Source organism: Kocuria rosea subsp. polaris, from assembly GCF_001483755.1.
In the GTDB taxonomy this organism is placed as follows: domain Bacteria; phylum Actinomycetota; class Actinomycetes; order Actinomycetales; family Micrococcaceae; genus Kocuria; species Kocuria cellulosilytica.
In genome coordinates this window covers 57,360-167,929 of record NZ_LQBK01000009.1, presented here as the reverse complement: position 1 = coordinate 167,929, position 110,570 = coordinate 57,360, and the positions used below count along the sequence as shown (strand labels likewise).

Annotated in this window: 92 protein-coding genes and 1 tRNA gene (1 of these 93 only partly in view); 67 read left to right on the top strand and 26 right to left on the bottom strand. The window is 74.2% G+C overall.

Annotated features, from left to right (window positions below; all coding sequences use genetic code 11):
• Positions 1-210 precede the first annotated feature (210 nt).
• From AVL61_RS07590 to AVL61_RS07555, 8 genes are all read left to right on the top strand, one after another.
• Positions 211-1,104, top strand: a complete 894-nt coding sequence (locus AVL61_RS07590) for a ParA family protein (protein WP_058873745.1) — start codon at positions 211-213, stop codon at positions 1,102-1,104.
• Positions 1,104-2,006: a segregation and condensation protein A gene (locus tag AVL61_RS07585; RefSeq protein ID WP_058873744.1), complete on the top strand. Its 903-nt coding sequence runs from the start codon at positions 1,104-1,106 to the stop codon at positions 2,004-2,006. Before AVL61_RS07590 ends, AVL61_RS07585 begins: the two co-directional genes overlap by 1 nt.
• On the top strand, positions 2,003-2,617 hold the full coding sequence (gene scpB, locus AVL61_RS07580; RefSeq protein WP_058873743.1) for an SMC-Scp complex subunit ScpB: 615 nt from the start codon (positions 2,003-2,005) through the stop codon (positions 2,615-2,617). The genes AVL61_RS07585 and scpB overlap by 4 nt, the downstream gene beginning before the upstream one ends.
• A gap of 9 nt (positions 2,618-2,626) precedes the next feature.
• Entirely contained in the window at positions 2,627-3,757 is a 1,131-nt protein-coding gene (locus AVL61_RS07575; protein WP_058873742.1) for a pseudouridine synthase, read from the top strand.
• Positions 3,758-3,766: 9 nt separating this feature from the next.
• Positions 3,767-4,891 (top strand): prephenate dehydrogenase, encoded by a 1,125-nt coding sequence (locus AVL61_RS07570; RefSeq protein ID WP_058873741.1) that lies wholly within the window; start codon positions 3,767-3,769, stop codon positions 4,889-4,891.
• Positions 4,888-5,625: a (d)CMP kinase gene (gene cmk / locus AVL61_RS07565; RefSeq protein ID WP_408669414.1), complete on the top strand. Its 738-nt coding sequence runs from the start codon at positions 4,888-4,890 to the stop codon at positions 5,623-5,625. The genes AVL61_RS07570 and cmk overlap by 4 nt, the downstream gene beginning before the upstream one ends.
• 72 nt (positions 5,626-5,697) lie before the next feature.
• The gene (gene der, locus AVL61_RS07560) at positions 5,698-7,257 is read left to right on the top strand and encodes a ribosome biogenesis GTPase Der (protein WP_058873740.1); all 1,560 of its coding nucleotides are present in this window, start codon (positions 5,698-5,700) and stop codon (positions 7,255-7,257) included.
• Between the two features lie 79 nt (positions 7,258-7,336).
• A tRNA-Pro gene (locus AVL61_RS07555) sits at positions 7,337-7,410 on the top strand.
• Between the two features lie 86 nt (positions 7,411-7,496).
• Here AVL61_RS07555 and AVL61_RS18145 read toward each other — a convergent pair.
• Positions 7,497-8,417 carry a PfkB family carbohydrate kinase gene (locus AVL61_RS18145; RefSeq protein WP_058873739.1) on the bottom strand — a complete coding sequence of 307 codons (921 nt, stop codon included), beginning with the start codon at positions 8,415-8,417 and terminating at the stop codon, positions 7,497-7,499.
• A 210-nt stretch (positions 8,418-8,627) separates the two neighbouring features.
• Between AVL61_RS18145 and AVL61_RS18140 the strand changes: the two genes are divergently transcribed.
• The 6 genes from AVL61_RS18140 (at position 8,628) to AVL61_RS07520 (ending at position 12,809) form a co-directional block, all read left to right on the top strand.
• Positions 8,628-9,626, top strand: coding sequence for an adenosine deaminase (locus AVL61_RS18140; protein WP_197412663.1), 999 nt, complete (start codon positions 8,628-8,630; stop codon positions 9,624-9,626).
• A 94-nt stretch (positions 9,627-9,720) separates the two neighbouring features.
• Positions 9,721-10,107, top strand: a complete 387-nt coding sequence (gene gcvH, locus AVL61_RS07540) for a glycine cleavage system protein GcvH (protein WP_058873738.1) — start codon at positions 9,721-9,723, stop codon at positions 10,105-10,107.
• Between the two features lie 180 nt (positions 10,108-10,287).
• Positions 10,288-10,743, top strand: a complete 456-nt coding sequence (locus AVL61_RS07535; protein ID WP_058873737.1) for an FHA domain-containing protein — start codon at positions 10,288-10,290, stop codon at positions 10,741-10,743.
• A 9-nt stretch (positions 10,744-10,752) separates the two neighbouring features.
• Entirely contained in the window at positions 10,753-11,499 is a 747-nt protein-coding gene (gene ftsR / locus AVL61_RS07530; RefSeq protein WP_058873736.1) for a transcriptional regulator FtsR, read from the top strand.
• Between the two features lies 1 nt (position 11,500).
• Positions 11,501-12,025: a bifunctional nuclease family protein gene (locus AVL61_RS07525; protein ID WP_058873735.1), complete on the top strand. Its 525-nt coding sequence runs from the start codon at positions 11,501-11,503 to the stop codon at positions 12,023-12,025.
• Positions 12,026-12,206: 181 nt separating this feature from the next.
• Positions 12,207-12,809: a MerR family transcriptional regulator gene (locus AVL61_RS07520; protein ID WP_058873734.1), complete on the top strand. Its 603-nt coding sequence runs from the start codon at positions 12,207-12,209 to the stop codon at positions 12,807-12,809.
• 10 nt (positions 12,810-12,819) lie between these two features.
• Here AVL61_RS07520 and AVL61_RS07515 read toward each other — a convergent pair whose 3' ends face one another.
• A complete protein-coding gene (locus tag AVL61_RS07515) occupies positions 12,820-13,608 on the bottom strand; it encodes a ParA family protein (RefSeq protein WP_058873757.1) in 789 nt (262 codons plus the stop codon).
• A 348-nt stretch (positions 13,609-13,956) separates the two neighbouring features.
• Here AVL61_RS07515 and AVL61_RS07510 point away from each other — a divergent pair, with 348 nt between their 5' ends.
• Both AVL61_RS07510 and AVL61_RS07505 read left to right on the top strand, forming a co-directional pair.
• Positions 13,957-17,409, top strand: coding sequence for a pyruvate carboxylase (locus tag AVL61_RS07510; RefSeq protein ID WP_058873733.1), 3,453 nt, complete (start codon positions 13,957-13,959; stop codon positions 17,407-17,409).
• 86 nt (positions 17,410-17,495) lie between these two features.
• Positions 17,496-18,953, top strand: coding sequence for a mycothione reductase (locus tag AVL61_RS07505; RefSeq protein WP_058873732.1), 1,458 nt, complete (start codon positions 17,496-17,498; stop codon positions 18,951-18,953).
• Positions 18,954-18,975: 22 nt separating this feature from the next.
• Here the strand turns inward: AVL61_RS07505 and AVL61_RS07500 are convergent, their stop codons facing one another.
• From AVL61_RS07500 to AVL61_RS07490, 3 genes are all read right to left on the bottom strand, one after another.
• Positions 18,976-20,874, bottom strand: coding sequence for an AMP-dependent synthetase/ligase (locus tag AVL61_RS07500; RefSeq protein WP_058873731.1), 1,899 nt, complete (start codon positions 20,872-20,874; stop codon positions 18,976-18,978).
• Positions 20,875-20,944: 70 nt separating this feature from the next.
• The gene (locus tag AVL61_RS07495) at positions 20,945-21,391 is read right to left on the bottom strand and encodes a hypothetical protein (protein WP_058873730.1); all 447 of its coding nucleotides are present in this window, start codon (positions 21,389-21,391) and stop codon (positions 20,945-20,947) included.
• Complete coding sequence (locus AVL61_RS07490; RefSeq protein ID WP_058873729.1) at positions 21,388-22,242, bottom strand: alpha/beta hydrolase; 855 nt, start codon at positions 22,240-22,242, stop codon at positions 21,388-21,390. Before AVL61_RS07490 ends, AVL61_RS07495 begins: the two co-directional genes overlap by 4 nt.
• A 149-nt stretch (positions 22,243-22,391) precedes the next feature.
• Between AVL61_RS07490 and AVL61_RS07485 the strand changes: the two genes are divergently transcribed.
• Entirely contained in the window at positions 22,392-23,243 is an 852-nt protein-coding gene (locus AVL61_RS07485; RefSeq protein WP_058873728.1) for a lysophospholipid acyltransferase family protein, read from the top strand.
• 40 nt (positions 23,244-23,283) lie between these two features.
• On the top strand, positions 23,284-24,678 hold the full coding sequence (locus AVL61_RS07480) for a class II 3-deoxy-7-phosphoheptulonate synthase (RefSeq protein WP_157571331.1): 1,395 nt from the start codon (positions 23,284-23,286) through the stop codon (positions 24,676-24,678).
• Positions 24,679-24,722: 44 nt separating this feature from the next.
• On the opposite strand, the gene AVL61_RS07475 is transcribed toward AVL61_RS07480, so the two are convergent.
• Positions 24,723-26,591: a protein kinase domain-containing protein gene (locus AVL61_RS07475; protein WP_058873727.1), complete on the bottom strand. Its 1,869-nt coding sequence runs from the start codon at positions 26,589-26,591 to the stop codon at positions 24,723-24,725.
• 45 nt (positions 26,592-26,636) lie between these two features.
• Positions 26,637-27,815, bottom strand: coding sequence for a lytic transglycosylase domain-containing protein (locus tag AVL61_RS07470; protein ID WP_082697019.1), 1,179 nt, complete (start codon positions 27,813-27,815; stop codon positions 26,637-26,639).
• Positions 27,816-27,934: 119 nt separating this feature from the next.
• Between AVL61_RS07470 and AVL61_RS07465 the strand changes: the two genes are divergently transcribed.
• Positions 27,935-28,321: an Rv2175c family DNA-binding protein gene (locus tag AVL61_RS07465; protein ID WP_082697018.1), complete on the top strand. Its 387-nt coding sequence runs from the start codon at positions 27,935-27,937 to the stop codon at positions 28,319-28,321.
• Positions 28,322-28,371: 50 nt separating this feature from the next.
• Here AVL61_RS07465 and AVL61_RS07460 read toward each other — a convergent pair whose 3' ends face one another.
• Entirely contained in the window at positions 28,372-29,523 is a 1,152-nt protein-coding gene (locus AVL61_RS07460) for a polyprenyl synthetase family protein (RefSeq protein ID WP_157571330.1), read from the bottom strand.
• 185 nt (positions 29,524-29,708) lie between these two features.
• Here AVL61_RS07460 and dinB point away from each other — a divergent pair, with 185 nt between their 5' ends.
• From dinB to nrdR, 25 genes are all read left to right on the top strand, one after another.
• On the top strand, positions 29,709-30,989 hold the full coding sequence (gene dinB / locus AVL61_RS07455) for a DNA polymerase IV (protein WP_197412662.1): 1,281 nt from the start codon (positions 29,709-29,711) through the stop codon (positions 30,987-30,989).
• A 55-nt stretch (positions 30,990-31,044) separates the two neighbouring features.
• Complete coding sequence (locus AVL61_RS07450; protein WP_058873725.1) at positions 31,045-31,422, top strand: DUF3040 domain-containing protein; 378 nt, start codon at positions 31,045-31,047, stop codon at positions 31,420-31,422.
• Between the two features lie 491 nt (positions 31,423-31,913).
• Positions 31,914-32,345, top strand: coding sequence for a division/cell wall cluster transcriptional repressor MraZ (gene mraZ, locus AVL61_RS07445; protein WP_058873724.1), 432 nt, complete (start codon positions 31,914-31,916; stop codon positions 32,343-32,345).
• Positions 32,346-32,575: 230 nt separating this feature from the next.
• Positions 32,576-33,577, top strand: a complete 1,002-nt coding sequence (gene rsmH / locus AVL61_RS07440; protein WP_058873723.1) for a 16S rRNA (cytosine(1402)-N(4))-methyltransferase RsmH — start codon at positions 32,576-32,578, stop codon at positions 33,575-33,577.
• On the top strand, positions 33,574-34,290 hold the full coding sequence (ftsL, locus tag AVL61_RS07435) for a cell division protein FtsL (RefSeq protein WP_231738315.1): 717 nt from the start codon (positions 33,574-33,576) through the stop codon (positions 34,288-34,290). The genes rsmH and ftsL overlap by 4 nt, the downstream gene beginning before the upstream one ends.
• Before the next feature lie 78 nt (positions 34,291-34,368).
• Positions 34,369-36,375 carry a peptidoglycan D,D-transpeptidase FtsI family protein gene (locus AVL61_RS07430; protein WP_058873722.1) on the top strand — a complete coding sequence of 669 codons (2,007 nt, stop codon included), beginning with the start codon at positions 34,369-34,371 and terminating at the stop codon, positions 36,373-36,375.
• 93 nt (positions 36,376-36,468) lie between these two features.
• A complete protein-coding gene (locus AVL61_RS07425) occupies positions 36,469-38,118 on the top strand; it encodes a UDP-N-acetylmuramoyl-L-alanyl-D-glutamate--2,6-diaminopimelate ligase (RefSeq protein WP_058873721.1) in 1,650 nt (549 codons plus the stop codon).
• The gene (locus AVL61_RS07420) at positions 38,115-39,716 is read left to right on the top strand and encodes a UDP-N-acetylmuramoyl-tripeptide--D-alanyl-D-alanine ligase (protein ID WP_058873720.1); all 1,602 of its coding nucleotides are present in this window, start codon (positions 38,115-38,117) and stop codon (positions 39,714-39,716) included. The genes AVL61_RS07425 and AVL61_RS07420 overlap by 4 nt, the downstream gene beginning before the upstream one ends.
• Positions 39,713-40,828, top strand: coding sequence for a phospho-N-acetylmuramoyl-pentapeptide-transferase (mraY, locus tag AVL61_RS07415; RefSeq protein WP_058873719.1), 1,116 nt, complete (start codon positions 39,713-39,715; stop codon positions 40,826-40,828). The genes AVL61_RS07420 and mraY overlap by 4 nt, the downstream gene beginning before the upstream one ends.
• The gene (murD, locus tag AVL61_RS07410) at positions 40,825-42,351 is read left to right on the top strand and encodes a UDP-N-acetylmuramoyl-L-alanine--D-glutamate ligase (RefSeq protein ID WP_058873718.1); all 1,527 of its coding nucleotides are present in this window, start codon (positions 40,825-40,827) and stop codon (positions 42,349-42,351) included. The genes mraY and murD overlap by 4 nt, the downstream gene beginning before the upstream one ends.
• Positions 42,348-43,583, top strand: coding sequence for a putative lipid II flippase FtsW (gene ftsW / locus AVL61_RS07405; protein WP_058873717.1), 1,236 nt, complete (start codon positions 42,348-42,350; stop codon positions 43,581-43,583). The genes murD and ftsW overlap by 4 nt, the downstream gene beginning before the upstream one ends.
• Entirely contained in the window at positions 43,580-44,713 is a 1,134-nt protein-coding gene (murG, locus tag AVL61_RS07400; RefSeq protein WP_058873716.1) for an undecaprenyldiphospho-muramoylpentapeptide beta-N-acetylglucosaminyltransferase, read from the top strand. Before ftsW ends, murG begins: the two co-directional genes overlap by 4 nt.
• Positions 44,703-46,106 carry a UDP-N-acetylmuramate--L-alanine ligase gene (gene murC, locus AVL61_RS07395; protein ID WP_058873715.1) on the top strand — a complete coding sequence of 468 codons (1,404 nt, stop codon included), beginning with the start codon at positions 44,703-44,705 and terminating at the stop codon, positions 46,104-46,106. The genes murG and murC overlap by 11 nt, the downstream gene beginning before the upstream one ends.
• On the top strand, positions 46,106-47,356 hold the full coding sequence (locus tag AVL61_RS07390) for a cell division protein FtsQ/DivIB (RefSeq protein WP_058873714.1): 1,251 nt from the start codon (positions 46,106-46,108) through the stop codon (positions 47,354-47,356). Before murC ends, AVL61_RS07390 begins: the two co-directional genes overlap by 1 nt.
• Before the next feature lie 261 nt (positions 47,357-47,617).
• A complete protein-coding gene (ftsZ, locus tag AVL61_RS07385; RefSeq protein WP_058873713.1) occupies positions 47,618-48,865 on the top strand; it encodes a cell division protein FtsZ in 1,248 nt (415 codons plus the stop codon).
• 108 nt (positions 48,866-48,973) lie between these two features.
• A complete protein-coding gene (locus AVL61_RS07380; protein WP_058873712.1) occupies positions 48,974-49,708 on the top strand; it encodes a purine nucleoside phosphorylase YfiH/LACC1 family protein in 735 nt (244 codons plus the stop codon).
• Positions 49,705-50,484 carry a YggS family pyridoxal phosphate-dependent enzyme gene (locus tag AVL61_RS07375; RefSeq protein WP_058873711.1) on the top strand — a complete coding sequence of 260 codons (780 nt, stop codon included), beginning with the start codon at positions 49,705-49,707 and terminating at the stop codon, positions 50,482-50,484. The genes AVL61_RS07380 and AVL61_RS07375 overlap by 4 nt, the downstream gene beginning before the upstream one ends.
• Before the next feature lie 127 nt (positions 50,485-50,611).
• Positions 50,612-51,133, top strand: a complete 522-nt coding sequence (locus tag AVL61_RS07370) for a cell division protein SepF (protein WP_058873710.1) — start codon at positions 50,612-50,614, stop codon at positions 51,131-51,133.
• A 9-nt stretch (positions 51,134-51,142) separates the two neighbouring features.
• The gene (locus AVL61_RS07365) at positions 51,143-51,433 is read left to right on the top strand and encodes a YggT family protein (protein ID WP_058873709.1); all 291 of its coding nucleotides are present in this window, start codon (positions 51,143-51,145) and stop codon (positions 51,431-51,433) included.
• 161 nt (positions 51,434-51,594) lie between these two features.
• Complete coding sequence (locus tag AVL61_RS07360; RefSeq protein ID WP_058873708.1) at positions 51,595-52,323, top strand: DivIVA domain-containing protein; 729 nt, start codon at positions 51,595-51,597, stop codon at positions 52,321-52,323.
• 173 nt (positions 52,324-52,496) lie between these two features.
• Positions 52,497-53,084 (top strand): signal peptidase II, encoded by a 588-nt coding sequence (gene lspA / locus AVL61_RS07355; protein ID WP_058873707.1) that lies wholly within the window; start codon positions 52,497-52,499, stop codon positions 53,082-53,084.
• A 13-nt stretch (positions 53,085-53,097) separates the two neighbouring features.
• A complete protein-coding gene (locus AVL61_RS07350) occupies positions 53,098-54,027 on the top strand; it encodes an RluA family pseudouridine synthase (RefSeq protein WP_058873752.1) in 930 nt (309 codons plus the stop codon).
• 179 nt (positions 54,028-54,206) lie between these two features.
• Entirely contained in the window at positions 54,207-57,755 is a 3,549-nt protein-coding gene (gene dnaE, locus AVL61_RS07345) for a DNA polymerase III subunit alpha (protein WP_058873706.1), read from the top strand.
• Between the two features lie 60 nt (positions 57,756-57,815).
• Complete coding sequence (hisD, locus tag AVL61_RS07340; protein ID WP_058873705.1) at positions 57,816-59,171, top strand: histidinol dehydrogenase; 1,356 nt, start codon at positions 57,816-57,818, stop codon at positions 59,169-59,171.
• A gap of 7 nt (positions 59,172-59,178) precedes the next feature.
• Positions 59,179-59,748: a transcriptional regulator NrdR gene (nrdR, locus tag AVL61_RS07335; RefSeq protein WP_082697017.1), complete on the top strand. Its 570-nt coding sequence runs from the start codon at positions 59,179-59,181 to the stop codon at positions 59,746-59,748.
• 225 nt (positions 59,749-59,973) lie between these two features.
• Here the strand turns inward: nrdR and ppgK are convergent, their stop codons facing one another.
• Together ppgK and map are read right to left on the bottom strand one after the other, a co-directional pair.
• The gene (ppgK, locus tag AVL61_RS07330; protein ID WP_058873704.1) at positions 59,974-60,786 is read right to left on the bottom strand and encodes a polyphosphate--glucose phosphotransferase; all 813 of its coding nucleotides are present in this window, start codon (positions 60,784-60,786) and stop codon (positions 59,974-59,976) included.
• A gap of 58 nt (positions 60,787-60,844) precedes the next feature.
• Entirely contained in the window at positions 60,845-61,744 is a 900-nt protein-coding gene (gene map, locus AVL61_RS07325; protein ID WP_058873703.1) for a type I methionyl aminopeptidase, read from the bottom strand.
• Between the two features lie 130 nt (positions 61,745-61,874).
• On the opposite strand from map, the gene AVL61_RS17820 reads away from it, so the two are divergent.
• Complete coding sequence (locus AVL61_RS17820) at positions 61,875-62,051, top strand: SPOR domain-containing protein (protein ID WP_157571329.1); 177 nt, start codon at positions 61,875-61,877, stop codon at positions 62,049-62,051.
• A 40-nt stretch (positions 62,052-62,091) separates the two neighbouring features.
• Here AVL61_RS17820 and panB read toward each other — a convergent pair whose 3' ends face one another.
• Positions 62,092-62,928, bottom strand: coding sequence for a 3-methyl-2-oxobutanoate hydroxymethyltransferase (panB, locus tag AVL61_RS07320; RefSeq protein WP_058873702.1), 837 nt, complete (start codon positions 62,926-62,928; stop codon positions 62,092-62,094).
• Positions 62,929-63,082: 154 nt separating this feature from the next.
• Here panB and glnA (AVL61_RS07315) point away from each other — a divergent pair, with 154 nt between their 5' ends.
• Together glnA (AVL61_RS07315) and AVL61_RS07310 are read left to right on the top strand one after the other, a co-directional pair.
• A complete protein-coding gene (glnA, locus tag AVL61_RS07315) occupies positions 63,083-64,423 on the top strand; it encodes a type I glutamate--ammonia ligase (protein WP_058873701.1) in 1,341 nt (446 codons plus the stop codon).
• A 17-nt stretch (positions 64,424-64,440) separates the two neighbouring features.
• Complete coding sequence (locus AVL61_RS07310; RefSeq protein ID WP_058873700.1) at positions 64,441-67,506, top strand: bifunctional [glutamine synthetase] adenylyltransferase/[glutamine synthetase]-adenylyl-L-tyrosine phosphorylase; 3,066 nt, start codon at positions 64,441-64,443, stop codon at positions 67,504-67,506.
• Positions 67,507-67,603: 97 nt separating this feature from the next.
• Here AVL61_RS07310 and glnA (AVL61_RS07305) read toward each other — a convergent pair whose 3' ends face one another.
• Positions 67,604-69,028 (bottom strand): type I glutamate--ammonia ligase, encoded by a 1,425-nt coding sequence (gene glnA / locus AVL61_RS07305; RefSeq protein WP_058873699.1) that lies wholly within the window; start codon positions 69,026-69,028, stop codon positions 67,604-67,606.
• Between the two features lie 196 nt (positions 69,029-69,224).
• On the opposite strand from glnA (AVL61_RS07305), the gene AVL61_RS07300 reads away from it, so the two are divergent.
• A complete protein-coding gene (locus AVL61_RS07300) occupies positions 69,225-69,671 on the top strand; it encodes an RDD family protein (protein WP_058873698.1) in 447 nt (148 codons plus the stop codon).
• 87 nt (positions 69,672-69,758) lie between these two features.
• Here the strand turns inward: AVL61_RS07300 and AVL61_RS07295 are convergent, their stop codons facing one another.
• The 3 genes from AVL61_RS07295 to lipB all read right to left on the bottom strand — a co-directional run bounded on the left by AVL61_RS07295 (position 69,759) and on the right by lipB (position 72,460).
• A complete protein-coding gene (locus AVL61_RS07295; RefSeq protein ID WP_058873697.1) occupies positions 69,759-70,556 on the bottom strand; it encodes a DUF4191 domain-containing protein in 798 nt (265 codons plus the stop codon).
• 125 nt (positions 70,557-70,681) lie between these two features.
• Positions 70,682-71,689 carry a lipoyl synthase gene (lipA, locus tag AVL61_RS07290; protein WP_058873696.1) on the bottom strand — a complete coding sequence of 336 codons (1,008 nt, stop codon included), beginning with the start codon at positions 71,687-71,689 and terminating at the stop codon, positions 70,682-70,684.
• Positions 71,690-71,758: 69 nt separating this feature from the next.
• Positions 71,759-72,460, bottom strand: a complete 702-nt coding sequence (gene lipB, locus AVL61_RS07285) for a lipoyl(octanoyl) transferase LipB (RefSeq protein WP_058873695.1) — start codon at positions 72,458-72,460, stop codon at positions 71,759-71,761.
• Between the two features lie 105 nt (positions 72,461-72,565).
• Between lipB and AVL61_RS07280 the strand changes: the two genes are divergently transcribed.
• A complete protein-coding gene (locus AVL61_RS07280; RefSeq protein ID WP_058873694.1) occupies positions 72,566-74,206 on the top strand; it encodes a protein kinase family protein in 1,641 nt (546 codons plus the stop codon).
• A 37-nt stretch (positions 74,207-74,243) separates the two neighbouring features.
• On the opposite strand, the gene AVL61_RS07275 is transcribed toward AVL61_RS07280, so the two are convergent.
• The 4 genes from AVL61_RS07275 to AVL61_RS07260 all read right to left on the bottom strand — a co-directional run bounded on the left by AVL61_RS07275 (position 74,244) and on the right by AVL61_RS07260 (position 79,805).
• A complete protein-coding gene (locus AVL61_RS07275) occupies positions 74,244-74,591 on the bottom strand; it encodes a hypothetical protein (protein ID WP_058873693.1) in 348 nt (115 codons plus the stop codon).
• 132 nt (positions 74,592-74,723) lie between these two features.
• Positions 74,724-76,622 carry a 2-oxoglutarate dehydrogenase, E2 component, dihydrolipoamide succinyltransferase gene (gene sucB, locus AVL61_RS07270; protein ID WP_058873692.1) on the bottom strand — a complete coding sequence of 633 codons (1,899 nt, stop codon included), beginning with the start codon at positions 76,620-76,622 and terminating at the stop codon, positions 74,724-74,726.
• Positions 76,623-76,740: 118 nt separating this feature from the next.
• Positions 76,741-78,108 carry a dihydrolipoyl dehydrogenase gene (gene lpdA / locus AVL61_RS07265; protein WP_058873691.1) on the bottom strand — a complete coding sequence of 456 codons (1,368 nt, stop codon included), beginning with the start codon at positions 78,106-78,108 and terminating at the stop codon, positions 76,741-76,743.
• Positions 78,109-78,251: 143 nt separating this feature from the next.
• On the bottom strand, positions 78,252-79,805 hold the full coding sequence (locus tag AVL61_RS07260) for a leucyl aminopeptidase (RefSeq protein WP_058873690.1): 1,554 nt from the start codon (positions 79,803-79,805) through the stop codon (positions 78,252-78,254).
• A 261-nt stretch (positions 79,806-80,066) separates the two neighbouring features.
• Here AVL61_RS07260 and AVL61_RS07255 point away from each other — a divergent pair, with 261 nt between their 5' ends.
• The 4 genes from AVL61_RS07255 to AVL61_RS07240 all read left to right on the top strand — a co-directional run bounded on the left by AVL61_RS07255 (position 80,067) and on the right by AVL61_RS07240 (position 85,563).
• A complete protein-coding gene (locus tag AVL61_RS07255) occupies positions 80,067-80,984 on the top strand; it encodes a proteasome assembly chaperone family protein (protein ID WP_058873689.1) in 918 nt (305 codons plus the stop codon).
• Between the two features lie 90 nt (positions 80,985-81,074).
• A complete protein-coding gene (locus AVL61_RS07250; RefSeq protein WP_058873688.1) occupies positions 81,075-82,370 on the top strand; it encodes an MFS transporter in 1,296 nt (431 codons plus the stop codon).
• Between the two features lie 120 nt (positions 82,371-82,490).
• Entirely contained in the window at positions 82,491-83,852 is a 1,362-nt protein-coding gene (locus AVL61_RS07245; protein ID WP_058873687.1) for a DUF4192 family protein, read from the top strand.
• A 187-nt stretch (positions 83,853-84,039) separates the two neighbouring features.
• Positions 84,040-85,563: an RNA polymerase sigma factor gene (locus tag AVL61_RS07240; RefSeq protein WP_058873686.1), complete on the top strand. Its 1,524-nt coding sequence runs from the start codon at positions 84,040-84,042 to the stop codon at positions 85,561-85,563.
• Between the two features lie 206 nt (positions 85,564-85,769).
• Here AVL61_RS07240 and AVL61_RS07235 read toward each other — a convergent pair whose 3' ends face one another.
• On the bottom strand, positions 85,770-85,970 hold the full coding sequence (locus tag AVL61_RS07235) for a DUF7455 domain-containing protein (protein WP_017834164.1): 201 nt from the start codon (positions 85,968-85,970) through the stop codon (positions 85,770-85,772).
• Positions 85,971-86,225: 255 nt separating this feature from the next.
• Here AVL61_RS07235 and AVL61_RS07230 point away from each other — a divergent pair, with 255 nt between their 5' ends.
• Positions 86,226-88,334 (top strand): DNA gyrase/topoisomerase IV subunit B, encoded by a 2,109-nt coding sequence (locus AVL61_RS07230; RefSeq protein ID WP_058873684.1) that lies wholly within the window; start codon positions 86,226-86,228, stop codon positions 88,332-88,334.
• Between the two features lie 99 nt (positions 88,335-88,433).
• Complete coding sequence (locus AVL61_RS07225; protein WP_058873683.1) at positions 88,434-89,486, top strand: malate dehydrogenase; 1,053 nt, start codon at positions 88,434-88,436, stop codon at positions 89,484-89,486.
• A 3-nt stretch (positions 89,487-89,489) separates the two neighbouring features.
• On the opposite strand, the gene AVL61_RS07220 is transcribed toward AVL61_RS07225, so the two are convergent.
• The gene (locus AVL61_RS07220; protein ID WP_058873682.1) at positions 89,490-91,991 is read right to left on the bottom strand and encodes a DNA gyrase/topoisomerase IV subunit A; all 2,502 of its coding nucleotides are present in this window, start codon (positions 91,989-91,991) and stop codon (positions 89,490-89,492) included.
• A 127-nt stretch (positions 91,992-92,118) separates the two neighbouring features.
• Here AVL61_RS07220 and AVL61_RS07215 point away from each other — a divergent pair, with 127 nt between their 5' ends.
• From AVL61_RS07215 to AVL61_RS07200, 4 genes are read left to right on the top strand one after another with little or no spacing between them, the layout of a single operon-like run.
• Entirely contained in the window at positions 92,119-94,815 is a 2,697-nt protein-coding gene (locus AVL61_RS07215) for a bifunctional acetate--CoA ligase family protein/GNAT family N-acetyltransferase (protein WP_058873681.1), read from the top strand.
• A 15-nt stretch (positions 94,816-94,830) separates the two neighbouring features.
• Complete coding sequence (locus AVL61_RS18600) at positions 94,831-96,477, top strand: serine/threonine-protein kinase (protein WP_058873680.1); 1,647 nt, start codon at positions 94,831-94,833, stop codon at positions 96,475-96,477.
• 46 nt (positions 96,478-96,523) lie between these two features.
• Positions 96,524-97,234 (top strand): DUF5998 family protein, encoded by a 711-nt coding sequence (locus tag AVL61_RS07205; RefSeq protein WP_058873751.1) that lies wholly within the window; start codon positions 96,524-96,526, stop codon positions 97,232-97,234.
• Complete coding sequence (locus AVL61_RS07200) at positions 97,231-98,406, top strand: alkaline phosphatase family protein (protein ID WP_058873679.1); 1,176 nt, start codon at positions 97,231-97,233, stop codon at positions 98,404-98,406. The genes AVL61_RS07205 and AVL61_RS07200 overlap by 4 nt, the downstream gene beginning before the upstream one ends.
• Positions 98,407-98,494: 88 nt before the next feature.
• On the opposite strand, the gene AVL61_RS07195 is transcribed toward AVL61_RS07200, so the two are convergent.
• Together AVL61_RS07195 and sepH are read right to left on the bottom strand one after the other, a co-directional pair.
• Positions 98,495-99,256, bottom strand: a complete 762-nt coding sequence (locus AVL61_RS07195; RefSeq protein ID WP_058873678.1) for a hypothetical protein — start codon at positions 99,254-99,256, stop codon at positions 98,495-98,497.
• A 150-nt stretch (positions 99,257-99,406) separates the two neighbouring features.
• Complete coding sequence (gene sepH / locus AVL61_RS18595) at positions 99,407-100,828, bottom strand: septation protein SepH (protein ID WP_058873677.1); 1,422 nt, start codon at positions 100,826-100,828, stop codon at positions 99,407-99,409.
• 298 nt (positions 100,829-101,126) lie between these two features.
• Between sepH and AVL61_RS07185 the strand changes: the two genes are divergently transcribed.
• A complete protein-coding gene (locus tag AVL61_RS07185) occupies positions 101,127-101,426 on the top strand; it encodes a DUF4193 domain-containing protein (RefSeq protein WP_058873676.1) in 300 nt (99 codons plus the stop codon).
• A gap of 88 nt (positions 101,427-101,514) precedes the next feature.
• Here the strand turns inward: AVL61_RS07185 and AVL61_RS07180 are convergent, their stop codons facing one another.
• Positions 101,515-102,027 (bottom strand): DUF3093 domain-containing protein, encoded by a 513-nt coding sequence (locus tag AVL61_RS07180; protein WP_058873675.1) that lies wholly within the window; start codon positions 102,025-102,027, stop codon positions 101,515-101,517.
• A 111-nt stretch (positions 102,028-102,138) separates the two neighbouring features.
• On the opposite strand from AVL61_RS07180, the gene dut reads away from it, so the two are divergent.
• The 4 genes from dut (at position 102,139) to AVL61_RS07160 (ending at position 104,524) form a co-directional block, all read left to right on the top strand.
• Positions 102,139-102,567 (top strand): dUTP diphosphatase, encoded by a 429-nt coding sequence (gene dut, locus AVL61_RS07175; protein ID WP_408669415.1) that lies wholly within the window; start codon positions 102,139-102,141, stop codon positions 102,565-102,567.
• A gap of 68 nt (positions 102,568-102,635) precedes the next feature.
• Complete coding sequence (locus AVL61_RS07170; protein WP_058873673.1) at positions 102,636-103,397, top strand: DUF3710 domain-containing protein; 762 nt, start codon at positions 102,636-102,638, stop codon at positions 103,395-103,397.
• A 3-nt stretch (positions 103,398-103,400) separates the two neighbouring features.
• Complete coding sequence (locus tag AVL61_RS07165; RefSeq protein WP_231738313.1) at positions 103,401-103,805, top strand: single stranded DNA-binding domain-containing protein; 405 nt, start codon at positions 103,401-103,403, stop codon at positions 103,803-103,805.
• Positions 103,802-104,524, top strand: coding sequence for a DUF3159 domain-containing protein (locus tag AVL61_RS07160; RefSeq protein ID WP_058873672.1), 723 nt, complete (start codon positions 103,802-103,804; stop codon positions 104,522-104,524). Before AVL61_RS07165 ends, AVL61_RS07160 begins: the two co-directional genes overlap by 4 nt.
• A gap of 15 nt (positions 104,525-104,539) precedes the next feature.
• Here AVL61_RS07160 and AVL61_RS07155 read toward each other — a convergent pair whose 3' ends face one another.
• Positions 104,540-105,223, bottom strand: a complete 684-nt coding sequence (locus AVL61_RS07155; protein ID WP_058873671.1) for a potassium channel family protein — start codon at positions 105,221-105,223, stop codon at positions 104,540-104,542.
• Complete coding sequence (locus tag AVL61_RS07150; protein WP_058873670.1) at positions 105,223-105,969, bottom strand: potassium channel family protein; 747 nt, start codon at positions 105,967-105,969, stop codon at positions 105,223-105,225. Before AVL61_RS07150 ends, AVL61_RS07155 begins: the two co-directional genes overlap by 1 nt.
• An 86-nt stretch (positions 105,970-106,055) precedes the next feature.
• Here AVL61_RS07150 and AVL61_RS07145 point away from each other — a divergent pair, with 86 nt between their 5' ends.
• The 3 genes from AVL61_RS07145 to AVL61_RS07135 all read left to right on the top strand — a co-directional run.
• A complete protein-coding gene (locus AVL61_RS07145) occupies positions 106,056-108,056 on the top strand; it encodes an APC family permease (protein ID WP_058873669.1) in 2,001 nt (666 codons plus the stop codon).
• The gene (locus AVL61_RS07140; protein ID WP_082697016.1) at positions 108,053-109,471 is read left to right on the top strand and encodes a class I SAM-dependent RNA methyltransferase; all 1,419 of its coding nucleotides are present in this window, start codon (positions 108,053-108,055) and stop codon (positions 109,469-109,471) included. Before AVL61_RS07145 ends, AVL61_RS07140 begins: the two co-directional genes overlap by 4 nt.
• A gap of 162 nt (positions 109,472-109,633) precedes the next feature.
• Positions 109,634-110,570, top strand: partial view of an aconitate hydratase gene (locus AVL61_RS07135; protein ID WP_058873668.1) — the start only. Its footprint extends 1,886 nt past the window's final position; the window shows 937 of its 2,823 coding nt (coding positions 1-937); it begins with the start codon at positions 109,634-109,636; its stop codon lies off the right edge, out of view.

The following is a 110,570-nucleotide window of genomic DNA, read 5'->3' as shown; positions in this document are numbered from 1 at the left end:
CCCGCGCCCGCCGTGCCCGTCCGGGCACGGCGGGCGCGGGGCGTTCCCGGCTCCGCCGGTCCCGGGAATTCGGGGCCGCCCGGCGGCGGCGGTACCCTGGTAGCTGATCGAGTCCAGGAAAGCCCCAGGTCGGCCCGTCCGGCCCGGGCCGCCCCGTGCCCGGGGCCGGTCCGCCCGGGGGCGACCACGAACGAAAGAGCGGTGCCACGAGTGAGCCAGCAGAGCGACGAGAGGATCCCCGGCACGGGCGAGGCCGGGACGGGAACCGTCGGCCTGACCGGCCGTCCCGTGCGCGACTTCCCCGAGCCGCCCGAGCTCTCCACCCACGGGCCCGCCCGGATCATCGCGATGGTCAACCAGAAGGGCGGGGTCGGCAAGACCACCTCGACCATCAACCTGGGCGCCGCGCTCGCCGAGCTGGGCCGCAAGGTCCTGCTGGTCGACTTCGACCCGCAGGGAGCTCTCTCCGCCGGTCTCGGCGCCAACCCCCACGAGCTGGAGCTGACGGTCTACAACGTCATGATGGACCGCTCCGTGGACGTCTGGGACGTGGTCCAGGAGACCGACGTCGAGGGCGTCGACCTGCTCCCCGCCAACATCGACCTCTCCGCGGCCGAGGTGCAGCTGGTCACCGAGGTGGCCCGCGAGCAGGTCCTGGCCAGTGCCCTGCGCAAGCTCGAGGAGCACTACGACGTCATCATCATCGACTGCCAGCCCTCGCTGGGGCTGCTGACGGTCAACGCGCTGACCGCGGCGCACGGGGTGGTCATCCCGCTCATCGCCGAGTTCTTCGCCCTGCGCGCCGTGGCGCTGCTCGTGGACTCCATCGAGAAGGTCCAGGACCGGCTCAACCCCCGGCTGCAGATCGACGGCGTGCTCGCCACCATGTTCGACTCCCGCACCCTGCACTCCCGCGAGGTCATGGCCCGGATCGTGGACGCGTTCGGGGACAAGGTCTTCGACACGGTCATCAAGCGCACCGTGAAGTTCCCGGACGCCACGGTGGCCGCCGAGCCCATCCTGTCCTTCGCCACGGCCCACCAGGGCGCCGAGTCCTACCGCCAGCTGGCGCGGGAGCTCATCTCGCGCGGCGGTGCGCCCTGATGCACCTCGAGGAGCTGCCGGACCCCACGGGGACCGGCGGCTTCGCGGTCCGGCTGGAGGACTTCGCGGGGCCCTTCGAGGTCCTGCTCTCCCTGATCGCCAAGCACGAGCTGGACATCACCCGGATCGCGCTGGCCACCGTCACCGACGAGTTCCTCCAGTACGTGCGCGCCCTGCACCGGAACGGCTCGGCGCGCGCCCTCGACGAGGCCAGCGAGTTCCTCGTGGTCGCCGCGACCCTCCTGGACCTCAAGGCCGCCCGGCTGCTGCCGCGCGGCGAGGTCGAGGACGAGGAGGACGTGGCACTGCTCGAGGCGCGGGACCTGCTCTTCGCGCGCCTGCTGCAGTACAAGGCGTTCAAGGAGGTGGCGGTCCTGCTCGACGAGCGGATGCGGGCCGAGTCCACCCGCCTGCCCCGGTCGGTGCCCCTGGACCCGGAGGTGGCGGCCGCGCTGCCCGAGCTCGACTGGCGGACCACGCCCGAGCAGTTCGCCGAGATCGCCCGCTCGGTCTTCACGTCCCGGCCCGGGGCGCCCGCAGAGGTCGGGGTGGACCACCTGCACGAGGCGGTCGTGACGGTCCGCGACCAGGCCGAGATCCTCGCGGGACTCCTCGAGGACGGCGCCCCGCGCTCCTTCCGGGTGCTCGTCGCGGACGCCGGGTCCACCCTCGCGGTGGTCGTGCGGTTCCTGGCCCTGCTCGAGATGTACCGGGACGCGGTGCTCGAGCTCGCCCAGGAGCAGCCGCTGGGCGAGCTGACGGTCCGCTGGACCGGGGCGGGCACCGGGTGGACCGCCGACCGGCTGTCCGAGGACGCCGCGGGAGCACCGGACGGCGGCGCGTCCCCGCACGGCCTCCCGACCCCGGACGCGGTCCCGGCCGTCTCGGGAGCCTCCGCGTGAGCGCCGCGGCCGAGGACGGACCGGACCTCGAGGCACTGCCCGGCGGCGTGCGGGCCGCCGTCGAGGCGATCCTGATGGTCACCGACGAGCCGGTGAGCGAGTACGCGATCGCCGCCGCCCTGGTGCTCCCGGTCGCGTCCGTGCAGCGGGTCCTCGACCGCCTCCGTGCGGAGTACGACGGCGTCGGCACGGATCCGGGGTATGATGGTACGTTGGCGCCGCGCGGGTTCGAGCTGCGCAGCACCGGTGCCGGCTGGCGGATCCACTCGCGCAGCGAGTTCGCCCCCGTCGTCTCCGCGTTCGTCGCGGAGGGACAGACCGCCCGGCTGTCGCAGGCGGCCCTCGAGACCCTGGCCGTCGTGGCCTACCGCCAGCCCGTGAGCCGGGGGCGCATCTCCGCGATCCGCGGGGTCAACGTCGACGGCGTCGTCCGCACGCTCGTGCAGCGGGGCCTGATCCGTGAGCTCGAGCGGGACGGCGAGTCCGGCGCCGTGCTCTACGGCACCACCACGTTCTTCCTGGAGAAGATGGGCATCGGCTCGCTCGACGAGCTCCCCGACATCGCCCCTCATCTGCCGGGCATCGACCAGATCGACCACTACGAGGACTGAGACACCACCATGGCCACTTCACGTTCATCATCCGGGCGACCCGGGCCCGGCGGGCGCCGCGCGCCCGGGTCCCAGGGCGGCCGGAAGCCCCGCACCGGCCAGGGCGGCGCATCCTACCAGGGCGGCAAGGGCGCCCCCGGCCGCAGCCCCGCGAAGGGCGGCACCGCCAAGGGCGCCGCGCCCCAGGGCGGAGCCCGGGGCCGCGGGTCCCTGGGCGGCCCGGCCAAGGGAGGCGCCGCCGGGGGCGGCGCCAAGGGCGCGTCCTCGACGGGCGCCGGCCAGGACCGCGGGCCCCGTCCCTTCGCGTCCTCAGAGAAGAGCGCCCGGCGGATGCCCGCCACCCCGTACCGCCCGCCGCACCGCAAGCGCCGGCCCAAGAACCCGCCCGTGGACCGGCTCGACCAGCACGACCCGAACGGGGTGCGGCTGCAGAAGCTCATGGCCCAGGCCGGCGTGGCCTCGCGGCGGGTGTGCGAGGAGATGATCGAGGCCGGCCGGGTGCAGGTCAACGGGGAGACCGTCACGGAGCTCGGCATCCGGGTGGACCCGGACAGCGTCGAGATCCACGTCGACGGCGTCCGCGTGCAGCTCGACGAGAACCTCGTCTACTACGCGTTCAACAAGCCCGAGGGCGTGCTCTCCACCATGGACGACCCCGAGGGGCGGCCGTGCGTGTCCGACTACCTCAACCAGCAGCGCAACGAGCGCGTCTTCCACGTCGGGCGCCTCGACGTCGAGACCGAGGGCCTGCTGCTGCTGACCAACGACGGCGAGCTGACCAACCGGCTCACCCACCCCTCCTACGAGGTCCCCAAGACCTACCTCGTGCAGGTGCGCGGTCCCATGGAGAAGGGCATCGGCGCGGCCATGAAGGCCGGCATCGAGCTCGAGGACGGCATCGCCTCCGTGGACTCCTTCCGCCTCGTGGACTCCACCCCCGGGCACCTGCTCGTGGAGGTGGTCCTGCACTCCGGGCGCAACCGCATCGTGCGGCGGCTCTTCGACGCCGTGGGCCACCCCGTCGAGAAGCTCGTGCGCACCGAGGTCGGCCCCATCCGGATCGGGGACCAGCGCCAGGGCACCATCCGCCGGCTCTCGAAGACCGAGGTCGGGCACCTCCTCGCCTCGGTCGGCATGTAAGGAGCACCCGTGACGCAGACCCCCTCCGCGCCCGCGGCCCCCGCGGCGACCTCCGGGCCCGTGCTCGTGGTCGGCGCCGGCCTGCTCGGCGCCAGCATCGGGCTGGGCCTGCGCCACCTCGGCGTGGACGTCTGGCTGCAGGACTCCTCGCCCACCGCCGAGGCCGTGGCCCAGGACATCGGCGCCGGCCGCTCCTGCCGCGCCGCCGGGGAGGCCGAGGTGCCGGAGCCGGCCCTCGTCGTCGTCGCCACCCCGCCCGACGTCACCGCGCAGACCGTGGTCGAGGCGCTGGGGCGCCACCCGGACGCCGTGGTCCTCGACATCGCCTCCGTCAAGGAGGCGGTGCTCGAGGACGTGCGCGCCCTGGGCGGGGACCTCACCCGGTACGTGGGCACCCACCCCATGGCAGGCCGGGAGAAGTCCGGGCCCGTGGCCGCCCGCGGCGAGCTGTTCACGTCCATGCCCTGGGTGGTGTGCGACTCGGGCCGCTCCGCGCCCGCGGCGCTCGCCGCGGCGAAGAACCTCGCCGTGGACCTCGGGGCGACCGTGACCTTCATGGACGCCCGGGAGCACGACGCGACCGTCGCGCTGATCTCCCACCTGCCGCAGGTGATGTCCTCCCTGCTGGCCTCCCGGCTGCAGGACACGCCGCTGCACCACCTCTCCCTCGCCGGGCAGGGCCTGCGGGACACCACGCGCATCGCCGCCTCCGACCCCGGCCTGTGGGTGCAGATCCTCTCCGCCAACGCCGGACCGGTCGTCGCGTCCCTGCACGGCGTGCGCGAGGACCTCGAGCGGCTCATCGCCACCCTCGAGGAGCCGCGGGCCCCCGGCGCCAGGCTGGACATCGCCCAGCTCGTGGCCGAGGGCAACGCCGGCCAGGCCCGCATCCCGGGCAAGCACGGCGGGGCCCCCCGGGCGTTCGCCACCCTGACCGTCCTCGTGGGCGACGTCCCCGGGCAGATCGCCCGCCTGCTCACGGAGATCGGGGAGATCGGGGTCAACCTCGAGGACCTGCGCCTCGAGCACTCCCCGGGCCAGCCCGTGGGCCTCGTCGAGGTCTCGGTGCTGCCCAACCGCCGCAAGGAACTCGTCGAGGCGCTCCAGGAGCGCGGATGGAAGGTCGTGCAGTGAACACCGGAACGAACACCGCCCGCAGCGCAGCCCCCGGGACCGGGGCACCGGACCCGGCCGGACGGCCGCTGGTCGTGGCCGTCGACGGCCCCTCCGGCTCCGGCAAGTCCAGCGTGTCCAAGGAGGTGGCCCGCCGCCTCGGCCTCGCCTACCTGGACACGGGCGCGATGTACCGCGCCCTGACGTGGTGGTGCCTCGACCGGGACGTGGACCTCGCCGACGGCGACGCCGTGGCCGAGGCCGCCCGCGACTTCCCGCTCGCCCAGGGCACCGACCCCGACCGGGAGCTGGTGTTCGTCGGCGGGACCGACGTGGGGGTCGAGATCCGGGGCGCCCGGGTGACCGAGGCCGTCAGCGCGGTGGCCACCAACCCGGCGGCACGGGCCGTGCTGGTGGCCCGCCAGCAGGAGATCATCGCGGACAGCGGCCGGCGGATCGTGGCCGAGGGCCGGGACATCACCACCGTGGTGGCCCCGGACGCCGACGCCCGGATCCTGCTCACCGCCGACGAGCGGGCCCGGATGGCCCGCCGCGGCCTGCAGATCGGCGGCGTCGAGGACGCCGACCGGCTGCGGGCCCAGGTCGTGGGCCGCGACGCGAAGGACTCCACGGTCGTGAACTTCACCGAGGCCGCCGACGGCGTCGTGACCATCGACTCCTCCGAGCTCACCGTGGAGCAGACGGTCCAGGCCGTCGTCGACGTGGTCGTCCGGGCCGCGGGCCGCTCCGCCTAGACCGGCCCGCCCGGGCCCCCGAGACATTTTCCGCACCCCGACCGGCCGCACCCGGCCCAGCGAAGGACAGCCATGACCGGCAACCCCGAGAACCCCGCGCACGACACCGCGCACGACCCCTACGAGGCCGAGCTCCTCGGCGGCAGCACGGACGACGTCGCCCAGCGGCTCGCGGCCATCGACGACGACGAGGCCGACCAGCGCGCGCAGGCGCTGCGGGCCGGGCTCGAGGACTACGAGCTCGACGAGGAGGACGCCGCGCTGCTCGCCGAGTGGGCGGAGGACGGCGACCGGGCCCCGGTGCGCCGGCCCGCCCCGGTCCTCGCCATCGTGGGGCGGCCCAACGTGGGCAAGTCCACCCTGGTCAACCGCATCCTCGGCCGGCGCGAGGCCGTCGTGGAGGACACCCCGGGCGTGACCCGGGACCGCGTCTCCTACCGGGCCACGTGGAACGGGCGCAACTTCACCCTCGTGGACACCGGCGGGTGGGAGTACGACGCCAAGGGCATCAACGCCCGGGTCGCCGAGCAGGCCGAGATGGCCGTGGAGTTCGCCGACGCCGTGCTGCTCGTGCTCGACGCCACCGTGGGCGTCACCGCCGCGGACGAGGCCATCGTGAAGATGCTGCGCAAGGTCCGGAAGCCGGTGATCCTGGTCGCCAACAAGGTGGACTCCCCGCAGCTCGAGGTCGAGGCCACCTACCTGTGGTCCCTCGGCATGGGGGAGCCGCACCCGGTGTCGGCCCTGCACGGGCGCGGCGCCGCCGACGTCCTCGACGCGGTCATGGAGGTGCTGCCCGAGTTCTCCGCCGTCGCCGAGACCGAACTGACGGGCGGCCCCCGCCGCGTGGCGCTCATCGGGCGCCCCAACGTGGGCAAGTCGTCGCTGCTGAACAAGCTGGCCGGGTCCGAGCGCGTCGTCGTGGACCCCCTGGCCGGGACCACCCGCGACCCCGTGGACGAGCTGATCGAGCTCGGCGGCAAGCCGTGGCGGTTCATCGACACCGCCGGCATCCGCCGCCGCGTGCACATGGCCCAGGGGGCGGACTTCTACGCGTCCCTGCGCACCCAGGCGGCGCTCGAGCGCGCCGAGGTGGCCGTGGTGCTGCTGGCTGCGGACGAGGTGCTCTCCGAGCAGGACGTCCGCATCCTGCAGCTGGCCGTGGACTCCGGGCGCGCCCTCGTGCTCGCCTTCAACAAGTGGGACCTCATGGACGAGGACCGCCGCTACTACCTGGAGCGGGAGATCGACCGCGACCTCGCCCACGTGGCCTGGGCGCCGCGGGTGAACGTCTCGGCGAAAACCGGCTGGCACAAGGACAAGCTCGTGCCGGCCCTCGAGACGGCGCTCGAGTCCTGGGACACCCGCGTCCCCACCGGGCGGCTCAACGCGTTCCTCGGCGAGATCGTGGCCGCCCACCCGCACCCCGTGCGCGGCGGCAAGCAGCCCCGCATCCTCTTCGGCACGCAGGCCTCCTCCCGCCCGCCGCGCTTCGTGCTGTTCACCACGGGCTTCCTGGACCCGGGCTACCGGCGGTTCATCACCCGCCGCCTCCGCGAGACCTTCGGCTTCGTGGGCACGCCCATCGAGGTGTCCATGCGCGTGCGGGAGAAGCGGAGCCGGAAGCGCTGAGGCGCCGGCCGAGATGAATTCCGCCGGAGGTTGCTGTAATGTGATGCGAGTGCTCGGGGCGGGAACGCACTGAGCAGTTCGGGCTGTGGCGCAGCTTGGTAGCGCACTTGACTGGGGGTCAAGGGGTCGCAGGTTCAAATCCTGTCAGCCCGACGATTCGAGGCCGGTGGACCGCGGGAACGCGGACCACCGGCCTTCTCTCGTTCCCGGGGCGGCGGCGCGGGCGCGCCCCGCGCGGCCTACGGCCGGGCCCGGGCGGCCGACTCGCGCAGCCTGTCGGGGTCGAGGTCCGGCCGGCCGCCGGCGGTGCCCACGACCTGGGCCGCCGCGGCGGCGGCCCACCAGGCCGCGGACTCGGGGCTCTCGCCGCGCAGCAGCGCGACGGTGAGCGCGGCGACGAACGCGTCGCCGGCACCGGTGGGGTCCACGGGGTCCTCGCCCAGGTGCGGCAGGACCACGTGCCCGCCGGGCCAGGCGACCACGTCGCCCTCCCCGGTCGCCAGGGCCACGACGCGCGGGCCCTCCGCGAGCAGCGACCGCGCGGCCCGCACCGTCCCCGGCACGTCCTGCGGCGCCCAGCCCACCAGGGCCTCGGCCTCGGCCGTGTCGGCCCGCACCACGGCGGCGGTGGCCAGCACCCGCCGGCGCACGTCCTCGTCCGCCGGGCCGCCGTCGGCCACCGTCAGCGCCCCGCCCGCCGCGGCGGCCTCCAGGGCCTCCGCCACGGCGGGCCCCGGCTGCTGCAGCTGGACCAGGACCGCGTCCGCCGAGCGCAGCAGGTCCCGGCTCGCGCGCACGTCCTCGGCCGTCAGCAGCGTCCGGGCGTCCACGTCCTCCAGCAGCCGGCGGACCCCGCGGGGCCCCACCAGGTCGACGAGCAGCGCGGTCGATGCGCCGGAGCGGCGCACCACGGCGCCGACGCCGATCCCGTCACCGGCGGCCTGGGCGAGCACCTCCTCGCCGGCGCGGTCCCGACCGACGACGCCGACGAGCTGGACCTCCGCCCCGAGCTGGCGGCACCCGACGGCCTGGTTGGCGCCCTTGCCGCCGAGCAGCTCCTGCCGCTCGAGCACGTCCGTCGACCCGCCGGCCGCCGGGAGCTCCTCCACGGTCAGCACGAGATCCCGCGCCACCTGCCCCACCACCACGACACCGGACATCCGGTCCTCCTTCCGCCGAGTGCTTCCGTTCGCGAGCCTAGGCCACGCCGGCCACGGTCCCCAGGGGTCGCCCCGCCGGGGACGCCGTCGGGCGGCGGCGGACCCGCACGGCCGGTCCCGTGGCGGCGGGCCGCGGCGGTCCGCGGCGCATACACTGCACGGAACGTCGAGTGCCCCGGTCCCGGGGCCGACCACGAAGGAGCGCCGGAGTTGAACGACCTGTACACCCTGCCGAAGGCGGAGCTGCACCTGCACATCGAGGGCACCCTCGAGCCCGAGCTCGCCTTCGAGCTCGCCGCCAAGAACGGGGTGGAGCTGCCCTACGGCTCGGTCGAGGAGCTCCGGCGGCAGTACGAGTTCGAGGACCTGTCCTCGTTCCTCCGCCTCTACTACGCCACGATGGCGGTGCTGCGGGACGCCTCCGACTTCGAGGCCCTGACCCGGGCGTACCTCGAACGGTCCATCGCCCAGGGCCTGCGGCACGTCGACGTCTTCTTCGACCCCCAGGCGCACCTCGCCCGGGGAGTGCCGCTCGGCACCGTGGTCGACGGCATCCGCGCCGCCCTCGACGCCGCCCGCGCCGAGCACGGGCTCACCAGCACGCTGCTGCTGTGCTTCCTGCGGGACCGGCCCGCGGCCGAGGCGGAGGAGCTCTTCGACTCGCTCGGGGACCAGCTGGCGCGGATAGACGGGATCGGTCTCGACTCGGCCGAGGTCGGCCACCCGCCGGCCCGCTTCGAGGCGGTCTACGCGCGGGCGCGGTCGGCCGGGCTGCACGTCGTCGCCCACGCGGGGGAGGAGGCGGGCCCCGAGTACGTCCGGGAGGCCCTGGACGTGCTGCGCGTGGAGCGGGTGGACCACGGGATCCAGTGCCTGCGCGACCCCGGGCTCGTGGACCGGCTCGTCGCCGAGCGGGTGCCGCTCACCGTGTGCCCGCTGTCCAACGTCCGGCTGCGGGTGGTCGACACGCTCGCCGACCACCCCGTCCTGGAGATGCTCGAGCGGGGCCTGCTGGTCACGGTGAACTCCGACGACCCGGCGTACTTCGGCGGCTACGTGGGGGACGTCTTCCAGGGGCTGCGCGACACCCTGGGCCTCACCGACGGGCAGGCGGCCGTCCTGGCCCGCAACTCGGTGGACGCGTCCTTCGCCGGGCCGGAGCGCAAGCGCTCGATCCACGCCGAGCTCACCGCGTGGGAGCGCCGCTGAGCGCCCGACACCCGGTGCTCCCGCACGCCCGGGCCCGCGGTGGGGTCTGTGCCATAATCGAGCCGACCGCACCCGCCGGACCAGGAGTGACCCCATGAGCAACATTCCCGCCGACCTGTCCTACACGGCCGAGCACGAGTGGATCGCCGCCCCCGACGCCGACGGCGCGGTGCGCATCGGGATCACCGACCACGCGCAGAACGAGCTGGGCGACGTCGTGTTCGTCCAGCTGCCCGAGGTCGGGGAGAGCGTCGAGGCCGGCGCCTCCGTGGGAGAGATCGAGTCCACCAAGTCGGTGAGCGACATCTTCGCCCCCGTCTCCGGCGAGGTCACCGCGGTCAACGAGACGCTCGAGGACGAGCCCGGGACCGTGAACTCCGCCCCCTACGGGGAGGGCTGGCTGTTCGAGGTGCGCCCCGCCGCCGAGGACTACCGGTCCGGGCTGCTCGACGCCGAGGGGTACGCCGCCCAGCTGGACTGAACCGCGCAGGCACCCCGGCCGGGACGTGTCCCGGCCGCCCTTGCGTGTCTCCACCACCCGGTACACTGAAGAGCAACCGGGTGGCTCCGGCCGGTCGCCCGGAAACCGCCGGGACAGGAGGTCGCGGGGTCGGGGTCCCACAGGATCCGTCCACCATCACGTCACCAGTCGAGGGAAGAGATGTCCAGAACCCAGAACGGCTCGAACGCACCCCAGGGGGAGCCGGAGACCACGTCGATCCAGATCGTGGCCGAGGTCCTCTCGCACGCGGCTTCCCACAAGCTCTCGCCCGAGGAGAGCTCCGCGGTCTCCGCGCTGCCGCCGCGCAGCGCCCTGCTCGTCGCCCACGACAGCGGCGCCACCGGCTCCCGCTTCCTCCTGGACCGGGACGAGGTCCCCGCCGGCCGCCACCCGTCCTCCGAGATCTTCCTCGACGACGTCACCGTCTCCCGCCGGCACGCCCGGTTCGTCCGGCGCGGCGACACCTTCGAGATCATCGACTCCGGGTCCCTGAACGGCACCTACGTCAACGGCGACCGCGTGGACAGCGTGCAGCTCGACAACGGCGACGAGGTCCAGATCGGGAAGTTCCGGTTCACGTTCTACCGTTCGCTGCGCTCGCAGTCGGACCAGTAGAAGGGAGCCATGACCGACCCCGCGGAGACCGATCCCCACCGGGACGACGTCCAGCACGAGCCCCGGGTGGGCATCAGCGCCGTGCTCAAGGAGCTCGGTGCTGACCACCCCGGCATCACCGCCTCGAAGCTGCGCTTCCTGGAGGACAAGGGCCTGGTCCACCCGGCCCGCACCGCGTCGGGCTACCGCAAGTTCTCGCGCGCGGACGTGGACCGGCTGCGGCGGATCCTGGAGCTCCAGCGCGACCGCTACCTCCCGCTGAAGGTGATCCGGGAGCGGCTGGACGCCGACGAGGACGCCCGGGACGAGGACGCCCGGCGCGCCGCGGAGTCCGCCGACCCCGTCACCGCACCCCTGCCGGTCGTCAGCGCGCCGCGCACCTACAGCCTGCGGGAGCTCGCCGCGCGCACCGGCGCCGGCATCCCGCTGGTCCGCGAGCTCGTGAGCTACGGCCTGATCCGGGAGCAGAACGGGGTCTTCGACGACCACGCCCTCGCCATCACCCGCGCGGCCCACGCCCTGACGGCCCACGGCCTGGAACCGCGCCACCTGCGCCCGTTCAAGGCCGCGGCGGACCGCGAGCTGGGCCTCGTCGAACGGGCCGTGGCGCCCCTGAGCTCCCGCCGGGACGCGGCTTCCCGGGCCCGCGCCGTCGAGCGCGCCGAGGAGATCTCCGGGCTGTGCCTCACCATCCACACCTCGCTCGTGCGCTCGGAGATCGCCGCGCTCCAGGAGCGGGCCGCGGTGGAGGGCTGACATGGCCGTGCACCAGGTCCTGATGGAGATCGCCGGCGTCCGCATGGACGTGCCGTCGGCGCAGCCCGTCGTCGTCCTGCGCGAGGTCGAGGGCGGGCGGCACCTGCCGATCTGGATCGGCACGAACGAGGCGACGTCCATCGTCTTCGCCGTGCAGGGCATCGAGCCGCCCCGGCCCCTGACGCACGACCTCGTGCTGTCGGTGGCCACCGCCTTCGGGCGCACCCTCACCCGGGTGCGGATCCACACGGTGGAGGAGGGCGTCTTCCACGCCGCGCTCGAGTTCTCGGACGGAACGGTCGTGGACTCCCGCGCCTCGGACGCGATCGCCCTGGCCGCCCGCACCGACTGCCCCATCCTGTGCACCGAGACGGTCCTCGACGAGGCCGGCCTCGTGATGAGCGGGGACGGCGAGCTGCGGGAGCCCGGTCCCCGCCCGGGCGAGGGCGAGCAGCAGCTGCCCCCGGAGACGCAGGTCGAGCAGTTCCGCGACTTCCTCGACAACGTCGACCCCGAGGACTTCTGACCCGGGCTCCCGCGCCCGTCCGCCCGACACGGGGCCCGGCCCGCCGATGTCTTTGACCCGGCCCCCGGGGAGGTCTACCGTCGAAGCTGTACTCGAGGTGTTCCCGGGGGGATCCGGACGTCTCTGCGAGACCATCCACTCCCGGCACCGCGAGGACCGGGTCCACGAGCGAGGAGGCGGCGTGAGCGACCGCGAGCAGCCCGGCGGCACGGCGGGGACCGGCAGCCCTCCGGCGCACGGCACCCAGGGGGTCCTCTTCGACGACTCCGTGGTCCGCGACGAGTCCGTGGGCTACCGCGGGCCCACCGCGTGCAAGGCCGCCGGCATCACCTACCGCCAGCTCGACTACTGGGCGCGCACGGGGCTCGTGGAGCCCACCGTGCGCGGCGCCTCCGGGTCCGGCACCCAGCGCCTCTACAGCTTCCGGGACATCCTGGTCCTCAAGATCGTCAAGCGCCTCCTGGACACCGGCGTCTCCCTGCAGCAGATCCGCACCGCCGTGGGCGCGCTGCGCGCCCAGGGGGTCGAGGACCTCGCGCGGCTGACGATGATGAGCGACGGCGCGAGCGTCTACGCGTGCACGTCGCCGCACGAGGTCATCGACCTGGTGCAGGGCGGGCAGGGCGTCTTCGGGATCGCCGTGGGCCGGGTGTGGCGCGAGGTCGAGGGCACCCTGGCGGCGCTGCCGGGGGAGCACACCGGCCAGGACCGGGCCCCCGGGCAGGAGCCCCTGCCCGACGACGAGCTCTCCGCCCGCCGGGCCCGCCGGCAGAACGCCGGCTGATCCCGGCGGCTCAGGACGGGCCGTCGAGCAGGCCCTGCAGGATCGCCGTGTATCGCCCGGAGATGTCCCGGGCCTCCGCCCCCGGCCAGCGGTGGATCGGCCAGGCCGCCCCCTGCGCCTGCTGCCAGACCGGCAGGTCCGGGATCACCGGGCTGACCAGCAGCGGGCCGAACAGCTCCTGCAGCTCCGTCAGGCGGTGACGGTGCTCCACCGACGAGTGCTGGACCTTGTTGACCACCACGCCGGCCGCCGGCACCGCCCACGTGCGGCTCTGCTCGAACTGGGCGATCGCCGTCATCGTGCGCTTGGTCCCCGCCACCGAGAACAGCGAGGGCTCCGCCACGGAGAGCACCTTGTCGCTGGCGGCCCACGCGGTGCGGGTCAGCGCGCTCAGGGTGGGCGGGCAGTCGACCAGCACCAGGTCGTAGCCCGTGGCGCCGGAGAGCGCCCGCTCCAGCCGGCCGAGGTCCTTGTCCCGGTAGTCGGAGCGGTCGAGGTGGGAGGACCGGGCCGAACCCGGGGCGACGTCGAGGGCCCTGGCGTCCAGACCGTCCCGCACCGCCCAGGACGAGGCCACGACCACCCGCTCGAGGGACCCGCGGCGTGGCCTGCGCAGCACCTCGCCGATGTCGTGACCGCGCTCCGGGTGCACCCCCAGCCCGGTCGTGGCGTCGGCGTGCGGGTCGAGGTCCACCACCAGCGTGGGCACTCCCGCCTGCAGGGCCGCGGAGGCGATCCCCAGGGTCACGGAGGACTTGCCGACACCGCCCTTGAGGCTGCTGACGCTGACGATCTGCACGGAGGGGACACCCTTCGCTCGCGGGGACACGGGGGAGGCGGCTCCTCGGCTCCGGGAACGGGGGCCGGGCGAGGAGACGGCTGCGCCCATCGTAGCCGGGTGCGCGCCGTCCGCCCGGGTCCGGCGCGGAGCCGTCCGCGGGCCGGGCGGCCGTCCCCCGCCGCCCGGTGTAGTCTGACCGGGATGCCGTTCTGTGACCGGGGTCACGGTTTGCCCGGTGACGGCGTGGTTCACTGGTCAGGACCGCGCACGGGTGGTCATGCTGGCCCTGTGCGCTACCTCGCACGACCTCTCAAGAATCAGTGCCCGGGTGTCCACCGGACGGACCCGGGTGCGGAACGGGTGTTGATGTTCTCCAAGATCCTGGTGGCCAATCGCGGCGAGATCGCGATCCGCGCCTTCCGCGCCGCGTACGAGCTCGGGGCCAAGACGGTGGCGGTGTTCCCCTACGAGGACCGCAACTCGATCCACCGGCAGAAGGCCGACGAGGCGTACCGGATCGGGGAGGAGGGCCACCCGGTGCGGGCGTACCTGGACGTCGCGGAGATCGTCCGGGTGGCCAAGGAGTCCGGGGCGGACGCGATCTACCCCGGCTACGGGTTCCTGTCCGAGAACCCGGAGCTGGCCCGTGCGGCCGCGGCGGAGGGGATCACCTTCGTCGGGCCCCGGGCCGAGATCCTCGAGCTGGCCGGCAACAAGGTCGCCGCGCTGAAGGCGGCCAAGCGCGCGGGCATCCCCACCCTGGCCTCGACGGAGCCCTCGGCGGACCCCGACGAGCTGCTGGCGCAGGCCGAGGGCATCGGGTTCCCCATCTTCGTGAAGGCGGTCGCCGGCGGCGGCGGCCGCGGCATGCGCCGGGTGGAGACCCCGGAGGCGCTGCCCGAGGCGCTGGCCGCGGCGATGCGCGAGGCCGACACCGCGTTCGGGGACCCCACCGTGTTCCTGGAGCAGGCCGTGCTGCGCCCGCGGCACATCGAGGTGCAGATCCTCGCCGACCACGACGGCGGGATGGTGCACCTGTTCGAGCGCGACTGCTCCCTGCAGCGCCGGCACCAGAAAGTCGTGGAGATCGCCCCGGCCCCGAACCTCGACGAGGACATCCGCCAGGCCCTGCACCGGGACGCGGTGAAGTTCGCCAAGGAGCTCGGCTACGTCAACGCGGGCACGGTGGAGTTCCTGGTCGACACCGCCGGGGAGCGGGCCGGCCAGCACGTGTTCATCGAGATGAACCCGCGCATCCAGGTGGAGCACACGGTCACGGAGGAGATCACCGACGTCGACCTCGTCCAGTCCCAGCTGCGCATCGCGTCCGGCGAGACCCTGACGGACCTGGGGATCGCCCAGGACCAGCTGACCGTGCGCGGCGCCGCCCTGCAGTGCCGGATCACCACGGAGGACCCGGCCAACGGGTTCCGCCCCGACGTCGGGAAGATCTCCGCCTACCGCTCCGCCGGCGGTGCCGGGGTGCGCCTGGACGGGGGCACCGTCTACGCCGGGGCGGAGATCTCCCCCCACTTCGACTCCATGCTGGTCAAGCTCACCTGCCGGGGCCGGGACTACCCCACCGCGGTGCACCGGTCCCAGCGCGCGCTGGCGGAGTTCCGGATCCGCGGCGTGGCCACCAACATCCAGTTCCTGCAGGCCGTGCTGGCCGACCCCGAGTTCCTCGCCGGCAACGTGGCCACCGACTTCATCGAGCGCCGCCCCGAGCTGCTCGAGGCCCGCACCTCCGGGGACCGGGCCACCAAGGCCCTGACCTGGCTGGCCGAGGTGACCGTGAACCGGCCCAACGGGGACCGGGTGGAGGGCATCGACCCGCGCACCAAGCTGCCCCACTACCCCGGGGACAAGCAGGACGAGCCGTTCCGCTCGCCCTTCGACGGGCCCTCCGAGCACACCCCGCCGGACGGCTGGCGGCAGAAGCTGCTCGAGCTGGGCCCCGAGGGCTTCGCGGCCGCGCTGCGGGAGCAGCAGGCCGTGGCGGTGACCTCCACGACGTTCCGGGACGCCCACCAGTCCCTGCTGGCCACCCGGGTGCGCACCCGGGACCTGCTCGCGGCGGCCCCCGCCTACGCCCACACGCTGCCGCAGCTGCTGTCCGTGGAGGCCTGGGGCGGGGCGACCTACGACGTCGCCCTGCGGTTCCTGGGGGAGGACCCGTGGGAGCGGCTGCGGCTGCTGCGCGAGGCCATGCCGAACATCCCGATCCAGATGCTGCTGCGCGGGCGCAACACCGTGGGCTACACCCCGTACCCCACCGAGGTCACGGACGCGTTCGTGGCCGAGGCCGCGGCGACCGGCGTGGACATCTTCCGGATCTTCGACGCCCTCAACGACGTGGAGCAGATGGCCCCGGCCATCGAGGCCGTCCGGGCGACGGGGACCGCGGTCGCCGAGGTCGCCCTGTGCTACACCGGGGACCTGCTGGACCCCGCCGAGGACCTGTACACGCTGGACTACTACCTGGACCTCGCGCAGCAGTGCGTCGACGCCGGGGCGCACGTGCTGGCGATCAAGGACATGGCCGGGCTGCTGCGCCCGGCCGCGGCGGCGAAGCTGGTGAGCGCCCTGCGGGAGCGCTTCGACCTGCCGGTGCACCTGCACACCCACGACACCGCCGGCGGTCAGCTGGCCACGCTGATGGCCGCGATCGAGGCCGGGGTGGACGCGGTGGACGTCGCCGACGCCTCGATGGCCGGGACCACCTCCCAGGTGCCCGCCTCGGCGCTGGTGGCGGCGCTGGCGCACACCGACCGGGACACCGGGATCCCGCTCGAGGCGATCTCCGCGATGGAGCCCTACTGGGAGATCATCCGCCGGATGTACTCCCCGTTCGAGTCCGGGCTCACCGCCCCCACCGGGCGGGTGTACCGGCACGAGATCCCGGGCGGGCAGCTCTCGAACCTGCGCCAGCAGGCGATCGCCCTGGGCCTGGGCGAACGGTTCGAGGACATCGAGGACATGTACACCGCCGCCAACGCCATGCTGGGCCGGCTGGTGAAGGTCACCCCGTCCTCGAAGGTCGTCGGCGACCTCGCCCTGCAGCTGGTGGGGATGGGCGTGGACCCGGCGGAGTTCGCCGCAGACCCGCAGCGCTTCGACATCCCGGAGTCCGTGATCGGCTTCCTCGCCGGTGAGCTGGGGACCCCGCCGGGCGGCTGGCCCGAGCCCTTCCGCTCCAAGGCGCTCGAGGGGCGCAACGTGCGGGTCGGGGTCACCGAGCTGGCGCCCGAGGACGCCGAGGCCCTCACTGGGGACTCCGCGACCCGGCGGGCCACGCTCAACCGCCTGCTGTTCCCCGGCCCGACCCGCGAGTACGAGGCCGGGCGGGCCAAGTACGGCAACCTCGCCCTGCTGCACACCCGCGACTTCCTCTACGGGCTGACCACCGAGCACGAGCACGTGATCTCCCTCGGCAAGGGCGTGCGCCTGCTGGTGACCCTCCAGGCGATCTCGGAGGCCGACGAGAAGGGCATGCGCACCGTGATGCTCACCCTCAACGGTCAGCCCCGGATGATCGAGGTCCGCGACACCTCGGTCGCCTCGGCCGTGCCCGAGACGGAGAAGGCCGACCCCTCGGACCCCGGTCACGTGGCCGCCCCGTTCGCCGGGGCCGTCACCGTGACCGTGGCCGAGGGCGACGCCGTGGAGCCCGGCGGGCAGGTCGCGACCATCGAGGCCATGAAGATGGAGGCCTCCATCACCGCGCCCACCGGCGGCACCGTCGCCCGGGTGGCCCTGAAGGGCGTCACCCAGGTCTCCGGCGGGGACCTGCTGATCGCCCTCGAGCCCGCCGGCTGAGCCGGCCCGCCGGCGCCGCGGCCCCGCGACGGGGCCGTGGCGCCGGGCGCCCGGGAGCGCCCCGCGCCGCGCATAGGATGGGCGCCATGCGGACTTTTGACCTCATCATCATCGGCTCCGGCTCGGGCAACTCCATCCTCACCGAGGAGTACGAGGACCTGGACGTCGCGATCATCGACGGCGGGACCTTCGGCGGCACGTGCCTGAACGTGGGGTGCATCCCCACGAAGATGTACGCGTACCCGGCCAGTGTGGCCCGCCGCGCCCACGAGGCCGAGCGGCTCGGCCTCGACGCCGCGGTGAACGGCGTGCGGTGGCGGGAGATGCGGGACCGGATCTTCGGGCGGATCGACGCGATCTCCCACGGCGGGCTCGAGTACCGCCGGACGCTGCCGAACGTGACGGTCTACTCCGAGCACGTGCGCTTCACGGGTCCGCGGACCCTGCGCACCGCGTCGGGGGAGGACCTCACGGCCGCGCAGATCGTGGTGGCCGCCGGCTCGCGCCCGGTGCGGCCCGAGATCCCGGGGATCGACCTGCCGCAGGTGCACACCTCGGACACGGTCATGCGCATCGACGAGCTGCCCCACCGGGTGGTGGTGGTCGGCGGCGGCTACATCGGTGCCGAGTTCGCCCACGTGTTCTCGAGCCTGGGCTCCCGGGTGACCCAGGTCAACCGCTCCCACCGCATCCTGCGCTACCACGACCCGGAGATCGCCGAGCGGTTCGCGCGCGAGGCCTCCCGGCAGTGGAAGCTCGAGACGGGCTGGACGCTGAGCGGGGTCGAGGAGTGGGACGGCGACGAGTGCGCCGCGATGGTCACCTTCCGGGACCCGGAGGACCCGGAGCTCGTCCTGCGGCTGCCCGCGGACGTGGTGCTGGTGGCCACGGGGCGGCAGCCGAACACCGACGTGCTCGACGCCCGGGCCGGCGGCCTGGACGTGCGGGAGGACGGCCTGCTGGCCGTCGACGAGTACCAGCGCGCCCTCTCCGGCGGCCGCCCCGTCGAGGGGGTGTGGGCGCTCGGCGACATCAGCTCGCCCTACCAGCTCAAGCACGTCGCCAACGCCGAGGCCCGCACGGTGCAGCACAACCTCCTGCACCCCGGCGACCTGCGGGCCACCGACCACCGGTTCGTGCCCTCCGCCGTGTTCACCAGCCCGCAGATCGCGTCTGTCGGCATGACCCAGGAGGAGGCCGAGCAGTGGGCGGTCGAGCAGGGCAGCGAGATCACCGTCAAGGTGCAGGACTACGGGGCCACGGCCTACGGGTGGGCGATGGAGGACCACACGGGGCTGTGCAAGCTGATCGCGGAGAAGGGCACCGGACGCCTGCTGGGGGCGCACCTGATCGGCGAGGAGGCCTCCCTGCTCATCCAGCCGCTGGTCCAGGCCATGCACTTCGGCCTCGACGCCCACACGATGGCCCGCGGCCAGTACTGGATCCACCCCGCCCTGAGCGAGGTCGTCGAGAACGCCCTGCTGGGCCTCGACGTCCCCGAGCACTCACCGCTGGCCCCGGAGGCCCTCGTCGGCGGCCGGTGATCCACCCGGCCGCCGACCCCCGCTACCCGCGGCCCGGCAGGTGCGCCTGGGAGAGCTTCTCCTTGATCCGCTCCGCCGGGGTGGCGGGGGCGGGGGCCGGCTCGGGGGCCGGGCGCGAGTAGATCTCCTCGATCCGGTCCCCGAAGTCCTGGGCGATCCTGGCCCGCTTGATCTTCATGGACGGGGTCAGGTGCCCGGAGGCCTCGGTCCAGTCGACGTCGAGGATCTCGAAGGCCCGGATGCTCTCCGCCCGGGAGACCGCCTGGTTCGCGTGGTCGACGATGGCCTGGACGTGCTCGACGACCTGCGGGTGGCGCGCGGCCTCGGCCACAGGCATCGCGGGGTCCAGGCCCATCAGCTCCAGGCGCGCGGGGAGCACGTCCTGGTCGAGGGTCACGAGCGCGGCCACGAACGGCCGGTCGTCCCCGACCACCATGACCTGGGAGACCAGGGCCGAGGCGCGGATGGGGTCCTCGAGGACGTTGGGGACCACGTTCTTGCCCCCGGCGGTGACGATGATCTCCTTCTTCCGCCCGGTGAGGGTGAGGGCGCCGTCCTCGTCGAGCGAGCCGAGGTCGCCCGTGCGGAACCACCCGTCCTCGAACGCCGCCTCGGTGAGGTCCTCGCGTCCGTGGTAGCCGCGCATGACGTGGGCGCCCCGGACCAGGACCTCCCCGTCCTCGTCGATCCGCACCTCGTTGCCCGGCAGCGGGAGTCCCACGGTGCCGATCTTGCCGATCTCCGGGGTGTTGACGGCGATCGGGGCGGTGGTCTCCGTGAGCCCGTAGCCCTCGACGACGTACACGCCGATCCCGTTGAAGAAGTGGCCCAGCCGGGTGCCGAGGGCGGCGCCGCCCGAGACGGCGTGCGTGACCTCCCCGCCCATCGCCGCCCGCAGCTTCGAGTACACGAGCCGGTCGTAGAGGGCGTGGCGTGCCCGCAGCACCCGCGGCACCCGGCCGGCCTGCCCGGCCCTCGAATAGGCCACGGCCGTGGCCACGGCGCGCTCGAAGATCAGGGACTTCGCCTTCCCGGCCTTCTCGGCCTTGAGGCGGGCGCTCTGGTAGATCTTCTCGAACACGCGCGGGACGGCCAGGATGAACGTGGGCCGGAAGGCCTCGAGATCGGCCATGAGGTTCTTCACGTCCGGGGTGTGCGCCAGGACGGTCCCGGAGTAGAGGGCGATCACCTCGACGAAGCGGGCGAACACGTGGGCCAGCGGCAGGAACATCAGCGTGCGCGCGCCCGGGTGGATGATGTCCGCGACGACCAGGGTCGTGTTCTCGCACAGCCGCACGAAGTTCCCGTGCGTGAGCTCGCACCCCTTGGGCGGTCCGGTGGTCCCGGAGGTGTAGATGATCGTGGCGACGTCCTCGAGCGCCCGCGAGGTGCGGCGGGCCTCGAGCTCGTCGTCCGGGACGTCCGCGCCGGCCCGGACGAGCTCGTCGAGACCGGTGCCCGTGCCGTCGAGGCGCCAGACGTTCGCCGCGGCCCGGAAGGGCGTCTCCCGCGCGGCCGCGTGCACGGAGTCCTCGAGGGCCTGCGTCTCCACGAAGACGGCCTTCGCGTCGGAGTCGCCCATGATCCAGGCGATCTGCTGGGCCGAGGAGGAGTCGTAGACGGGGACGGGCACCGCGCCGGCGTACCAGATCGCGAGGTCCGCGAGGGTCCACTCGTAGCGGGTCCGGCTGAGGATGCCCACCCGGTCGCCCGGCTCGATCCCCGCGGCCACGAGCCCCTTGGCCACCCCCTGCACGGAGGCCAGGAACTCCCGGGCATGCACCTCACGGGACGCCCCCTCCGCCCCCAGGACGGTGTACAGGTGCGGGTCCTCGGCCCGGTCCGCCTGCATCAGCAGGAAGTCCGTGATGCGGCTGTGGACCGGCGGGTCCACGATGGCGTCGGTCGCGACGTGGCGCATGGAGTTCTCCTCGGATCGGGGTCGGTGTGCCGTCCCGGCCAGTCTAGTGAATTGGCTCACGCAAACGACGTCAGACGCGGGCGCCGTCGTCCAGGTCGTCGCGGTCGTCGGGCAGCGACCTCAGCAGGTGGCCGATCGCCGCGGTCACCGCGACCAGGCCCGCCACGATGGCCCACCACGGGAGGGAGCCGGGCAGCAGGGAGAGCGCCACCAGCAGGACCGGCACGCCGACCAGCACGGTCCAGGACAGCAGCGCCCCGCCGCTGAGTCCCTGCGTGACCGGTCCAGGGTCGGGGGAGTAGGGCGCGTCGTCGTCCTCGGGGTCCTCGGCGCCCTCCGGGTCCTCCGCCCCCGCGGCGGGCCCGCCGAAGACCGCGTCCTCGGGGGACCAGTCCCGTGGACCCGCGAGGTGCCGGTCCCCGGCGCGGCGCACGTCGTCCAGGTCCGACACGATCCGGCTCCACTCGTCCTCGGGTCCCTGGCCGGCGCCACCGGGGGCGCCGGGGCCCGCGTTCATCGCCGCACCTCCCGGTCGGCGGGGCGCAGCGGTCTCGCGGTCACCGGGTTGCGGCCGGCCAGCAGGTCGTCGAGGAAGCGCACGGACCGCGCCGCGACCACGTCCGCCTCCCGGTCCAGGGTGGCCACGTGGAAGCTCTCCGCCAGCCGGACCAGCTCCACGTCCCCGCCCGCCCGGCGCAGCACGTGGTGGTGCGAGGCGTCGGAGACCACGTGGTCGTGCTGCGAGCGCAGGACCAGGACGGGGGCGGTGACCGCGGGCAGCATCCTCCGGGTCCGGGCCATGAACCGGCCCAGCTCGGCGACGCCCGCCACGGGCGTGCGCGGATAGGCGTGCTCGGTGACCCCGGGGAGGCTGATGTCGTCCCCCACGCCCGGCACGGAGGGCACCGCGCGGTGGAGGGCCGGGGCGAACCGCGCCGTGCGGCTGACGAGGGACAGGGCCGGGTTCAGGGCCACGACCCCGTCGACGGGCAGCGTCGCGGCGAGGTGCAGGGCGAGCGCCCCGCCCATGGACAGCCCGCACACCAGCACGACGTCGTGCCGGGCCCGCAGCTCCCGCACCTGCTCGGCGGCGTGGTCGCGCCACTGCTCCCAGCGCACGGCGGCGAGGTCCTCCCAGCGCGTGCCGTGGCCGGGCAGCAGGGGCCCCACGACGTCGGCCCCCGCCTCGTGCAGGGCCCGGCCCCAGGGGCGGACGCTGAACGGGACGCCGGTGAAGCCGTGCAGCACGAGCGCGCCCGCGGGGCCGTCGGCCGGGAAGCGGAAGGGAGCGCCCGGAACGTGCTCGGCGGCGGGCGCCCCGTCCGGGGAGGGGATGGACAGGTGCTGGTCTCCGACGGGTGGCGTCATGCCTCCATGATGTCAGGGCCGGGCGCCGTCGGCGGGTGCACCGGCGGCGGCGCCCGCGCGGACGTGAGAGAATACCGGAGGCCGGACCCGGTCCGAGCGGCACGGACCCTCGCGACATCCCGATCAGCACGAAGGAGTCCTCTACCCACATGGTCTACATGTTTCTGAAGCGCTACGTCGTCGGCCCCCTGATCAACGTCGCCTTCCGGCCCGAGGTCCGCGGCCTGGAGCACGTGCCCACCGAGGGCCCGGCCATCCTGGCGAGCAACCACCTCTCGGTCTCCGACTCGGTGTTCATGCCCGTGGCCGTGCCCCGGCAGGTGTTCTTCCTGGCGAAGTCGGAGTACTTCGACAGCCCCGGGGTCAAGGGCAGGGCGGTGGCGGCGTTCTTCCGCGCCATCAACCAGATCCCTATGGACCGGACCGGCGGCCGGGCCAGCGCGAAGTCCCTGAGCAACGGCGGGCGCAAGCTGCTCGAGGGCGAGCTGCTCGGGATCTATCCGGAGGGCACCCGCTCCCCGGACGGCCGCATGTACAAGGGCAAGATCGGCGTGGCCCGGCTCGCGCTCGAGACGGGCGCCCCGGTCGTGCCGATCGCCATGGTGGGCACCGACAAGGTGCAGCCGATCGGGACCAGGCTGCCGCTGCCCCGCCGCAGCGCCCGGGTCGCCACCATCTTCGGCGAGCCGCTCGACTTCTCCCGCTACCGGGGCCGGCAGAGCGAGCACGCCCTGCTGCGCGAGGTCACCGACGAGATCATGCACGCGATCCAGGCCCTCTCCGGCCAGGTCTACGTGGACGTCTACGCCTCGGAGCACAAGAAGCGGCTCACGGAGCAGAAGCGCCAGGAGACCAGGCAGGCCGCCGCGGAGATCGTCGGCAGCGCCAAGGACAGGGCGCGCACCGCCGCCCGGAGCGCGCGCCGGACCGCGGACTCCATCACCCACCGCGACCGTCCCGAGCCCGCGGACGGGGACGCCCCGCCGCCCACCGCCCCCTGATCCCCCGCCCGGCCCCGCCCCGGACGAGACATAGGAAGACATGATGCTCGACTTCACCGTTCCCGACAGCCTCCGCAACCTGGCCTCCCCGGTGCCCTCAGCGGCCGACTACCCGGGGCTGGACGACTGGCGCGGCCTGCCTGCCGACCAGCAGCCGACGTGGCGCGACCACCCCGACTTCGCCGCCTCGATCGCCGAGCTCAACGCGGTCCCGCCCCTCGTCTTCGCGGGGGAGGTGGACAAGCTGCGCGACCGTCTGGCCGAGGTCGCCAACGGCCGGGCGTTCTTCCTGCAGGGCGGGGACTGCGCCGAGACCTTCGAGGGCGCCACCGCCGACCGGATCAGCGCCCGGGTCAAGACGCTCCTGCAGATGGCCGTGGTGCTCACCTACGGCGCGTCCATGCCCGTCGTGAAGATGGGCCGGATGGCCGGGCAGTTCTCGAAGCCCCGCTCGTCCAACGACGAGACCCGCGACGGCACGACCCTGCCGACGTTCCGCGGCGAGATGGTCAACGGCTTCGACTTCACCGAGGAGTCCCGGGCCCACGACCCGCGGCGGATGGTGCGCGGCTACCACACCTCCGCCTCCACCCTGAACCTGATCCGCGCCTTCACCACGGGCGGGTTCGCCGACCTGCGCCTCGTGCACGCCTGGAACATGGGCTTCACCACGAACCCGGCCCACGCCCGGTACGAGTCGCTGGCCCGCGAGATCGACCGCGCCGTGAAGTTCATGGACGCGTGCGGCGCCGACTTCGACGCCCTGCGGACCACGGAGTTCTACGCCGGCCACGAGGCCCTCCTGCTGGACTACGAGCGGGCCCTGAGCCGCATCGACTCCCGCACCCACCTCCCGTACGGGACGTCCGGGCACTTCCTGTGGATCGGGGAGCGCACCCGGGAGCTCGACGGCGCCCACGTGGACCTGCTCTCCCGGCTGCGCAACCCGATCGGCGTCAAGCTCGGCCCGAAGACCACCGGCGACGACGCGCTCGCGCTCATCGACAAGCTCGACCCGCAGCGCGAGCCCGGGCGGCTGACCTTCATCACCCGGATGGGCGCGAAGAACATCCGGGAGAAGCTGCCCCCGCTCGTCGAGGCCGTGGAGCGCTCCGGCGCCAAGGTCGTGTGGGTCACCGACCCCATGCACGGCAACACCGTGTCCCTGCCGTCCGGCTACAAGACCCGCAACTTCGACGACGTCGTGGACGAGGTCCGCGGCTTCTTCGAGGTGCACGAGGCCATCGGCTCGTTCCCCGGCGGCATCCACGTGGAGATGACGGGCGACGACGTCGCGGAGTGCCTCGGCGGCGCCGATCCCGTCGACGAGTCCTCCTTCCAGGACCGCTACGAGTCGCTGTGCGACCCGCGCCTGAACCACATGCAGTCCCTGGAGATCGCGTTCCTCGTGGCGGGCTACCTCTCCCGCCGCTGAGCGCAGGACCGGGCCGACGGGGCCGGGGCCGGACCGGCCGTCCGCTACAGGACGGTCAGGACGATCTCGGCCTCGTCCGTCGTCTGGGCCACCACGTAGCCGAAGGGGGCGCCGAGGCGCTCCTCGACCCGCGACGTCCACCCCGCCTCCGCGAGGACCTGCACCGCCTCGTCCACGGGCCGTCCCAGGACCCCGGGGGCGGTGTCGGTGCGAGGGCCCCCCGAGACCGCCAGGTCCACCGCCGTGCCCACGGTCACCGCCGTGCCCGCGTCGGGGTGCTGGCCCACGACAGTCCCGGGCGCGGCGTCGTCGGGCACCGCGGTCCGGGTGCCGGCCGCCAGCCCGGCGTCCTCGAGCCGGGCCCGGGCCTGCTCCTCCGTCATCCCGGCGACGTCGGGCGCGGTCGTGCGCTCGGGGCCGGTCGAGACCAGCAGGACGACCTGCTCCGCGGCCCGCACGGTGGACCCGGCCGGCGGGTCGGTGCCGAGCACGGTGCCGGAGGGGGCCACCGGGTCCTCGGTCTCGTGCACGGCGACGTTGTCCAGACCGGCACCGGCCAGGTACTGCTCGGCCAGCTCGGGACCCGCTCCCCGCACGTCCGGCACGCTCACGGTCCCGCCGGGGCCGGAGCCCAGGAGCCAGCCCAGGAACGCCGCGGCGGCCACCGCGAGCGCGACCAGGGCCAGCGTCCCCGCCGCGTGCAGGGGGCGGGAGGGGCGCAGCTCGATCTCGGGGTGCCAGGGGTCGGTGGAGCCGTGCGCGGGCGCGGCCGGCCCGCCCGGGCCCGGCGGCCTCCCGGGGCTCGCCGCGGGGGCGCCCGGCGTCCCCGCCGGCCGGGCCCGGGAGGCCGCCGGGCCGAGGGCCTCCGTGGCCGCGGTCGCCGGGCCGAGGGCCTCGGTGGGCGCGCCCGCGGGGTCCAGCACGGTGGTGGTCCCGTCGCCGGGGCCCAGCACCGCCGTGCTCCCGCCGGCCGGGGCGGACGCGGCCCGCTGCCCCGGGGCCGGTGCGGCCGGGGAGCCGCTGCCCGGGACGGGCCCGGCACCGGGTGCGGGGCGCCGGGCGAGCTCGTCGGGCCGCAGTCCCGCCCGGACCGCCCGCAGCTCCTCGAGGAACCTGCCGGCGTCCGCCGGGCGCTGCCCCGGGTCCCGGGCCGTGGCGCGGGCGACGAGCCGCGCCGGGCCCGCCGGGAGACCGGGGTCCAGGGCGCGCAGGTCCGGGACGGCGCCCTCCGCGTGGGCGCGGGCCACGGCCAGCGGGGCGCCCTCGAAGGGCCGGCGGCCGGCCAGGAGCTCGAAGAGCACGATCCCGGCCGAGTACACGTCCGCCCGGGTGTCCACCCGCTGCCCGGTCACGAGCTCCGGCGAGGCGTAGCCCACCGTGCCCAGCACCGTCCCGGTCGCCGTGTGCTGGTCCACGGCGCGCGTGAGTCCGAAGTCCGCGACCGTCACCCGGCCCGTGCCGTCGATCAGCACGTTCTCCGGCTTCACGTCACGGTGCACCAGGCCGGCCCGGTGGGCCGCCGCGAGCCCGTCGAGGACCGGCTCCAGCAGCGTCAGTGCCTCGCCCGGGGGGAGGGCTCCGCGCCGGCGCAGGAGGTCCCGCAGCGTCGAGCCCGCCACGTGCTCCATCACCAGGTAGGGCACCCCGTCCGGGGCGTGCCCCTGGTCGAGCACGGAGACGACGTGGGGGTGGGAGAGCCGTGCCGCGGCCCGGGCCTCCCGCACGAACCGGTCCGCGGCCGCCGGGTCCTCCGCGAGGTGGGCGTGCATGAGCTTGACCGCCACGACGCGCTGCAGGCGGGTGTCCACCGCCCGGTACACGGTGGCGGTGCCGCCCCGGGCGATGCGCGGACCCAGCTCGTAGCGGCCCTCGAGGAGGGTCCCGGTCAGGTGGTCGGGGAGCGCGTGCTGCACGGGCTCAGCCTAGGGCGGGGCGCTGTGCGCCGGCTGGGTCGGAGGTCACGGACCGAACCGCTTGCGGTGGGACTTGACGTTCTTGACGTACTGCTTCGTGTCGTCGTACATCCCGTACTTCTTCACCCCGTGCAGGCCCTGGTAGTACGCGGCGATGGCCACGTCGGTGCTGGGGGCGCCGCGGCCCAGCTGCCGGATGATGGCCACGCCGGCGGTGACGTTGTCCTGCGGGTCGAGCAGGTCGAGCTCCCGGCCCACGAGGCCCGAGGCCCAGTCCCCGGCGGCCGGGATGACCTGCATGGCGCCCACGGCGTCCGCGGGGGAGACGGCCCGGTGGTCGAAGCCCGACTCCTGGTAGGCGTGCGCCAGGGCGAGAGCCGGGTCCACGCCCATCCGGACGGCGGTGTCGTGGACCAGTCCGCGCATCTCCTCCCGGGAGGGCGCCGGGCGGGAGGCGAGCTGCTCGTGGTGGCGGTTGGCGGAGTCCACCACGCCGCCCTCGTAGGTGCGGCCCAGGAACGTGTCGCCGACGGCGCGCTCCCGCTCCGGGCGCGGTGCCCCGGCCGGCTCCGGGGCCGCGGCGGTCCGCACGGCGGCCGGGGCCGGCGCGGCGACCGACAGCCGCTGACCCGGGCGCAGCAGGGAGTTCACCGTCAGGTCGTTGTCCTCGAGGAGCTCCTGGACCGACACCCCGCGCTCCTGGGAGATGCTCCACAGGGAGTCCCCGGAGCGGACCACGTGGTGCGTGCGGGGCGGATCCTCCGCCGGCGGGGCGGCCTTCTCCGGGGGCCCGGCGGCGGCGGGCGCGCCGTCGGAGAGGCGCAGCTTCTGCCCGGGCATCAGCAGCGCCGCGCCCGAGAGGTCGTTCCACCGCATGAGCTTGTCCACCGCGACGCCGTGGCGCTGGGCGACCGCCCACAGGGAGTCCCCGGGGGACACGGTGTGCACCGGGGTCTTCGTCGTCGACTGCTCCGCGAGCAGGGGCGCCGCGGCCACCTGGGCCGTCTGCGCGGGGGCGGCGTGGGCCACGGTCCCCCCGCCCAGGGCGGCCAGGGCGGCGACGGCGGTGACCGCCGAGCCCGTGCGGGCGCGGCGGGCCCAGCCGGGGGAGCGGTCGTCCTGCGCGCCGGAGGACCCGCCGGAGGACTCGGCGGGGGACTCGGTGGTGCTGCAGCGCGGTGCGTCGTTCGGGTCGGTCGTGTCGCTGTCGGGGGGAAACGGCATGAAGGGGCTCTCTGACGCTGATCGGGGAAGGTGCGGAGGTCTCAGCCGGCTCCGCGGGTCGAGCATACCGTGGCGGGCCCGCGTGGCACGGGCACCGGCGGACGTGGCACTCTGGGGGCGTGAAGAACACATCCGGAATCAGCACCGAGGAGTTCGACCGCCTGGACGGCCTCGTCCAGGAGTGGTTGCCCCTGCCCGACGTCGCCGAGCAGCTCGGCCTCGTGGTCACCCGCGTCCACGGTCTCGTCGACGACGGGACGCTGCTCGCCGTCCGCAACCCGCACGACGGCATCCGCCGGGTGCCGGCCGCGTTCCTGCTGGACGGCGCCGTGGTCGACTCGCTGAAGGGCACGGTGGCGGTCCTGCGGGACTCCGGCTTCACCGACGTCGAGGCGATCGCGTGGCTGTTCACCGAGGACGAGTCCCTGCCGGGCCGCCCCGTGGACGCGCTGCGGGACGGGCGCAAGACGGAGATCCGCCGCCGGGCGCAGGCCCTCGCCTGGTGACCCGCCCCTGACCGGTGCGCCGTGCCCGCCGGTGGGCCGGCGCGCGGGGCTCAGGACGAGCGCCGGACCGCGGCCGTCGCGAGAGCGCGCAGCGCGGCCATGGGCACGGTGCCGGCCCCGAGCCGGTCCAGCGCCGCGAACGCCTCGCGGCTGAGCCCGTCGATGAGCGCCTCCGTGGAGCCCAGGGCGCCGCACGCCGTGATCAGCGCACGCAGCTCCGCGACGTCCTCCTCCGTGAGGTCCGGCCGGCCCAGGGCCGCCTCGAGCCGCGCGACCTGCGCCTCGCTGCCGCGCGTGCGCACGTAGCCCACGAGCACCGTCCGCTTGCCCTCGCGCAGGTCGTCGCCGGCGGGCTTGCCCGTGGCCGCCGGGTCGCCGAACACGCCCAGGACGTCGTCGCGGAGCTGGAACGCCTCGCCGAGGGGCAGAGCGAAGGCGGAGCAGCGCTCCAGCACCGCCTCCGGTGCCCCGGCCAGGGCGGCGCCGAGCACCACCGGGTGCTCCACCGAGTACTTCGCCGACTTGTACCGGATGACGTCCAGGGCCCGCTGCACCGCGCCGGCGCGGTCCTGGCCCCCGCCGGCGACCTCGCCCTGCACGTCCAGGTACTGCCCGGCCATCACCTCCGTGCGCATGAGGTCGAAGACGGCCCGGGCGCGCCGGCCGCCGTGCGCCGTGGTGGTGGCCGCGGCGAACAGCTGCTCGCTCCAGGACAGGCACAGGTCCCCCGAGAGGATCGCGGCGGCCACGCCGAAGGCGGCGCCGTCCAGGGCCCAGCCCCGGTCCGCGTGCGCGGACTCGAACCGCCGGTGCACGCTGGGAGCTCCCCGGCGGGTGTCGGAGCGGTCGATGACGTCGTCGTGGATGAGCGCGGCGGACTGGAAGAGCTCCAGCGCGGCACCGGCCCGCACCACGGCCGGGTCCTCCGGATCGCCGCCCGCCGCCCGCCAGCCCCAGTAGCACAGCCGCGCGCGCAGCCGCTTGCCGCCGGCGGAGAGCGCGGCCACGGCCTCCAGCAGCGGGAGCGCCTCCGCCGAGATCCCGCCCAGGACCGCCCGCTGCCGCCCGAAGAACTCTTCCAGCTCCGCGTGCAGCCGGGCCGTGAACTGCTCGTCCTCGGCGCGGAAGGCGTCCTCGGGCCCGGCCTGCGGCGCGGTGCCGGAGGACACGTCGGGGTGGTGCGGGAGCGGCGGGCACGTCATGGGTGGCTCGACCTCGGTCTCGGAACGGCGGCGGACGGCCGCTGACGGGCCTCCGGGATGTCCGGCCCAGCCTATCGAAGGCCCGGCGGACGGGCCCGGGCCGCCGTGCCCGGAAGGGCGCCCGCACGGCGGCGGCGATGTCCGCGCCGAGGGCTATGCTGTGCCGGACCCGGGAGGAGGACGCGGTGGACGAGACGCCGAAGGACCGGCTGGACCGCTGGCGCTCGTGCGCCGTGCTGCACGTCGACATGGACATGTTCTACGTCGGCGTGGAGCTGCTCGCCGCCCCCCGGCTGCGGGGCCGGCCGGTCATCGTGGCGGGGGCGGGCCACCGCTCCGTCGTGCTCTCCGCCTCCTACGAGGCCAGGGAGTTCGGCGTCCGCTCCGGCATGCCCCTGGCGAGGGCCCGGGCCATGTGCCCCCGGGCCGTGCTGCTCGAACCCCACCGCGACGCCTACGAGACCTACTCCCGGCGGGTCATGGCGATGTTCTGGGAGATCACCGACCGGGTGGAGCAGATCAGCGTGGACGAGGCCTTCCTGGACGTCGCCGGAGCCGTCCGGCGGCTCGGCCCGCCGGTGGGCATCGCCCGCGCCCTGCGCGCCCGGGTGCGGGCCGAGCTGGGGCTCACCGCCTCCGTGGGGATCGGGGCCAACAAGACCGTCGCGAAGATCGCCTCCACCCGCTCCAAGCCGGACGGTCTCCTGCTCGTCCAGCCCGAGGACACCGTCGCGTTCCTGGCGGAGCTGCCGGTCTCGGCCCTCTGGGGCGTCGGCGGGCGCACGGCCGAGGTGCTCACCGGCGCGGGGCTGCGCAGCGTCGGGGACCTCGCGGCCGCCCCGGTCCCGATGCTGGCGCGCCTGGTGGGCCGGGCCGCCGGCCACCACCTGCACGAGCTCGCCAACGGGCGCGACCCCCGTCCGGTCGAGCCGGTCCGCGAGGAGAAGAGCGTGGGCGCGGAGGAGACCTTCCCCCGTGACGTCGCCGACGACCGGGTGCTGCACGAGGCCCTGCTGCGGCTGAGCCACCGGACCGCCTCACGGCTGCGCCGCCAGGGGCTGCGCGCCCGCCGGGTGGGGCTCAAGGTGCGCTGGGCGGACTTCACGACCATCACCCGCTCGCGGACGCTGCAGCACCCCTTCACCTCCGCCCACGACCTGTTCGAGCACGGCACGGGCCTGCTCGGCGAGCTCGGGAGCCGGCCGCAGGCGGTCCGGCTCATCGGCGTCCGGGCCGAGGGGCTGGAGCCCGCCACGGACGCCCTGCAGCTGAGCCTGGACGGCCGCGAGGAGGAGTGGGGGGCCGCCGAGCAGGCCATGGACCGGGTGCACGCCCGCTTCGGCGCCGAGCGCCTGGGACCGGCCCGCCTCCTGTCGCCCGCACCACGGAATCAGCAAGCCAATTCGGAGGCTGTTGACAGCCGTGTGCGCGGTGCCAAATCCGCACCCGACGGTCTATCCTGGTAACAGGCGGCGCCGGAACAGCCGGGGAATCCGCACCCGAAGGATGAGGAGGCCTACCGTGCCACTGTCCGAGCACGAGCAACAGCTCCTGGCCCAGCTGGAGAAGCAGCTCCACGCGGACGACCCGAGGTTCGTGACGAGCATGGGCTCCCGTGCCGTCAGGGGTGCCTCCACCCGCAACATCGTCCTCGGGATCGTGATCGCCGTCGTCGGCCTGCTCGTCCTCCTGGGCGGGGTGGTCATCGACTCCATCCTGGTCGGGGTCCTGGGCTTCGTCGTGATGGGCGCCGGTGTCTACGTCGCCACGATGCGCTCCGGCAAGCCCGGCCCCGGCGGCGAGGCAGGCAAGGGCGGCCCGCCGCGCCGTTCGTCCCCCTTCCTGCAGAACCTCGAGCAGCGCTGGGACCAGCGCAACTCCGGGGGCCCGTCCTCCTGACCGGCCCGGACCGGCTCCACCGGCTCGCGGAGCCGTCCGTGGAACGCCGTCCGTAGGGTTCCGCCACGGCGGACCGCTCCGCCCGATCCCTCCACCTCCCACCACCGCCCCGCGCCCGGAAGCGCGGCCTGCGACAGCTCCCCGGTGCGCCACCGGGGAGCTTTTTGGTGCCCGGGGAACGGCCCGCCCGCCGTCCTCCACTGTCCTCCCCGCCGTTCGCCACGGCGTCCTCCACCGCGCTCCAGCACGGTCCGTCCGCGGCCCGCCGCGACGCTCCCCGCCGGCGCCGGACCGCCCCCGCCGCGCCGCCCCGCGCGGCCCACCACAGCCCTCCACCCGCGCCCACCTGGGGCGACGCCCGCCGCGGGCCCCGGGCGCCGCGCCACGCCGCGGGGCCCGGGCCCCGCGTTCGTTGACCGGGGAGTGAAGTGGAGTAAAGTGGGGCGAAGAGATGGATCTGGGAGAACTCTCGGGCTGGAGAGGCGGTGAGCATGTTTCTCGGAACGTACTCACCCCGTCTCGACGAGAAGGGCCGCCTGATCCTGCCGGCGAAGTACCGGGAGGAGCTGGCGGAGGGACTCGTCCTGACCCGTGGTCAGGAGCGGTGCCTCTACGTGTTCAGCGTCCGTGAGTTCGAACGGGTCCACGAGCAGCTGAGGGCGGCGCCGCTGTCCTCGAAGCAGGCCCGGGACTACATCCGGGTCTTTCTCTCGGGCGCCTCGGACGAGGTCCCGGACAAGCAGGGCCGAGTCACCATACCGCCGCCGCTGCGGGACTACGCCGGGCTGGACCGGGAGCTCGCCGTCATCGGCGCGGGCACCCGGGCGGAGATCTGGGACGCCCAGGCCTGGAACGAGTACCTGAACGAGAAGGAGGCCGTCTTCTCCGAGACCGAGGAGGAAGTGGTGCCCGGGCTCTTCTGAGCGCAGGGCCGCCGAGACCACCCGCGGAGCACGCGGAGCCGCTTCCCGGATGAGATCTCCAGCCGCACAGCCGTCACCGTCCTGACTCACCTTCCCCTGAGCCAGGCCGGATTCGAGGGACGGCCAGCGGATGGGGTTCTGATCCTGGAAGGCCCGCCGCCGCACCACGGCGTCGACCCGGCGCCGGACACCGCAGACCGCACCACCGTCGACCGCCGAAGAGAGGGCCCATGGCGCAACGCCCAGCCGAGCAGCTCCACGTCCCCGTGCTGCTCGAGCGGTGCCTCGACCTGATGGCTCCCGCGCTCGGCGAGGACGGCGCCGTGGCGGTCGACGCGACGATGGGCATGGGTGGTCACTCCGAGGCGCTGCTGCGGCGCTTCCCCGGCCTGCAGCTGGTGGCCATCGACCGGGACCCCCAGGCGCACGCGCTGGCCGGGGCCCGGCTGGCCCCGTTCGGGGACCGCTTCCACCCCGTGCACACGACGTACGACCGGATCCCGGAGGCCCTCGGCCGGCACGGGTTCGACCACGCGGACGCGGTGCTGTTCGACCTCGGGGTCTCGTCCCTGCAGCTCGACGAGCGCGAGCGCGGCTTCGCCTACTCCTACGACGCGCCCCTGGACATGCGGATGGACGCCACGGCGACGGTCACGGCCCAGGACGTGGTCAACGACTACAGCGAGGCGGACCTGCGCCGGATCCTGCGGGACTGGGGCGAGGAGCGCTTCGCCGGCCGCATCGCCCGCGCGATCGTGGAGCAGCGGGCCAGGACCCCGCTGCGCACCACGGGAGAGCTCGTCGAGGTCGTCCGGGGCGCCGTGCCCCAGGCGGCCCAGCACCGCAAGGGGCACCCGGCGAAGCAGACGTTCCAGGCGCTGCGGATCGAGGTCAACGAGGAGCTCGACGTCCTGCGCCGGGCGGTCCCGGCCGCGCTGGACGCCGTGCCCGTCGGCGGGCGCGTCGTGGCCATGAGCTACCACTCCCTCGAGGACCGGATCGTCAAGCAGGCCTTCGCCCGCGGCGCCACGTCCACGGCGCCGAAGGGCTTCCCCGTGGAGCTGGACCAGCACAAGCCCACCCTGCGGGTGCTGACCCGCGGGACGGAGACCCCGACCCCCCGGGAGATCGACGAGAACCCCCGGGCGGCCTCCGCGCGACTGCGCGCGGTGGAGCGGATCAGAGAGAACACTCCCCCCACAGCACAGAACGCGCAGAGGTACAGGGCATGAGCGGAACCGGACTCCAGCGACGCCCCGCACGGACGGCCGCCGCGCGCACGGGCGTCGGTGCCTGGGCCGGGCGGCGCGGGCAGCGCCCGCCGGTGGAGGGCAGCTCCGCCCGGCAGCTGAGCAGTCCCGCTCCGCACCCGGAGGAGTCGTCCGGGTCCAGCCGGGCCCCGTTGTCCGTGGTCCCGGGGCGGGCACGGCGGCAGCGGTTCTCCACCGTGGTGCTCAGTCTCGTGGCCCTCGTGGTGGCGCTGGCCTCCATCCTGGTCCTGAACATCCAGATCTCCGGCGGCCAGTACCGGCTCGTGGAGCTGCGGGCCCAGGAGCAGGCGCTCAGCCAGCAGAACGAGGCGCTCACCCAGGACCTCGAGTTCTACAACGCCCCGCAGAACCTCGCGGTGATGGCGACGGATCTCGGCATGGTCCCCGCCCTGGACTCGGGCACGGTCGACCTGACGGACGGGACCGTCGAGGGCGACCCGCTGCCCGCGCAGCCGCAGGAGAACCACGAGATCCTGGTCGAGCACGCCCACCAGACCGGCTCGGAGGCCGCGGACCGCGCGGCCGAGCGCGCCGAGGACCGCGAGCAGGAGAAGGCGGAGCAGGAGCGCGAGGACGCCGAGCGGCGGGCCCGCGAGGACGCCGCGCCGGCCGGCGGTCCGGAGGCGGAGGGCGGTTCCCTCCCGGCGCCGCCGCAGCGCACGCCCGGGGAGTGACGGGGGCACCGGCCCCCGCACCCGCCGGCAGCAGCTCCCCGGACATCCCCCAGTCGCAACCAGGAACGAGGCAGACACGTGGCACGCGCACGCTCGACGTCCACCGGTGACGCCCCCGGCGCCCGAGGCATCGGCCGCAGCCACATCGGCGTCGTCCTCGTGCTCGGCCTGCTGGTGGTCCTCGGGCTCCGGCTCGTGTGGGTGCAGGGCTTCGACGCCGCGGGCCGGGCCGAGGCCGCCGCGGGGGAACGGTCCCGCACCGAGGTCGTGCCCGCGCTGCGCGGGGAGATCCGGGACACGCACGGCAACGTCCTCGCCCGCACGCTGCAGCGCTACGACGTCACGGTCGACCAGTCCCTGGTGCGCGAGTTCGCGCGCCCCCTGGCCGACGGCACCACGGAGACCGTGACCCCCACGCAGGCGGTCTACCAGCTCGCCGACGCCCTCGAGCTCGAGGACGCCGAGGTCAAGGACGCCCTGGACGGCGACAAGCAGTTCGAGTACGTGGCCCGCGGGGTCACGCCCGAGCAGTGGAACACCGTGCGCGAGCTCGGCCTGCCCTACGTGTACGGGCAGCCGTCCTCCGACCGCATCTACCCCAACGGGCCGGTGGCCGGCAGCGTGGTCGGCTTCATGGGCGGGGACGACGAGGCGCTCGGCGGGATCGAGCAGACCCAGGACGAGCTGCTGCGCGGCACGGACGGGAGCCGGACCTTCGAGATCAGCGCCGACGGCGTGCGGATCCCGGTGGCCCCGCAGGAGGAGAGCCCGGTGGAGGACGGCTCCTCGGTGCAGCTGTCGATCGACAGCGACGTCCAGTTCTTCGCCCAGCAGGCCGTCATGGAGCGCGCCGAGGAGCTCGACGCCGAGTGGGGCACGGCCGTGGTGATGCGGATCGAGGACGGCGCGGTGCTCGCGCTCGCCGACTCCTCGACGGTGGACCCCAACGACATCGGCTCCGCGGCCCCCGAGGACCTCGGCGTGCGCTCCGTGCAGAACGCCGTGGAGCCGGGCTCCACCCAGAAGATCCTCACGGCGGCGGCCGCCGTGGAGGAGGGCGTGGTGACGCCGCGCACCGAGATCACCGTGCCCCCGTTCCTGGAGATCGAGGGGCAGAAGATCACCGACGCCTTCGACCACGGCGAGCAGCAGCGCACGTTCGCCGGGATCATCGCCGACTCGATGAACACGGGCACCGTCCTGGTCGGGGGCAAGCTCACCCCGGAGCAGCGCCACGAGTGGATGCAGCGCTTCGGCGTCGGCGAGACCACGGGGATCGAGCTGCCGGGGGAGTCGCCCGGCATCCTCACGAGCGCGGACCAGTGGGACGTGCGCCAGCAGTACACGGTGCTCTTCGGCCAGGGCGTCGCCCAGACCCCGCTGCGCACCGCCACGATCTTCCAGGCGATCGGCAACGGCGGGGTCCAGGTGGAGCCGCGGGTGGTCGAGTCCGTGATCGACCCCGACGGCACCAGCACCCCGGTCGAGCGGCCCGAGGGCGAACGGGTCGTCTCCGAGGAGACGGCGGAGCAGGTGCTCGACATGATGGAGGTCACCGTCACCCAGGGCGGCGCCAAGGAGGCGGCCGTGGAGGGCTACCGCGTGGGCGGCAAGACCGGCACCGCGGAGGCGCCGAGCCCCGAGGGCGGCTACGACGGCTACACCACCTCCTTCGTGGGCGTCGCCCCCGTCGAGGACCCCCAGTACCTCGTGGCGGTCACGCTCCAGCGGCCCCAGGGCGACGTCCGCTCGATCGGCACCACCCCCACCTTCAGCAAGATCATGGGGCAGGTGCTGCGCCACTACGACGTCCCGCCCTCGACGACCGAGCCCGTGGAGATCCCGCTGCGCACGGACGACCCGGAGGAGGACGAGGCCGAGGAGACGGCGCCGGTGGACACCCCACCGGGCGTCGAGGCACCGGAGGACGGCGCCGCCGAGACGCCGGAGGACGGCGCCGCCGAGACGCCGGAGGACGGCGCCGCCGAGCCCGGCGCGGAGCCCGGCGCCGAAGCCGAACCCGCGGCCGCCGCGGCCGGTGCTCCCGCCCCGGCCGCGTCCCGGCGGGCCGACGAGGGCGACTAGACTTCCATATCGCCGTGCCCGGCCACCCCCGGGTCCGCACCCCCCGCACCCGGCGGACCACCCACCCGCCGACCCAGACCACGAAGGACGTTGATGGACGCGACAGCCCAGCAGGGACACGACGCGCAGACGATGCGCCCCGCCCGGCCCCGGCCGCTGAGCCTCGCGGAGACCGCCCGGCTCGCCGGCGGCACCGCCCCGTCCCGCGCCGTGGAGGTCACCGGCATCTCCCTGGACTCCCGGCAGCTGCGTCCCGGCGACCTCTACGCGGCCCTGCCCGGGGCCCGCACCCACGGCGCCCGGTTCGCCGCGGCCGCCGAGCGCTCGGGCGCCGCCGCGGTGCTCACCGACGCCGAGGGCGCCGGGATCCTGCGGGACGCCGGCATCCGGCTGCCCGTGGTCGAGGCCCCGGACCCGCGCCGGTCCGTGGGCGCGATCGCCGCGCGCGTCTACGGCTCCCGGCCGGAGGACGGGACCGCCCCGGCCCTGTTCGCGGTGACCGGCACCAACGGCAAGACGACCACGACCTACTTCACCAACTCGGTGCTCCGGGCGCTCGGCCACCGCACGGGTCTGATCGGGACGATCGAGATCCTCGCCGGCGACGAGTCGATCCCCTCCCGGCTCACCACCCCGGAGGCCCCGCACGTGCACGCGCTGCTCGCGCTCATGCGCGAGCGCGGCATCACGGCGGCGTCCATGGAGGTCTCCTCCCACGCCCTGCAGTTCCACCGGGTGGACGGGGTCCGCTTCGACGTCGCCGGGTTCACCAACCTGACCCAGGACCACCTCGACCTGCACGGCTCGATGGACGAGTACTTCGCGGTGAAGGCCCAGCTGCTCACCCCGGAGCGGACCCGCAGGGCCGTGGTGGTGGTCCAGGACGAGGACGACGTCTGGGGCCTGCGGATGGCCGAGCACGCCCGGGAGCAGCTCGGCCCGGAGCTGGTGGACACCATCGCCCTGCGCGGCGGTGTGCCGGGGGACCGGGACGCCGGAGCGGACCGGACCGGCGCGGACTGGACCCTGAGCACCCTGACCCGCCGCGGGATCGGCCACTCCTTCACGCTGCGGCACCGGGACGGCCGGACGCTGCGCGTGTCCACGGGCCTGCCGGGCGACTTCAACGTGGCCAACGCCGCGCTCGCCGTGGTCATGGTCGTGGCCTCCGGGGTCGACGCCGCCGACGTGCAGCGCGTGCTCGACGAGGCGGACCCCCTCACCACGGACGTGCCCGGGCGGATGCAGCTCGTCGGCACGCAGCCGACCGCCGTCGTCGACTTCGCGCACAACCCGGACGCCCTGCGCCGCGCGCTCGCCGCCGTCGAGCCCCCCGACGAGGACGGCCGCGTCATCGTGGTCTTCGGGGCCACGGGCGAACGGGACCGGTCCAAGCGCCCCGTCATGGGCGAGATCGCCGCCCGGCACGCCGACGTCGTGATCGTCACGGACGACGACCCGCACGACGAGGACCCCGGGCAGATCCGCGCCGAGGTCGCCGCGGGAGCGTTCGCGGCCCGCGACGCCGGGGCCAGGGCCCAGGAGGTGCTCGTGCTCGAGCCCCGCGCCGTGGCCATCCGCGCCGCGGTGGCCATGGCCGGACCCGACGACTCGGTCCTCGTGGCCGGCCGCGGGCACGAGACGGTCCAGGAGATCCGGGGCGTGGACCACCCGCTGGACGACAGGGAAGAGCTGCGGGCCGCGCTGGCCGACGGGCAGCAGGACCGTTGGGAGAACCGATGATCGCACTCACCGCCGCACAGCTCGCGCAGATCACGGGGGGCCGCCCCGTCGGCGCCGCCGCCGAGGCGCCCGCCGTCCAGCACGTCGCCACCGACTCCCGGGAGGCCCGTCCCGGGACCCTGTTCGTCGCCAAGCCGGGCGAGGTCACCGACGGCCACGAGTACGTGGGCGCCGCCTTCGCCGCCGGTGCCGTGCTCGCCCTCGTCGAGCGCGAGGTGCCCGACGCCGCGGGCGTCGCCTACCCGGCCGTGCTGGTCCCCGACGTGGTCGAGGCGATGGGCCGGCTCGCCTCCTGGGTCGTGGCCCAGCTGCGCGCCGACCACGAGGTGAAGGTCATCGCCGTCACCGGCTCCGTCGGCAAGACCACCACCAAGGACCTCCTGCGGGGCATCTTCTCCGCGGAGGGTCCCACGGTCGCGCCCCGCGGGTCGTACAACGGGGAGGTCGGCGTGCCGCTGACCGTGTTCGAGGCCGAGCCGGACACCCGGTTCCTCATCATCGAGATGGGCGCCACGAAGATCGGCAACATCGACTACCTGTGCCGGATGGTCCGCCCCGACGTCGGGGTGGTCCTGTGCGTCGGCTCCGCCCACGCCGGCGAGTTCGGCGGCGTCGCCAACATCGCCCGCGCCAAGGGCGAGCTCGTCGAGTCCCTGCGCGCCGACGGCGTGGCGGTCCTCAACGACGACGACGTCCTGGTCCGCCAGATGCACCGCCGCACCGCCGCGCCCGTGCTGTTCTTCGGGGAGTCCCCGGCGAACGTGCTGCCCGAGGTCCCGGCCGCCCGGGTGCACGCCTCCGAGGTCCGGCTCGGACCCGGGGGCAGCCCGGAGTTCCGCCTGCACTTCCCGGACGGCTCCGAGCACCGGATCGTCTCCCGGCTCATCGGGGAGCACCACGTCACCAACCTGCTCGCGGCGGCGTCCGCCGCCTTCGTGGCCGGGGTCGCCCCGGAGCGGATCGCGGCCTCGCTCAACGCCCAGGGCGCCGCGAGCCGGTGGCGGATGGAGCGCACCGAGCGGGCCGACGGGGTGACGGTGATCAACGACGCCTACAACGCCAACCCCCAGTCGATGCGCGCCGCGCTGCAGACCCTGGCCCAGCTGGGCCGCGGCTCCGGCGGCTCGGCACCCCGGCGCACCTGGGCGGTGCTCGGCGGCATGCTGGAGCTCGGCGACAGCACCGTGGAGGAGCACGACGCCCTGGGCCGGATGGTCGTGCGGCTGAACATCTCCAAGCTGATCGCGGTCGGCGACCTCGCCCGCCCCGTGTACGACGCCGCCCAGCTCGAGGGCTCGTGGGGCAACGAGGCGACCTGGGCGGCCACCCCGGAGGACGCCGAGGAGATCCTGCGCGAGGAGCTCGCACCCGGTGACGTCGTGCTCTTCAAGTCCTCCAACGCCGCCGGGCTGCGGATCCTGGGGGACCGGGTGGCGGCCGGCGCGGGCAGCGGCGCCGGCGGGCCCGCCCCCGGCAACGACGCCCCGGCGCGCGGCGACCACTGGCTCTCGGCCGGCCCCTTCGTCAACGCCTCCCTCGACCCGAGCGGGAGGCCCACCGCCCCGGGAACGCCCGCGGAGGGGAACGAGCCGGCATGATCCAGATCCTCATGGCGGCCTGCTTCGCGCTGGTGCTGTCCCTCTTCGGCACCCCGGCCTTCATCAAGTTCCTCGCCCGGCGCGGCTACGGCCAGTTCATCCGGGACGACGGGCCCACGAGCCACCACACCAAGCGCGGGACGCCCACCATGGGCGGGGTCGCCATCCTCGGCTCCGTGGTGCTCGCCTACGGGCTGACCCACCTGATCTCCGGGCTCGTGTGGCCGGCCTACGGCGGCGTCACCCTCTCCGGGCTCTCCGCGCTGCTGCTGATGCTGGGCATGGGCTTCGTCGGCTTCATCGACGACTACAAGAAGATCGCCAAGAAGCAGAACCTCGGGCTCAGCCCCGTGGGGAAGATCGTCCTGCAGGGCCTCATCGGCTCCGCGTTCGCGCTGCTCGTGCTGCTCGTGCCCGGTCCGCAGGGCGCCACCCCGGCGTCCTCCGCGATCTCCGTGACCCGGGACACCTCCCTCGACCTCGCGTTCGCGGGCACGGTGGTGGGCGCCGTGCTGTTCGTGATCTGGGTGAACCTGATCGCCACCGCCACCACCAACGCCGTCAACCTCACCGACGGCCTCGACGGCCTCGCCACCGGCGCGTCCATCCTCGTCTTCAGCGGCTACCTGCTGATCGCCATGTGGCAGAACACCCACCTCTGCGGGTCCGTGGCCCAGGGGGTCTGCTACGAGGTGCGCGACGCCGCCGACCTCGCCCTCACCGCCGCCGCCCTGGTCGGGGCCCTCGTGGGGTTCCTGTGGTGGAACACCTCCCCGGCAAAGATCTTCATGGGCGACACGGGCTCCCTCGGCCTCGGCGGCGCGCTCGCCGCGTTCGCGGTGCTCACCCGCACCGAGCTGCTGCTCGTGCTCATCGCCGGGCTGTTCGTGGTGATCACGGTCTCCGTCATCCTGCAGGTCGGCTACTTCAAGCTCTCCGGCGGCAAGCGCATCTTCAAGATGGCGCCGCTGCAGCACCACTTCGAGCTCAAGGGCTGGAACGAGGTGACCATCGTGGTCCGCTTCTGGATCATCGCCGGGCTGTTCGTCGCGGCCGCGCTCGGCGTCTTCTACGGCGACTGGCTGCTCTCCCACGGAGGAATGATCCAATGATCCACGCGAGCAACGACAACCCCGTCCTGGACCGCCCCCGGCTCGCCGGGCTCACCAGCTGGGACGCCGACTGGGCCGGGCTGCGCGTGGTCGTGGCCGGGATCGGCGTGTCGGGCTTCGCCGCCGCGGACACCCTGATCGAGCTCGGCGCCCGCGTCGTCGTCGTCGACGGGGCGGACACCCCCGGGACCCGGGCGAAGGCCGACACCCTGCGCATCGTGGGCGCCGCCGAGGTCCTGCTGGGGGAGAGCCACCAGGAGGCCGTGCCCGACGTCGAGGGCGCCCGCCCCGACCTGGTCGTCACCTCCCCGGGGCTGCGGCCCGACCACCCCCTGCTCGCCGCCGCGGCCGCCGAGGGCATCCAGATCTGGGGCGACGTGGAGCTCGCCTGGCGGGTCCGCGAGCGCGCCGGGCGCAGGACCGCCGAGTGGGTCTGCATCACCGGCACGAACGGCAAGACCACCACGGTCGGGATGACCGCGGCGATGCTGCGGGCCGCCGGGCTCACCGCGGCCGCCGTCGGCAACGTGGGCACCCCGATCCTGGACGCGCTGCGCGAGCCGGTCGAGCACGACGTCCTCGCCGTGGAGCTCTCCAGCTTCCAGCTGCACTGGACGTCCTCGATGTCGCCGCTGGCCTCCGTGGTGCTCAACGTGGCCGAGGACCACGTGGACTGGCACGGCGGCTACGACAACTACGTGGCGGACAAGTCCCGGATCTACGAGCACACCCGGGTGGCCTGCGTCTACAACGCCCAGCAGGCCGAGACCGTGCGCATGGTCGAGGAGGCCGACGTCGTGGAGGGCTGCCGCGCGGTGGGCTTCACCCTCGAGACCCCGGACGTCAGCATGCTCGGCGTCGTGGAGGACCTGCTCGTGGACCGGGCCTTCCTCGACGACCGCCGCGGCTCCGCCCTCGAGCTCGCCTCGATCACCGACACCGGCCCCCTCCCCACGCCCCACGGCGTGGCCAACGCCCTGGCCGCCGCGGCGCTGGCCCGGGCGGCCGGCGCACCGCCGGAGGCCGTGCGGGAGGGGCTGCGCGACTGGGAGCCCGGCGACCACCGGATCCAGGCCGTCGCCACGACCCACGGCGTGCTGTGGATCAACGACTCCAAGGCCACCAACCCGCACGCGGCCGACGCCGCGCTGTCCGCGTTCGACTCCGTGGTGTGGATCGCCGGCGGCCTGTCCAAGGGCGTCTCCTACGACCGGCTCGTCGCCCGGCACGCCGGGCGGCTGCGCACCGTGGTGCTCATCGGCACGGACAACGACTCGCTGCTCGCCGCGCTCGCCGCCCACGCCCCGCAGGTCCCCGTCCTGCGCACGGCGGAGCGGCCCGGCGCCGGGGCGGGCGACGCCGTGATGGGCGAGGCCGTCCGGCTCGCCCACGAGGTCGCCCAGCAGGGCGACACGGTGCTGATGGCCCCGGCGTCCGCCTCGATGGACCAGTTCAGCTCCTACGCCCACCGCGGCGACGCGTTCGTCCGGGAGGTCGCCGACCTCGTGGGACGGCTCTCGTGACCGAGGTGCGGGACCGCCCGGGGCTCGCGGAGACGGCCCGCGGCTCCCTCGGCGGGGCCCGCCGCTTCTGGCGGGCCCTGGTGGACGGCCCGCTCGTCCACTCCTACTACGCCCTGGCCGGATCCGTGCTGCTGCTCACGGCCATCGGCATCATGATGGTGCTCTCCGCCTCGGCGGTGGAGTCGATCTCCGCGCAGGAGTCCGCCTACTCGTACTTCGTCAAGCAGGCCACCTACGGGGGGCTGGGCGTGCTCCTGATGTTCGGGCTCTCCTTCGTGCCCACCTCCTGGTACCGCCGGGGCGCCACCGGGCTCCTCGTCCTCGCCGTGCTGCTGCTGCTGCTCGTCTTCACCCCGCTGGGGCAGGAGATCAACGGCAACCGGAACTGGATCGTGGTGGGCGGGCAGTCCTTCCAGCCGTCCGAGGCGGCCAAGCTCGCCGTCGCCCTCTGGCTGGCGGCGGTCCTGGCCCGGCAGGGCGACGCCGTGCGGGACTGGCGCCAGGCCCTGTGGCCCTCGGCCCTGGGCATCGGGGTGCCCGCCCTGATGATCGTGCTCGGCGACGACGTGGGCACGGCCCTGGTCTTCGTCCTCATCTACGCGGCCGCGCTGTTCTTCGCCGGGGCGCCGCTGCGCCTGTTCGTGCTAGCGGCCGCCGGGGCCGCGCTGGCCGGCACGCTGGCGATCGTCACCGCGCCGCACCGCGTGGACCGGATCACCGGCTGGCTGTTCGGCGAGTGCGGGGCCACCGACGCCTGCTACCAGGCCGAGCAGGGGCTCAACGCTCTCGCCTCCGGCGGCTGGTGGGGCGTGGGCCTGGGCCAGTCCCGGCTCAAGTACAACTACGTCCCCGAGGCGCACAACGACTACATCTTCTCGATCATCGGCGAGGAGCTGGGCCTGCTGGGCACGGTGCTGATCCTGGCCCTGTTCGCGGTCATGGCCCTGGCGATGGCCCGCGTGATCCTGCGCGCCCGCAGCGGCTTCGTCCGGATCGCCACCGCCTGCATCGTCACCTGGCTCGTCGGCCAGGCGTTCATCAACATCGGCATGGTCACGGGCGTGCTGCCCGTGATCGGCATCCCCCTCCCGTTCATCAGCTACGGTGGGTCGTCGCTGCTGATGAGCCTCGCGGCCGTCGGCGTGGTGATGTCCTTCACCCGGCTGCCGCGCCGGATCCAGGTCCCCACCCGCACCCCCCGCCCCCGCACCCCGAACGAGGATCGCGCATGACACCGTCCGAACCCACCACCGGAGGCCCCGCGCCGTCGGTCCTGCTGGCCGGCGGGGGCACCGCCGGGCACGTCAGCCCGCTCCTCGCCGTGGCCGCCGCCCTGCGCGAGCAGGCCCCGCAGGCCCGGCTCACGGCGGTGGGCACCGCGTCCGGGATGGAGACGCGGCTCGTCCCGCAGGCCGGACTCGAGCTCGAGCTCGAGCTCGTCGACCGCGTGCCGCTGCCCCGCCGGCCCTCCGTGGACCTCGTCCGGCTGCCGGGGCGCCTCCTCGGCGCCGTGCGCCAGGCGGGGGAGATCCTGGACCGCGTCCGGCCCGACGTGGTGCTCGGCGTCGGCGGGTACGTCTGCACCCCCGTCTACCTCGCCGCCGCCCGGCGGGGCCTGCCCATCGTGGTCCACGAGGCCAACGCCCGGCCGGGACTGGCCAACCGGGTGGGCGCGCGCTGGGCCCGGACCGTGGCCGTCGCGTTCCCCGGCACCCCGCTGCGCGGGGCCGTGACCGTCGGCATGCCCATGCGCCGGGAGATCTCGCGCCTGGACCGCGAGGCGCTGCGCGCCGAGGCGCGCCGCTCCTTCGGGCTCGACCCCGACCTGCCCACCGTGGTGGTCACCGGCGGCTCCTCGGGCGCCCTCGCCATGAACCGGACCGTGGCCGGCGTGGCCGAGGAGGTCGCCGAGCACGGCCACCAGCTCCTGCACGTCACCGGCCGGGGCAAGCAGCTCACCCGGGACGACGGCGCGCCGCTGAGCGCCCCCGGCTACGTGCAGGTGGAGTACGTGGACGGGATGGAGCGCGTCTACGCCGCCGCGGACCTGCTGGTGGCCCGCGCCGGCGCCGCGACCGTCTCGGAGGTCGCGGCCGTCGGGCTGCCCGCCGTGTTCGTCCCGCTGCCCGTCGGCAACGGCGAGCAGGCCCTCAACGCCGCCTCCCTCGTGGCGGCCGGCGCGGCGCAGCTCGTGGCCGACGACGCGTTCACCCCCGACTGGTACCGCCGGCACGTCCACCCGCTGCTGGCCGACCCCGGCCGGCTCGCCGCGATGGCCGCCGCGAGCCGCGGCCACGGCGTGCGCGACGCCGACACCGTGCTGGCACGGCTGATCCTCGAGGAGGTCCCCCGTGGACGCTGAGCACGAGACCGACCCCGCCCGGCTGGGCCGGGTGCACTTCATCGGCATGGGCGGGGCGGGGATGTCCGCCGTCGCGAAGCTCATGCTCGCCCGCGGGGTGCCCGTCAGCGGCTCGGACCGGCAGGACTCGCCGGGCCTGCGCCAGCTCCAGGACCTGGGCGCCACCGTGCACGTGGGCCAGCACGCCCGCCACGTCGAGGGGGCGCAGACCGTGGTCGTCTCGACCGCGATCCCGCCCGAGGACCCCGAGTACGCCGCCGCCCGGGCCGCCGGGCTGCGCGTGCTCCACCGCTCCGCGGCGCTCGCCGCCGCGATGCACGGCCGCGACGTCGTGGCCGTGGCCGGCACCCACGGCAAGACCACCACCAGTGCGATGGCCGCGCTCACGCTGCACGCCGCCGGGCTCGGGCCCTCCTGGGCCATCGGCGCGCACGTGGCGGACCTCGGCTCCAACGCGGCCCTCGGCCCGGGCCGGTGGTTCGTGGCGGAGGCCGACGAGTCGGACGGCTCCTTCCTGGCGTACGCGCCGCGGATCGCCGTGGTCACCAACATCGAGCCCGACCACCTCGACCACTACGCCTCCCGCGAGGCCTTCTTCCGGGCCTTCGACGAGTTCGCGGCCACGCTGCCCCGGGACGGGCTGCTCGTGGCCTGCCAGGACGACCCCGGCTCGCGGGCGCTCGCGGAGCGCCACCGGGCCGCCGGCGGGCGGGTCGTCAGCTACGGCACGGACCCGGGCTCCGACGTCCGGGTGCTCCCCGGGGCGGCGGACGGGCTGCGCACCCGCAGCACGCTGCTGCTGGGGGAGGGCGCGGACCGCCGCGAGGAGCAGCTCGAGCTCGCGGTGCCGGGCCGGCACAACGTCCTCAACGCCACCGCCGCCTTCTGCGTGGCCCTCGAGGCCGGCGTCCCGCCGGCGGACGCGGTGCGCGGGCTGGCCGGCTTCCACGGCTCCGCCCGGCGCTTCGAGTTGCGGGGCGAGGTCGACGGGATCCGGGTCTTCGACGACTACGCCCACCACCCCACCGAGGTGGTCGCGGCCCTCACGGCGGCCCGCGAGGTCGCGGCCGGGCACCGGGTGCTCGCGATCTTCCAGCCGCACCTGTTCTCCCGCACGCGCGAGTTCGCGGCCGAGTTCGCCGACGCCCTCGCGCTGGCCGACGAAGCCCTGGTCATCGACATCTACGCCGCGCGGGAGCAGCCCCTGGCGGGCCTCACGAGCGAGATCGTCACCGAGCGCGCTCCCGCGCACGTCCGCTACGTGCCGGACGGCGCCGACGCCGTCGAGCAGGCCGTGCGCGCCGCGCGGCCCGGGGACCTGGTGCTCACGGTGGGCGCCGGGGACGTCACCGCCCTCGGCCCCCGGCTCGTGGACCGGCTCGGAGCCCGCTGATGAGCCGGCACGGCCGACCGCACCAGCCGCGGCTGGGGGACGCGGCCGGGGACGGCGCCGGCGCGGCCCCCGCGCCGGGGGAGGGGACCGCCCCGGAGCGTCTCCCGGCCGCGCCGGACGGGCCCGGGGACCGCCCCGCGGCCGGGAGCACGGATCCCGGCGCAGCCGGCGCTCCCGGGACGGACTCCCCGCGGGCCGGGCGCGTGCGCGTGAACGACGGCACCAAGGTCACGCCCCTGGCCGACGACGACGACCTCGAGGAGGTCCCGGCCGCCGGCGGCCGGTTCAGCGCCTGGCGGCGGCACCGGCAGGAGCGGGCCGCGTCCCGCACGCTCACCGCCTCCCGGGTGCCCCCGGCGGACGAGCCGCCACGGGCCGGTTCCACCGCGGTCGGCGCCACGGCGGCCGGCCCCGCCTCGGCGGGCCCCTCGTCCGCCGGTCCCACCTCAGCGGGCTCCATCTCCGCGGGCTCCACTTCGGCCGGTCCCGCCTCGGCCGGCTCCACGGCGGTCGGCGCCAGCTCGTCCGGTGCCACGGTCGTGGCCTTTCCCGCCTCTCCGGGGGCGCGGCGCCGGCGCCGGCGGATCGGCGCGGTCCTCGGCGTCCTCGCCGCGCTCGCGGTGCTGGCCGGAGTCCTGTTCCTCTCCCCGGCACTGGCCGTCCGGGAGGTCTCGGTGCGCGGCGCCGAGCTGACGGACCCCGCCCGCGTCGAGTCCGCGCTGGAGGCCTACCGGGGCGTCCCGCTGACCCGGATCTCCAAGGACGAGGTGCGGGACCGGGTGGGCCGGATCCCGCAGGTCCGCTCCATCGAGGTCCTGCTCGAGCCCCCGCACCACCTCGTGGTGGCCCTGCACGAGCGCGTGCCCGTGGCGGCCGTCGAGGACGGCGACGAGTTCGTGGTCGTCGACTCGGAGGGCGTGGAGCTGATGACCGCCGGCTCGGCGGAGGAGGCGGGCGTCCCCGTCGTCACGGGCGGCCGCGACGTGCTCGAGAGCGAGCGCTTCGACGCCATCGCCGACGTGCTGGCCGCCCTGCCGGAGTCCGTGCTCGCCCAGCTGCGCACCGCCTCGGCGGAGTCCCTGTCCTCGGTGGAGCTGGCCTTCACCGACGGCCGTACGGTCGTCTGGGGCACCGCCGAGGACAGCGAGCTCAAGTCGCAGGTGCTGCGGGAGCTCGTCGAGACGCGCGGCGCCGGCAGCGGGGTCGAGACCTACGACGTGTCGAGTCCGACGCGGCCGGTGGTGCGCTGACGGACCACGTCCGTGCTCGCCCCCGGCCTCAGGTTCGACCAGAGGTCGAAAGTAGCGCCCCAGGGCCGTGCGACGTGCGGTTTTGGCGAAAAGTGTCGAAAGCGGTATGGCTTGTCGTGCAGGTGCTCCCCGTGGTTGTTAGGCTTGACCTCGACATCGAACCTCCCGGGACAGCAGCTGACGGCCTGATGTTCGACCTTCGATCGAAGGTCGAGGAACAGCACGCGTTTCCGGACCCGAACCATCTCAAGTTAGGTACCCATGGACTCCTCCACCCCCCAGAACTACTTGGCCGTCATCAAGGTCGTCGGAATCGGCGGCGGCGGCGTCAACGCCGTCAACCGGATGATCGAGGAGGGGCTGCGCGGCGTCGAGTTCATCGCGATCAACACGGACGCGCAGGCCCTGCTGATGAGCGACGCCGACGTCAAGCTCGACGTCGGGCGCGAGCTCACCCGCGGCCTGGGCGCCGGCGCCAACCCCGACGTGGGGCGCCAGGCGGCGGAGGACCACCACGAGGAGATCGAGGAGGTCCTCAAGGGCGCCGACATGGTCTTCGTGACCGCCGGCGAGGGCGGCGGCACCGGCACCGGCGGCGCCCCCGTGGTCGCCCGGATCGCGCGCTCCCTGGGGGCCCTGACCATCGGCGTCGTCACCCGCCCGTTCACCTTTGAGGGCCGGCGCCGGTCCAACCAGGCGGAGAACGGCATCGAGACGCTGCGCGACGAGGTCGACACCCTCATCGTGATCCCCAACGACCGGCTGCTCTCCATCTCGGACCGGAACGTGTCCATGCTGGACGCCTTCAAGTCCGCGGACCAGGTGCTCCTCTCGGGCGTGCAGGGCATCACCGACCTGATCACCACCCCGGGCCTGATCAACCTCGACTTCGCGGACGTGAAGTCGGTGATGCAGGGCGCCGGCTCCGCGCTCATGGGCATCGGCGCCGCACAGGGCGAGGACCGCGCGGTGAAGGCCGCCGAGCTCGCGATCGCGTCCCCGCTGCTGGAGGCCTCCATCGACGGCGCCCACGGCGTGCTGCTGTCCATCCAGGGCGGCTCCGACCTCGGCCTGTTCGAGATCAACGAGGCCGCCCGCCTGGTCCAGGAGGTCGCCCACCCGGAGGCGAACATCATCTTCGGCGCGGTCATCGACGACGCGCTGGGCGACCAGGCCCGCGTCACGGTCATCGCCGCGGGCTTCGACTCGGTGAGCCCCGAGACCAACGCCAACAACACCAACGCGGCCGCCCAGCAGGCCGCGACCACGCGCGCGGCCTTCGGCTCCGGCGCGGGCCAGCCCGCCGGCCTGGGGCGCGCGCCCCAGCGCGGCGGCGCCCCGTCCTTCGGCCAGCCCTCCACCGCGCAGCGGTGGGCGCAGCCGGTGCAGAACGACGACGTGCCCGACGACGCCGGCTTCGACGTCGACCTGCCCGCCGAGGCCGAGGCCGGCGCCGGGGCGGGCTCCGCGCGCAAGGACTCCCTGGACTTCCCCGACTTCCTGAAGTGAGTTCCGCGCCCCGGGGGCGGACGCGGAGCACCCGCGTCCGCCCCCGGGCGCTTTAACCGCGCCGCCGGTCCCCGGCGGCGGCACGACGAGACACGGCAGGAGGCCCCGGTGTTCTGGTGGCAGGACGAGGTCGCGCAGGGCGTCCGGGTGGCGTTCACGGACCGCGGCGCGGGCAATCTCGCGCTGCACACGGGCGACGACCCGGACGCGGTGCGCTCCCGCCGCGCCGCGCTCGAGCGGACGATCGGCGTGGCCGGCGGGGCCCTCGTGTTCCTCGACCAGGTGCACGGCACCGCCGTCCTGGACGCCGACCGGCAGGACCGCCCGGCCGTGCCGACCGCGGACGCCGCCGTCACGGCGACGGGCGTGCCGCTGGCCGTGATGGTCGCCGACTGCGTGCCCGTGGTCCTGGTGGGGGATGGCCCGCGGGGCCCGGTCACCGGCGTGGCGCACGCCGGCCGCCGCGGCCTGCTCGACGGCGTGCTCGAGCGCGCGGTCGAGCAGCTGCGGGGCCGCGGCGCGCGCGGGCTCTCGGCCTGGCTCGGCCCGTCGATCTGCGGGAGCTGCTACGAGGTGCCCGCGGCCATGCGCGAGGAGGCCGCCGCGCGGATCCCCGCGGTCGCCGCCACGACGTCCTGGGGCACCCCGGCCCTCGACCTCCGCGGCGGGGCCCGGGAGCGGCTGTCCGCCCTCGGGGTCGGCGTCGTCGAGCCGACGGGGGCCGCGGGCTCCTCCTGCACCCTCGAGAACGAGCACCTGTCCTCGCACCGGCGGGACCCCGGATCCGGCCGCATCGTCGGTCTCGTCTGGGGCGCCGGTCCCCGCCGACGGGACGCGGCGTGAGCGCGGACCCGGCCGCCGCCGGCGGCGGGAACGACCCGCGGACCCTCGAGCTCTCCCGCTCCCTCGAGCGGGTGCGCGCACGGATCACCGCCGCGGCGCAGCGCGGCGGGGCGGCCGAGGAGCCCGTGCTGGTCGCCGTCACGAAGTTCTTCCCCGCCGCGGACGTGGCCCGGCTGCACCGGCTCGGCGTCCGGGACGTCGGCGAGAACCGGGACCAGGAGGCCGCCGCGAAGGCGCGGGAGGTGGCCGGGCTCGTGGACGGTCCCCTCACCTGGCACTTCGTGGGCCAGCTCCAGTCCAACAAGGCGAAGTCGGTCGTGCGCTACGCGTCCTGGGTGCACTCCGTGGACCGGGCCTCCCTGGTCACGGCCCTCGGCAAGGCGGTCCAGCGGCACCGGGAGGCCGTGGCGGCCGGTGACGCGGCGCCCGGGCCGTGCGCGGACCAGGACCTCACGTGCCTCGTCCAGGTCTCCCTGGACGCGGAGGAGCGCCGCGGCGGGGCCCGCCCCGAGGACGTCGTCGGGCTCGCCGAGCAGATCGCCGGGACCGAGGGGCTGCGCGCCGGCGGGATTATGGCCGTCGCCCCACTGGGGGCGCCGCCGGGGCCCGCCTTCGGCCGGCTCCAGGAGCTCTCGCAGCAGCTGCGGCGGACGCTGCCGGAGGCCACGGCGGTGTCCGCGGGCATGAGCCAGGACCTCGAGGAGGCGGTCGCCCGGGGAGCCACGCACGTGCGCGTCGGCTCCGATATCCTCGGCCCCCGGGCGCCCGTAGGATAGCTTGGAGGACGGCCCTGCGGGGCCGGGGCCGTACCGCGTTCCGGGCAGCACGACGGGCGCAGGCGGTCCCAGGATCCCGGAACTCCCCCCACCGCCGATATCCGCACAGACAGTCAAGGAGAGCACCATGGCCGGAGCGTTGCGCCGCACCATGATCTATCTCGGCCTCGCCGAGACGGACGAGGACTACGACGACCCGACGCCGTCCCGCCAGGAGCACCAGTCCGCCGTCGCGGTCCGCGAGGAGCCGCGCGAGGCCCGCGCCCACGACTCCACCGCGGTGGCCGTGCCGCGCCGGTCGGCCGAGTACCGGGCGCCGGTCACCCCCATCAAACGCGCCCCCTCCAGCTCTCGAGAGGACAGCTCGACCTTGCGCACCATCACCACGGTCCACCCCCGCTCCTACAACGACGCCAAGTCCATCGGGGAGGCCTTCCGCGAGGGCACGCCCGTCATCATGAACGTCAGCGACATGGGCGACGCCGAGGCCAAGCGCCTGGTGGACTTCTCCGCCGGCCTGGTCTTCGCCCTGCACGGCTCCATCGAGCGGGTGACCGGCAAGGTCTTCCTGCTCACCCCGTCCTACGTGGAGGTCGTCGGGCACCCCGCCGGCGGCGAGGACGAGACCGACGACCAGCAGGAGGACTGAGGCGGACCGATGGACCTTCTGCTCTCCGTGCTGTACCTGGCGCTGCACCTCGTGTACGTCGCGCTGCTCGCGCGCCTCGTCCTCGACTGGGTGCAGATGTTCGCCCGCAACTGGCGGCCCCGCGGAGCCGCCCTCGTCGGGGCCTCGGCCGTGTACACCGTGACCGACCCGCCGATGCGGTGGCTGCGCCGGATCGTGCCGCCCCTGCGCTTCGGCGGGGTGTCGCTGGACCTCGGGTTCCTCATCCTCATCTTCGCCGTCAGCATCGTCCAGGGCATCATCGGCTCGATGCTGATCTGACCCGGCGCCCCGCCGGACGTCCCGCCGGTCCGGCCGAGGACCGGCCTGTACGCTGTAACCGCACGACCACCCGGTGCCGGCCACCGTGCCGCCCCGGCCCCGGTCGGACGGATCCCCCGCCGCGGGCCGCGCCCGCGCCCCGCCCACGAAGGAATGCACTCATGGCCCTGACGCCCGAAGACGTCATCAACAAGCGGTTCCAGCCCACCAAGTTCCGGGAGGGCTACGACCAGGACGAGGTCGACGACTTCCTCGACGAGATCGTCGTGGAGCTGCGCCGGCTGAATCAGGAGAACACGGACCTCAAGCAGCAGCTCGAGGCCGCCGGGCAGCCCGTCGCCCCCAAGGACTCCACGCCCTCGCCCGTCTCCGAGCCCGGCCTGCCGGGCGCGGAGGACACCGCCGGCGCGCCGTCCACCGGTGAGGTCGCCGGCGGCGCCCCGCAGGAGGCGGCCGGGCCGGCCGCGCCCGCCGAGGCCGAGCTGCCGGCGACCGGTGCCGCCGGGACAGCCCCGGCGGAGACCGCGCCCGCCTCCGGCGCGGCGCAGTCCGCGGCCGGCGTCCTGGCGATGGCCCAGAAGCTGCACGACGAGTACGTCGCCGAGGGCACGGCCGAGCGCGACCGGATCATCGGCGAGGCCCGGGACCGGGCCGAGGAGCTCGTCACCGAGGCCCAGCGCACGCGCGAGGAGACCCTCACCGCGCTGCAGGAGGAGCAGGCCGAGCTTCAGTCCCGGGTTTCGGGCCTGCGCACCTTCGAGCAGGACTACCGCACCAATCTCAAGACCTACATCCAGGACCAGCTGCAGGACCTGGACACCACCCCGTCGCTCGAGCCCGCGCCGACGGCGGACGGCGCCACCGGCGCGGTCCGGACCGAGCAGGCCTGACCACCGGGCCGCGGCGCGGCACCGACGGATGGACCGGCCACGTGCCGGTCCCTCCGTCGTCGCCCGTCCCGGGGCGCCCCCGGGCGGACGTGGCACCATGGGACGGGACCGCGGTCCCGCCGGCCCGCTCCGCGGGCCGGACCCGAAACCCCGAACCGTCACCCGAGGAGAGCATGAGCGAGCCGCCCGAAGTCCCCGCCGGCGCACCCGAGCCCGGGGTGCCGCGGGGCGTCCTGCTCCTCGCGGCCCTCGCCGCGGTGCTCGTCTACACCGCGGACCAGCTGACCAAGTGGTGGGTGGTCTCCCACCTGACGCCGGGCGAGCGCACCCCCGTGGTGGAGGGCCTGCTGTGGTGGCAGTTCATCCGCAACCCCGGCGCCGCGTTCTCCCTGGGCGAGGACATCACCTGGGTGTTCACCCTGGTGATGGTGGTCGTCTCGGTCCTCATCGTGCTCACCCTCCGCCGCGTCCGCTCGAGCGCCTGGGCCCTCGCCCTGGGTCTGGTCCTCGGCGGGGCACTGGGCAACCTGACCGACCGGCTGCTGCGGGAGCCGGGCTTCGGGGTGGGGCACGTCGTGGACTTCATCGCCGTGCCGCGCTTCGCGATCTTCAACATCGCCGACTGCGGAGTGGTCGTGGGCGTGTCCCTCGTGGTGCTCCTGACCCTGCTCGGGCGGGAGCTCGACGGCACCCGCACCGGCTCGCCCGGCCCGGACGCGCAGCGGCTCGAGGCCTCGCCGGAGGAGGGCACCCGTGGCTGATCCCGGGGAGCACGTGCCGGAGCGCTTCACCGTCCCGCCCGAGCTCGAGGGCCACCGCGCGGACGCCGCCGTGGCCGCCCTGACGGGACTCTCGCGCTCCGCGGCCGCCGGCCTCTGCGCGGAGGGCCGGGTGCTGCACCGCGACCGGCCGGTCGCCAAGTCCTTCCGGGTCGAGGCCTCCCAGACGCTCACCGTGCACGTGCCCGTGCCGGAGGACCCGGCACGGATCGTGCCCCAGCTCGTCGAGGACTTCCGCGTGGTGCACCTGGACGACGACATCGTGGTGATCGACAAGCCCCCCGGCGTCGCCGCGCACCCCTCGCCGGGCTGGAAGGGGCCGACCGTGGTCGGCGCCCTCGCGGGCGCGGGCGTCACCGTGAGCACCTCCGGGGCCCCCGAGCGGGCCGGCGTGGTGCACCGGCTCGACGTCGGCACGTCCGGGCTGATGGTCGTGGCCCGCACGGAGCGCGCGTACACCGCGCTCAAGCGCGCGTTCAAGGAGCGGACGGTCACGAAGGTCTACCACACCGTGGTCCAGGGCCTGCCGGACCCCCTGCGCGGGACGGTCGACGCCCCGATCGGCCGCCACCCCGGCTACGACTGGCGCTTCGCCGTGGTCGAGGGCGGCCGCACGTCGATCACCCACTACGAGGTGCTGGAGGCCTTCGGTCGGGCGGCGCTCGTGGAGGTGCACCTGGAGACCGGCCGCACCCACCAGATCCGGGTGCACTTCTCGGCGCTGCGCCACCCGTGCTGCGGCGACCTCACCTACGGCGCGGACCCCGCGCTGTCGGCCGGCCTCGGGCTCACCCGGCAGTGGCTGCACGCCGTGCGGCTGGGCTTCGAGCACCCCGGGACGGGCGAGCTCGTCGAGTACGGGAGCCCGTACCCGCCGGACCTCTCCTTCGCCCTCGAGACGCTGCGCGACGGCGGGCCCGCCTGAGCCCGCCTCCCGGACGGGGGCCGGGACGTCCCGGTGCGGCCGCCCCCCGTCCGGGGCACCGCCGCCGTCCGGGGCGCCGCCGCCGTCCGGGGCGCCGCCGCTCCGGGCCCGGTCGCGCCGCCCCGCCGGGCCCCTGCCGGCGGGGCGGCGGGGTCGGTGCGGGCCACTACACTGGTCGGGTGACGACGGCGACCGGCAAGAACAGCTTCACCCACCTGCACGTGCACACCGAGTACTCCATGCTCGACGGTGCGGCACGGCTCGACGACCTCTTCGAGGCCTGCCACGAACAGGGGATGACCTCCCTCGCGACGACCGACCACGGCTTCGTCTTCGGCGCCTTCGACTTCTGGAACAAGGCCCGCAACGCGGGGATCAAGCCCATCATCGGCGTGGAGGCGTACCTGACGCCGGGCACCGCCCGCTCCGACCGCACCCGCGTGAAGTTCGCCGACGGCGGCCGGGACGACGTCTCGGGCGGCGGTGCCTACACGCACATGACGCTGCTCGCGGAGACCACCCAGGGCATGCAGAACCTGTTCCGCGCCTCGTCCCTCGCGTCGCTCGAGGGCCAGCTGTACAAGCCGCGCATGGACCGGGAGCTGCTCAGCACCTACGGCAAGGGACTGATCGCCACCACCGGCTGCCCCTCCGGGGAGGTCCAGACCCGCCTGCGCCTGGGCCAGTACCAGGAGGCCCGGCAGGCCGCGGCGGAGTTCCGCGACATCTTCGGCGCCGAGAACTTCTACTGCGAGCTGATGGACCACGGCCTGGGGATCGAGAAGCAGGTCACCGGGGACCTGCTCCGGCTCGCCAAGGACCTGCAGCTGCCGCTCGTGGCCACCAACGACCTGCACTACACCCACGCCGAGGACGCGAAGTCCCACGCGGCCCTGCTGTGCGTGCAGTCCGGCTCGACCCTGGCGGACCCGAAGCGGTTCAAGTTCGACGCCGACGAGTTCTACCTGAAGTCCCCCGCGGAGATGCGGGAGCTCTTCCGCGACTTCCCGGAGGCCTGCGACAACACCCTGGAGATCGCGGAGCGGTGCAACGTGGAGTTCGACACCTCCGCGAACTACATGCCCCGCTTCCCGACCCCCGAGGGCCACGACGAGGAGTCCTGGTTCGTCGAGGAGGTGCAGCGGGGCCTGCACCACCGCTTCCCCGGCGGGATCCCCGAGGACGTCCAGCGGCAGGCGGACTACGAGAAGGGCATCATCCTGCAGATGGGCTTCCCCGGGTACTTCCTGGTGGTGGCCGACTTCATCAACTGGGCCAAGAACAACGGGATCCGGGTGGGCCCAGGGCGTGGCTCCGGGGCCGGCTCCATGGTCGCCTACGCCATGCGCATCACCGAGCTGAACCCGCTGGAGCACGGGCTGATCTTCGAGCGCTTCCTCAACCCGGACCGCGTGTCCATGCCCGACTTCGACGTCGACTTCGACGACCGCCGCCGCTCCGAGGTGATCCACTACGTCACCGAGAAGTACGGCGACGAGCGCGTGGCCATGATCGTGACCTACGGCACCATCAAGGCCAAGCAGGCCCTCAAGGACTCCTCGCGCGTGCTCGGCTATCCCTTCTCGATGGGGGAGAAGCTCACCAAGGCCATGCCGCCGGACGTCATGGGCAAGGGCATCTCCCTCAAGGACGTCTACGACGACTCCGCCAAGCGCCACGGCGAGGCCGACGAGCTGCGCGAGGTGCTCGCGCAGGACCCCGAGGCGAAGAAGATCTTCGAGACCGCCGAGGGCCTCGAGGGGCTCAAGCGCCAGTGGGGGGTGCACGCGGCCGGCGTGATCATGTCCTCGCACCCGCTGATCGACATCATCCCGATCATGCGCCGCGAGCAGGACGGGCAGGTCATCACCCAGTTCGACTACCCCACGTGCGAGGGGCTCGGGCTGATCAAGATGGACTTCCTGGGCCTGCGCAACCTCACGATCATCTCCGACGCCCTCGAGAACATCACCCTCAACCAGGACGGCTTCGTCCTCGACCTCGAGAACCTCGGGCTCGAGGACGCCGAGTCATACGAGCTGCTGGCCCGCGGCGACACTCTCGGGGTGTTCCAGCTCGACGGCGGGCCCATGCGCCAGCTGCTCAAGCTCATGCGCCCCGACAACTTCGAGGACATCTCCGCGGTCATCGCCCTGTACCGCCCGGGTCCCATGGGCGCGAACTCGCACACGAACTACGCGCTGCGCAAGACCGGCCAGCAGGAGATCACCCCGATCCACCCGGAGCTCGAGGAGCCGCTCGCGGAGATCCTCAACACCACCTACGGCCTGATCGTCTACCAGGAGCAGGTCATGGCGATCGCCCAGAAGGTCGCGGGCTTCTCGCTCGGCCAGGCGGACATCCTCCGCCGCGCCATGGGCAAGAAGAAGAAGTCGGAGCTGGACAAGCAGTACGAGGGCTTCCACGGCGGCATGGCCGAGCGCGGCTACTCCGAGGCCGCCATCAAGGCCCTGTGGGACATCCTGCTCCCGTTCTCGGACTACGCGTTCAACAAGGCCCACTCCGCGGCCTACGGTCTCGTGTCCTACTGGACCGCGTACCTCAAGGCGCACTACCCGGCCGAGTACATGGCCGCGCTGCTCACCTCGGTGGGCGACGACAAGGACAAGCTCGCCCTGTACCTCACGGAGTGCCGCCGGATGGGCATCACCGTGCTGCCCCCGGACGTCAACGAGTCCGCGCTGAACTTCACCCCGGTGGGCACCGACATCCGCTTCGGCATGGGCGCGGTGCGCAACGTGGGCGCCAACGTGGTCAGCGCGATGGTCGAGGCCCGGGAGGAGCACGGCGCCTTCACCTCCTTCAACGACTTCCTCGCCAAGGTCCCCGCCGTGGTGTGCAACAAGCGCACCATCGAGTCCCTGGTCAAGGCGGGCGCCTTCGACCGGCTGGGCCACACCCGGCGCGGGCTCGTGCTCTGCCACGAGGAGGCCGTGGACGCCACGGTGGCCGTCAAGCGCCAGGAGGCGGCCGGACAGTTCGACCTCTTCGGCGGCATGGGCCTGGACGACGAGGACCCCACCACGTCGCTGACCGTCGCGGTGCCGGACGTGCCCGAGTGGGAGCGCAAGGACCTGCTGGCCTTCGAGCGCGAGATGCTCGGCCTCTACGTCTCCGACCACCCGCTGCGCGGCCTCGACGAGGCGCTCGGGCAGTACGCCGACACCTCGATCCAGCCGCTGCTGGGCGAGGACGGCCGGCCCGACGGCGCGGTCGTGACCGTGGCGGGCATGATCACCTCCCTGTCGCGGCGGATCGCCAAGACCTCGGGCAACGCCTACGCGCGGGTGGAGCTCGAGGACCGGACGGGCTCGATCGAGGTCATGTTCTTCGGCAAGGCCTACGCCCCCATCGCGGGCGTGCTCGCCGAGGACCTGATCTGCGTGATCAAGGGCCGGCTGCAGCGCCGGGACGACGGCTCGGTGACGATCTCCGCGCAGGAGCTCACCGTGCCGGAGCTCTCCGCGGACGGGCACAGCGGGCCCGTGCTCATCGCCCTGCCCGAGTTCCGCGCCACGGAGGAGACGGTCAAGGAGATCGGCGCGGTGCTGCGCAACCACCGCGGGGACTCCGAGGTGCGCATCCACCTCGAGACGCGGCAGAAGGTGCAGGTGCTGCGCCTGGGCCCGGACCTGCGGGTGAACCCCTCACCCGCCCTGTTCGGGGACCTCAAGGTCCTGCTCGGCCCGACCTGCCTGGAGGTCTGAGCCACCGGGCGGCCGAGCGCTGGACCCGGCGCCCGCGGCCGGGCGGCGCGGTGGAATACCATGGGAGGCGTGACTACTGCTGAGACGACCACGACTCCCGCCCTGCGAACGATCGACCTGCGCGGCCGGCACCTGTCCTGGTCCGAGCTGCGGGCGGCTGTGCCCCGGCAGAGCTCCACGTCGCTCGCCTCGGCGCAGCAGGCCGTGGAGGAGATCCTCGCCGCGGTCCGCACCGAGGGCGCCGTGGCCCTGCGCCGCTACGCGCAGCGCTTCGACGGGGTGGAGCAGGACTCCCTGCGCGTCGACCCCGCCGAGATCCGCCGGGCCGTCGAGGAGCTGGACCCCGCCGTGCGCCGGGGCCTGGAAACCGCGATCGAGCGGACCCGGGCCTTCGCGCGGGCGCAGCGCCCGGCCGATGCCCGGGTCGAGGTCGCTCCGGGCGCCGTGCTCGTGCACCGGTGGACGCCCCTGCGCCGGGCGGGCCTGTACGTGCCCGGCGGGCTGGCCGTGTACCCCTCGTCCGTGGTCATGAACGTCGTCCCGGCCCAGGCCGCCGGGGTCGGCTCGGTGGTGCTGTGCAGCCCGCCGCAGAAGGAGTTCGGCGGCCTGCCGCACCCCACGATCCTCGCCGCGGCCGGGCTGCTCGGCGTGGACGAGGTCTGGGCCATCGGCGGCGCCCAGTCGCTGGCCGCCATGGCCTACGGGGTCACGGACGGCGAGGACGTCCTCGAGCCGGTCGACACCGTGACCGGCCCGGGCAACGTCTACGTCGCCACGGCCAAGCGCCTGCTCCGCTCCGTGGTGGGCGTGGACGCCGAGGCGGGGACCACGGAGATCGCGGTGCTGGCCGACGACACCGCCGTGCCGGCCTACGTGGCCGCCGACCTGATCTCCCAGGCCGAGCACGACCCCGCCGCCGGGGCCGTCCTGATCACCCACTCGCCGGAGCTCGCCGAGCGGGTCGCGGCGGAGCTCGCCGGGCAGGTGCCCGGGGCGAAGCACCGGGAGCGGATCAGCACCGCCCTGTCCGGCCCGCAGTCCGGGATCGTGCTCACCGACGACCTCGACGCCTCGATCGCCGTGGCCGACGCCTACGCCGCGGAGCACCTCGAGATCCACACCGCCGACCCGCAGGAGGTCGCGGCCCGCGTGCGCAACGCGGGGGCCATCTTCCTGGGTCCCTACAGCCCCGTCCCGCTCGGCGACTACGCGGCGGGCTCGAACCACGTGCTGCCCACGGGCGGGACGGCGGTGCACGCCCAGGGCCTGTCCACCACCGCGTTCATGAAGGCCGTGCAGATCGTCGAGTACACCCAGGACGCGCTGTCCCGGATCGGGGAGGACATCGTGGCCGTCGCCCGCTCCGAGGACCTGCCCGCGCACGGCACGGCCATCACGATCCGCACCGGGAGCTGATCCGACCGTGCACTGCCCGTTCTGCCGTCACACCGACTCCCGCGTCGTGGACAGCCGCACCACGGACGACGGGACGGCCATCCGCCGCCGCCGCCAGTGCTCCGAGTGCGGCCGGCGGTTCACCACGCTCGAGACCACCACGATCTCGGTGATCAAGCGCTCGGGCGTCACCGAACCCTTCGACCGGCAGAAGATCGTCAACGGAGTGCGCAAGGCCTGCCAGGGCCGGCCCGTGAGCGAGGACGACCTCGCGATGCTGGCGCAGGAGGTCGAGGAGACGATCCGGGCGCTGGGCGCCGCGGAGATCGAGGCCCACGAGGTGGGTCTCGCGATCCTGGCCCCGCTGCGCCGGCTGGACGTGGTGGCCTATCTGCGCTTCGCCAGCGTCTACCAGGCCTTCGACGGTCTGGGGGACTTCGAGGAGGCCATCGACCTCCTGCGCCGGCAGCAGGCCGAGCAGTCCGGGCAGCAGACCATCCCCGCCACCGTGGAGCCGATCGGCGCCGCCAAGCGGCGCCCCGGCCGGCGTCCGCGCGGCAAGGGGGTCGAGGGCGTCTCCCAGCCGCGGCTGCTCTGACCCCCGCTCGGGCCGCCCCGGCTCCGGCCGGCACGTCCCGGCGTGTCTCTTGCCGCAGGCCGCGGCGGCGCCGTAGAGTAGGACCACAAGCTCCCGCCGGGAGTCGCGGAGGGGAAGCCGCGGCTCCCGGCGGGTTTTTTCGTGCCCGCAGGACCTTTCGGTTTCGACGACGACGCCCGGTCACCTCCACGTGGAGGTGACCGGGCGTCGTCGTCGGGACCGGGCTCAGCTCTCCGGCTCGTGCGGGATGCCGGCCCACAGGGCCGCGCCCACGATGCCGGCGTTGTTGCGGAGCTCGGCGACCTTCACGGGCGTGCGCAGCTCGAGGAAGGGGAGGAACTTCTCCGCCTTCTTCGACACCCCGCCGCCGACGACGAAGAGGTTGGGCGAGAACAGGAACTCCACGTGGCTGAAGTAGCGCTGCAGCCGGGTGGTCGCCCACTTCTTCCACGGCATGTCCTCGCGCTCGCGCGCGGCGGCGGACGCCTTGGTCTCGGCGTCGTGACCGTCGATCTCCAGGTGGCCCAGCTCGGCGTTGGGCACGAGCTTCCCGTTGAGGATCAGCGCGGAACCGATCCCCGTGCCCAGCGTGATCACGATGACCAGGCCCTTGACCCCCTGCCCGGCGCCGTAGACGGCCTCGGCCAGCCCCGCGGCGTCGGCGTCGTTGAGGGCCTCGACCGGGCGGCCGAGCCGCTCGGTCATGAGCGCGTCGACGTTCGTGCCGATCCAGGACTTGTCGATGTTCGCCGCGGACAGCGCGACGCCCTCCTTGATGATCGCCGGGAAGACGATGCCCACCGGCGAGTCCGGGGCGGGGGCCTCGGGGCGGGACTGCAGCTCCGCGACGATCTGCTCCACCACCTCGGCGACCTTCTCCGGCGTGGCGGGGCGGGGCGTGGGGATCCGGAAGCGCTCGCCGACGAGCTCGCCCGTGTCGAGGTCCACGATCCCGCCCTTGGTCCCGGTGCCGCCGAAGTCGATGCCGATCACGCGGCGGTTCGGGACGGCGGCGGCGTCGCGGTCTGGTGTGGTCATGGAGCGGTCCTCTCGTGGAGCCGTGGTCGGATGATCAGGGGGCAGTCTACGGCAGGGGCTACGGAAGCGTGAGGACGTCCACCCCGTCCTCCGTGACCGCCAGGGTGTGCTCGAACTGCGCGGTGCGCCGCCGGTCGCGGGTCGTCACGGTCCAGTCGTCGTCCCACTGCTCCCACTGGATCGTGCCCAGGGTCAGCATGGGCTCGATCGTGAAGACCATGCCGGGGACCATGGGGGTGGCGTAGGAGGGCGCGGCGTCGTAGTGCGGGACGATCAGCCCGGAGTGGAACTCCCGGCCCACTCCGTGTCCCGTGAAGTCCCGCACCACGCCGTAGTCGAAGCGCCGGGCGTACTTCTCGATGACCCGGCCGATGACGTTGATCTCGCGGCCCGGGCGGACCGCCTTGACGGCCCGGTTCAGGGCCTCCTCGGTGCGCTCGACCAGCAGCCGGGACTCCTCGTCGACCTCGCCCACCAGGAACATCCGGTTGGTGTCGCCGTGGAAGCCGTTCTTGTAGGCCGTGACGTCCAGGTTGATGATGTCGCCGTCCTCCAGCACCGTGGAGTCGGGGATGCCGTGGCAGATCACCTCGTTGAGGGACGTGCAGATGGACTTGGGGAAGCCCCGGTAGCCCAGGCAGGAGGGGTAGGCCCCGTGGTCGCACATGTACTCGTGGGCGATCCGGTCGAGCTCGTCCGTGGTGGTGCCGGGCACGGCGGCCCGGCCGGCCTCCTGCAGGGCGCGGGCCGCGATCCGGCCCGCCTCGCGGATGAGCCCGATCTCCTCCGGGGTGTAGACGTTGCCGCCGCGGCCCTCGTCCGGCTCCGCCCGGCCGACGTACTCCGGGCGGGGGATGGTGGCCGGCACGGGCCGGCCGGGAGTCACGGAGCCGGGCACGAGCGTCCCGACGGGAGCGGTGCCGCCGGGGGCGGGCGCGGTGAGGTTGTGCGTGGGCACGGGGGTCTGGACCTCCTGGATCGGGTGTGCCGGCCCCGTCCGGGCCGGTCCGGGCCTAGGATCTACCCTAGCGCCCCGGGCACGGAGCCGGCCCGGTCGTCCGGCCCGGCGGCCGACGAGAGGAGAGGTCATGAGCGAGTACTGGTTCAACGTCTACACCCACCAGGTGGAGGAGGGCCCGCAGTCGGACTACCGCAAGCTGCTCGGGCCCTACGCCACGCGCGAGGAGGCGCAGAACGCCCTGAAGCTCGCCGCGGAGCGCACCCGGCAGTGGGACGAGGAGGACCGCGCCTTCGACGAGGGCTGAGCGGCCGGGCGCCGGGGGCACCGCGTCCGCGGGGGGCCGCTCAGAAACCGTGCTCCGGGCCCGGGAAGGTCCCCGAGCGGACGTCCTCGACGTAGCGGCCCACGGCCTCGGAGACCACGCCGTGGAGGTCCGCGTACTGCCGGACGAAGCGCGGCATCCGGCCCCGGCGCAGGCCCAGCATGTCCTGCCACACCAGCACCTGCCCGGTGGTGGCGGCGCCGGCGCCGATGCCGATGGTCGGGACTTCAAGCGCGGCGTCCACCGTCGCGGCGGCCTCGGCGGGGACCATCTCCATGAGCACGCAGAAGGCCCCGGCGGCCTCGAGGGCACGGGCGTCCTCGACGAGCGCGTCCGCGGCGTCGCCGCGGCCCTGCACCCGGTACCCGCCCAGGGCGTGCTCGCTCTGCGGGGTGAAGCCGATGTGCGCCACCACGGGCACCCCCGCCTGGACCATAGCCTCGACGTGCGGGGCGAACCACGCCCCGCCCTCGAGCTTCACCGCGTGCGCGCCGCCCTCCTTGAGGAAGCGCACCGCGGTGGACACCGCCTGCTCGGGGGAAGCCTCGTAGGAGCCGAAGGGCAGGTCCACCACCACGAAGGCGCGCTCGGCGGCCCCGGACACGGCCCGGCACAGCGGCAGCAGCTCGTCCACCGTGACGGGCAGGGTGCTGGAGTGGCCCAGGACGTTGTTGCCCGCGGAGTCGCCCACCAGCAGCGAGTCGACCCCGGCCGCGTCGAAGATCCCGGCCGTCAGGGCGTCGTAGCACGTGAGCATCGTGAACTTCTCGCCGCGGCGCTTCGCCTCGCGCAGGTGGTGCGTGCGCACCCGACGCACGTCCAGCGCGCCCGGTGCCGGGCGGGGTGTCTCCTGGGTCATGGCCCCACCCTATCGGGCGCGTCCGGCCCCGCCCGTCCCGCCCGGCGGACGCGGCGGGGCCGCGCGTTAGAGTGGGCGGGACAGCAGTCGTGCCCGGCCGGCACAGCACGCGCGGGCGGCCGGAGCCGCGGGCAGGAAGACGAGGAAGGCAACCATGGACCGTCAGCAGGAGTTCGTCCTCAGGACCATCGAGGAGCGCGACGTCCGCTTCGTGCGCATGTGGTTCACGGACGTCGTCGGGAGCCTCAAGTCGGTGGCCCTGGCCCCCGCCGAGGTCGAGGCGGCCTTCGAGGAGGGACTGGGCTTCGACGGGTCCTCCATCGAGGGACTGTCGCGGGTCTCCGAGGCGGACATGCTCCTGCAGCCGGACCCCTCCACCTTCCAGATCCTGCCCTGGCGCGGTGAGACGGAGCCCACCGCTCGGATGTTCTGCAACATCCTCACCCCGGACGGCGAGCCCTCCTCCTCGGACCCGCGCGGCGTGCTCAAGCGCGTCCTGGAGAAGGCCTCGGACATGGGCTTCACCTGCTACACGGCGCCGGAGATCGAGTTCTACCTGCTGAAGTCCGCGGACCTCGACGCCGAGGGCCAGCCCACCCCCGTGGACCACGAGGGCTACTTCGACCACGTGCCGGGCGGCGTGGTGCAGGACTTCCGCCGCAAGGCCGTGAGCATGCTGGAGGCCGTCGGGATCTCCGTCGAGTTCTCCCACCACGAGGCGGGCCCCGGGCAGAACGAGATCGACCTGCGCTACGCCGACGCCCTGCAGACCGCCGACAACATCATGACGTTCCGCACGGTGATCAAGGAGGTCGCGCTCTCGCAGGGCCTCTACGCGACCTTCATGCCGAAGCCGTTCACGGAGCACCCCGGCTCGGGCATGCACACCCACTTCTCGCTGTTCGAGGGGGACACCAACGCCTTCTTCGAGGCCGGCTCCGAGTTCCGGCTCTCCCGCACCGCCGGGCACTTCATCGCCGGCATCCTGCGGCACGCCCCCGAGTTCACGTCGGTGACCAACCAGTTCGTCAACTCCTACAAGCGGCTGTGGGGCGGGGGAGAGGCGCCGTCCTACCAGTCCTGGGGGCACAACAACCGCTCCGCCCTCGTGCGGGTGCCGCTGTCCAAGCCGGACAAGGTGCAGGCCGCGCGGATCGAGTACCGCGGCATCGACTCCGCCACGAACCCCTACCTCTCCTACGCCGCCCTGCTGGCCGCGGGCCTGCGGGGCATCGAGAACGAGTACGAGCTCCCGCCGGTCGAGCTCGACGACGTCGCGGCGATGAGCTCCGCGGAGCGCCGCGCCCTCGGCCACAACCCGCTGCCCTCGAGCCTGTACGACGCCATCCGGGAGACCGAGGAGTCGGAGTTCATGGCCGAGCTGCTCGGGGAGCAGGTCTACGACTACTTCCTGCGCAACAAGCGCCGCGACTGGAACGACTACCGCCGGGTCGTCACCCACTTCGAGCTCAAGAACAACCTCGGCATCCTCTGACCCGGACGGACCGTCCCATGACACACCCTCCCCAGTCGGCCGCCGCTACGGACCCCGTCGCGTCCGGGCGGCTCATCAAGGTCGGCTTCGCCGACACGGGCAACGCTCAGCGCTGGCTCGGCTTCCCCGAGCTCGCCGAGGTCGACCTGGACCGGCTCCTGGAGGGGCTCTCGCTGGCGGCGTCGCCCGACGTCGCCCTGCAGCTCACCGTCCGCCTCCTCGAGGGCTCCCCGGAGCTCGCCGAGCGGATCAACGCCGGCCCGGAGGCCTCCGAGACCATGTTCCGGCTGCTGGGGGCCTCCGAGGCGCTCGGGGAGTTCCTGCTCCGGCGCCCCGAGCACCTGGACCTGCTTGCGGAGCCCGCCGCCGCCGAGCCCGAGGAGATCCCCGCGGAGCAGTTCCGCGCCGCGCTGCTGACGTCGGTCGGCGCGGACCCCGCAGCGCGCACCCCGGTGGCCGCGGAGACCGGTGACACCGCCTGCAGCGCCCTGCGCGTCGCCTACCGGCGGGAGCTCGCGCGCATCGCCATCCGCGACGTCGGGGCGCTCTACCCCGCCGACCACATGCCCGCCGTCGGCCGTCAGCTGGCCGATCTCGCCGCCGCCGCCCTCGAGGCGGCGCTCGCCGTGTCCCGGGCGGAGGCGGCCGGCACCTGGGCCCCCGAGACCGTCGAGCGGGTGCGGCTCGCCGTGATCGGGATGGGCAAGTGCGGCGCGCGGGAGCTGAACTACATCTCCGACGTCGACGTCGTGCACGTCATGGCCGTGGAGGACCCGGAGGGCGCCGAGCCCCTGGACGGGGCGGAGGCCACCGTCATCGGCACGGCCCTCGCCACCGGCACCGCCCGGGCGCTCATGTCCCGTGGCACGGAACCGCCCCTGTGGGAGGTGGACGCCAACCTCCGGCCCGAGGGCAAGGACGGCCCGCTCGTGCGCACCCTGGACTCGCACGTGCGCTACTACGAGCGGTGGGCCGAGTCCTGGGAGTTCCAGGCCCTCCTCAAGGCCCGCCCCGTCGCCGGGGACCCGGAGCTCGGGGCGGCCTATCGGGAGGCCATCGAGCCGTTCGTGTGGCGCAGCTCCGCGCGCGAGGGCTTCGTCGAGTCCGTGCAGGCCATGCGGCGCAGGGTCACCGACAACATCCCGGCCGCCGAGGGCGAGCGCCAGATCAAGCTGGGCCCCGGCGGCCTGCGCGACGTCGAGTTCACCGTCCAGCTCCTGCAGCTGGTGCACGGGCGCACGGACGAGCGGGTCCGGACGCAGGCCACGACCGAGTCCCTCACCGCGCTCTCCGAGGGCGGCTACATCGGCCGCCAGGACAGCGAGCAGTTCTCCGCCCACTACCGCTGGCTGCGCCTGCTCGAGCACCGCATCCAGCTGTTCCGCCTGCGCCGCACCCACCTCATGCCGCGCGCGGAGCGGGAGCTCACGGTCATCGCCCGGTCGTTGCAGGGCGCCGCCGACACCGCCCGCCCCTCCGGCGACTCGCTGCTCGAGGAGTGGCGCAAGATCAAGCGCAGCGTGCGGGGGATGCACGAGCGGATCTTCTACCGGCCGCTGCTCGCGGCCCTCGCCCACCTGCCCGACACCGACACCCAGCTCTCGCCGGAGTCGGTGCGGGACCGGCTGGCCGCGCTCGGCTACCGGGACCCGAAGGCCGCGGTGCGGCACATCGAGGCGCTCACCCGCGGCGTCAGCCGGCGGGCCGAGATCCTGCGCACCCTGCTGCCCGTGCTCCTGCAGTGGCTGGCCGACGGCGTCGACGCCGACGCCGGTCTGCTGGGCTTCCGGCGGCTCTCCGAGTCCCTCGGCACCACCCCCTGGTTCCTGCGGCTGCTGCGCGACTCGAACGCCGCCGCGGAGCGGCTGTGCCAGATCCTCTCGAGCTCCCGGTACGTCACCGACCTGCTGGAGAACTCCCCGGAGGCGACCGCCTGGCTCGGCCAGGACGACGAGCTCTGCCCGGTGCCCTTCGAGACGCTGTGGAGCGAGATCCGCGCCCAGATGGCCCGCCACCCCGACCCCGGGGAGGCCGTGCGGATGATCCGGCTGATCCGCCGCCGCGAGGAGCTGCGCGTGGCGCTCGCGGACACCTCCGGGCTGCTCGAGGTCGAGCAGGTCGTGGAGGCGCTGTCCGACATCGACCGGGCCTGCATCCTGGGCGCCCTGCACGTGGCGGAGCGGGAGGTCTACGAGCGGGACGGGCGGCTCGCCGACGTCCTGGTCGTGGCCATGGGCCGGCAGGGCGGGCGGGAGATCGGCTACGGCTCCGACGCCGATGTCATGTACGTCTACGCGCCGGTGGGGGACGCGGACCCCGCGGCGGCCCGGGAGCAGGCCGAGACGCTGCTGCAACGGATGGTGCAGCTGCTCAAGGCGCCCTGCACGCCGCCCATCGTGGCGGAGCGGGTGCTGGAGATCGACAACGACCTGCGCCCCGAGGGCAAGCAGGGACCCATGGTGCGCTCCGTCGACTCCTACGCCGAGTACTACGCCCGGTGGGCGCAGACCTGGGAGTTCCAGGCCCTCACCCGAGCCCTGCCCATGGCCGGCAGCGACGAGCTGGCCGACGCCTTCCGGCGCGTCATCGACCCGCGCCGCTACCCGGAGGAGTTCACCGAGCGCCAGCTGCTGGAGATCCGGCGGATGAAGGCCCGCGTGGAGAACGAGCGGATGCCGCGCGGTGCGGACCCGTCACGGCACGTGAAGCTGGGGCGGGGCGGTCTCTCGGACGTCGAGTGGCTCGTCCAGACGCTGCAGCTCCAGCACGGGCACCGGATCCAGGGGCTGCGGACCACGAGCACCCTGCTGGCCCTGCACTCCGCGGAGGAGGCGGGGCTGGTCACGGCCGAGGATGCCACGGCCCTGTCCGCCGCGTGGCGGCTCGCCACGGCGGTGCGCAACGGCAACGTCCTGCGCACCGGGCGCCGCTCCGACGCCCTGCCGTCGAAGCGGGCCGACCTCGAGGCGGTGGCCCGCTGGTGCGGGTACGAGCACGGCGGCGCCGGGCGGCTCGAGGAGGACTACCTGCGCACCACCCGCAAGGCCCGCGCCGTTTTCGAGCGGCTGTTCTACGGGCACTGACGACTCCGGGCCGACAACGACACGGGGAAGGCCCCGGACCCCTCGAAGGAGTCCGGGGCCTTCCCGGTGCAGCGGTGGAGCGGTGGAGCGGTGCGGCTCAGACGCCGTAGTACATCGAGAACTCCAGCGGGTGCGGGACCACGGACAGCGGCTTGAGCTCGAACTCGCGCTTGTACTCGATCCAGGACTGGATGGTGTCCTCGGTGAAGACGTCGCCGGCGAGCAGGAACTCGTGGTCCTCCTCCAGGGCCAGCAGGGCCTCCTCGAGCGAGGCCGGGGCCTTCTTGATGTCCTTGGCCTCCTCGGCGGGCAGCTCGTAGAGGTCCTTGTCGATCGGGTCGGCCGGCTCGATGCGGTTGCGGATGCCGTCGAGGCCCGCCATCAGCTGGGCGGCGAACGCCAGGTACGGGTTGCAGGAGGGGTCCGGGGCGCGGAACTCGAGGCGCTTGGCCTTCGGGTTGGTGCCCGTGATCGGGATGCGGATGCCGGCGGAGCGGTTGCCCTGCGAGTACACCATGTTGACCGGGGCCTCGAAGCCCTTGACCAGGCGGCGGTAGGAGTTGACCGTCGGGTTGGTGAAGGCCAGCACGGCCGAGGAGTGCTGGAGCAGGCCGCCGATGTACCAGCGGGCGAGGTCGGACAGGCCCGCGTAGCCCTTCTCGTCGTAGAACAGCGGCTCGCTGCCCTTCCACAGGGACTGGTGGCAGTGCATGCCGGAGCCGTTGTCGTTGAAGACGGGCTTGGGCATGAACGTGGCCGACTTGCCGAAGGCGTCCGCGGTGTTCTTGATGACGTACTTGAACTTCTGCAGGTCGTCCGCGGCCTTGGTCAGGGTGTTGAACCGGTAGTTGATCTCGGCCTGGCCCGAGGAACCCACCTCGTGGTGGGAGCGCTCGACCTCGAGGCCCACCTCGTCCAGGGCCACGCACATGGCGTCGCGCAGGTCGGCCTGCTTGTCGACCGGGGAGACAGGGAAGTAGCCGCCCTTGACGGGGGTCTTGTTGCCCAGGTTCCCGCCCTCCTCCTTGCGGCCGGTGTTCCAGGCGGCCTCGTCGGAGTCGATGGCGTAGAAGGAGCCCTGCGGCTGGATGTCGTAGCGGACGTCCTCGAAGATGAAGAACTCGGCCTCGGAGGCGAAGTTGGCGACGTCGGCGATGCCGGTCGACGCCATGTAGGCCTCGGCGCGCTCGGCGACGCCGCGGGGGTCGCGGTGGTAGGGCTCACCGGTGCGGGGGTTCACGATCGAGCAGGTGACCACGAGGGTCTTCTCGACGCGGAAGGGGTCCACGAACGCCGAGGTGGGGTCCGGGATGAGCTGCATGTCGGACTCGGCGATGCCCTGGAAGCCGCGGATGGAGGAGCCGTCGAACAGCTGCCCGTGCACGAAGAAGTCGTCGTCCACCGACTTGGCCGGGAGGTTGAAGTGCTGCTGCACGCCGGGCATGTCCGTGAACCGGACGTCGACGAAGACGATCTCCTCGTCCTTGATGAAGGCGAGGACTTCCTCGGGTGTCTGGAACATGTGCTGTTCTCCTTGTTAGGTGGGCTGGCCCGCCGTGCCAGGTGCGCTGGGTCGGCGTCCGTTTCCGGGGACAACGCTACGGACCGGGCATTAAGGCTCCGTGTCCCGGGTGTTTCCTCGCTGTTACGCAGGAGGGCCCGGGGGAGCCACGGTCTCCCGCCAGTCTAGGGGAGTCCCTCCCCGATACCCTGGGGGGATGATCGACAGACATGATGTGGGCTCGTGGCTCGAGGGGCCGGGGACCGGCCGGCAGGAGTACCCGGGGCAGCGCCTCGGGCGCCCGGAGCAGGGGCCGGGCTCCGTGGGACGCGTGGGGCGGCGGATCGTGGCCCTGGTGCTGGACTGGTACCTGTGCTGGGCCCTCGCCCAGTGGCTCGTGCCCCAGTGGAACGAGCAGGGACTGATGACCCTCGCGTTCCTGTTCCTGCTCAACGTGCTGCTGGTCGGCGCGACCGGCCACACCCCGGGGCACCTGCTGCTGGGCCTGCAGGTGCAGACGCTGGCCGGGCGGCCCGCCGGCTTCGCCCGGGCCGTGGTCCGCTCCCTCCTGCTGTGCCTCGTGATCCCGGCGGTCGTGTTCGACCCCGACCAGCGCGGCCTGCACGACCGGGCGGCGGACACGGTCCTGGTCCGCACCCGCTGAGGCACCGGCACGGCGCCCGACGACGACGGAGCCCCTCGTCTTCCGCGGAAGGCGAGGGGCTCCGTCGTCGTCGGGCAGGCCCGCAGCTCAGCGGCCGCGCATGGCACGGCGGTCCGGGCGGGCGCGCATCGGGTCCACGCCCTTGGGGATCGGCAGCCGGTTGCCCAGGGTGCTGATCCGCTTGTGCACGGTCTGCACCTCCTGCTGCGTGAGCTTCTTGTCGAGCTTCTTCATCTGCTTGGACAGCGCGCGCAGCGGCACCTGGCCCTCGCCCTTGCCGGTCTTGATGACGTGGATCGGCACGTTCTGGATCACGGGGCCGATCCGGCGGCGCTCCTTGGCGACGAGCTTGTCGACCCGCCCCGCGGGGCCCTCGGTCACGAGGACCACGCCGGGGCGGCCGATGGCGCGGAAGATGAGGTCGCGGGTGCGGGGATCCATGGCCGCGGGCTGGTCCTCGACGATCCAGCCGCGGCGCAGCGCGGACAGCGCGGCGCCGGCGGCCCCGGGCTGGTCCTCGATCCGGGCGAACGCGGCGCGCTCGGCCCGCCGGGAGAGGTAGAACGAGGCGGCCAGCAGCGCGAACGGCAGACCGATGAGCAGCCCGGTGATCCAGTTGCCGAGCAGGACGCCGACGAGCAGGAAGACGAGGAGGACGCCGAGGCCGATCAGCAGCATCCACCAGCCGATGTTGGGCTCGACCTCGCGGGTCATCTTGAAGACCTGCTTGATCTGGCTGAGGAAGCCCGGCCCCTTGGTCGCCTTCCGCTGCTGCTTCGCCTCGCGCTTCTGCGCCCGGGTGGGCTTCCCGGTCGGCTTCCCCGCGGGCTTCCCGGGGGAGGAGGATCGCGACGTCGGGCGCGACTTGGCGTGGGAAGGTGACACGGTGAGACCTCGTCCTGTGGTGCGGTGGCGGTGTTCCGGCGGACCCGCGGTGCCGGCGCGCGAGAGCGCCCGGCCGCGGCCCGTCCTCCAGTTTAGCGGGTGGGCGGGCCCGCGCCCGCCGGTCCTCAGCGGAGTCGCTGGACGAGCGAGGACGCCTCCTGGGAGGCGCTGCCGGTGTCCTCGATGTGCGCCAGGTGGGACGGGATCGGCCGGCCCGACTTCTCCATGGCGCGGGCCCACAGCCGGCCGGCGCGGTACGAGGACCGGACCATCGGGCCCGCCATGACGCCCAGGAAGCCGATCTCCTCGGCCATCTCGGAGAGCTCCACGAACTCCTCGGGCTTGACCCACCGGTCGATCGGGTGGAACAGCGGGGAGGGGCGCAGGTACTGGGTGAGCGTGATGATGTCGCACCCGGCGTCGTTGAGGTCGCACAGCGCCTCGTAGATCTCCTGGTTCGTCTCGCCCATCCCGAGGATGAGGTTGGACTTGGTGATCATCCCGGCGTCCTTGCCCTGGGTGATGACGTCCAGGGAGCGCTCGTAGGTGAAGGCGGGCCGGATCTGGCGGAAGATGCGCGGGACCGTCTCCACGTTGTGGGCGAAGACCTCGGGCTCGGCGTCGATGACCTGCTGCAGCCGGTCGGGGACGCCCTGGAAGTCAGGGATCAGGATCTCCACGCCGGTGTTCGGGTTCAGCGTGTGGATCGCGCGGATGGTCTCCGCGTACAGCCAGGCGCCGCCGTCGTCGAGGTCGTCGCGGGCCACGCCCGTGACGGTCGCGTAGCGCAGTCCGAGCTCCTTGACGGACTCGGCCACCTTGCGGGGCTCGGTGACGTCCAGCAGGTCGGGCTTGCCGGTGGCGATGTCGCAGAAGTCGCAGCGGCGGGTGCACTTGGAGCCGCCGATGAGGAACGTGGCCTCCCGGTCCTCCCAGCACTCGTAGATGTTGGGGCAGCCGGCCTCCTCGCACACGGTGTGCAGGCCCTTGCCGCGGGCGAGGGACTTCAGCTCCTGGAACTCGGGGCCCATCCGCGCCGTATTCTTCAGCCAGGACGGCTTCTTCTCGATGGGCGTCTCGGCGTTGCGCGCCTCGACGCGCAGCAGGCGGCGGCCCTCTGGGGCAACGGTCATGGTCGGTCTCCTTGTCGAGATGTCGACGGTGGTGCGCTCATGGTCCCGGCGGTCCCGGGGCGGCGCAGGTCAGCTGACGGCGGTGGGCCAGGGCAGCGGACCCGGGGTCCCTGACGGGACGAACTGTTCGCACAACTCGTCCCGGCGGGCGGATATTTCCTGCTCCATGCGCGCGACCACCGCCTCCGGGGTCACGAGCCGGCCCGTCTCCTGCGAGAGGCTCGTGACGGAGGCGTCGGTGATGCCGCACGGGATGATCTTGCCGAACGGCCGCAGGTCGTTGGAGCAGTTCAGGGCGAAGCCGTGCATGGTGGCCCGCTTGGAGACCTGCACGCCGATGGCGGCGATCTTGCGGTCCGGCCCGCGCTCGTCCGCGAGCACCCACGCCCCGGAGCGGCCCGCCACGGTCGCGGCCTGCACCCCGAAGTCCGCGACCACGGCCAGGATGATCTCCTCGAGCAGGCGCACGAAGCGCACGACGTCGATGGGCGTGGTCAGCCGGACGATGGGGTAGCCGACGAGCATCCCGGGGCCGTGGTAGGTGAGCTTGCCCCCGCGGCCGATCTCCACGACCTCGGTCCCGTCGGTGGGGTGCTCGTGGGGCTCGGTGCGCCGACCGGCCGTGTAGACCGGGGGGTGCTCCAGCAGCAGCACGGTGTTGGGCCGCTCGCCCGCGACGACCTCGCGGTGCACGTTCTTCTGCAGCTCCAGCGCCGAGCGGTAGTCGACGAGGTGCGGATCGAAGCCGAGCCGTTCGAAGCAGAGGGACATGTCCCCAGCCTATCGCGCGACCGGACCTGTGCGCGCCGGAGGGACCGGGCAGGGGGGCTGTGGACGGCGCCCGCGGCCCCGGGCGCCGGCGGGCATGCTGGGGCCATGGACCAGCGCCCCGCCGCGCACGGCGGCCACCACGAGATCACCCCGGCCCCGCCCGCTTCCGCCCGGGCACGGCTCGCCGCGGCCGTCCGGGACGACCGTGCGCACGGCCGCCCCGGCCCGTCCGGAGGCGCGCCGGCGGAGGACACGCCTCCGCGGCTGCCGCCCGAGGACGGGCTGGAGCCGGTGCGACGCCTGGGCGCACGCTCGTGGCTGGTGCGGGAGGCGCGGTCCGGGGAGCACTTCGTCCTGCGTCCCTGCCCGGAGGAGCCAGGCCCGGAGCCCGACCGGTCGCGGGCCGCGGCCCTCTCGCTCGCGGTCGCCCTGGCGGGCCGGGAGGACCCCTGTCTCGTGGCCGTGCGCGGGCTGCTGGGCCCGGCGGCGGCACCCGTGGGGCTGGTCGAGGACTTCGTCGCGGGCGGTTCGCTCGCCGACCGGCTGGCCGAGCGCGGCCGGCTGGAGCCCGCGGAGGCGGCCGCGGTGCTCCGGGACGCCGCGACCGGCCTGGCGGCGCTGCACGCCCTGGGCCGGTGCCACGGGGAGCTCTCGGCCCGGCAGGTCCTCCTGCTCCGCACCACGGCGGCCACGGACGGGGCCGGGCTCCGGGCCGCCGTGCGCGCCGGCACGGGGGGCGGCAGCCCGGCGGAGGACGTCCGAGCGCTCGGCGCGGTGGGGTGGGCGGCGCTCACCGGGCGGGCCCCCGCACGGCAGGCACGGCACGTGCCCCTGGCGCTGCTGTGCCCCGGCGCCCCCGCCGGACTCGTCCGGGCGGTCGAGGCCGCCCTGCAGAGCGATCCGTCGGCCCGGCCGACCGCAGCGGAACTGGCCGGCCTGCTCGTGCGGGACGGAGAGCCGACCCCGCGCGGGCCGGGGAGCCCGGCCGCCGGCCCGGCGCGGCCCCGGGCCGGCAGGCGCCGGGCGGTGCTCGCGGTGGCACTGCTGCTGGCCGCCGGGAGCGCCGCCCTGCTCCTGTCCGGGGACGGCGACCCGTTCCCGGCGACAACGGCGGGCCCGGCGGTCGGGCCGGATCCGGCCGTCTCACTGGCCCGCGCGGGATGGTCGGTCCCGCTGCGCTCCCTCGGTCCCGGGCCCCTTGCGCCCGGGTCCCTCGCGCCCGGGCCGACGGGCGGGGCCGGTCCGGGCGCCGGGCCCGGGGGCGGGACGCGGCAGGACCCCGCCGACGTCACGGATCCCCGGAAGGCGCTGCGGGTCCTGGTGGCGCGGCGCGGCGAGGCCCTGCGCACGGGGGACGCGCGTCTGCTGGAGGAGGTGTACGCGGCGGGGAGCGAGACGGCGGCGGCGGACCGGGACACCATCGCCCGGGGCGCAGGGGTCTTCTCCGCGCTCGAGCTCGAGGTCGGGAGCATCCACGAGGCCCCCGCGGGGTCCTCGCGGCCGGGCACCGTCGCGCTGGTCGCCGAGGTGCGGGTGGAGGGCTACCCGGGCGAGCCGGGAGCGGCCCCGTCCGTGGTGCCGGCGGGGGACGGATGGGTGCAGACGGTCCTCGTCGTCCTGGCCGAGGGCGAGCACGGCTGGCGGCTGACCGGGGTGGAGGCCGTGGCCGGCCCGACGGTGCCGCCGGATCCCGAGCAACGGGAGCCGGCGCGGCGGGACCCGGCACGGCAGGACCCCCGGGGCTGACGGGCAGCGCCGGGGGTCCGGTGGTGGGGGACGAGGGTCACCAGAGCGTGGCGACCGCCATGTTGATCAGCGCCAGCCCGCCCACGGCGTGGGCCAGGCCGGTCGAGACCGTCTCCCCGCGCTTGGTCCTCCGCTGCCCCACGAAGGCGGCGACCGCCACCGCCAGAGCGACGAGCAGCTTCACGGCGACCTTGACGTGGTTGACGTCGCCGTCCCCCATCTCGTAGATCGCCACGAGCAGGAGCCCGGTCACCAGGCTCAGCAGCGAGGCGTGGAACTGCCCCGGGGACACCGTGGGGCGCTTCATGGTGTAGATCCAGGTGCCCACGATGATCGCGGCGCCGACGAGGTGCAGGAAGACGAGGAGTCCGGTCAGGAAGGTCATGCATCCGAGCCTATCGGAGGCCCGCCCGCGCACGCCGGGAGGGCGTGCTCCCTGTGATCAGGAACACGCCCTCCCGGAGTGCCGCGCCCTCCGCCGGTGCTCAGCGGGGGCCGGGGACCACGGCCGGCCCGGTCAGAGACCGACCTCGGACTCGAAGCGGCCCTCCTCCAGGCGCGCCTTGAGCGCCTGGAGGAAGCGGCCCGCGTCCGCGCCGTCGACCAGGCGGTGGTCGTAGGTCAGCGACAGGTAGCACATCTGACGGATGGCGATGGTGTCGTTGCCGTCCGCGTCGGAGACGACCATCGGGCGCTTCACGATCGACCCCGTGCCGAGGATGGCGACCTGCGGCTGGTTGATGATCGGGGTGTCGAACAGGGCCCCGAAGGAGCCGAGGTTCGTGATCGTGAACGTGCCCCCGGTGAGGTCGTCCGGCGTGATGTTGCCGTCCTTGGCCCGGGAGCCGAGGTCGGCGATCTGCTTGGCCAGGCCGCCGAGGTTGAGGTCGCCGGCGTTCTTGATGACCGGCACCAGCAGACCCTTCGGGGTGTCCACCGCGATGGCGATGTTCTCCGAGCCGTTGTAGACGATCTCCTTCTCGGCCTCCTTGAAGGTGGCGTTGAGCTTGGGGTGGGCCTGCAGCGCCTCGGCCACCGCCTTGGCGAAGAACGGCAGGTAGGTGAGCTTGGCGCCCTCCCGCTGCTGGAACTTCGCCTTCGCCCGGTCGCGCAGCACGGCCACCCGGGTCATGTCGACCTCGGTCACCTGGGTCAGCTGGGCGGCCTCCTGCAGCGACTCGCGCATGCGCTGGGCGATCGTCATCCGGATCCGCGGAGCCTTCTCCGTGGTCCCGCGCTTGGCGTCCGCCTTCGGCGCGGCCGGGGCGGCCTCCTGTGCCGGTGCGGCGGCGGCCGGTTCGGCGGCAGCCTCGCCGCCCTTCTGCTGCTCGGCGGCGGCCAGCACGTCCTGCTTGCGGATGCGTCCGCCCACCCCGGTGCCGGTGAGCGTGGAGAGGTCCACGCCCTCCTTCTTGGCGAGCTTGCGCACCAGCGGGGTCACGTAGGACGAGTTGTCACCGGTCGGGGCCTCCGCCTTCTCGGTGCGGGCGCCGTCGCGCTGCGCCGTGTCCTGCTGCTCGTCCCCGGAGGTGTCGGCCAGCACGGGCTCCTCGGTCTCGACCAGGGCCTCGTCGCGGGACGGCGCCTTCTCCTGCTTCCCGGACGAGGCGCCCTCGTAGCCCTCGCCGCCGTCGGTGGACTGCTTCGCCGGCTGCTTCTCGGCAGACTTCTCGGCGGGCTTCTCCGCAGACTTCTCGGCGGGCTTCTCGGCGGGCTTCTCGGCGGGCTCGTCCCCGGAGGGGGCGGAGCCGGAGCCGATGATCGCCAGGACCTGGCCGACCTCGGCGTCCTCGTCCTCCTGCACCCGGATCTCCAGCAGGGTCCCGGCCACGGGGGAGGGGACCTCGGTGTCGACCTTGTCGGTGGAGACCTCCAGCAGCGGCTCGTCGACGGCGACCTCGTCACCGACCTGCTTGAGCCACCGGGTCACGGTGCCCTCGGTCACGGACTCGCCCAGTGCGGGCAGGGTGATCTCGCTGCCCTCGCCCGTCTGCTGGGCCTCGGCCTTGGGGGCCTGCTCGTCACCGGAGGACTCGTCACCGGAGGGCTCCGGCTCGGCGGCCTCGTCGGTCGCCTCCGGGGTCTCCGCCTCGGTCGCGGCGTCCTCGGCCTCCTGCCCGGAGGTGTCCTCCGCGGAGGACTCGTCCTGGCCGGAGCCGCCCTCGGAACCGGAGCCCGAGCCGTCCCCGATGACGACCAGCGGCGCGCCGACCTCGACGTCCTCGTCCTCGTCGACGAGGATCTCCTCGATCACGCCGGCCACGGGGGAGGGGATCTCGGTGTCGACCTTGTCGGTGGAGACCTCCACCAGGGGCTCGTCGACGGCGACCTCGTCACCGACCTGCTTGAGCCACCGGGTCACGGTGCCCTCGGTCACGGATTCGCCCAGTGCGGGCAGGTTTACGGTTTCTGACATGGTCCGACCGTCTCTCTTTCGGTGCCTTCGATGGTGCCTTCGGTGGTGCGCTCCGGGTGGCGGCCCGGTGCCGGGGTGCTGGGGAGGCCCCGCCCGGCCGGGCGGGGCCACGGCGCGCTCAGCCGTGCAGCGGCGTCCCGGCGAGGGCCATGGCCGCCTCGCCGATGGCCTCGTTCTGGGTGGGGTGGGCGTGCACGAACGCGGCGACGTCCTCCGGGTAGGCCTCCCAGTTGACGATGAGCTGGCCCTCGCCGATCTGCTCGCTGATGCGCTTGCCGATGGCGTGGAAGCCGATGATCGGCCCGTCCTTCTCGCGCACGAGCTTGATCATGCCGCCGGTGCCCAGGATCGAGCTCTTGCCGTTGCCGGCGAGGTTGTACTCGGCGACCTCGACGTTGTCCTCGCCGAACTTCTCCTTGGCCTGCGGCTCGTTGTATCCCACGGAGGCGATCTCGGGCTCGGTGAACGTGACCTTGGGGATGTTGACGTCCTCGACGACGGCCGGGTTCAGCCCGGCGATCTCCTCGGCCACGAACCGTCCCTGCTGGTAGCCGCGGTGGGCGAGCTGCACGCCCGGGACGATGTCGCCGATCGCGTAGATGCTGCCGACGCCGGTGTGCAGGCGCTCGTCCGGGGTGACGAAGCCGCGGTCCATGGGGATGCCCTGCTCCTCGTAGCCCATGTCGGCGGTGTTCGGGCCACGGCCCACGGCGACCAGGACGATGTCGGCCTCGAAGACCTTGCCGTCGGCCAGGGTGACCTTCGCGCCGTCGTCGTCCTGCTCCACCTTCTCGAAGAAGGTGCCGAGGTTCGACTTGATGCCGCGCTTCTTGAACTCCCGCTCGAGCGCCTTCACGATCGCCGGGTCCTCGTTGGCGACCAGGTGGGGCAGGCCCTCGATGACGGTGACGTCCACGCCGAAGGACTTCCACATGGAGGCGAACTCGCAGCCGATCACGCCGCCGCCGAGCACGATCGCGCTCTTGGGCACGAAGTCGATCTCCAGCGCCTCGGTCGAGGTCATGACCCGCCCGCCGATCTCGACGCCCAGGGTCTTGGAGACCGAGCCGGAGGCCAGCACGATGTGCTTGCCGGTGTAGGTGGTGCCGTCGACCTCGACGGTGTTCTCGCCCGTGAGCTTGCCGACGCCCTCGACGACCGTGATCTTGCGCATCTTCATCAGGCCCGTGAGGCCCTTGAACTTGCCGGCGACGATCTTGTCCTTGTACTCCCGCACCGCCGCCATGTCGATGGACTCCAGCGTGGTGTGGATGCCGTACTTGGAGCTCTCCCGGGCGTCCTCCGCGAGCTCGGCGGAGTGCAGGTAGGCCTTGGTCGGGATGCAGCCCCAGTGGAGACACGTGCCCCCGAGCTTGTTCTTCTCGACCAGCGCCACGGTGAAGCCGAGCTGGACGGCCCGCAGCGCGGCCGCGTAGCCGGCACTCCCTCCGCCGAGGACGAGGATGTCGAATTCGTTGTCGGCCACGTGTTTGGCTCCCTTGCGCGTTGACGTCGTTCCGGGTGGGTCGCTCCCGTCCCGTGACGGGTTCGTTTCGTACATACCTTAGCCCTACGCCGGAGGGAGCGACCAGGCGGGCGCTCCCTCCGGCGCGGGGGTGTCGCAGGAGCTCAGCGGCCCCCGGCGACCGCGTCCTCGAGCAGCCGCACGAGCGTGCGCACGCCCGCTCCCGTGCCCTCGGCCGGGGTGTAGCCGTAGGGCGAGCCCTCGTTGAAGGAGGGGCCGGCGATGTCCACGTGCGCCCACGGCACCCGGGCGCCGTCCTCGCCGCCGACGAACTCGCGCAGGAAGATCCCGGCGACGAGCATCCCGCCGTTCTTGTCCCCGATGTTCTTGAGGTCGGCGACCTTCGAGTCCAGGGACGGGCGCAGGTGCTCGGGCAGCGGCATGGGCCAACCGGCCTCCCCGGCGCCGCGGGCGGCCTCGGCCACGGCGGTGCGCAGGGCGTCGTCGCCCATGATCCCGAACGTCCGGGCGCCCAGGGCCACCATCTGCGCACCGGTCAGGGTGGCGATGTCGACGACGGCGTCCGGGCCCTCCTCGCACGCGGCCACGAGACCGTCGGCCAGCACGAGGCGTCCCTCGGCGTCGGTGTTGAGCACCTCGACGGTGCGTCCGCCGCGGATGGTGATGACGTCGCCGGGACGGGTGGCCGTGGAGGAGGGCAGGTTCTCGGCCAGGCACAGCCACCCGGTGACCTTCACCGGCAGCTCGAGCTCGGCGGCGGTGAGCACCGCGGCGAGGACGGCGGCGGCGCCGGCCATGTCCGACTTCATGGTCATCATCGAGGCCGGGGGCTTGAGGGAGAGCCCGCCCGAGTCGAAGGTGATGCCCTTGCCCACGTAGGCGTAGTGCTGGGCGGCGCGCGCCGGGGCGTACTCCAGCTTGACGAGGCGCGGACCGTGCACGGAGCCCTGTCCCACGCCCAGGAGCCCTCCGTAGCCGCCCTTGGCGAGCTCCTTCTCGGCGAGCACGCTCACGGAGACCTTGGTGCCCTTGGCGGCGCGGCGGGCGTAGTCCGCGACGGCCTCCGGGAACATGACGTTGGGGGAGAGGTCCACGAGGGTGCGGGCGGCCCGGACGCCGCGCCCGAGGGCGGCGGCCCGGTCGAGGCACCGGCCCAGCGCGGCACGCGCCACCCCGGGGGCGTGCACCACGGCGGAGGCCAGCGGGGCCTGCACGCCGGCGGCGGTCGCCGCGCGCTGGTGGGCGAAGGCGAAGGCGCCCAGGGCGGCGCCCTCGGCGACCGCGGCGGCGTCCTCCTCGGACGTGACGGGCAGCGCGAGCACCGCGGAGTCGGTCCCGGCGAGCCGCCGCACGGCCGCGCCGGTGGCCCGGCGCAGCGATTCGGCGCGCTCGGCGGTCTCCTCGGGCAGGGCGCCGATGCCGGTGAGGACCACCACGGTGAAGGGCAGCCCCGACGGGGCCGGCACCACGGTCACCTCGTCGGCGGCGCCCTTCACGCGCAGCGCCGCCGCGGCGTCCACCACGGGGGCGAGCCTGCGCTGCTCCCCGGCGGGGAGCACGACCCGGCCCGAGGTCTCGCCCTCCTGCCCCTTCTCCACGGCGAGCACGATCGCGTGGGCCGCGGTCCGGCCCAGGGCCTTGTGCGTGGCGGTGAGCTCGATGCCCCGTGGCTCGAGCAGGTCCTGTACGTCGGGCATGGATCGTCCTTTCGCTGAGGTCCGGGCCGGCCGGTCCGGACCGCTCCCGGCGGCCCAGCCCGGCCGGCAGGCGTGCTCTCGATCCTATCCCCGCCCCGCCGCGGCGCCGGGGCGGCAGCGCGGTGCGGGCGTCCCCCCCGGCGCGGCGGGGAATAACGCGGTGCCCGCGGATGGTTGACATGATCCGGGCCGCCACCGCCGGCGTGCCCCACCGGTCTCCCCACGGACGCCCGGAACCGACCCACCCCAGGAGGAAGAGCTGTGCTGGACCCCACCTCGCTGTACCTGAGCAATCCCGCTCTGCTCGAGGACGCCCGGGTTCGTGGCCTGCCGCTGATCGTCGCCCTGTCCGGCTACGCGGAGGCGGGGCACGTGGCCGTGCAGATCGAGCACACCATCACGGAGGCCCTGCCGCACGAGGTCGTGGCCCGTTTCGACCTGGACCAGCTCTACGACTACCGCGCCCGCCGCCCGCACGTGACCTTCCGGGAGGACCACTTCGAGGGCTTCCAGAACCCGGAGCTGTCCCTGCGGCTGGTCACGGACGGCCTGGGGCGCAGCTTCGCGCTGCTCACGGGGCCCGAGCCGGACCTGCAGTGGAACCGGTTCACGGAGGCCGTCGTGGGCCTGGCCCGCCGGATGGACGTCTCGCTCGTGGCGATCGTCTCCGGGATCCCGATGCCGGTCCCGCACACCCGGCCGTTCATCGTCTCGGTGCACGGCAACCGGGCCGACCTGCTGCCCGCCGAGCACGCCTGGAAGCCCGTCGTGGAGATGAGCTCGTCGGCCGCCCAGCTCCTCGAGATCCGGCTGGGCGAGGCCGGGATCGACAACATCGGCTTCACCGTCCACGTCCCGCAGTACCTGGCCGAGGCGCACCTGCCGCACGCCGCCGTGGCCGCCCTCGAGCACATCAGCGCCGTGACCTCGCTGAACCTGCCCTCGGACGAGCTGCGCGAGGCGGCCCGCGAGATCGAGCAGCAGATCGACCAGCAGGTCGGCGCCTCGCCCGAGGTGCAGGCGGTCGTGGCCGGTCTGGAACAGCGCTACGATGACGTCGTCGACGCCTCGGTGCCGCGCTCCCTGCTGGTCGGGGACGAGTCCGAGCTCCCCGACGCCGACGAGATCGGCGCCGCGGCCGAGGCCTTCCTCGCCGCCCAGGAGGACGAGCAGGACTGAGCCCGCCCGGCGCGCGGCCGGCCCGGTGTCGTCCGGGGCGGCGCCGCCGTCCCGGGTCCCGGCCCGGTCCCGTCCCCGAGAGCGAAGTGCATGCAGTCCGACCGGTACCGAGCCCACGAGTCCGGCAAGGACTCACGCCGCGCCCACCTGGTCTTCGCGATCGGCACCTTCGCCTACTTCAGCGCCGTGGCCCAGCGCACCAGCTTCGGCGTCGCGTCGGTCGACGCGGCGGAGCGCTTCGGCACCGCGGCCTCCGCGCTGTCGCTGTTCTCGCTCATGCAGGTCCTCGTCTACGCGGGGCTGCAGATCCCCGTGGGCGTGCTCGTGGACCGGTTCGGCTCCCGCGTCATGGTCGCCGCCGGGGCGCTGCTCATGACGGCGGGGCAGATCCAGCTGGCGCTCGCCGACACGGTCGGCGAGGGCGTGGCCGCCCGGGTGCTCGTCGGCGCGGGGGACGCGGCCACGTTCGTGTGCGTGATGCGCCTGATCCCGGCGTGGTTCTCCGCGCTGCGCGTGCCGCCGCTGACCCAGTTCCTGGGCGTGGTCGGCAACCTCGGCCAGCTCGTCTCCGTCATCCCGTTCGCCTGGCTGCTCGAGCTCACCGGGTGGTTCCCGTCCTTCGTGGCCCTGGCCTCGCTCGCGCTGCTCGCCGCCGTGCTCGCCGCGGCCCTGCTGCGCAACGCTCCGCCCGGGGTGGACGTCCTGAACCGGGAGCTGGGCCTGCGGCGCACCGGCCAGGTGCTCCGGCAGAGCGTGGCCGAGCCCGGGACCCGGCTCGGCTTCTGGGTGCACTTCACCACCCAGTTCGCGGGCAACACGTTCGTGCTCATGTGGGGGTACCCCTACCTCGAGTACGCGCAGGGCCTGTCCGACACCACGGTCTCCCTCGTGATGACCTCCTTCGTGCTCACCAACCTGGCCGTGGCCCTCGGCCTGGGCGGGCTCACCGCCCGCCGCCCGCACCGCCGGGTGCGCCTGTCCCTGGGCGTCACCGCCGTCATCTTCTCGGCGTGGGCCGTGCTGCTGGTCTGGCCGGGGACGGCGCCCGTCCCGGTCGTGCTGGCCGCCGTGTGCGTCATCGCGATCAGCATGCCGGCGTCCATGATCGCCTTCGACATCACCCGCAGCTTCAACCCGGCACAGCGCTCGGGCACCGCCACGGGCATCGTCAACGTGGGCGGCTTCACCGCCTCCGTGCTGGCCATCTTCGTCACCGGCTTCGTCCTCGACGTGCTGCACGCCGCCGGCTTCCGCGACGAGCTGTACGCCCCCGACGCCTTCCGGATCGCGATCGCCGCGCAGTTCCTGATCGCGGCGGCGGGCACCGCGGGCGTGCTGGCCACCGCCCGGAAGGTGCGCCGGCGGCACGGTCACGACGCCGTCTGACCGGCCGCACGGGCCCGTCGGCACTGCACCGCGCCGGCAACGGGGGCCGGGCACCGCTCCCGGTCCACAGCCCGGGCGCGGACCGGCGCGCCCGGACCCGGCCGCGCCCACGCTGGGCCCATGAGACAGCACCCCATCCGAGACCCCTTCGTCCCCGTCGTCCGGTGCGCGGCCGACCTGCTCGCCGTCGTGCCGCACACCCTCGGCTACTGGCCCGCCGACTCCCTCGTCCTGTTCGCCGCCGGAGGCGGGACGGCGGGGGCGTGCGTGCGCGTGGACCTCCCGGGCGGTCCGTCCGACCAGGGCCTCCGCGCGGCCTTCGTCGCCGAGCTCGCCGACCTCGTGGGCCACGACACCTTGAGCGACCGGGTCTTCGTGATCGTGTACACGACGTCCGCCGCCGGGGGCCGGCCCGTCGGGGTGGACGGGCTGCTCACGCTCGTGGACGAGGCCGCCCGGCGCGCCGGGCGGGCCGTGGCGGGGCGCTGGATCGTGGCCGGCGACCGCTGGTGGCCGGCCGATGACCCGGCCGACGTCCAGGACGTCGCCGGGATCGAGGACAGCGCCGTCAACGCCGCGCTCGTGGCCTCCGGCAGCTCGTACGCGGCGGCTCCGCGGCTCGCGATGGACCACGAGTACGGGGCCCTGCCGGCCGGCACCGACCGGGGCGCCGGGCGCGCCGCGCTCCGCTGGGCGCGGGCCGGGGGCGGCGCCTGGCACCACCTCGACCGCCTCGTGCCGGCCCTGTCCGTCTGGGCCGACGTCCTCGCCGGTGTCCTGGGCTCGCCCGGGGACCCCGTGCCCGCGGTGCTCGGCCACGACGACGAGCTGCTCGGCTTCCTGGCGGCGAGCCTGACGGACCCCGTGCTCGCCGACCTGCTCCTCGTGGCCTGCGCCACGGACGACCTCGACGGCGTCCTGGCGGCCGCCGCGATGTGGGCCGAGCTGTGCGACGACGTCGACGACCCGCAGGCCGGCGCCGAGGGCGTGCCGATCGGGCCCACCCTCGCACCGGCGCCCGCGCGGCTGCCGACCGTGCCCCGGCGGCCGCAGGCCGGGGAGGAGCCCGGTCCGGGTCCCGCCCCGCTGCCCGGGCCCGACGCGGGGGAGCTCGTCCGGCTGTCCCGCGTGCTCACGGGCGAGTGGGCGGACGCCCCGCACTGGCCGCTGCTCGACACCCTGTACCGGGTGCTGCAGGTGCTCGGCTGGCTCCTGGAGCCCGCCGGGCCCGGCGGGCCGACCGAGCATCCCGGGCGGGACGGGGCGGACGCGGCGCTGGAGCGGGTCGTGCTCGCGGGCGTGCTCGTCGAGCTCGCGCAGCTCAACCGCTTCCGGGCGCGCGGTTCCCACACCGCGCACTTCGTCCGCCGGGCCACGGCCCTGGTCCCGGGCCACCCGTCGGCACTGCGGGTCCTGCGCCTCGCCGACGCCCGTCCCGTGCCGCTCTGGGCGCGGGACCGCACCACCGCCTGGCACTCGTGACGCCCCGGGTCCGTGGCTTTTTCGGATCCGATGGCAGAACGGGAACAAATCCCGCGCACGCGTGGTTCCGGCTGTCAGGACCCTTCAAGCCCGCCGCACCGGACTCTGCCCGGCGCACGGACTTGACAGGGTCATAGGCGTGTTGCCCCGAGGGCGGACGCCGTGACCGCTCAACGAAAGGCTCTCAGTGTCACCTGCCGCCAGCAAGAAGACGACGGACACCGCCGCCGAGGCCCCGGCCACCGGGGACGCTCGGTCGCCGTCCGGCACCACGGGCGCGTCGCCGCGGGCGAAGACCGCCGCTGCGAAGTCGACCGCCGCCAAGAAGACCGTGGCCGCCAAGAAGACCACGGCGGCGAAGTCCACCGCCGCGCGCTCCGGCGCGGCCAAGAGCGCCGCGGCCGGCTCCACGAAGTCCACGGCCGGCAAGTCGACCGCGACCAGGACCGCCGCGAGCAAGGCGCCCACGGCGACCAGGTCCGCGGAGAAGGCCCCGGCCGCGCCGAAGGCCACGGGCCGCCAGAAGGCCGCGGCGTCCACGGCCAAGGAGGCCCAGGACGTCGCCGGGGCACCCGACGAGGACGCCGTCGTCACGGACGACGCCGACCTCGAGACGGGCCTGACCGACGAGGCCGGAGTGGTCGACCCGGAGATGGACGAGGACGAGGAGACCGAGGAGGAGCCCGCGCCCGAGGACCCGGCCGCCGCGCCCGCGCCCAAGGACGAGAAGACCTCCGGCTTCGTCATCACCGCGAACGACGACGACGACGCCCCGGCCCAGCAGGTGGTCTCCGCGGGGGCCACCGCCGACCCGGTCAAGGACTACCTCAAGCAGATCGGCAAGGTCGCGCTGCTGAACGCCGAGCAGGAGGTGGACCTGGCGCTGCGGATCGAGGCCGGCCTGTACGCCGAGCACAAGCTCGCGGACGGGAAGGACTCCCTGGACCCGCAGACCCGCAAGGAGCTGCGCTGGGTCATCCACGACGGGAAGCGCGCCAAGAACCACCTGCTCGAGGCCAACCTGCGCCTGGTCGTCTCCCTGGCCAAGCGCTACACCGGCCGCGGCATGCTGTTCCTGGACCTCATCCAGGAGGGCAACCTCGGCCTGATCCGCGCGGTCGAGAAGTTCGACTACACCAAGGGCTTCAAGTTCTCCACGTACGCCACGTGGTGGATCCGCCAGGCCATCACCCGCGCCATGGCCGACCAGGCCCGCACCATCCGCATCCCGGTGCACATGGTCGAGGTCATCAACAAGCTCGCCCGAGTGCAGCGTCAGATGCTGCAGGACCTGGGCCGGGAGCCCACCCCGGAGGAGTTGGCCAACGAGCTCGACATGACGCCCGAGAAGGTCGTCGAGGTGCAGAAGTACGGCCGGGAGCCGATCTCCCTCCACACCCCGCTGGGCGAGGACGGCGACTCGGAGTTCGGCGACCTGATCGAGGACTCGGAGGCCGTGGTCCCCGCGGACGCCGTGAGCTTCACGCTCCTGCAGGAGCAGCTGCACTCGGTCCTGGACACGCTCTCCGAGCGGGAGGCGGGCGTCGTGGCGATGCGCTTCGGCCTGACCGACGGCCAGCCCAAGACCCTCGACGAGATCGGCAAGGTCTACGGCGTGACCCGTGAGCGCATCCGGCAGATAGAGTCCAAGACGATGTCCAAGCTGCGCCACCCGTCCCGTTCGCAGGTGCTGCGCGACTACCTCGACTGAGCGGTCCGTCCCGCGCCCGGACGCCGTCCGGGCGCGGGACGCCCACGGCCGGAGCCGCTGCCCGTGCCTGACCCGCTGTCCGCTCCGGCGGTCGGGGCGGGCCGCCGGGAGCGTCCGCGCCACCGGGAACGCAGGAGGGCCCCGACACCAGGTGTCGGGGCCCTCCTTGCATCCCTTGCGTCGACCGCCCGTCGCGGGCGTACGGGTCAGGAACCGATGCGCTCGGTCTCGTCTTGCCAGGTGGCGGCCAGGGGCCGCAGCTTCTGCTCGTTCTTGCGCGCGTGGTGAGCGCAGAAGAGCAGCTCACCGCCCGTCGACTCGAGGATCACTCGGACGTAGGCCTGGGCGCCGCACGCGTCGCAGCGGTCGGTCGCATTGAGTTCTCGGCTCTCCAATGTTGCGTTCACGGGATCCTCCTCCTGTGTCGTACGCGTTGCACGGGGCACGGGGCCGCCGGTGCGGGTACCCGGGGTCTCGTGGACGCTTCGGGGTACTGCTACATACAACCACGGCCATCGGACATTCGATCCCGGCGGGAGCCGATTTTCGCCCCGGGCGTAGGTCGGGCCGTCCGCCGGCGGACCGCGGCCCCGGGAGGGCCGTGTCCGCCGCCCCGACTACAGTGGTGGGGAATCCCGCCGTCCCCCAGGAGTCGTATCCCCGTGACACCGTCCCGTTCCGAGTACAACGCCCGCCACCTCTCCGTCCTCGAGGGCCTCGAAGCCGTCCGGAAGCGGCCGGGCATGTACATCGGCTCCACCGACTCCCGCGGCCTGATGCACTGCCTGTGGGAGATCATCGACAACTCCGTGGACGAGGCGCTCGCCGGCTTCGGCCACCAGATCACGGTGGTCCTGCACGCCGACGGCGCCGTGGAGGTCCACGACGACGGCCGCGGCATCCCCATCGACCTCGAGCCGCGGACCGGGCTGACCGGCGTGGAGGTCGTCTTCACCAAGTTGCACGCCGGCGGGAAGTTCGGCGGCGGCTCCTACAGCGCCTCCGGCGGCCTGCACGGCGTGGGCGCCTCCGTGGTCAACGCGCTCTCCGCGCGCCTCGACGTCCAGGTGGACCGCGGCGGGAAGACCTACCAGATGTCCTTCCGGCACGGCGAGCCGGGACGCTTCGTCGACCAGGGCCGGCCCTCCCCGCACGCGCGTTTCGAGCCGTTCGTGGAGGGGTCGGTGCTCGACGTCGTCGGCAAGGCCAAGCGCGGGGTCACCGGGACCCGGATCCGGTACTGGGCGGACGAGCAGATCTTCACGACGGACGCCAGGTTCAGCTACGAGGAGCTGGCCAAGCGTGCCCGGCAGACCTCGTTCCTGATCCCGGGGCTGCGCATCACCGTGCGCGACCAGCGGGGCCTGCCCGGCACGCCGGGGGAGTTCGGGACCCACGAGGAGGTGTTCCAGCACGACGGCGGGATCTCCGAGTTCGTCGAGTACCTCGCCGCGGACAGCTCGGTCACGGACGTGTGGCGCTTCCAGGGGGAGGGCCGGTTCACGGAGAACGTCCCGGTCCTGGACGAGAACGGCCGTTCCAAGCTGACGGAGCTGGAGCGCACGTGCGAGGTCGACGTCGCCCTGCGGTGGGGCATCGGCTACGACACGTCCCTGCGCTCGTTCGTGAACATCATCGCGACCCCCAAGGGCGGCACCCACCAGGCCGGTTTCGAGGCGGCCCTGCTGAAGACGTTCCGGAAGCAGATCGAGGCGAACGCCCGCAAGCTCAAGGCCGGCAGCGACAAGGTCGAGAAGGACGACGTCCTGGCCGGGCTCACGGCCGTGCTCACGGTGCGGCTGGCCGAGCCGCAGTTCGAGGGCCAGACCAAGGAGGTCCTGGGCACCCCGGCCGTGCGCCAGATCGTGAGCCGGGTGATCGAGAAGGAGCTGACCGCCAAGCTCACGTCCACCGGGCGGCACGACAAGCAGCAGGCCGGGCAGCTGCTGGAGAAGGTCGTGGCGGAGATGAAGTCCCGCATCTCCGCGCGGGTGCACAAGGAGACCCAGCGGCGCAAGAACGCCCTGGAGACCTCCTCGATGCCGGCCAAGCTCGTCGAGTGCCGCTCGAACGACGTGGAGCGCTCCGAGCTGTTCATCGTGGAGGGCGACTCCGCCCTCGGCACGGCGCGGCTGGCCCGGTCCTCGAACCACCAGGCGCTGCTGCCGATCCGCGGCAAGATCCTCAACGTGCAGAAGGCGTCCATCACGGACATGCTCGCCAACACGGAGTGCGCCGCGCTCATCCAGGTCATCGGGGCCGGCTCGGGGCGCACCTTCGACCTCACCGCGGCCCGCTACGGCAAGGTCATCATGATGACGGACGCCGACGTCGACGGCGCGCACATCCGCACCCTGCTGCTCACGCTGTTCTACCGCTACATGCGCCCGCTCGTGGAGGCGGGGCGGGTCTACGCGGCGGTGCCCCCGCTGCACCGGGTGGAGATCGTCAACGCCGGCGGCAAGGCCAACGAGATGGTCTACACGTACTCCGAGCGCGAGCTCGAGGACCTGCTCGCCCGGCTGGAGGCGGAGGGGCGGCGCTACAAGGAGCCCATCCAGCGCTACAAGGGCCTGGGCGAGATGGACGCGGACCAGCTCGCGGAGACGACCATGGACGTCCGGCACCGGATGCTGCGCCGGATCCGGGTCGAGGACGCCGAGGCGGCCGAGCACGCCTTCTCCCTGCTCATGGGCTCCGAGGTGGCCCCGCGCAAGGACTTCATCATCGAGGGCGCCGCGCAGCTGGACCAGGAGCGCATCGACGCCTGAGGGGCCCGCGCGGGAGCCCGGGAGCGGCCGGGCCCCGCCCGGAGGCCCGGCCGCTACGCTGGGCAGGGACGAGCGACCGTCCCCCAGGAAGGACCCCGCATGACCGCCACCGGCCCGCACACCCCGTCCACCGCAAACGTCCGGCCCCGGCCGGTCACCGTCACCGTGACGGGCGCCGCGGGCCAGATCGGCTACGCCACCGTCTTCCGGGCCGCGGCGGGCGACCTCCTCGGGCCCGGCACGCCGGTCCGGCTGCACCTGCTCGAGCTGCCGCAGGCGCGGCGGGCCGCGGAGGGCACGGCCCTGGAGCTGCAGGACGGGGCGTTCCCCCTGCTCGACGGCGTGGAGGTCTTCGAGGACGCGGACGCCGCCTTCGACGGCGCCTCGGTGGGGCTGCTGATCGGGGCCCGCCCCCGGTCCCAGGGCATGGAGCGCGCGGACCTGCTCGAGGCCAACGCCGGGATCTTCTCGGTCCAGGGGCGGGCCGTCAACCGGGGTGCGGCCGAGGACTTCCGGGCCGTCGTGGTGGGCAACCCCGCCAACACCAACGCGTACATCGCCGCCTCGCACGCCCCGGACGTCCCGCGGGAGCGGTTCACCGCCCTGACCCGGCTCGACCACCACCGCGCGCTCGCGCAGCTGGCCGCGGCCACCGGGGCGCGCGTCGACGAGATCGAGGGCGTGGCCGTGTGGGGCAACCACTCCGCGAGCCAGTACCCCGACCTGACCCACGCCACGGTCGGGGGCCGGCCGGCGCTCGAGGCGCTCGCGGAGAAGGGCCTGGACCTGGACTGGGTGGACAGCACCTTCATCCCCCGGGTCGCCCGCCGCGGCGCCGAGATCATCGACGTGCGCGGCGGCTCCTCGGTGGCCTCGGCGGCGCACGCGGCCCTGTGCCACGTCCGCGACTGGGTCCTGGGGACCGCCGAGGGCGGGTGGACGTCCATGGCCGTGGCCTCCGACGGGTCCTACGGCGTGCCGGAGGGGCTCGTCAGCTCCTTCCCGGTCGTCTGCCGGGACGGGCGCGCCGGCATAGTCCCGGACCTCGAGCTCGACGGGTTCTCGCGCTCCCGCATCGACCGCTCCGTCCGGGAGCTCGAGGAGGAGCGCGCGGCCGTGACGCAGATGGGGCTGCTCGGCCCCCGCCGCTGAGGCTCAGCCGTAGGCGGGGCCCACGGCGTCGATCACCTGGTCGGTGGGCACGCCCGAGCCGTCCCGGCGTCCGTGCTCGGTGGGCAGGGCCCGGGCCACGCCCGAGGCCGAGACGGCCTTGGCCGGACCGTGCCCGACCCAGGCCAGCGCCAGCCCGGTCTCCCCCTTGAGGAAGCGGTGCGCGCGCACGCCGCCGGTGGCCCGGCCCTTGGGCGGGTACTCCGAGAACGGGGTGACCTTCACCGAGTACTGCGACATGCCGGGCAGCACCTCGTCCGCCCGGGCGAGGGTCACGACCACGGGCGTCTCGTCCTCATCGCGCACGGCCCCGAAGAACGCCACGGCGTCCCCCGGGACCAGCTTGATCCCCGCGACGCCGCCGGCGGTGCGTCCCTGGGGCCGCACGGCGCCGGCCTCGAAGTGCAGCAGCTTGCCGTCCCGGGTCACGAACACCAGCTCGTCCTCGGCGGCGGCGGACTCGGCGAGACCGACCACCTCGTCGCCGTCCTTGAGGGTGATGACCTCCCAGTCCTCCCGGTTGAGGGGGTACTCCGGGCTGACGCGCTTGACCACACCGTTGCGGGTGCCCAGGGCCAGCACGGCGTTGAGCGGCGCGAGCCCCACGAGCCGCTCCCCGCGGCCGAGGGTGAGGAAATCCTTGACCGGGACCCCGTCGCCCAGCTTGGGGGTGCCCTCGAAGGCGGTCAGCACGGGCACGTCCATCACCTGGACGCGCAGCATGCGACCGGTCGACGTGACCGCGCCGATCTCCCCGCGGGCGGTGGCCCGCACCGCCGAGACCAGGGCGTCGTGCTTGATCCGCCGCGGCGGATCCACCAGCGGCACCTGGGAGGGGGTCCGGGCGAGCTGGCCCGAGGTGGACAGGAAGACCCAGCACGGGTCGTCGGCGATCTCGAGGGAGAGCCCGCCCCCCGGGGCCTTCCCCGGGGCGGGGGCCGCCGCCGCGGCGGCCGGCGCCGGCAGCGCCTCCGACTCGAGCAGCTCGGTGCGCCGGTCGTCGCCGTGGACCTCGGCGATCTCCGCGAGCTCCGCCGAGACCAGGGCCCGCAGCCGGGCGTCGGAGGCGAGGGTCTCCTCTAGCTCGGCGATCTCCCGGCGCAGCTCCTCCTGCTCCTTCTCGAGCTCGATCCGCGAGTACTTGGTCAGCTGGCGCAGGCGCAGCTCGAGGATGTGGTCGGCCTGCACGCGGCTGAGGTCGTAGACGGCCATGAGCCGTTCCCGGGCCACGGCCGTCTCGTCGGACGAGCGGATGATCTGGATGACCTCGTCGATGTCGACGATGGCCACGAGCAGGCCCTCGACCAGGTGCAGCCGGTCGCGCCGCCTGCCCAGGCGGAACCCGGTGCGCCGCCGGACCACCGACAGCCGGTGCTCCACGTACACCCGCAGCAGCTCGAGCAGGCCCATGGTGCGGGGCCGTCCGTCCACGAGCGCCACGTTGTTGATCCCGAAGGAGTCCTCCATGGGCGTGTACTTGTACAGCTGCTGCAGGACCGCCTGCGGGTTGAAGCCGTTCTTGACCTCGATGACGAGGCGCATGCCGTTCTTGCGGTCGGTCAGGTCCACGACGTCGGAGACGCCCTGGAGCTTCTTCGCCTGCGCCGCCTCCTTGATCTTCTCGGTGACCTTCTCGGGCCCCACCATGTAGGGCAGCTGGGTGACGACGATGCCCTGCTTGCGCGGGGAGACCTGCTCGATCGAGACCTTCGCGCGGGTCTTGAACGAGCCGCGCCCGGTGCGGTAGGCGTCCCGGATCCCGTCGAGGCCCACGATCCGCCCGCCCGAGGGCAGGTCCGGGCCGGGGACGAAGCGCATGAGCTCCTCGAGCGTGGCCTCGGGGTGCTCCACGAGGTGGCGGGCGCCCGCGACGACCTCCCGCAGGTTGTGCGGGGCCATGTTCGTGGCCATTCCCACCGCGATCCCGGAGGAGCCGTTGACCAGCAGGTTCGGGAACGCCGCGGGCAGCACGCCCGGCTGGGTGAACTGGTTGTCGTAGTTGGGCACGAAGTCGACGACGTCCTCGTCGAGGTCGGCCGTGAGCGCCAGGGCGGCCGGGGCCATCCGGGCCTCGGTGTAGCGGGAGGCCGCGGGGCCGTCGTCGAGGGAGCCGAAGTTGCCGTGCCCGTCCACGAGCGGCAGGCGCATCGCGAAGGACTGGGCGAGGCGGACCATCGCGTCGTAGATCGCGGAGTCGCCGTGCGGGTGCAGCTTGCCCATCACCTCGCCGACGACGCGCGCGCTCTTGACGTGACCGCGGTCGGGGCGCAGCCCCATCTGGTTCATCATGAACAGGATGCGGCGCTGCACGGGCTTGAGCCCGTCCCGGGCGTCGGGCAGGGCGCGGGAGTAGATGACGGAGTACGAGTACTCGAGGAAGCTCGTCTCCATCTCGGAGGTCACGTCGATGTCGACGATGTTCTCCCGGAAGTCGGCGGGCAGCTCGTCCTCGGCGGACGGACGGGAGGGCGCACGGCGGCGAGCCATCACAGCGGGGGGTCCTTCGGTCGTGGGTCGGTCCGGTGTGGCCCCCGCCGCTCGGCGTTGCAGAACGTCGGGGGACGCACCGGGAGGCACCGTTGACGGTGCGGGTTTGTCTACTAGCCTGAAGTCTATGGTTCCAGAGACCGCGGACACGGACGAAGCCGGACAGTACCCCGAGTACTGGGAGGCCGACGTGATCCTGCGCGACGGCGCCACGGCGCAGCTGCGCCCCATCTCCCCGCAGGACCGGGACGCGCTCCTGGCCTTCCACCGGTCGCAGTCCGAGAACTCCATCTACCTGCGCTTCTTCTCCTACAAGCCCACGCTCTCCGCCCGCGAGCTGGACCGGTTCACCCGGGTGGATCACCGGGACCGCGTGTGCTTCGTGCTTTTGCTGGGCGAGCAGATCATCGGGGTCGGCCGCTACGACCGCACGGACGACCCGCAGGACGCCGAGGTCGCGTTCATGATCTCCGACGCCCATCAGGGGCGGGGGATCGGCTCGATCCTGCTCGAGCACCTCGCCGCCGCGGCGCGGGAGAACGGGATCGACCACTTCTCCGCCGAGGTGCTGCCCGAGAACCGCAAGATGCTGCGCGTGTTCGCCGAGGCCGGCTACGAGCTCACCCGCAAGTTCGACGACGGCGTGGTGGTGGTGGGCTTCGACATCGACCCGACCGAGAAGTCGCTGGCCGTGATGGCCGCGCGGGAGCACCGGGCCGAGGCCCTGTCCATGGCCGACCTCCTCTCCCCGTCCTCCATCGCCGTGATCGGGGCGTCGCGGGACCCCGGCCACGCCGGGCACGCGCTGGTCGAGCACCTCGTCGCCTCCGGGTTCGCCGGCCGGCTCAGCGGCGTGAGCCCCACCCCGTTCGAGCGGGAGGGCATGACCCACGCCACCTCGATCGGCGAGGTCCCCGAGCGCGTGGACCTCGCCGTGGTCGCCGTGCCCGTGGACCTGGTGGCCGACGTCGTGGACCAGTGCGGCGCGGCGGGCGTGCGCGCCGTCGTCGTCGTCACGGGCGGCTACGCCGAGGCGGGCGCGGCGGGCCGGGCCCGGCAGACCGAGCTCGTCCGCCGTGCCCGCTCGCACGGGATGCGCGTGGTCGGCCCCGCGAGCCTCGGGCTTTACAGCACGGCCCCGGAGTCCCGCTTCAACGCCTCGATCCTGCCGGCGGTGCCGCGCGAGGGCCCCCTGGGGCTGTTCAGCCAGTCGGGCGCCATCGGCATGATGCTCAACGCCGCCGCGCTGCGCCACAACGTGGGGGTGTCCACGTACCTCTCCGCCGGCAACCGCGCCGACGTCTCCGGCAACGACATGATGCAGTACTGGGAGGACGACGCCGCGACCCGCGCGTGCGGGCTCTACCTGCAGTCCGTGGGCAACCCCCGCAAGTTCTCCCGCATCGCGCGCCGGCTGTCCCTGAACAAGCCCGTGATCGTGGCCAAGAGCGAGGTCACCGGGCTGCGGCTGCCGCCCGGCCACACCGGGCGCACCACGCAGGCGCCGCCCGGGGCCCTGGACGCGATGTTCCGCCAGGCCGGGGTGATCCGCGCGGACACGAGCGAGCACCTGATGGACGTGGCCGGGATCCTCGCCGGCCAGCCCCTGCCCGCGGGCGGCCGCACGGCCCTCGTCTCCAACGCACTGGCCCTGGGCCAGCTCATGGAGGACCGGTGCATGCAGCTGGGGCTGGAGGTCGCGGTGACCCAGGCGGGCGTCCGGACCACGGACGGCGGACGGGAGGCCCTCGGGCAGCTGCGGGCGGCCGTCGACAGCTGCCTCGGCGCCGAGGGCGTCGACACCGCCGTGGTCACGCTGATGCCGGTCCCGGACACCACGCCGGAGGAGGTCGCCGAGCTCGTGGGCCGCGTGGGGCGCGAGCACGGCAAGACCGTGGTGGTCGTCTTCACGGGCAGCACCGAGCCCGGCGCGGTCTCCGCCCTGCACCACGCCGACGACGGCCTGGACGTGCCCTGCTTCGACTCCCCGGGCGCGGCCCTGCGCGCGCTCGCCAAGGTGGTGGACTACACCCGGTGGCGCGCCCAGGACCAGGGCCGGCACGCCGAGCCGAAGGGCATCGACGCGGAGGCGGCCGAGACCTTCGTGGAGACGGTGCTGCCCCGGGTCTCCGGCGACGAGCTGCTCGAGCTGGACGCCGACCAGGCGAGGACGCTGCTGGCGACCTACGGCATCGGCCTGCTGCCCAGCGAGCGGTTCACGGATCCTGCGGACGCGCCGGCCGCCGCCGAGCGGCTCGGCTACCCGGTGGCCCTGAAGACCACGGACCCCAACCTCCGGCACCGCCTCGACCTGGGCGGCGTGCAGCTCAACATCCAGGACGACGCGCAGCTGCGCACGGCCATCGAGACCATGCACCGCGCGCTCGCCCCCTTCGGCACCTTCGACCTCGAGGTGCAGTCCATGGCGCCCACCGGCCAGGCCGTGGTGCTCCGGGCCATCGAGGACCCGCTCATCGGCCCCGTGCTCTCGTTCGGGATGGCGGGGGACGCGGTGAACCTCCTCGAGGACTGGGCCCACCGGGTCCCGCCGCTGACCGACCAGGACGTGCGGCGGATGGTCCGGGAGCCCAAGGCCTCCCGCAAGCTGTTCGGCCACCAGGGGGTCCCGGCCGCGGACGTGGACCGGCTGGAGGACCTGGTCTCCCGGGTGGCGCTGCTCAAGGACCGGCACCCGGAGATCGCCCGCGTGGAGCTGAACCCGGTGCTCGTCTCCAGCGGCTCCCTGACCGTGCTCGGGGCCTCGGTCGGGATCGGCAACGCCCGGCAGCGGACGGACAGCGCGCGCCGGGCCATGCGCAGCTAGGCGGGCCCGGACCTCGTGGCGGACACCATAGCCGGTCGGTACACCCTCATCGACCCCATCGCCCGCGGCGGCAGCGGGTCCGTGTGGCGGGCCTGGGACGGCCGGCTCCAGCAGCTGTGCGCGGCCAAGGTGCTGCGCCAGCGCGACTCCGCGGACCTGCTGCGCTTCGCGCGGGAGCAGTCGGTGAAGCTGGAGCACCCGCACGTGCTCGCCCCGTACGGCTGGGCCGCGGAGGACGCGCACGTGGTCATCGCGATGCCGCTCGTCCACGGGGGGACCCTGGAGTCCGCGCTGCTGGACAACGGGGCGGCCTCGGCGGAGCTGACGGAGGAGGTCCTGGCCCAGCTGCTCCAGGCGCTGCAGTTCGTGCACGCCCAGGGCTGGGTGCACCGGGACGTGAAGCCGGGCAACCTCATGCTGGACAGCACCGGGACCAGCCGGCCCCACGTCTTACTCTCCGACTTCGGCATCGCCGTGCGTGTCCAGGACGCCCGGCTGACCCGGACGGGCACGGTGGTGGGCACCCCCGGCTACCTGCCCCCGGAGGCCTACGCGCTCACCGACCCGAGCCCCGCGCAGGACCTCTACGCCGCGGGGATCACCGCGCTGCGGATGCTGGACCCCTCGCTGGAGCCCCAGGAGAGCCTCGGGCCCAACGACGCGCGGGCGGTGGTGGGGGAGCAGGGCGACCTCGCCGAGCACCTCGCGGCGCTGCTCACCCCGGACCCCGCGCTGCGCCGGGACGCGGCCGTGGCCGTGCTGCACGAGCTCACCGCGGGCGCGGCACGGCGGCGCTTCGACCCGGCCCGCACGCGGGACGGGGAGCCGTTCGAGGTCTTCGACGTCCTCGACCCCCTGCCCGAGCCGTGGGCGAGCCGGGTGCTGACCGGATGGGACGGCACGGACGCCCCGGAGCGCACGGCGGACCCGGCCGGTGCGGGGCCCGGCTCCGGAGCGGGCGGAACACGGGGGGAGCGCACCGGCGACCCGTTCCCGGACGGACCCGACACGGTGGACACCGGTGGCGCCGGTGCCGGGGCCTCGGGGACCTGGGCGGCCGGCACCGGGAGCGGCGGCACCGGGCATGCCGGCGCCGGGAGTGCCGGCGCGGGGAGTGCCGGCGCCGGGAAGGACGGCCCCGCGGCGGCCGGCTCCGGGAGCAACGACGCCGGCGAGGGCGACAGCGGGCCGAGCAGCACCGGGGCGAACGGCGGCAGGCCCGGGGACCCGGGAGCGACCGGTCCGGGCGACACGGGGCCCGGGGACGGCGGGTCCGGGCCCGGGCGGGGCACGCCGGGGCCCGCCGGCGCCGGAGCACCCGTCCCGGTTCCGGGCCGGGACGGCGCGGGCCACCGGCCGGCCGCGGGACGGCGGACGGGGACGTTCACCCCGACGGCGCGGACCGGGCGCCGGCGCCGCGGCAGCGCCGTGCGGGGCGTGTTCGTGGTCCTGGTGGGAATGACGGCGCTGCTGAGCGGCTACCTGCTGCTCGACCCGCTGGGCTCCGCGGAGCAGGTCCCCGCTCCCGGTCCGACGCCCACGGCCACCCGCAGCGCGCCGACACCCCCCGGCCCGGCGCCGGAGGAGACCCCCGTGGTGCTGGAACGGGTCTGCGAGGACCAGGGCGGCGGGGAGGAGCGCTGCTACTTCCGCGTGCCCTGAGGGCCCGTGTTGGGCGCGGGCGCGCGCGTGGGGGAAAATGTCCTCCATGACGTATTCAGGTGAGCGCGGCCAGCGGCTGGTCGAGGACATCAACAAGGCCGGCTTCTATCCGCAGCTGGTGATCGACGTGGTCCAGGACTCCTTGGACGGCCGGTCCCCGGTGTCCCACCTCGTGCAGCTGGAGACCCACATCGACCGGACGGAGGTGCACCGCCACACCACCGTGCTGGTGCTCGCCGAGGACGTGCTCCACGTGACGCACGTGGACGACGAGGAGTTCGACGAGAGCGGCCGGGACGTGGTGGCCCGCGTCTCCACCGAGACGGTGGGGATCTCGCAGATCCGCTCCGTGACGCTCAGCTACTCCTACTACCAGCCGGCCAACTACCGGCCGGACAGCCCCATCTCCGAGGTGACGCTCGCCATCGCGTGGACGGGCACCCTGCACGTGGACCTGGCGCCCGCGCTGTGCGAGGACCCCCAGTGCCAGGCCGACCACGGCTACACCGGCACCGCGGCCCGCGAGGACATCGTGCTGCGGATCAGCGCGGAGGCCGACGGCCCGGCCGCCGTCGAGGGGGCGCGGGAGTTCGCGCGCACGCTGCGCCGGGCCAACCTCTCCCCCCTGACCGACGGCGCGCAGATCGCCCAGCCGGTTCACGGCCGCACGCCCGCCCCGCGGCGGACGGCCGCGGCCACCCCGCGCACCCGGTTCACCGACCGGTTCACCGGCCGGGACGGCGGCGCCGCCCGATGAGGGCGGTGCAGGAAGTCCTCCCCGCGCTGCCCGCCGACCTGCCGGGCCCGCCCCGCTACGGCAGCCGATCGGTCGCGGAGGTCATGTCCTCGGCCGCGGCGTCCCTGGGCGTGCCCGGCTTCCGGGACGTGCTGGGCCTGCCCGCCGCCCGCCGGGTCGTCGTCGTCATGGTGGACGGGCTGGGGCGTGCGCAGCTGCGGGCCCGCGCCGGGCACGCCCCCGTCCTGGCCGGGGCCCGGAGCCTGGCCACCCTGGACGCCGCGTTCCCCACGACGACGGCGGCCTCACTGGCGTCCCTCGGCACCGGCGCCGCCCCCGGAGCGCACGGCCTGGTGGGCTACGACGTGCTGGACCCCGCCCGGGACCGGGTCGTGAACCAGCTCGGGGGCTGGGACGCCGCCGTGGACCCGCGCACGTGGCAGCCGCTGCCCACGGTGTTCGAGCGCGCCGCCGAGCACCTCGACGTGATCACGGTCAGCCGGGGCAAGTTCGCCGGCTCCGGGCTCACCGAGGCCGCCCTGCGCGGAAGCCGGTTCGTCGCCGCGGAGGGACCGGCGGCGCGCGTCAGCACCGCGCTCGACCAGCTCGCCGCGGGCCGGGACGCCCTCATGTACTTCTACTGGGACGAGCTCGACCGCACCGGGCACGCGCGGGGCTGGGAGTCCTGGGAGTGGACGGCCCAGCTCGAGGAGCTCGACGCGGCCCTGCGCCGGCTGGTCGCCCGGGTCCCGGCCGGCACCACCGTGCTGGTGACCGGTGACCACGGCATGGTGGACGTCCCCCGGGACGCCCGCGTCGACTTCTCCGGGCTTCCGGGTCTGCTGGACGGCGTCCGGCACACGGCGGGGGAGCCGCGGACGGTGCAGCTGCACCTGGAGCAGGACGCCACGGCCGGGGACGTCAGGGCGCTCGTGGCCGCCTGGCGCGGGCAGTTCGGCTCCCGGGTGTGGCTGCTCTCCCGGGAGGCCGCTCTCGAGGCCGGCTACTTCGGGCCGCCGGAGCTCGTGCGCGACGCGGTGCGCGGGCGGATCGGCGACCTCCTGGTGCTGGCCCGGGACCCGATCGCACTGTTCGACCTGGGCCGGCTCCGGCCCAGCGTCCTGTCCATGGTGGGTCAGCACGGTTCGCTCACCCGCGCCGAGCGGGAGGTCCCGCTGCTGCGCCTCGCCTGAGTGCCCGCTGGCGGGCCCGGCCCGGTCTCCCCGTGCTCACGGCACCGCCGGGGTCTCCCCGCTCAGGGCGCCGCCGGGGTCTCCTCGCTCACGGCACCGCCGGGGTCTCCCCGCCGGCCTCGTCGGCAGTTCCGTCCTCGGCGGATCCCCCCTCGGCGGATTCCTCCCCGGCGGCGGCGGGTTCGGCGAGCTCCTCCTCGACGGGGCCCTCCTCGTCCGGACCCTCTTCGGCCTGGCCTTCCTCGGCCGGGCCTTCCTCGTCCTCCGCGGGCGTCCCGGGCGACGCGGGTCCGGGCTCGGGCGGGGCCGGCTGCGGCGCGGGGGGAGCGGGCGGAGCGGGTGCCGGGGCGGGCACCACCGGCTGCGGCGGGACGGGCGCGGGGACGACCGGCTCGGGCGCGACCGGGGCGGGAGGCACGGGCGCCGGCGCGGGGACCACGGGGGCCGGCGGCACCGGCTCCGGGGCGGGCGGCGGCGGGGCGGGGGCCTCGGGCGAGGGGCTCGGCGTCGGGGAGGGTGTGGGGGAGGGCGTGCGGGTGCGGGTGGGCGTCGGCGAGGCGGTGGCCGACGGTGACGTGGTCATCGAGGGGGCGGGGATGAACTCCGCCTGCTGACCGCTGCCGAAGAGACTGCGCCCCACTCCGCCCAGGTAGAGCGCCCCGACGCCGGCGAGCACCACGAGCACGACCGCGCCCAGGACCAGCCCGGCGACGAACCGGCCCGGTCCGGAGCCCTGGACGAGCTCGGCCGGTCCCGCCGGCGCGGCGGAGGCGCCGGGGGTGGCGGCCTCCGCGGTGGCGGCGTCGCGCTCGTCGTCCCCGAAGAGATCGTCCTCGATGGAATTGCCCATGTCGTGCTGCCCCTGACGTGGTGTCGTCCGTCCGGGCCGAGCGCGGGATGGGGGAGCGCGCGGACCCGGAGGAACGGCGCGGAGCCGTCCCCTGCTGCGTGCACTCTAACCCGTGCCGGGCCGCGGGTGCCGGACGGCACGCACCGGGGCTCAGTCGGAGGAGCTGCCGAAGACGATCTCGTCCCAGCTGGGCACCGAGGACCGCGCGGAGCGCCGGGCCTTCGCCGTCTTGTTGCGCGGACGGGGCCGTTCCGGTGCGGACTCCTCCTCGGCGGTGGAGTCCTCGGCGCCCTCTCGCGCGGCCGGAGCGGTGCTGTCGGCGGGGTCCTCGCCCGGCGGGTCCTCGGACGGGGACGTCCCGGTTCCGTCGGCCCCGGACCGGGGCGTCACGGTTGCGGGCGTCCCGGTGCCGGGCGTCCCGGTCTCGGAGGTCCCCGTCCCGGATGCCTCGGCGCCGGAGGAGTCCGCGGCGGGCGCGGCCCCGTCGTCGCGCCCGGTGCGCTCCGGCCCGGGCTGCCGCGCCCGCTCCGGGGAGCTCGCGGGCGCGCCGTTCCGGGCGGGGGGCTCCTCGGCGGGCTCGGCCGGCGCGCCGGTGGCATCCTCCGCCCATTGCGCGTCCGGGCCGCCGGCGGGCGCCCCGGCCCGGCCCGGGGCGGGCTCCGGGGCGGCGTCGGGCTCGGGGAACTGCGTGGCGGGCTGGAAGGGCCGGTCGAAGACGGAGCTGTCCTCGGGGGCGGCGAGCGGGCGCGGCCGCCGCTCCACGTGGCCCATGCCACGGCCCAGGATCTCGGCGAGGGCGTCGTCCCCGTCGGCGTCCTCGCCGATGCGCTGCCCGCGGCGGGCCTGCAGCACGTCGAGCAGGTCGTCGGCCTCCACGGCCGAGCGGCGCAGCTGCGTGAGCTCGGGGTCGAGGCCGCCGTCCAGGACGCCGAGCCCCGTGCCGAGGGGCGTGTCCGGGGGGCCGGGCTCGGTGAGGGACTCCGCCCACGGGTTCGCCGGCCGCACGCTCTGGTTCGCGGGGTTGTACAGCCACTCGGCCAGCGGCTCGTCGTGGGCGGGGGCGGCCGAGGGATCCACCACCGAGAACCGGGCGACCACCGCCCACAGGTGGTCCTCCCGCTGCCACGAGTCCCACTCGAGGGAGGAGGGGTCCACGCCGAGGTCGGCGGCCCGGTGGGCGACGGCACGGCCGAGGGTGAGGGGCTCGCCCTCGAAGACGGAGTGGTAGCCGCGGTGGGCGGAGCGGTCCTCGATCTGGACCTTCTGCGCCTCGGCCGCGACGTGGGCCCGCTCGGCGAGGATCGGCCACTCGTAGCGGCGGACGCGCGCGGACTCCCAGCCGCTCTCGGCCACGATCTCCTCGACCGTGGCCCCGGCGCGGAAGCGGGCCTGGATCTCGCGGGGCCCGAACTGGCCCGTGCCGCGCTGGCGGGCGCCGGGCAGGCGCCGGGCGCGCTGGACGGCCAGGCGCAGCTCCTGGTCGATCCGCAACAGGTGGCGGGTGCCTGCCTCGTCCTCGACGACCAGGTGCTCACCGTCGTCGTGCACACCTGCCAGGCGCAACTGCTCCATGCTGTCATTCCTCCGGGATGGTTCTCGGGTGCGCTCGGGGTCGTCGAGCGGGCGCTGCGGGGCGGGTCCGTCGGTCGCGGCCGACGTGCCGGCCCGGTCCCGCCCCCCAATCCTACTGGCCGTCGCACGACCCCGGCCGGAGGCCGTCCGCGGAGGACCTCCGCCGCGTGTTCGCGGGCCCGTGCAGGTTGGATTTTCGCCCCCGGATGGTGAACAATCTACGCGACACAGAGCCCGGTGGGCGGCGGCGAGCCGTGCCCGAGCCCGCCCTCGGACCGCATGGGAGCGAAGACCCGACATGGCCACTGATTACGACGCGCCGCGCAAGCAGGACGACGAGCTCAAGGAGGACTCGATCGAGGAGCTGCAGACGCGTCGCAGCGACCCGCAGTCCGGCGCCGTGGACGAGGACGAGGCCGCCGCGGCGGAGAGCTTCGAGCTGCCGGGCGCGGACCTCTCCAACGAGGAGCTGTCCGTCGTCGTGCTGCCGGCCCAGGAGGACGAGTTCACCTGCGGCTCGTGCTTCCTGGTGCGCCACCGCTCGCAGATCGCCGAGGAGCGCAACGGCGTCAAGCACTGCGTCGAGTGCGTGGGCTGAGCCCCGCCGGTCCGGGCTCGTCCGAGCAGCGCGGAGAACCCCGCCGCGACGTCCGTCGCGGCGGGGTTCTTCCGTGCGCCGGCCGTGCTCACGGGCGCCCGGACAGCACCTCGACGACGCGCTCGGGGTGCCGGGTGGACGTGAGCCAGTAGGGGGTGGGGTCGACGGGGTCGGTGATCCGGATCCGCACCACCGGCCCCACGGACGCCCGGAAGTTCATGTAGGCCCGTCCGTCTAGCTCGGGCCCCCGAACCCGGCGGACGTCGTCGCCGCGGAAGGCCTCGGCCTCGCCCACGAACCGGCGCTCGATGCGGGCCCGGCCGACCTGCAGGAACTCGTCGGTCACGACGATGCTGGTGCTGGAGGCGACGAGGGCCACGGCGGTGCCGCCGCCGACCACGAGGGCCGCGGCGCCGGCCACCCACAGGTCGATGGGGGCGAGCGCGATCAGGGCGACGAGGCCCGCGAAGAGCACGAGGAGCCACATCCACCAGGCGGGGGTGAGCTTCTCCTCGTAGAGGATCTCGGCGCCGGGCCGCTCGGAGGAGGACCGGCGGGGGCCGTCGGCCGGGGACGCACTGGAGGAAGCAGGGTCGGACATGGCTCTAGCGTCTCACGACCGCGCCCGTGGTCCGGCGCGTTAGAGTGGGGCACTGTGAACGACCAGTCGACAGGCCACCGGCCGCCGTCGGGCCACGGGCGCCCGCTCAGCATCGCGCTGCAGGCCCTCGACCCGGACCTCCCGCCGCCCGTGTACGCCAAGCCCGGGGACGCCGGCGCGGACCTGCGCTCCCGCGAGGACGTGGTCCTCGGCCCCGGGCAGCGGGCCCTCGTGCCCACGGGTGTGGCGATCGCGCTGCCCGAGGGGTACGCGGGATTCGTGCACCCCCGGTCGGGTCTGGCCGCCCGGCACGGCATCACGGTGGTCAACGCCCCGGGCACCGTCGACTCCGGCTACCGCGGCGAGATCATGGTCACCCTGCTCAACACGGACGGCACCGAGTCCTTCACGGTCCGCCGCGGGGACCGCATCGCCCAGCTCGTCGTCCAGCGCGTCGAGCAGGCCGTCTTCGAGGTCGTCGACGTCCTGCCCGGCTCGGCCCGCGGCGGCACGGGCTTCGGCTCGAGCGGCACCGCCTGATCCCCGAGCCGCCCCCCACGAGCTCACGCCACGAGCCGGCCCGCGGGCCGGCGGAGGAGAACGAGAACATGTTCGGTCGCAAGAAGAAGCAGCCCCCGGCGCAGGACGCCGCCCCGCAGCCGCCGGAGGCCGTCCCGAGCGCCGAGGACGCCGCGGCGGCGCGGCGCCGGGAGCCGCAGGGCCCTCTCGACGTCTCGCAGATCGACGGCCGCGACGGCTACCTCGACCTCGGTGCCGTGCTCGTGCGCCCGCGCTCCGGACTGGGCGTGCGGCTCGAGGTCGACGAGCGCACGCAGCGCCCCCGCGCGGTCGCCCTGGACCTCGGGGGCGGGTCCGTCCAGGTCCAGGCGTTCGCCGCGCCCCGCTCCGAGGGGCTGTGGGACGAGGTCCGCCGCGAGCTGGTGCAGTCGCTGCGCACGGGCAACGGCGAGCCGACGGTCGAGGAGGGCCCGTTCGGGCTCCAGGTCGTCGCCCGCTTCCCCGCCACGGCCTCCGACGGCACCCAGGGCTTCCGCCTGGCCCGCTTCGTGGGCGTCGACGGGCCGCGCTGGTTCGTGCGCGCGGTCTTCACGGGCACCGCCGCGGTGACCGCCGAGTCGGCCGCCGCCCTCGACGAGGTCGTGCGCGAGCTCGTGGTGGTGCGCGGCGACCGCCCCATGCCGCCCCGGGAGCTGCTGACGCTGGTCGTCCCCGAGGACGCCGTGCGCCGCCCCGCCCCGGGGACGGAGCGGGACGCGGAGCAGGAGACGGCGCAGGAGCCGGAGCAGGAGCCGGACCGGGAGCCCGTCCGGCCGCCGCGGCGCGGCCCCGAGATCACGGAGATCGGCTGAGCCATGACGATGACGGGGAACGGGCTCACCCGGCCGGCGCCGGGCACCGGAGCCATCGACGTGGTCGCCGAGGCGCCGGTCTGCGCGGGGGACCTCGATCCCTCGACCGCGGCCGGGGGACGCCGCCGGGTGATGGCGACCGGCCTCGTGGTGGAGGTCACCGTGCCGCCGGTGACGGGCGCGCAGAACTTCACGGCGCTGCTCGTGCCGGACTGCCCGCGGACGGAGGGGGAGCAGGGCCCGGTGGCCCCCCGGCCCCTGCGCCTCGTGTGGCACGGCCAGCGCTCCGTGCCGGGCGTCACCGCGGGCACGCGGCTGCGCTGCGCGGGCGTGGTCAGCTTCCGGGACGGGCGTCCCTCCATGTTCAACCCGCGCTACGAGATCATCGCGAAGCAGGTCAGCCGATGACGGACCCCCAGGAGCCCGGGAGCACGGCGGGCGGGCCCCGGCGCGACGACGTGGAGCGCTCGATGGCCGCCTACGCCGCGCGCTCGGGGATGCGGCGCAAGGACAACGGCCAGCTCGACGTGCTGCACGCCGTCGGCGGCTGGCGCGGGCTCGCCGAGACGATCCTGCCGGGCTTCGTGTTCCTCGCCGTGCTGCTCGTCGGCAACACGCTCGGGGTGGCGCTCGTCGCGTCCCTGGGCGCGGCCGCGCTCTTCACCGTGCTGCGCCTCGTCCAGCGCCAGAGCCTCGTGCAGGCCGTCTCCGGCTTCGTGGGGGTGGGCGTCTGCGCGCTGTTCGCGCGCGCCACCGGCGAGGCGCTGGACTACTACGTCCCCGGCTTCTGGATCAACGCGGCCTGGTTCGGCGGGCTCGGGCTGTCCCTGCTGGCCCGCTGGCCGCTGCTCGGCGTCTTCTACGGCTACATCCGCGGGGAGGGCACCCAGTGGCGGGAGGTCCCGGTGCGCCGCCGCGCGTACCAGGTGGCCACGGTCATGCTCATGGCCATGTTCGCCGCCCGTCTGCTCGTGCAGGTGCCCCTGTACCTGGCGGAGAACCTCACCGGGCTCGGCGTGGCGCGCCTGGTCATGGGCGTGCCCCTGTACGCGCTGACCCTGTGGCTCGCGTGGCTCGTGTCCCGGCCCCCGGAGCAGATCGCCGCCGAGGAGCAGGACACCCCCTGAGCCCGCTCGCCGGACTCAGTCCCGGTGGGGCTCGTGCCGGCCCGCGGTGGTGAACATCGCGCGCAGCTGCGCCTCGCCCTCCGTGGTGGAGACGAAGAAGAGCTGGTCGGCGCCCTCGACCACGTCGTCCCCCGAGGGGGTGATGGGCACGCCGTCGCGCAGGATGGCCACGAGCGCCACGTCCGGCGGCCACGGCACCTGGGAGACCATCGTGGCGATGATCGGGTGCTCGTGCGGCACCGTGTAGGCCGAGAGGGTGGCCCCGCCCGTCTGCAGGGTCAGCAGCCGCACCACGTCGCCGACCTCGACGGCCTCCTCCACGAGCGCGGTCATCAGCCGCGGCGTGGACACGGCCACGTCCACGCCCCAGGCGTCGTCGAAGAGCCACTCGTTCTTGGGGTTGTTGACCCGGCCCACCGTGCGGGGCACGCCGAACTCGCTGCGCGCCAGGAGGGAGACCACGAGGTTCGCCTTGTCGTCGCCCGTGGCGGCGACGACGACGTCGGTGTCCTCGAGCCCGCCCTCCCGCAGGGTGGAGAGCTCGCAGGCGTCCCCGATGATCCACTGGGCGCCGCGCAGGTCCGAGCGGCCGATCACCTCGGGCTTCTCGTCGAAGATCACGACCTCGTGCTGGTGGGAGAGCAGCTCCCGGGCGATCGAGGCGCCCACGGCGCCCGCGCCCACGATGACCACGCGCATCAGGCTCCTCCCCGCGGGGTGTCGTCGGATCCGGTCGCGTCCTCGGACTCCCGGCGCAGGGAGTTGGCGAAGTCGAGCACGTCCGGTCCGGGCCGGCGGGACAGCACGCGGGACACGGCCTCGACGTCGTCGGTGCGCATCATGGCGTGCACCACGTCCCCCTGCTGGTAGCTCATGTCCGGACCGGGCAGGACGCCCTCCCCGAAGCGGGTCACGAACGCGATCCGCACCCCCGTGGCCTCCTCGATGGCGTCCAGGTGCAGGCCGGACCAGGAGTCGTCCAGGGACAGCTCGCCCAGCTGCAGCCGTCCCGAGGCCTCCCGGAAGTCGGCCGTGATGGTCTGCTCGGGCAGGATCCGGCGCAGCGCCTGGTCGGCGCTCCAGCGCACGGCGGCGACGGTGGGGATCCCCAGCCGCTGGTAGAACTCCGCCCGGGAGGGGTCGTAGATGCGGGCCACGACGTGGCGGACCTTGAACGTCTCGCGCGCCACCCGGGCCGCGATGATGTTGGAGTTGTCCCCGCTCGAGACGGCCGCGAAGGCGTAGGCCTCCTCGATGCCGGCCCGGCGCAGCACCTCCTGGTCGAAGCCGAGGCCGGTGACCTTCTTGCCCTCGAAGGACTTGCGCAGCCTCCGGAAGGCGCGGTCGTCCTGGTCGATCACCGCCACGGTGTGCCCGGAGTCCTCGAGGGTGTGGGCGACCATCGTGCCGACGCGCCCCACCCCCATGATCACGAAATGCGCCATGCCCCTCAGCCTAGGTCACGCCCGGGCGCGCGGCGGGCAGCCGGTGCGGCGGACAATCGGTGCGGGACGGACTACCGTGGGGAGCCGTGCAGAGCATTCCCCGGGCCGTGCGGCGCGCACTCGTCGGCAAGCCCATCCACAACGAGCGGTTCGTCGACGCCGTGCTGCCCAAGCGCACGGCGCTGCCGGTCTTCTCGGCGGACGCCCTCTCCTCGGTGGCCTACGCCCCGGACGAGATCATCCTCACGCTCGCGCTCGCGGGGACCACGGCCGTCGCGGTCTCCCCCTGGGTGGGCCTGGCCGTGCTCGTGGTGCTCGCCGTGGTGATCACCGCGTACCGGCAGAACGTGCGCGCCTACCCCTCGGGCGGCGGCGACTACGAGATCGTCTCCAAGAACCTCGGCCGCACCGCGGGGGTGGGCGTGGGCGCGGCCCTGATGGCCGACTACTCCCTCGTCGTGGCGGTGTCCATGGCCACCGCCGCGCAGTACGTCTCGGCGGCGCTGCCCGCGCTCATCGGCTGGCGGGTGGAGCTGGCCGTGGCCGGGATCCTGTTCGTGGGCCTGCTCAACCTCCGCGGCCTGAAGTTCATGGGTCGGGCCGCAGCCGTGCCCACCTACTTCTTCCTCGCCGTCCTGGCCGCGCTGCTGCTCGTGGGCCTGGGCCAGGACCTCACCGGCTCCCTCGGCGACGCCCCCAGCGCGGACCGGGAGGTCCTGCCCGCCGCGGGCTTCGACGCCGGGCTGGCCGGCCTGGCGGGCGCCCTGGTGGTGCTGCGGGCCTTCTCCTCCGGGGCCGTGGCGCTGACCGGCGTGGAGACCATCACCAACTCGGTGCCGTACTTCCGCAAGCCCCGCGCGGCCAACGCGGCAGCCACGCTGGGCGTGCTCGGCGCGCTCGCGGCCGCCCTGCTGGCCGGCGTGATGTACCTCGCGGACCGCACGGACGTGGTGGTCGTGGGCGACCCGGAGGAGCAGCTGCTCGTGGACGGCCGGCTCCCCGGGCCCGACTTCTTCCAGGACCCCGTGCTGGGCCAGCTCGCCAAGACCGTCTTCGGCACCGACTCCCTGTGGTTCTTCGTGCTCGTCGCCGCGACCGTGGGCGTGCTGGTGCTCGCCGCGAACACCGCCTTCTCCGGCTTCCCCACGCTCGCGTCCCGGCTGGCGCGGGACGCCTTCCTGCCCCGGCAGCTGCAGGCGCGCGGGGACCGCTTCGCGTTCACCAACGGCATCCTGCTGCTGCTGCTCGTCGCCGTGGTCCTCACCGTGGCGTTCGGGGCCAACGTCAACAGCCTCATCCAGCTCTACATCGTGGGCGTGTTCGTCTCCTTCACGCTCACGCAGGCCGGCATGGTGCGGCACTGGGCGCGGGTGCGGCGGATGCGCCCGCACCCGGGGGTCCGCCGCGAGCTGTTCGTCCGCCGGGCCGTGGCCCTGATCGCCTTCGTCCTGTGCGCGGCGGTGCTCGTCGTCGTGCTCGTGACGAAGCTCACCCAGGGCGCGTGGATCACCATCGTGGCCATCGCCGTCCTCAGCGCGGTCATGGCGGGGGTGCGCCGGCACTACGACGCCGTGGACGCCGAGCTCGCGCTCCAGCCCGACTCCCCGGTCCGCGCCCTGCCCTCGCGGGTGCACGCCATCATCTACGTCTCCTCCGTGCGCAAGCCGCTCATGCGCGCCCTGGCCTACGCCCGGGCGTCCCGGCCCTCGTCCCTCGAGGCCGTCGTCGTGGACACGAACGCGTCGGCCACCGCCCGGATCCTCGCCGAGTGGCAGCGCCTCGAGATCCCGGTGCCCGTCACGGTCCTGCACGCGCCCTACCGGGACACCATCGGCCCGGTCCTCGACCACGTGCGCGGGGTGCGCCGCAAGTCCCCCCGGGACCTGGTCGTGGTGTACCTGCCCGAGTACGTGGTGCGGCACCGGTGGGAGCGGCTGCTGCACAACCAGGCCATCCGGCCGCTGCGGGCCCGCCTGCACCAGGAGCGCGGGGTCATGACGGCCTCCGTGCCCTGGCACCTGTCCTCCGCCTCCGGCGAGGACACGGGCCCCGAGTCCGCCCCCGAGCAGAGAGCGTCCCAGCCGTGATCCCGTCCCGCCCCCCGGTCCCCGCCGGGTCCACAGAATCCGCAGGGTCCGCCGAGCCCGTCGAGCTCGAGCTGCGCCTGGGCCCCGTCGCCCACGGTGGGCACACCGTGGCCCGCACCGGCGAGGGCCGCGTGGTCTTCGTCCGCCACGGCCTGCCCGGCGAGCTGGTCCGCGTCCGCCTCACCGACAGCGGCCCCGCGGCCCGGTTCTGGCGGGGCGACGTCGTGGCCGTCCTCGAGGCGGACCCCCACCGGCGGGCCGAGCACGTGTGGGCCCCGGCCGACCCCCTGCTGACCTGGCGGCGCGGCGAGCCGCCCGTGGGCGGCGCGGAGTTCGGCCACGCCGAGCTGCCGGCCCAGCGCGCCCTCAAGGCCGCCGTGGTCACCGAGCAGCTCTCCCGCCTGGCCGGGCTCGAGACCCGGGTCACCGTCGAGGCCATGCCGGGGGAGGACCCGCAGGGCCGCGGCTGGCGCACCCGCGCGCACTTCGCCGTCGACCCCGCGGGCCGGATCGGGATGCACCCCCACCGCAGCGCCGCCGTGGTGCCAGTGGACTCCTTCCCGCTCGTCGTCCCCGCGATCGACGGGCTGCGGCTCGGGCGGCTCGACCTGCGCGGGGCGGAGCGGGTCGACGTCGCGGCCCCCGCCGACGGCGGGACGCCGCTGGTGCACCTGAGCCTCGCCCCCGGGGCCGACCGGGAGCGGCTGCGCCACGAGCTGGCGCGCCTCACCGCGGACCGGGACGTCTCCGTCACCGCCCGCGCCGAGGGTCAGCGGCGGCCCGAGACCTGGGCGGGACGGCCGTCCGTCGTCGAGCACGCGGGCCCGCACCGCTGGGAGGTCTCCGCGGAGGGGTTCTGGCAGATCCACCGGGCCGCCCCCGGACTGCTGCACGGTGCGGTGCCCGCGGCCGCCGGGGCCCGCCCGGGGGAGCACGCCCTCGACCTCTACGCGGGCGCGGGCCTGTTCACGGCCGCGCTCGCGGACGCCGTGGGGGAGACGGGCACCGTCCTGGCGGTCGAGGGCTCGCCCGTCACCAGCGCGGACGCCCGGCGCACCCTCGCCGGCCGGCCGGGGGTGCGCGTGGAGCGCGGGAGCGTCGACAAGGTGCTGGCCCGGACGTGGCCGGAGGCGGCGCCCGCGCGCGGCCGGCGCCGCCCGGCCCGGGGCGGCGCCGTGCCCCGCCCCGACGTCGTGGTCCTGGACCCGCCCCGGGCGGGCGCCGGGCGGGCCGTCGTGGACCGGCTCGTGGCGCTCGCGCCGCGCCGGATCGCGTACCTCGCGTGCGATCCGGCCACGCTGGCCCGTGACCTCGGCCGGTTCCGCCGCGCCGGGTGGCACGTGCGGGAGGTGCGCGCGTTCGACATGTACCCGAACACCCACCACGTCGAGACGCTGGCGGTCCTCGAGCCCTGACGGCCGCCGCCCGCTGCGTGACGGCGACGTCCGGGGAGGTTCGGGGTCACGGGGCTCGCACGGGCTACACTGACAGTGACTGTTCACGGGAGAACGCCCGGCCACGCGCCGGTGTCCTCCCGCGGGCGTTTCCATGACGGTGGCGAGAGGAGTTCCACGCATATGAGCACGGTGGACAGCTTCGGGGCCAAGGGCGTTCTCGACGTCAAAGGCACCGAGTACGAGATTTTCCGACTGAACACGCTGGAGGGCGCGCAGAAGCTCCCGTACAGCCTGAAGGTTCTGCTCGAGAACCTGTTGCGCACCGAGGACGGCGCCAACATCACCTCCGAGCACATCGAGGCCCTGGCCGACTGGGATCCCACGGCCGAGCCCAGCATCGAGATCCAGTTCACCCCGGGCCGGGTGATCATGCAGGACTTCACCGGTGTGCCCTGCATCGTGGACCTCGCGACCATGCGCGAGGCCATCGCGGACCTCGGCGGCGACCCCGCCCGCGTGAACCCGCTCGCCCCGGCCGAGCTCGTGATCGACCACTCCGTGCAGATCGACTCCTTCGGGACCTCGGACTCCATCGGGATCAACATGGACATCGAGTACGAGCGCAACGGGGAGCGCTACCAGTTCCTGCGCTGGGGCCAGACCGCGTTCGACGACTTCAAGGTCGTGCCCCCGGGCATGGGCATCGTCCACCAGGTCAACATCGAGAACCTCGCCCGCGTGGTCATGACCCGCGAGGTCGACGGCGCGCTGCGCGCCTACCCGGACACCTGCGTGGGCACCGACTCGCACACGACCATGGAGAACGGCCTGGGCGTGCTCGGCTGGGGCGTGGGCGGCATCGAGGCCGAGGCCGCGATGCTCGGCCAGCCCATCTCCATGCTCATCCCGCGCGTGGTCGGCTTCAAGCTGACCGGCCAGATCCCGGCCGGCGCCACCGCCACCGACGTGGTGCTCACCATCACCGAGATGCTCCGCGACCACGGCGTGGTCGGCAAGTTCGTCGAGTTCTACGGCGAGGGCGTCGGAGCCGTGCCCCTGGCCAACCGCGCCACCATCGGGAACATGAGCCCGGAGTTCGGCTCCACCGCCGCGATCT

Excerpts from the sequence above, each read along its gene's own strand:
- AVL61_RS07535 (WP_058873737.1), top strand. The coding sequence starts at position 10,288 with ATGTCCAGAACCCAGAACGGCTCGAACGCACCCCAGGGGGAGCCGGAG.
- AVL61_RS07215 (WP_058873681.1), top strand. The coding sequence starts at position 92,119 with ATGGTTCCAGAGACCGCGGACACGGACGAAGCCGGACAGTACCCCGAG.
- AVL61_RS07500 (WP_058873731.1), bottom strand. The coding sequence starts at position 20,874 with ATGCGCCACGTCGCGACCGACGCCATCGTGGACCCGCCGGTCCACAGC.
- hisD (WP_058873705.1), top strand. The coding sequence starts at position 57,816 with ATGGGAGGCGTGACTACTGCTGAGACGACCACGACTCCCGCCCTGCGA.
- AVL61_RS07220 (WP_058873682.1), bottom strand. The coding sequence starts at position 91,991 with ATGGCTCGCCGCCGTGCGCCCTCCCGTCCGTCCGCCGAGGACGAGCTG.
- AVL61_RS07205 (WP_058873751.1), top strand. The coding sequence starts at position 96,524 with ATGACGTATTCAGGTGAGCGCGGCCAGCGGCTGGTCGAGGACATCAAC.
- panB (WP_058873702.1), bottom strand. The coding sequence starts at position 62,928 with ATGACCCAGGAGACACCCCGCCCGGCACCGGGCGCGCTGGACGTGCGT.
- lipA (WP_058873696.1), bottom strand. The coding sequence starts at position 71,689 with ATGACCGTTGCCCCAGAGGGCCGCCGCCTGCTGCGCGTCGAGGCGCGC.
- AVL61_RS07150 (WP_058873670.1), bottom strand. The coding sequence starts at position 105,969 with ATGGCGCATTTCGTGATCATGGGGGTGGGGCGCGTCGGCACGATGGTC.
- AVL61_RS07155 (WP_058873671.1), bottom strand. The coding sequence starts at position 105,223 with ATGCGCGTGGTCATCGTGGGCGCGGGCGCCGTGGGCGCCTCGATCGCC.
- lipB (WP_058873695.1), bottom strand. The coding sequence starts at position 72,460 with ATGTCCCTCTGCTTCGAACGGCTCGGCTTCGATCCGCACCTCGTCGAC.
- AVL61_RS07470 (WP_082697019.1), bottom strand. The coding sequence starts at position 27,815 with ATGCCGTTTCCCCCCGACAGCGACACGACCGACCCGAACGACGCACCG.
- AVL61_RS07365 (WP_058873709.1), top strand. The coding sequence starts at position 51,143 with ATGGACCTTCTGCTCTCCGTGCTGTACCTGGCGCTGCACCTCGTGTAC.
- AVL61_RS07260 (WP_058873690.1), bottom strand. The coding sequence starts at position 79,805 with ATGCCCGACGTACAGGACCTGCTCGAGCCACGGGGCATCGAGCTCACC.
- ppgK (WP_058873704.1), bottom strand. The coding sequence starts at position 60,786 with ATGACCACACCAGACCGCGACGCCGCCGCCGTCCCGAACCGCCGCGTG.
- glnA (WP_058873701.1), top strand. The coding sequence starts at position 63,083 with ATGGACCGTCAGCAGGAGTTCGTCCTCAGGACCATCGAGGAGCGCGAC.
- AVL61_RS07185 (WP_058873676.1), top strand. The coding sequence starts at position 101,127 with ATGGCCACTGATTACGACGCGCCGCGCAAGCAGGACGACGAGCTCAAG.
- AVL61_RS07575 (WP_058873742.1), top strand. The coding sequence starts at position 2,627 with ATGGCCACTTCACGTTCATCATCCGGGCGACCCGGGCCCGGCGGGCGC.
- sepH (WP_058873677.1), bottom strand. The coding sequence starts at position 100,828 with ATGGAGCAGTTGCGCCTGGCAGGTGTGCACGACGACGGTGAGCACCTG.
- AVL61_RS07390 (WP_058873714.1), top strand. The coding sequence starts at position 46,106 with ATGAGCCGGCACGGCCGACCGCACCAGCCGCGGCTGGGGGACGCGGCC.
- AVL61_RS07275 (WP_058873693.1), bottom strand. The coding sequence starts at position 74,591 with ATGACCTTCCTGACCGGACTCCTCGTCTTCCTGCACCTCGTCGGCGCC.
- glnA (WP_058873699.1), bottom strand. The coding sequence starts at position 69,028 with ATGTTCCAGACACCCGAGGAAGTCCTCGCCTTCATCAAGGACGAGGAG.
- AVL61_RS07195 (WP_058873678.1), bottom strand. The coding sequence starts at position 99,256 with ATGGGCAATTCCATCGAGGACGATCTCTTCGGGGACGACGAGCGCGAC.
- AVL61_RS07420 (WP_058873720.1), top strand. The coding sequence starts at position 38,115 with ATGATCGCACTCACCGCCGCACAGCTCGCGCAGATCACGGGGGGCCGC.
- AVL61_RS07360 (WP_058873708.1), top strand. The coding sequence starts at position 51,595 with ATGGCCCTGACGCCCGAAGACGTCATCAACAAGCGGTTCCAGCCCACC.
- AVL61_RS07480 (WP_157571331.1), top strand. The coding sequence starts at position 23,284 with ATGATGCTCGACTTCACCGTTCCCGACAGCCTCCGCAACCTGGCCTCC.
- AVL61_RS07170 (WP_058873673.1), top strand. The coding sequence starts at position 102,636 with ATGTTCGGTCGCAAGAAGAAGCAGCCCCCGGCGCAGGACGCCGCCCCG.
- AVL61_RS17820 (WP_157571329.1), top strand. The coding sequence starts at position 61,875 with ATGAGCGAGTACTGGTTCAACGTCTACACCCACCAGGTGGAGGAGGGC.
- mraZ (WP_058873724.1), top strand. The coding sequence starts at position 31,914 with ATGTTTCTCGGAACGTACTCACCCCGTCTCGACGAGAAGGGCCGCCTG.
- AVL61_RS07425 (WP_058873721.1), top strand. The coding sequence starts at position 36,469 with ATGGACGCGACAGCCCAGCAGGGACACGACGCGCAGACGATGCGCCCC.
- AVL61_RS07585 (WP_058873744.1), top strand. The coding sequence starts at position 1,104 with ATGCACCTCGAGGAGCTGCCGGACCCCACGGGGACCGGCGGCTTCGCG.
- mraY (WP_058873719.1), top strand. The coding sequence starts at position 39,713 with ATGATCCAGATCCTCATGGCGGCCTGCTTCGCGCTGGTGCTGTCCCTC.
- AVL61_RS07495 (WP_058873730.1), bottom strand. The coding sequence starts at position 21,391 with ATGAACGCGGGCCCCGGCGCCCCCGGTGGCGCCGGCCAGGGACCCGAG.
- AVL61_RS07225 (WP_058873683.1), top strand. The coding sequence starts at position 88,434 with ATGACCGCCACCGGCCCGCACACCCCGTCCACCGCAAACGTCCGGCCC.
- murD (WP_058873718.1), top strand. The coding sequence starts at position 40,825 with ATGATCCACGCGAGCAACGACAACCCCGTCCTGGACCGCCCCCGGCTC.
- AVL61_RS07160 (WP_058873672.1), top strand. The coding sequence starts at position 103,802 with ATGACGGACCCCCAGGAGCCCGGGAGCACGGCGGGCGGGCCCCGGCGC.
- AVL61_RS07490 (WP_058873729.1), bottom strand. The coding sequence starts at position 22,242 with ATGACGCCACCCGTCGGAGACCAGCACCTGTCCATCCCCTCCCCGGAC.
- AVL61_RS07165 (WP_231738313.1), top strand. The coding sequence starts at position 103,401 with ATGACGATGACGGGGAACGGGCTCACCCGGCCGGCGCCGGGCACCGGA.
- AVL61_RS18145 (WP_058873739.1), bottom strand. The coding sequence starts at position 8,417 with ATGTCCGGTGTCGTGGTGGTGGGGCAGGTGGCGCGGGATCTCGTGCTG.
- AVL61_RS07180 (WP_058873675.1), bottom strand. The coding sequence starts at position 102,027 with ATGTCCGACCCTGCTTCCTCCAGTGCGTCCCCGGCCGACGGCCCCCGC.
- sucB (WP_058873692.1), bottom strand. The coding sequence starts at position 76,622 with ATGTCAGAAACCGTAAACCTGCCCGCACTGGGCGAATCCGTGACCGAG.
- lspA (WP_058873707.1), top strand. The coding sequence starts at position 52,497 with ATGAGCGAGCCGCCCGAAGTCCCCGCCGGCGCACCCGAGCCCGGGGTG.
- AVL61_RS07280 (WP_058873694.1), top strand. The coding sequence starts at position 72,566 with ATGGACCAGCGCCCCGCCGCGCACGGCGGCCACCACGAGATCACCCCG.
- AVL61_RS07460 (WP_157571330.1), bottom strand. The coding sequence starts at position 29,523 with ATGACGTGCCCGCCGCTCCCGCACCACCCCGACGTGTCCTCCGGCACC.
- AVL61_RS07370 (WP_058873710.1), top strand. The coding sequence starts at position 50,612 with ATGGCCGGAGCGTTGCGCCGCACCATGATCTATCTCGGCCTCGCCGAG.
- AVL61_RS07200 (WP_058873679.1), top strand. The coding sequence starts at position 97,231 with ATGAGGGCGGTGCAGGAAGTCCTCCCCGCGCTGCCCGCCGACCTGCCG.
- AVL61_RS07250 (WP_058873688.1), top strand. The coding sequence starts at position 81,075 with ATGCAGTCCGACCGGTACCGAGCCCACGAGTCCGGCAAGGACTCACGC.
- AVL61_RS07300 (WP_058873698.1), top strand. The coding sequence starts at position 69,225 with ATGATCGACAGACATGATGTGGGCTCGTGGCTCGAGGGGCCGGGGACC.
- AVL61_RS07310 (WP_058873700.1), top strand. The coding sequence starts at position 64,441 with ATGACACACCCTCCCCAGTCGGCCGCCGCTACGGACCCCGTCGCGTCC.
- ftsR (WP_058873736.1), top strand. The coding sequence starts at position 10,753 with ATGACCGACCCCGCGGAGACCGATCCCCACCGGGACGACGTCCAGCAC.
- der (WP_058873740.1), top strand. The coding sequence starts at position 5,698 with ATGACCGGCAACCCCGAGAACCCCGCGCACGACACCGCGCACGACCCC.
- rsmH (WP_058873723.1), top strand. The coding sequence starts at position 32,576 with ATGGCGCAACGCCCAGCCGAGCAGCTCCACGTCCCCGTGCTGCTCGAG.
- murG (WP_058873716.1), top strand. The coding sequence starts at position 43,580 with ATGACACCGTCCGAACCCACCACCGGAGGCCCCGCGCCGTCGGTCCTG.
- AVL61_RS07485 (WP_058873728.1), top strand. The coding sequence starts at position 22,392 with ATGGTCTACATGTTTCTGAAGCGCTACGTCGTCGGCCCCCTGATCAAC.
- ftsZ (WP_058873713.1), top strand. The coding sequence starts at position 47,618 with ATGGACTCCTCCACCCCCCAGAACTACTTGGCCGTCATCAAGGTCGTC.
- AVL61_RS07245 (WP_058873687.1), top strand. The coding sequence starts at position 82,491 with ATGAGACAGCACCCCATCCGAGACCCCTTCGTCCCCGTCGTCCGGTGC.
- ftsL (WP_231738315.1), top strand. The coding sequence starts at position 33,574 with ATGAGCGGAACCGGACTCCAGCGACGCCCCGCACGGACGGCCGCCGCG.
- AVL61_RS07505 (WP_058873732.1), top strand. The coding sequence starts at position 17,496 with ATGCGGACTTTTGACCTCATCATCATCGGCTCCGGCTCGGGCAACTCC.
- AVL61_RS07525 (WP_058873735.1), top strand. The coding sequence starts at position 11,501 with ATGGCCGTGCACCAGGTCCTGATGGAGATCGCCGGCGTCCGCATGGAC.
- gcvH (WP_058873738.1), top strand. The coding sequence starts at position 9,721 with ATGAGCAACATTCCCGCCGACCTGTCCTACACGGCCGAGCACGAGTGG.
- AVL61_RS07510 (WP_058873733.1), top strand. The coding sequence starts at position 13,957 with ATGTTCTCCAAGATCCTGGTGGCCAATCGCGGCGAGATCGCGATCCGC.